The sequence below is a fragment of the Agrobacterium bohemicum genome, assembly GCF_001562555.1.
Lineage (GTDB): Bacteria > Pseudomonadota > Alphaproteobacteria > Rhizobiales > Rhizobiaceae > Agrobacterium > Agrobacterium bohemicum.
On sequence record NZ_KQ961031.1, the window covers coordinates 1 to 115,343 of the forward strand.

Genomic DNA, 115,343 nt, shown 5'->3' on the forward strand with positions numbered 1-115,343 from the left:
TCTCAACGCCGACGCCGCAAATGGTCGCCGGACCACTGGCCGCCTCGAAACGACCCTTTGGCATTTTTGATATGAAGCGGTTTATCGGTTCTTCTTTTTCCATGCCGAGCGACGAATCGTAATCGCCACACATACCTGCATCAGACATATAGGCAGTGCCGCCGTTCAGGATTTGCGCATCTGCCGTGGGTACATGCGTATGGGTGCCGACGACGAAGCTGGCACGTCCGTCGACAAAGTGACCGAAACACTGCTTTTCGCTGGTTGCCTCGGCGTGGAAATCAAAAACAATCGCATCGGCCTGTTCCCCCAGCGGGCAGGCGCCAAGAATGGTTTCCGCAGAGCTGAAGGGGTCATCCAGTTCGGGATGCATGAACACGCGACCCATGATGTTGGCCACCAGAATGCGCGCACCGTTACGGGCATAAAACAGGCCTGAGCCCTTGCCCGGCGTTCCCTTCGGGTAATTGGCAGGGCGCAGAAACTGGTCATGACGCTCGCAGAAACTGACCGCCTCTTTCTGGTCCCAGACGTGGTTGCCTGTTGTCACTACATCGGCACCCGCATTGATCGTTTCAAGATAAATGTCTTCGGTGATCCCGAAACCGCCAGCGGCGTTTTCGCCATTGACGACAACGAAATCCAGCTTCAGATCGGAGATAAGTCCCGGAAGACGCTCCCACACCGCCGTGCGGCCCGTCTTGCCAACCATATCCCCGAGAAAAAGCAATCTCATTGCGCCGTCCTGTTATCGAAATATCGTAGACCGCTCTCGGTCAGAACGGCATCCAGCGCCACATCATGCGCTTCTGCCGGCACTGATGGCACTTCCTGGCAGTCGAATGCAATGCCGATGAGCACTGGATTCAGTCCTTTTGCATGGAGTCTGGCAATCGCACGGTCGTAATGTCCCGCTCCGTAACCGATCCGGTGGCCACTTACGTCGAAAGCCGACAGCGGCACCAACAGAACATCGGGGTCCAGAACCGCCGCGTTTTCGCCGGGGCCTGTGGTGCCAAAACCTGATTTGAAGAGTTCGGCACCCTTGACGAATTCGCGAAAGACAATGGTTTCGCGGTCCACCATAACAGGTAAACAAATCCGCCCGCCTTTGGCGCGCAGCGCTTCCATCAAGGGCCGCGCATCGACTTCGGACCTGATAGGCATAAAGCCGGACACAACGCTTCCCGCTGCGAACCTCAAAGCGACCGCTCCATTTTCCGAAATGGCGAGGCTTTTTAATTGGCGCTGCTCAAAGGAAAGAGCGTCCCGCAAAGCGAGACGCTCCACACGTATCTGGGCTTTGGTGAGAAGGCCCGATGTCATCAGGCCGCCCGGCTGACCAGCACCTTGTCTATCCGGTGCCCATCGAGGTCAATCACTTCGAAGCGCCAGCCATCGCGGGTAATATGCTCACCCAGCTCCGGCAAACGCCTGAATTCATCGAGAACCAGACCGGCAACCGTCTCGAACTCGGCATCGTCGGCAATCTGGAAGCCCATGCGGTCGGCAAATTCGTCGGCTGGCATCCAGCCTGCAACGAGGAAGCTGCCATCTTCGCGCTCGACCATCGCGGGCTCTTCGCCGTCATCTTCCTGGAAAGCACCGGTGATGGCTTCCAGAACGTCACCGGAACTGACGATACCTTCGAAGTGGCCGTACTCGTCATAGACGAGAACCATATGCACGGTAGAACGGCGCAGCGACTGGATGACGTCGACCGCACTTGTCAGGTCCGATACGACAGGCACTTCGCGAAGCAGCTCTCGAACATTCAGTTCCTTACCGGAAGCGAGTGCATCGAACGCATCCTTGGCGAAGAGGACACCGAGAATTTCGTCGGAAGCACCATTGCGCACAGGCAGGCGCGAACGCTGCGTTTCGCGCAACTGCACCCGGATTTCTTCAGCCGTATCTTCGATATCGACCACTTCCACATCACGGCGTGGCGTCATCAGGCCGCGCGCATTGCGGTCTGCCAGACGCATGACGCTGGTGATCATGGCCGATTCTTCGCTCTCAATGACACCCGCGCTATGCGCTTCGGCCAAAACCGTACGAATTTCATCATCGGTGACAGAATTGTTGGACTCGCCGCTATGACCAAGAAGCGCAAGGATGAGCTTGCCGGACTTGTCCAGCAGCCACACCACGGGCGCACCGATCCTCGACAGCATCACCATGGCAGGAGATACCTTCACGGCAACCTTTTCAGGATCGCGCAGAGCAATCTGCTTCGGCACCAGCTCGCCGACGATCAGCGAAAGATAGGTAATGGCGACAACAACCACGCCCACGCCGATCGCATCGGCAGCGCGATCCGGCACGCCCTGCTCCAGAAGCCATCCGGTGAAACGCGCACCGAGTGTCGCACCAGAGAAAGCGCCTGAGAGCACGCCGACCAGCGTAATGCCGATCTGCACGGTGGAGAGAAAACGTCCGGGGTTTTCTCCAAGGGTGAGCGCCATGGTGGCACCTCTGCTGCCTTGCGCGGCAAGCACTTTTAGCCTCGCCGGTCTGGAGGAGACGACGGCAAGCTCGGACATGGCAAGCACACCGTTCAATACGGTAAGCAGAACCACGATCATAATTTCAGTAAACAAGTTTAGCTCTTTTTGGGCTGTTGAACGGCATGTCGCGGCTGCAACCACAATCGCTATAGTTGAGAGCGGGAGCGGACATACCAACACCAATAATAAGGAATAGTTCCGCCAATGCAATGACCGGCCGACCAAAAAGCCAAATCATACAGCCTACTGGCGATAATGGGTCGATCAAGCGCGGAATGCCGTTACTGGCAGAGACGCATGCGGTGCCGTTGCCGCATGAGATGATAATACAAATAGAGAAAGGTGCGATCCGCGGCGACCGATGGAGTTTTACGATCCTGGGTGCCTACAAACGTAGGTGGGCGCCATATGTCCAAGCCCACGGGCCTGGCCAGGGACAGCTCCCTTTGGATCGAGTATGGCCCCAGGGATTGAGTTTCCTGTCGAGAAGCGCAGAACGCACTTCATATATACGACGGTTCGGAGAAATGCGGAAGGGGGCGGAGACCACAATATAACAGATTGTTCGGTGAGACCTTGTTACGCAAAGCAAAGCTTACGACGCGATGCTTCAACCTGTTAGTTCACGACCGGCTTCGGGCGCGCCACCAGCTTTTCGGTAATGCCATTCAACCGCGTCGAAAGGTCGGAGATTGCGCTGACCAGCATCTCCTCGGTCTTTGCTCTGCTTTCGGCCATGCCGTCGCGATTGCTTTGCAACGTTGTGACCTGCCCCTCCAGCAAATCGATCTTGCGCCTCAGTTCAGACATTTCGTCGGTGATCATGATGCCCGCCATGACCGTCAGGCGCAGGTCGCCGATTTCGCCGAACTGGCTCTTCAAATGTCCGACATATTGGTCGAACTGGCTGGCAAGGTCTGTCAGGTGATCTTCCTGCCCCGCCTCGCAAGCCATGCGGTATGCCTTGCCGTCGATCATAACTGTCACTTGAGCCATGAATTTCAGTCCTTATCGATCCAGCACGGCGCGGATGGTTTCCATCGCGGTGACGAGGCGGCGTGAGACCTCGCGGTTGACTTCTTCAAGCCGGTTGGCCCGAAACTGCGACTGGTCCAGCTCCTGCGCAAGGCGGGCACGATCCACATGCACGCGCTTGACTTCGCTCTCGACCTCACCGCTCTCGCGCTGACGTTCGATACGCATATCAATTGCGTTTTCGAGACTGTTGATGGCGGAGCCTAGCTCCGACAACGCGACATGTATGGTTTTTTCCGCCGTCATCGTTTCTTCCAAGCCGCAAGCAACAAGCCGAATCGTTATTGCCTGGTCTAAATCAGGGCGCTTCTACGATATGACTTGATTAACCGTCTCGTCAATCAATCCAATACATTCAAGCACTTTGCGCTGTGGATGAATGCAGCACCGGAAGGTCAAGAAGATGGCAGCGGTCTAAATATTGCCAGAATACGAAACGATTTTTGTTGGCTATCGAACCACAAGCGGCCCTGGTTTTATTGACTCGCCCGCCCTACCTGCTATGGATCAACCCGCTTTTTGGATAGTTATAATGACTATCTCCTATCACCCGGAACAGACGGAAAAGCCATGATTTCTCGCGACAAACACGACCGGATGGCCAATGCAATCCGATTTCTTGCCATGGATGCTGTGGAGAAGGCCAACTCTGGCCACCCCGGCCTGCCAATGGGCGCAGCGGACGTCGCCACGGTTCTCTTCACGCGTTACCTGAAATTCGATCCGAAGGCATGGCAGTGGCCAGACCGCGACCGCTTCGTGCTGTCTGCCGGTCACGGCTCCATGCTGCTCTACTCTCTCCTGTATCTCACAGGGTACGAGGATATGACGATCGATGAGATCAAGCGCTTCCGCCAACTCGGTTCCAAAACCGCCGGTCACCCGGAATACCACCACGCCACCGGCATCGAAACCACGACAGGCCCACTGGGTCAGGGCATTGCCAATGCCGTCGGCATGGCGATTGCCGAGCGCAAGCTGGAAGAAGAATTCGGCTCCGATCTTCAGAGCCACTTTACCTACGCACTGTGCGGCGACGGCTGCCTGATGGAAGGCATAAGCCACGAGGCGATTGCGCTGGCTGGTCATCTGAAGCTCAACAAGCTCGTGCTGTTCTGGGATAACAACAACATCACCATCGACGGTGAAGTTGGCCTCTCCGACTCGACCGACCAGATCGAGCGCTTCAAGGCCGTTCACTGGAACACGATTGCTATCGACGGCCATGATCCGGAAGCGATTGCCAACGCCATCGAAGCCGCTCATGCATCTGACCGCCCAACCTTCATCGCCTGCAAGACCGTCATCGGTTTCGGCGCGCCGAACAAGCAGGGCACGCATAAGGTTCACGGCAACCCGCTGGGTGCCGAGGAAATCGCTGCTGCCCGCAAGAGCCTGAACTGGGAAGCCGAGCCTTTCGTCATTCCAGAAGACGTGTTGGACGCATGGCGTCTTTCCGGTCTGCGCTCCACCAAGACCCGTCAGGAATGGGAAGCCCGCCTGGAAGCGACCGATGGCGACAAGAAGGCAGAATTCAAGCGCCGCTTTGCCGGTGATCTGACCGGCAACTTCGATAGCTCCATCGACGCCTTCAAGAAGAAGGTCGCCGCGAATAACCCGACGGTTGCGACCCGCAAGGCATCCGAAGACACGCTCGAAGTCATCAATGGCATCCTGGCTGAAACGATTGGCGGCTCTGCCGACCTGACGCCGTCCAACAACACCAAGACCAGCCAGATGAAGTCGATCACACCGACAGATTTCTCTGGTCGTTACCTGCATTACGGCATTCGCGAACACGGAATGGCAGCGGCCATGAACGGCATCGCCCTGCATGGCGGTCTCATTCCATACGCTGGTGGCTTCCTGATCTTCTCGGATTATTGCCGTCCATCGATCCGCCTTGCCGCACTCATGGGCATTCGCGTCGTTCACGTGCTGACGCATGACTCGATCGGCGTTGGCGAAGACGGCCCGACGCACCAGCCGGTGGAGCAGATCGCAGCCCTGCGCGCCATTCCAAACCTTCTGGTCTTCCGCCCTGCGGATGAAACGGAAACAGCGGAAGCTTGGCAGTTTGCCCTGCATCAGAAAAACCGTCCGTCTGCACTGGCCCTCACACGCCAGAACCTTGCACCTGCCCGCAAGGATTACGAGGAGAAGAACCTCGTATCTTACGGCGCATACGAACTGGTTTCGGCAAGCGACGCAAAGGTTTCGATCTTCGCATCCGGTTCGGAAGTCGAGATTGCGCTAAAGGCTGCCGCTGACCTGAAGGTCAAGGGTATCTCCACCCGCGTCGTTTCCGTTCCTTGCTTCGAACTCTTCAAGGAACAGCCGGAAACCTATCGCAAGGCCATCATCGGCAATTCGCCGGTCAAGGTCGGCGTAGAAGCTGCCATTCGTCAGGGCTGGGATTATTTCATCGGCAATGACGGCGCGTTCATCGGCATGAATTCCTTCGGTGCATCCGCGCCTGCGAAGGACCTGTACAAGCATTTCGGCATCACCGCAGAAGCCGTGGTCGCTGCCGCAGAAGCGAAGCTGGGCTGACGGCTAGCGCCGTCACCGTTCCATACAAAAACGAAAATATTGATCGGGAGTATGTATATGACTGTAAAAGTTGCCATCAATGGTTTTGGCCGCATCGGCCGCAACGTCCTTCGCGCTATCGTGGAATCCGGCCGCACGGACATCGAAGTCGTTGCCATCAACGACCTCGGTCCCGTTGAAACCAGTGCGCACCTGCTGCGCTATGACAGCATCCACGGCCGGTTCCCGGCAGACGTAAAGGTCGAAGGCGACACCATCATCGTCGGTGGCGGCAAGCCGATCAAGGTTACGGCCGTTCGCGACCCTGCACAGTTGCCACATGGCGAACTCGGCGTCGATATCGCGCTGGAATGCACCGGCATCTTCGTCGCCCGTGACAAGGCCGCCGCTCACCTCACAGCAGGTGCCAAGCGCGTCATCATTTCGGCCCCTGCCGAAGGTGCGGATTTGACGGTCGTCTTTGGTGTCAACCACGACCAGCTGACGAAGGACCACCTCGTCATCTCCAACGCGTCTTGCACCACCAACTGCCTGGTTCCTGTCGTCAAGGTTCTTGATGATGCCGTCGGCATCGACCACGGCTTCATGACCACGATCCACTCCTACACCGGCGACCAGCCGACGTTGGACACCATGCACAAGGATCTGTACCGCGCCCGCGCCGCAGCCCTGTCCATGATCCCGACGTCGACCGGCGCTGCAAAGGCCGTCGGCCTGGTGCTGCCGCACCTCAAAGGCAAGCTGGACGGCACATCGATCCGCGTTCCAACGCCAAACGTCTCGGTCGTCGACTTCAAGTTCGTCGCCAAGAAGGCAACGACCGTCGAAGAAATCAACGAAGCCATCAAGTCTGCCTCCAACGGCAAGCTGAAAGGCATCCTCGGCTACACCGACGAGCCGCTGGTATCCCGTGACTTCAACCACGACAGCCACTCCTCCATCTTCGCAACGGACCAGACCAAGGTCATGGAAGGCAACTTCGTGCGTATCCTCACTTGGTACGACAACGAATGGGGCTTCTCCAACCGCATGTCCGACACGGCAGTGGCACTCTTCAAGACGTTCTGATTTTTGTCAGGTAGTGAATAAGCAAAACCCGGCTGGAGTGATCCCGCCGGGTTTTGTGTTTATGGGCGTCAGTCATTGTCAGGTCAGGTCAGGCCGTTTGCAGATCGACTGGCTTGCCGTTGAACGGTGCGACATGAATCTCCCCTTCCCGCTTGCGCGTCTGGGCAATGTCAAAGCTGTTCTGCATCCTCATCAGCGTGTCCATCGACACACCGAAGGCTTTTTCGATCCTCAAAGCCATTTCCGGCGAGAGATGCGAACGTTCATTCAACAGAGCCGATAATGCCGCTCGTGTAATGCCCAGAACGTGAGCTGCGCCCGTTACAGACAGCCCAAGAGGTTTAATAATCTCACTTTTAATGAAGCCGCCGGGATGAGCGGGGGTCTTCAGACGAATGCCTTGCATCGCTTTCATAGCCACCTCCTAGTGGTAGTCTTCATAATCGAGATCAATGATCTCGATTTCGGTTTGATCGATCCGGAGTGTGATCCGCCAGTTCTTGGTTACGAACAGGCTCCAGGTGCCTTTACGATCTCCGGTGAGCTGATGAGCCTTCCAGCTCGGAACCGTGCGCAACTCATCTTCCCGCTCCATATCCTGAAGGAAGGAAACGATGCGAAGGAGTTTCGGCACAACGGCAGCCTGCAAGACGGTCGCGTCATCATCCTCGATCAAACGGCGCAAACCTTTGTGGATCACGTTTCGAATTTTCATAGGGCATGGCTATCAATCAATTCGACAAGCGTCAAGCTACGCTTTACACACCTATTCCTTACCCCTTCCGTCGCTTCAAGTGTAACACAGTCAATTTTCCCCACATCCGCCTTGCTCTGGTCCATTTTCGCCCGGAAAAATCATCTTTAGGGATTCGGTCGCGTAGCTCTGCGTATCCTGCCCTGCCGTATCATTCGATACACCTCGCCTTGCCCTGCCCGCTGCGCGAAACAAAAAGCGCCGTGGCCGTCCAAAACGTGGCGCATTGACTGCTGACGTGCGGGAGCTTGCATGCCACGCGGCCTTTCAGGAAAAGGACGTGGCGTGGAATCATTTTACATCTTGCTGCTGGTCGGCACCGTTCTCGTCCTCGTTGCAGCCTTTTCGAGCCTGATCGCTTATCGCTTCGGCGCACCGCTGCTGCTGCTGTTTCTCGTCATTGGCCTGGCCGCAGGCACGGATGGGCTGGGCATTCATTTCAGCAACAACCCGCTCGCCTATATGCTGGGGTCGCTGGTGCTGGCTGTCATCCTGTTCGATTCGGGCTTCGGCACGTCCATCCAGTCCTTCAGACTGTCTGCAGGACCGTCCATATCGCTTGCTACCGTCGGCGTAGTCCTGACATCCGTCTTTTTTGCAGGTGCCGCAGCCCTTCTGCTCGGTTTTTCCTGGTTGGAAGGCTTGCTGCTCGGTTCTATCGTCGCCTCGACAGATGCGGCCGCCGTCTTCTTCCTGCTGCGCATTGGCGGCATTCATATTCGCGATCAGGTGCGATCCACGCTGGAAGTCGAATCCGGCACCAATGATCCAATGGCGATCTTCCTCACGATTGCATTGGTGGAGGTGGTGGCAAAGGGGCAAGGTTTTGCAGGCTTCGACACCAGCTTCATCCTGCTGTTCCTCCAGGAAATGGTGCTCGGCATTGTGTTCGGTGTCTTGGGCGGGTTGATGATCGTCAATGTCGTCAACCGCTTCCAGGTGGATCGAGGTCTTGTGCCGATCCTCGTACTCGCCCTTGCTTTGCTGGTCTTCTCCTTTACCGGCGCGTTGCACGGCAGCGGATTCCTCGCTGTTTATGTCGCGGGCATCGTTGCCGGCAATCGCAAAATTCTGGCCAAGGGCGCCATTCGACGTTTTCATGAAGGCATGACGTGGCTGGCGCAGATCATCATGTTTTTGATGCTTGGCCTGCTTGCCACACCGTCGCAATTCCCCGCCATCATCGTGCCAGCCGTGTTGCTGGCACTGTTCCTCATTTTCATCGCCAGACCGCTCGCGGTGTGGCTCAGCCTCATGCCGTTCAACTATACGCAACAGGAAACCACCTTCGTGGCCTGGGTGGGCCTGCGTGGCGCTGTATCGATCCTTCTTGCTATTCTGCCATCATTGGGTGGCCTGGAAGGAGCGGAAACCTATTTCAATGCCGCCTTCATCATCGTGCTGGTCTCGCTTTTGATACAGGGTTGGACGATCAAGCCCGTCGCAACCCGCCTCGGCCTCATCGTACCGCCACGCATGGGCGATGTTGACAAGCTGGAAGTAGACCTGCCCGGCACCGCCAACCATGAGCTGATTTCCTACCGGGTCGCCAAGGGCAGCGCCATTTTGCAGGGCGAACGCATTCCGCGCTGGGCGATGCCATCGCTGGTGGTGCGTGATGGCAAGTCCATTCGCTATCAATATGCGGGCCGGCTGCGAGAAAAGGATTTGGTCTACCTGTTCGTCATGCCCAGCTACACCCGCCTACTGGACCGGTTGTTTGCCAGCGCCAAACCCGTGACGAAGGATGACGAGGACATTTTCGGAACCTTTTCCATTTCTCCGCAACGTCCTGCGAAAGAGCTCGATGCATCCTATGGTCCCGGCCTGCTGAATGCGCAGGAACTAACCATGACGATTGCTGAGCTGATCGAAAGCCGCCTGGGCGGCAAACCCGAATATGCCGATCGCGTCAGGCTGGGATGGCTCATCCTCATCGTGCGTGATCTCGATGAAAATCATGCGGTTTCCAGCGTCGGCATTTCGCTGGAACCGGTGGCACCTGCTACGGCCTTGCCGGTTTTCATCAGTCTCAAGGAAATCGTTCAGCGGACCCGGACCTATTTTGCCGAAAAACGGGCGACACGCAAAGCGCAGGCCGCCGGTAACGATATACCTGCTGAACCGGATCGCGTGGACGTGGCCGAAAATGATCGGTAACCGTCTTGCACCATCAGTCAGGCATAGTATGTTCGCGCGCAAACCCGTTCCATTCAACGACATCAGGATCGACACATGCCCGCCTTCAAGACCCTCGATCACCTCACCGACATCGCCGGAAAGCGCGTTCTCGTTCGCGTCGATCTCAACGTGCCGGTTGCTGACGGCAAGGTAACGGACAAGACCCGCATCGAGCGTGTTGCGCCGACGATCCTCGAATTGTCGAAAAAGGGCGCGAAGGTCATCCTGCTGGCCCATTTCGGCCGCCCTAAAGGTGCACCAGTCGCGGATATGTCGCTGTCCCTCATCACCTCCTCGGTGGAAGAGGTTCTGGGCCACACTGTTCATTTTGCTTCCGAAGCTATCGGCACTCCGGCTGCAGATGCAGTTGCTGCCATGAAGAATGGCGATATCCTGCTTCTGGAGAATACCCGTTTTCATAAGGGCGAAGAGACGAACGACGCGGCCTTCGTCACGGAGTTAGCAAAGAACGGTGACATCTATGTCAATGATGCGTTTTCCGCAGCCCACCGCGCCCACGCCTCCACCGAAGGCCTAGCTCGCCACCTGCCCGCTTACGCTGGCCGCACCATGCAGGCAGAGCTTGAAGCCCTGGAAAAAGGCCTCGGCGCCCCTGCCCGTCCGGTCGTTGCCATCGTCGGCGGTGCAAAGGTATCGAGCAAGATCGATCTCTTGATGAACCTCGTCAAAAAGGTGGATGCACTGGTCATCGGTGGTGGAATGGCCAACACCTTCCTTGCCGCACGCGGCACCAATGTCGGCAAGTCGCTGTGCGAGCATGATCTGGCCGAAACCGCAAAGCAGATCATGATCGAAGCCGCGACCGCAGGCTGCGCCATCGTACTGCCGGAGGACGGCGTGATCGCCCGCGAGTTCAAGGCCAACGCCGAAAACGAAGTCGTTGACATAAACGCGATCCCTGAAGATGCCATGGTTCTTGACGTCGGCCCAAAATCCGTCGAAGCCATCAAGGGCTGGATTTCCCGCGCTGAAACGCTGGTCTGGAACGGCCCCCTCGGCGCCTTCGAAATCGCGCCTTTCGACAAGGCAACCGTTGCAGCGGCCCAGCACGCCGCCGAATGCACCAAATCCGGCAAGCTCGTTTCCGTCGCCGGTGGTGGCGATACGGTGGCCGCGTTGAACCACGCAGGCGTGGCAGATGACTTCACCTACATCTCGACCGCAGGCGGCGCGTTCCTGGAATGGATGGAAGGCAAGGTCCTTCCCGGCGTCGCTATTCTGCACGAGCACAAGTAAGGGTAAGAGATCAGGCAAGGACAGATAACGCCGCCCACCTCGCCAGCCTCCCCCACACAGGACGTTATCCTCGGGCTTGACCCGAGGATTGATGACGGCTGGTCTGTGGGTCGTTAGATCCTTGGGTCAAGCCCAAGGATGGCGGCCGATAGGAGGTATTTCCATCTCGCCCCAAAACTCACCATCGAACTTTTAAAATTTTTAAAGATTTCCTAAAGTTTCAAACGATTGAAATGATTTCAATCGTTTCAATGATTTAGCGTGCCATTTTCCTGCCTTGGAACTTCTGATAACCCAAATTCATTGTGCTAAGGGAGATTGAAAATGACTGAGCGTCTTGAAGATATTGCAGCAAAAATGGTCGCCAATGGCAAGGGTTTGCTGGCTGCGGATGAGTCCACCGGAACCATCAAAAAGCGTTTCGACACCATCAATCTGGAATCGACGGAAACGAGCCGACGCGATTATCGCGAAATGCTGTTCCGCACAGACGAAGCGATGACGAAGTGCATCTCTGGCGTGATTCTCTACGAAGAAACGCTGTTCCAGAAAGCTGCCGATGGCACGCCGTTTGTCGATATCATCAAGGCTGCAGGCAGCATTCCAGGCATCAAGGTCGATACTGGCGCCAAGCCTCAGGCGTTCTTTCCCGGCGAAACCGTGACCGAAGGTCTCGATGGCCTCGCTGAACGCCTGAAGAAATATTACGACACTGGTGCGCGTTTCGCCAAATGGCGCGGCGTCATCAACATCGGCGACGGCTTGCCCACATGGGGCTCGATCAAGGCGGATTCGCAGGCGCTTGCCCGTTACGCTGCACTCTGCCAGCAGGCGGGCATCGTGCCGATCGTAGAGCCGGAAGTGTTGATGGACGGCGAACCCGGCACCCATAGCATCGACCGTTGCGCCGAAGTCACCGAGTGGGTTCTGCGTACAGTCTTCACTGATCTCTATGACGCGCGCGTCAATCTCGAAGGCATGGTCCTGAAGCCGAACATGATCATCGATGGCAAGAACGCGCGCAAGGCATCGGTTGCCGAAGTGGCGGAAACGACCGTGAAGGTTCTCAAAGCCACCGTGCCACCGTCAGTTCCAGGTATCGCCTTCCTCTCCGGTGGCCAGTCGTCCGAAGAGGCAACTGCACACCTCTCCGCCATGAACAGCGGTTATGACCTGCCTTGGTCCCTGACCTACTCTTATGGCCGCGCTCTTCAGGACTCCGCTATAAAGGCATGGGGCGGCAAGCCGGAGAATGTCGCCGCAGGCCAACGCGCCTTCCGCCACCGCGCCGAGATGAACACGCTGGCAGCCCTCGGCAACTGGAAGCAGGAACTCGAAAAGGCCGCTTGAGCTCAGCTATTTCAAGCCATTGGAAAGCCGCTCGTGACCATGTCGCGGGCGGTTTTGTTTTTAACGCCGCTTTCCCCTTCAAAATCACCCCGAGCCGACGCAATATCCGTCGTGCATGCAAAAACCGTCCAGAAGCACCCGACACCGACACGACAGTCGGCCTGGTGTCGTGGTGGCGAGAACTGATCCCATGCAGATGTTCGGCATCGAAATTGGAGAGACGGCAATGTTGATACAGAAACTGAGACTTCAACGGGGCTGGTCGCAGGAGCAACTGGCGACCATCAGCGGCCTCAGCACACGCACCATTCAACGGATCGAGCGTGGGCAGGCACCAAGTCTTGAGACCCTGAAAACATTGGCCGCCATCTTCGAGATCGATGTATCGCAACTAACCGAACAGGATCAAAAAGAAATGCCGACAACACCAACCAACACTGCGGAAGCCGAAGAAGCTATCGCCTTTACCCGCGTGCGTAGTATCAAGGCGTTTTACTTGCATGTCGTCAGATATTTTATAATCATCGCTTTTCTGGCGGTCGTCAATCTTCTCACCAGCCCACACTATTTCTGGGCCGTATGGCCAGCACTTGGCCTGGGCATCGCCCTTGTGGGGCATGGGTTGAGAACCTTCGATATGGTGCCGTTCCTCAACGCGAATTGGGAAAGGCGGCAGGTCGAACAGTATCTGAAGAGAAAGCTATGATGTTCCCATGAGGTTGTGGAGTTTCGCTGCCTCCCCGGCAGGAAACTCCCTCCCACATCCATCACGGCCGCAGCAATAGCACCAGTGTCCAGATGACAAATGCCGCAGCCGCAATCTTCCAGCAATCGCCGCGCCGCCGCAGTCCCGGCAGGTCGAGCGGGCGGATGAGCTGGATACACATCGCCAGAAGCAAAAAAAGGCCGATCGCCTTCGTCATCATGAAACCTTTTGGCTTTATTGAAACAGCGTCACAGGCTGGACATTTTTAATGTTCACCAAGGACAGGCAATCTATTGGCGCGTCGCCGACCCAGATCTACACCATGAATCGCTAGCATGAGAGTGGCTTTATGAGCAGAAACCTTCTACCCGTATTCGCTCTTTTATCCAGCACCTTGTTTCTGTTTCTGGGCAATGGTCTGCAGGGCCTGCTGCTCCCCATGCGGGGATCAGCGGAAGGATATTCCAACGAAGTCCTCGGTTTCCTCGGTACGTCATGGGCGGCAGGTTTCGTTATCGGCTGCTTTGTAGCACCGGCCATCGTCCGGCGTGCAGGCCACATCCGCGCGTTCGGCAGCTTCGTGGCGCTCATCTGCCTGACGGTGCTTTTAACCGGCTTGTTCATTGACGATGTCGCATGGGTCGCCCTGCGCGCACTCACCGGCTTTTGTACCGCTGGCACTTCGATGATCATCGAAAGCTGGCTGAACGAACGCGCCACCAATGAAAGCCGCGGGGCGATATTCTCGCTCTACATCGCCATCACGCTGTTTGGTGTTGTGGCCGGTCAGATGGTCGTGCCATTCGGCACAGTCAGCACAACGTCCCTGTTCATGGTCTGCGCCATCATCTATTGCGTCGCCATCATGCCCGCCATGCTGTCAAAGGCGGAAAGTCCACAACCGCTGAAAAAGGTAAAACTCGATCTACCGGCGCTTTACCGAACCTCACCGGTCTCCTTCGTCGGCATTTTGCTCATCGGCATCGCCAACGGGGCCTATGGTACGCTGGGCGCAGTGTTCGGTGCCCGCGCCGGTCTTGATCCCAGCACGATTGCCATCATGGTCAGCGTGACCATCTTCATCGGCGCATTGGCGCAGTTTCCGGCAGGTAAGCTTTCCGACAGAATAGATCGTCGTTTTGTCCTGGCGGGACTATCAGGCGTGGCCGCAATTGCGGGCCTTGCCGTAACACTCATTCAGCCCAGCCAGATCTATGTATTGATCGGCATGATCGCGCTGTACGGCGCCTCTGCGAATGCGCTCTACCCCATCGCCGTTGCCCATGCCAACGACTATGCTTCTTCCGAGGACTTCGTGAAGGTTTCCGGCGGGCTGTTGCTGCTCTACGGCATTGGCACCATTATCGGACCGACACTGGGTGGCCCGATCATGACCTCCTACGGCCCCTACGCGCTGTTTGCCGTGACGGCAGTGGCGCATCTCCTTATCACCGCCTATGCTATGTTCCGGTCCAGGCAGCGGGCGACGTTGCCAACAGCGGAGAAGGAGAATTTCTCCACCGCAGCGGCAGCGCCAATGGCCACGCCTGAAAGTGTGTCGCTCGATCCGCGCGCGCCTCAATATCCGCCAGAAGAGGCCGAACTGGAAAAGGGAGCTGGAATATGAGTGGTATCGACGACGACCTTCCCAAGCAGCCAGCAACGACTCACGTTGTCGGTGGAGACATAAGCCTGCTGTCCGTTGATGAATTGACTGCGCGCATCGCAGTTCTGCATACGGAAATCGAAAGGCTGGAATCAGAACGTGAAAAGAAGTCCGAAGGTCGCAAGGCCGCGGAGAACCTTTTTCGCGGTTAAAACCACAAGGAACGTTTCGTTAACGTTACGACATGGGTCAGCTTTTCGTTTACCATTAACGAAAAATTAAGCTTTATAAGCGATAACTATACATGTTCAGTTCTTCTGGACTTCAGGCAGTTTCTCCCATCGGCGAATTGGTCTGATTTTTCTCCCTGTTTTACCTTGAGAGCCGCTTTTGCGGCTCTTTTTTTGTGCCGTGGAAATAGTGCCAAAACTGTGGGTATTAACCTTTCTTTAATAATCAGCTTGCGCATTTGCGTTATTGATATCATCCTGAAACTACAAAGAGGCCGGAACTATTAAGCCTCTATCCCGTTGCCAGTATGGTGCGTAAGCAGGATTTGGAAAAATGTCAGAACAGGTTTTGAATACCATTAGCTTTGCTGGCCGGGCCGCAGCATCCAACCAGTTCAAAACTCTCTATACAGAGGGTATGACTTTGGTGGAAGAGACGGCTACTTATCTGGATGGTTCGGGTCGTGCCGCATCAAAGGTTTTGCCGCGTATGGCATCTGTCCTTTACGCTGCCGAATCGATGCGCCTGACGACGCGCCTCATGCAAATGGCCTCTTGGCTGCTGCTTCAGCGCGCGGTCAACAACGGCGAGATGAGCCGCGATCAGGTGCTGAGCGAAAAGAACAAGGTCCGTCTCGATAACTTCAACGTCGATCGCAACGCACCCGGCTGGAACGACCTGCCTGAATCCTTCCGGGATTTGGTAGACCGCTCCTTGCGCCTTCAAAACCGCGTCGCTTTGCTGGACCGCGAGATCTACCGTCCTTCCGAAGCCACCAAGGTCCCAGACAACGAAAACAGCGTTCAGGCCCAGCTCAACTTGCTTCGTACGGCCTTTGCAGGAAACTGAGTTTCCATCACACAACAAATTATGAAAAGCAGGCTTCGGCCTGCTTTTTTGTGCGCCTAACACCGTCGCGCATCAGCCCAGCCTTAGCGTAAACAACAAAAAACCCCGGATCGCTCCGGGGTTTTTGCATGCAAGAAATCCAAGACGATTAGAGGCCGAGGCCGCCAAAACGCTTGTTGAACTTCGAAAGACGACCGCCACGGTCCATGAGCTGCTGGTTGCCGCCAGTCCATGCTGGGTGCGAAGTCGGGTCGATTTCGAGGTTCATAGTCTGACCCTCGGTACCCCATGTGGAGAATGTTTCGTATTCTGTGCCATCGGTCATGACCACTTTGATCATGTGATAGTCGGGATGAATTTCAGCCTTCATGACAATCTTCCTGCTTTGGTGACGTGCGGACCATTTGCCGCAATTGCGTCAACTGAGCCAATTCAATATTGAAGCTCCAGACCATTTGGCCATGGCTTCCCAATTCGATGCGGAGCCTATACATGAAGGTCACCGAGATAACAAGTGCCTGCCTACGCTTGGCCGCACTCTTGGCAAGACGCATTTGAGCAAAGCAGAACGTTGCCGCAAGCTGGGGAAAACCCAGCCGACGCTGGCACATGCAGGAGTATAAGGTGGCAGACATGCAGGAACGGAAGTCGGCAAGACGCAAGACGCCGAAACCACTGGCCAGCCTCTTTCCCTATTTGAAGCGGTATCGGGGACTGGTGGCGGCAGCCCTTTTTGCACTCGTTCTGTCTTCTGCCACCACGCTCGCCCTACCACTTGCCGTACGCCGCATCATCGATCATGGGTTCGAAGGTGCCGACGGAGCGATGATCAACAATTATTTCGCTGTCCTCTTGGCCATCGCCGTCGTTCTCGCCATCGCCAGCGCCATGCGTTATTATTACGTCATGACCATCGGTGAACGGGTCGTCACGGATTTGCGCCGCGACGTTTTCGCACATCTGACCTCGTTGTCGCAGGGCTTCTTCGACACCAATCATTCCGGCGAACTGACATCGAGACTGACCGCCGACACGGTGCAGATCCGTTCCGCTTTCGGTTCATCCGCTTCGGTGGCGTTGCGCAACATTCTGCTCTGTCTCGGTGGCGTGGTGATGATGGTCTATACCAGCCCGCGCCTTGCAGGCATGGCGTTGCTGGCCATTCCCTTGATCGTCTTCCCCCTGATCGCCTTTGGCCGCTCCGTTCGCTCACGCTCCAGAACGACGCAGGACACGCTTGCGGCGTCGGCAGCTTTTGCGGCTGAAACCATGTCTGCGAGCCGGACGATCCAGTCCTTCAGCGCCGAGACGCTGGCCAACGGCCGTTACAACGATGCGGTCGAAAAAGCCTATGAGGGCGCACGCGCCGCCATCAGTGCCCGCGCTGTATTGACGGCTGTCGCCATCAGCTTCGTCTTCGGTAGCGTCGTTGCCATCCTGTGGTACGGCGCGCACGGGGTTCTGGTCGGTACGATCTCGGCGGGAACACTCAGCCAGTTCGTCCTTTACGCCGTCATCGCCGCAAGCTCGCTCGGCCAGCTTTCCGAAGTCTGGGGTGAACTTTCGCAGGCAGGAGGTGCGGCAGAACGGCTGTCCGAACTGTTAAACGAGATATCGCCCGTCGAAGACCCCCTGGCTCCGCTTGCCCTGCCCGCACCGGCACGCGGCGAGGCAAGCTTCGAAAACGTTGCTTTTCATTATCCAAATGGCGCTGGCAGGCCCATTTTTACCGAACTGTCCTTCACGGTCACGGCGGGCGAAACCGTCGCCATCGTCGGCCCATCGGGTGCGGGCAAAAGCACCGTCTTTTCTCTGCTGATGCGTTTTTATGATCCGCAAGCCGGGCGCATCACCGTCGATGGCACGGATATCCGTTCGGTCACGCTGGAAGATTTACGCTCGCGTCTTGCGATCGTGCCGCAGGATGTGGCGATTTTCGCGTCATCGATCCACGACAACATCGCTTTCGGCAAACCCAACGCCACGCGCGAAGAAGTCCGCGCTGCCGCAATCGCGGCCCAGGCCGATGGTTTCATCACCAAGCTGCATGATGGCTACGACACCGTCGCAGGCGAACGCGGAGTGACGCTATCAGGCGGCCAGCGCCAACGCATCGCCATTGCCCGTGCCATCCTTCGCAACGCGCCCATTCTGCTGCTAGACGAAGCAACCTCGGCGCTGGATGCCGAAAGCGAGACGCTGGTGCAAAAAGCGCTGGATCAGTTGATCGCCAAACGCACCACCATCGTCGTTGCCCACCGTCTGGCCACCGTGCTGAAGGCAGATCGCATTCTGGTCATGGACGAAGGCCGGATCATCGAGGAAGGCAACCACCAGAGCCTGATCCGCCAAGGCGGCCTCTACGCAAAACTCGCGCGCCTACAGTTCGAAACCGGCGGTGACGATGACGTCGTGACACTGGCGAAGTCTATTTAAGGAATACGCCTTCCTTGAAGGGCGTCGCTCTCCACGCGGAGGTCGCGCATAGCACCCACGAAGCATTGAGCCGCACGCTCTACGCTTAACCTCGTGCTTCGACACGCTCATGATGAGGGCGGTGAAGTCGATGCCCTACCGCTCCGTCAGCTTCAACTCGATGCGTCGGTTCTGAGAACGCGCTTCCGGCGTATCGCCTTCCGCAAGCGGTTGGTATTCCCCGAAACCGGCAGCGACCAGCCGGTTGGCGGGGACGCCCTTGGAGACAAGGTATTTGACCACCGAAGTTGCGCGGGCCGAGGAGAGTTCCCAGTTGTCGCGAAAACGGCCATTGCCCGACAGCTGAACATTATCGGTATGCCCGTCCACGCGCAGCACCCAGTTGATTTCTGCCGGGATTTCCTTGGCGAGATCAATGATGGCGGTGGCAAGTTTGGCCATCTCCACTTGTCCCTCGGGGTTCAGGTCGTTGCCGCCGGACGGAAACAGGACTTCGGACTGGAAGACGAAACGGTCGCCGACAATGCGGATGTTCTCACGGTCGGACAGAATTTCGCGCAAACGCCCGAAGAAGTCTGAGCGGTAGCGGTTCAGCTCCTGCACACGCTGCGCCAGCGCCACATTCAGGCGACGGCCGAGATCGGCGATCTTGACCTGTGACGACGTGTCTTTTGCTTCGGACGCCTGCAGGGCGGATTCGACCGAAGCGATCTGCGCGCGAAGTGCTGCGATCTGCTGGTTCAGAAGATCGATCTGCGACGATGCCCGTGCGCCCGCCTGTCGTGCATCCTCAAGCTCTCCGGAAAGCTGGCCGACCCGTGCATTGGCAGCAGAACTATTGCCCGCGCCCGAATCCAGCAAAGACTGCAAACGGGAACGTTCGCTTTCCGAAACCGCGAGCGTGGATTGCAGATTGGCGAGCGTATCTTCGATGTCCTGCTTGCTGCCCTTCTCGAGCGCCAGCAACTCAGTGAGTTCGGAAATCTGGTTGTTCAACCGATTGAGAACTTCATCCTTGCCGGAAATTTCCCGCGAGAGTATGAACTGCGCCAGCACGAAAACGGTGAGCAGGAACATGATGGCCATGAGCAGCGTGGACAAGGCATCCACAAAACCCGGCCAGTAATCGACACTCCGGTCGCGACGGCGATTGCGCCCAAGCGCCATGATCACTCGCTCCCGTTATCGTGACGGGCAGGACGACCGGTGGTTTTCTGTTCGGCATCGATGCGTGCAGACAGCCTGTCCAGCGTCCGGCGCAACGCCCGCGACTCTTCCTGCTGCGCCTCAATCCAGTCACGCAGCATCTGCTGCTCGCCGCGCATGTTTTTTACCAAGCCCTGAATGCCTTCAGCAAGGCTTGTCATGGCAGCTAGCGACCGCTCCGTGCCGACAGCGCCATAGCCACTGACCTTCGCCTCACCCGCGACATCGGTTCCCGGATCGGTGACAGACGACAGCCAGTTTTCGAGCTCCGTGTAAAACCGGTTCTGCGCGCGGCCAGCCTGAAGGTCGAGAAAACCGAGAATGAGCGAGCCGGACAGACCGAGAAGCGAAGACGAAAACGCCGTACCCATTCCAGACAGCGGCGCGGTGAGACCGGATTTCAACGAAGACAAAATGTCGTTGGTATCGCCCGATGTGGGGTCCAGCCCCTGAATGACGTCGCTGATGGCGGCGATGGTGCCAATCAGGCCCCAGAACGTGCCGAGCAGGCCGAGGAACACGAGCAGGCCAATAAGATAACGCGACGTGTCGCGAGATTCGTCCAGCCGTGTTGCAATGGAATCGAGAATGGACCGCTGCGTGACGATCGAAAGCCGCACTTCGCCGCGCTTGCCGATGACCGAGTGCATGGGTGCAAGCAGCTTGGGCGTGCGACCAGCCTTGTCGACATTTCCAGCGGCCTGAAAACCGTTGAACCAGCGCACTTCCGGGCGAAGCGAGAGGATTTGCGTAAAAACCAGAATGATGCCGATGACGAGAACGCCGAGAATGAAGCCGTTCAGACCCGGATTGGTCATGAAGGCCGTCTGTGCCTGACGAAAGAGGATGGCAGCGAGGAAGGCGACGATGATGAGGAAGAGGATCATCGTCCACAAAAAGGGCGTGGGGCTCGACAGCTTGTGATGATATTGCTTCGTCACCGATCTCTCGACGCCGACGTCGAGCCGTTCCGTATCCGCCATAGTGCTCATTCCCTCTGGTATGGCCGCAACGCCCGCGCGAAATCCACGAGGATTCGGCAGGCATTCACGGTACGCCCGGAAGCTAGTGGAAAATTACGACGAATTGAAGTGAAAAGCCGGTTACGCCACAAGGCTTTTTGCGTGGCGTGGCAAGAGAGGCGTCTCAAGACGCCTCTTCGAAAGATAGGTCAGCGAAAAAAGGGGTTTAACGGCCCGGAATCGGACGGTTGATGACTTCGCTGAGCGCCTTGTGGATATATTCGTTTCCGGCAACGACGCTGCCTGTGCCGAAAATGTCCTGTCCGCCCTTCATGTCGCTGACGAAACCACCCGCTTCACGGATAAGAACGAGGCCAGCGGCCATGTCCCAAGGTGCGAGTTCGGCTTCCCAGAAACCGTCCAGACGGCCAGCTGCGACGTAGGCGAGATCGAGCGAGGCCGCGCCGAAGCGGCGGATGCCTGCCACTTCGCCCATAGTGTGACGAAGCTCGACCAGGAACTTGCCGTGATTGCCGCGGCCCAGATGCGGAACGCCGCAGCTGACGACGCAATCGGTGATCTGCTTACGGGCGGCCACACGAATGCGGCGATCGTTGAGGAACGCGCCGCTGCCACGCTCAGCGGTGTAAAGCTCGTCCGTCGCAGGATTGAAGATGACACCGGCGACGACTTCACCGTTGCGCTCCAGCGCGATGGAAACGGCGAACTGCGGAATGCCGTGCAGGAAGTTGGTGGTGCCATCCAGGGGATCGACGATCCAGCGATGCGCGCCATCGGACCCTTTTTCCTCGCCGCCTTCTTCACCCAGGAAATCGTAGGTTGGGCGGGCCTTCATCAGTTCGTCGTGAACGATCTTTTCGGCCTTGAGGTCTGCCTGCGACACGAAATCGCCGGGTCCCTTGACCGAAACCTGCAGGTTCTGCACTTCACCGAAGTCACGCGACAAAGATTTTCCGGCCTTGAGCGCGGCCTGAACCATGACATTGAGAAGGGCTGAACGGGCCATGAAGATGTTCCTGAAAGGTGGCTGAACCTGCTAGCCGAAATTTCCAGCAGGCACGCAAATGCGGTTTCTGATTGAAAGTGTGCGGTTCAAGACCACAAAACGCGCTGGAATTCAAGGTAAAAAGCCGAAAGCTGGCGCCAGGCTCACGCTGGGCGAAAGCGGTTGGCAGCCTCGATAGCCTTCTTTTGCTGATCTTCTTCGATGCCGAGATAGAAATCCTCCAGTCCGGGGTCTTTCAGTCCCGCACGGCGCGACAGCACATACCATTTGGCTGCCTCCACCGGGTCTGGCTTGGTGCCGAGCGCCTGAATGTAGAGATGCGCCACCTTGTTCTGGGCCACGACATTGCCCCGTTGTGCTGCGCCGTAGAGCCAGCGGAAGCCTTCTTCGAGATTGCGCGCGCCGCCCACGCCGTTGACCAGCCAGACACCAAGATCGACCTGCGCCGTATCGAAACCGGCCTTTGCAGCGCGCGTCAACCATTCTCGGGCTTTCGCCTTTTTATCGGCAGGAATGTCCTTGAGGTTCCAGTAGATTTGCGACACGGCATACTGCGCATCGGCAATGCCTTTTTCGGCGGATTTTTCGTAAAATGGCAAGGCGGCATGCAGGCCGTTGGGTCCGGGCGTCTGCGACACGAGGATTTGCGCCCAGTTGAACTCGGCTTCGCCATTGCCCGCCTGTGCGGCGCGGTGCATGTAATCGTCGGCCAGCTTCTTGTCGTGCTTGACGATTTTGCCTTCCATCAGAAGCAGGGCATATTTGAACATGGCGACGGGATCGCCACCCTTGGCAGCCTGCTCGTACCAGAAGGCCGCAGTCTTGTCGTCGCGGGCAATGCCGAAGCCACGCGACATCATTTCAGCGACCAGTGTCTGTGCGGCAGCGTCACCCGTCTGGGCGCGGGTCAGCGCCTTGGAGAGCGCTTGGACATATTCGCCGCGCTGATAGTGACCGAAGGCCTCATCGACCTTGCCGAGGAATTTCTTTTCCGGCGGAAGGGCTGGCAGATCCGCTCCCATGCGCTGGTAGACATTGACGCCTTCGGACGGCTGCAAATCCTTCTGATCGCTGGTACCCACACGGCCCTTGCGGATCGGTTCGGCATTCGCATCGGACGGGCGCGACAGGACCTCGGGGCCATCGGGCTTGGCGGGGCCGAAATCGGTATCCTCATCCGCAGGCGTAACATCCGGCTGCGGCGCGTTCGTTCCCACACCCGGCAAAAGGTCGGACTGTGGCTGTGCCGGGGTCGCATCTTGCGCAAAAACGACGTGCGGAAACAAGGCGCAAGCCAGGGCAAGAGCCGAAAGGGACAGACGGAAAGGAAGCAAACGAGCGATCATCGCCTGTATCAACCGCCAAACCGTGGCGCTTTTTCGTCAAGCAGCGCATTCGCTTCGGCAACCGCCTGCGCAGGACCGCCCGCATGGCTGAACACACCCAGACGCAAGGCCACGAATTCAACGCCCGTTTCAGCAACGGGGATGACGGAAGCGACATCCGACCCGCCCATGATGATAACAGGGATTTCGATCATGGACGCCCACCATTCGCCAAGCGCCATATTCTTGGGGTGCGCTTCCGGCTTGATATCACCTTCCAGCTTGCCGAAGAACATGTAGTCGGGGTTGCTCTCACCCTGCTCCAGCGCCTTGTGACGGTCATCGGCATTGCCGCCACCGACGATGAGCTTCGGCGAAAAACTCTCGACGGCTTCGGAAAGCGCATCTGCCCCGCCCATCACGTGCAGGCCATCTGCCTTGACGCGGCTGGCCGTGCGGCTGTCGCCTGCGACGAGTGCCGCGGCACCGGCTTCCTGAACGATCGGCACCAGCGTTTCCGCCAGTTTCTGGAAAGCCGCATCGTCAAGACCATATTGCGGAATGATGACAGACGCGACATCGCCGCCACGCAGCGCATCTTCCAATGTCTTGGCCTGATGGTCGGTATCGTCGTGAGCAGGAACGATCAGAACGAGTCGGCAGCGGTCTTTGGGTGCAGTCATCGGTTTTTCCATTTTCCGCAGACAGGACGCTTCCCGCGTAATCTGCACTCGTTTTCATGTCATACTTCCGATAAACCGGACAGGCGAAAGGATCAACCGTCCATCCATGCTAGCTGATTTCCATTTTTTCCTCGTTGCCATCCCCGCGGTCATCCTCGTTGGCCTTTCCAAAGGCGGGCTGGGCGGCGCATTGGCGCTGATGGGTGTGCCTTTGATGGCGCTCGCCGTGCCGCCGGTACAGGCGGCTGCGATCTTTCTGCCCATTCTCGTGGTGATGGATATCGTCGCGCTGATTGCCTGGCGCAAATACAATCACCGTCAGACCCTGTTGATCATGCTGCCGGGGGCGATTGTCGGCATAACGCTGGGTTGGGCGATGTCGAGCATGATTTCGCCCGATGCCATGCGTCTGGTGGTGGCGAGCGTCACCATTATCTTCGTGTTGCGCTATTTCTATGAGGCGTACAGAACCTCTCACGGTGGGTTGGAAACGCCGGCGAAAGGCCAGCGCCCGGTAAGGGCGACGATCTGGTCCAGCCTTTCGGGTTATGCCAGCTTCGTGGCACATGCGGGCGGGCCACCATTCCAGATTTACGTGCTGCCGCTGAAACTGGACCCTAAAGTCTATACCGGCATGAGCGTTCGCTTCTTTGCGATTATGAACGCGATAAAGCTCATACCCTATTTCGCGCTCGGCGCGCTGGATGCCACCAACCTCACCACGTCAGCCATGCTGTTGCCGGTTGCCATGGTTGCGACCTTTGCCGGGGCGAAAGTGGTGAAATACATGAAACCAGCGGTCTTTTATCCACTGATGTATGGCATGGCCTTTCTGGCCGCGCTGAAACTTCTCTGGGACGGACTGCCGCTCTAAACGCCGGGACATACGCGTAAAAAAGGCCCTGATCGCAAAAGCAATCAGAGCCGGGCTTTCAGGCTGCGACGTAAACTATACTGACGTCAGGCAACAAAGATATGGTTTGATCAATGCGTGGTGGAGGCTTGCAGCCTCTGCATTTCGTCCTTCAGGCGCAGTTTTTTGCGTTTAAGATCCACAATCTGCTTATCATCCGAAGAGGGGGAAGCGAGAACGGTTTCGAGCTCCTCCTCAAGAGCACCGTGTTTCTTTTCCAGCGATGCAATATGAGCCTGAATGGTCATGCGGCACGTCCTTCCTTGTTGAACCTACCTCCAGCGCTCCATCGCTGGAGTTTCAGGTTTACGACACCAATGTGACATGGAACGCCCGGCTTGTCGAAGGCAGAATCAAGGCAATATCTAGGCAAAATGCACATGAGGGAAACTTCCCGTTACCGTCATTTGGTGGTACAGGCACCAAGAGCGACAACAAAATGGCCGGATGGCGGTCCGGTTGTATCATATGGGGATAAACAGATGCCCGATCAGGACCACGCTGATGTCAGGCTTGCACTTGCAAGACTGCGGCAGGAGCACGAAGACTACGATGCCGCGATCAATGCGATGATCCAGACCAACTGCGAAGCATTGCGCATTCAGCGGATGAAGAAGAAAAAGCTGGTCATCAAGGACAAGATGACCCAGATCGAAGACCAGATTATTCCTGATATCATTGCCTGATACGGAGAGACCGTTGAGCACAGAGACACCGCCCGTCGCCATCATCATGGGAAGCCAGTCCGACTGGGAGACCATGAAAAACGCAGCCGACACGCTGGATGCGCTGGATGTGGAATATGAAGCGCGCATCATTTCCGCCCACCGCACACCGGAGAGGATGTTCAGTTTCGCCAGCGGCGCGCGTGACGAAGGTTTCAAGGTCATCATCGCCGGTGCTGGCGGTGCCGCCCATCTGCCGGGCATGACGGCTTCACTGACACCGCTTCCGGTATTTGGTGTCCCCGTGCAGTCCAAGACCATGTCGGGGCAGGATAGTCTCTATTCCATCGTCCAGATGCCGGCAGGCATTCCCGTTGGCACACTCGCCATCGGTCGTGCCGGTGCCATCAATGCCGCTCTGCTCGCCGCCGCCGTGCTTGCGCTATCCGACGAAGATCTGGCCGACCGGCTGGACGAGTACCGCGCCCGCCAGACGGCAGCCATTGCCGAATACCCCATGGACACCCCGCAATGACCTTGGAAGTGACCGGGAAATCAGGAACCATCGGCATTATCGGTGGCGGTCAGCTTGCCCGCATGCTGGCCATGGCTGCAGCGCGCCTCAACTTCCGCACCATCGTGCTGGAGCCACAGGCCGACTGTCCGGCAGCGCAGGTCTGCAATCGCCAGATCGTCGCCGCCTATGACGACGAAAAGGCGCTGGCCGAACTGGCAAATGTCTGTGATGTCGTAACCTACGAATTTGAAAACGTGCCGGTGGTTGCAGCCCAGACGCTAGCCGCTTCCGTTCCCGTCTTCCCGCCACCACAGGCGCTCAGCGCCTCGCAGGACCGCTTGACCGAAAAGCGCTTCCTCAACGATTGCGGCATCCCCACAGCCGATTTCCGCCAGGTCGATGATCAGGCGAACCTCGAAGCCGCACTGTCGGATTTCGGCGGCAAAGGTGTGCTGAAGACCCGCCGCATGGGTTATGATGGCAAGGGCCAGCGCGTGTTCAAGGGTGGCGAAGACCTGACCGGCGCATTCGATGCGTTGGGCAGCGTTCCCCTCATCCTCGAAAGCTTCATTGCCTTCGAGCGCGAAATCTCCATCATTGCCGCTCGTTTTCAGGACGGCTCTGTCACCTGCTACGACCCGGCAGAGAACGTGCATCTCGCCGGCATACTGCACACCTCCACCGTTCCAGCGAAGCTTTCAGACGCCGCCAGAACGGTTGCCGTGGAATCGGCAGAGAAGTTGCTCGCGGCGCTCGATTATGTCGGCGTCGTCGGCATCGAGTTCTTTGTTTTGCCCGATGGCTCGCTGGTGGCCAACGAAATGGCACCGCGTGTACACAATACCGGCCACTGGACGGAAGCGGCCTGCGTCATCTCACAATTCGAACAGCATATCCGCGCGGTAGTGGGGCTCTCCCCCGGCTCCACACAGCGCCATTCCGACTGCGTGATGACCAATCTCATCGGCGATGACATCCATGACGTGCCGCAATGGCTGGCCAAAACAGACTGCCTCGTGCATCTCTACGGCAAGACGGAAGCGCGCGCGGGCCGCAAGATGGGCCATGTAACGGCGCTCATGAACCCCGGAAAACCAAGTCTTTCCCGGCAAAATATGCCTTAGCGTGTTGACAGGCAAAGACTGACAAGGTATTTGCCTGCCAACCGAAAGAAGCGCGCCCTCGTAGCGCGTTTTTGATTGTTTATATATGCGTGGCAAGAAGCGTCACGCCAAACTGCGGACCAGAAAAATGAAAATCAAGAACTCGCTCAAAGCGCTTAAGGCCCGTCACCGCGATAACCGTCTGGTTCGCCGCAAGGGCCGCGTCTACATCATCAACAAGATGAACCCGCGTTTCAAAGCTCGTCAGGGCTGATTACCGGCTGCATGCGTGTCCGCCCGGTCGAGGGGGATCACATTGTTGATAGACTACAGAATTTGATTTCATAATTGGCGCAGGCGGATTATCGTATTCGTATGCGCCAATTTTGTTTTCATACGTTTCTCATTGCCTGCCTCGGAACCGCCGCCCTTAGCGCGCTTCCCGCTTTTTATGTTTCAGCTGCCCATGCTGCCGATTCGGCAAACCCAGCGCAAACAGCTACTCCGCCAGACAACCTCTCCAGCGATTCAGTCGGTGGCCTGTTCACCAGCCTGAAAAAAGAACGTGATGCCCAGAAGGCTCGCGTGATCGCCAACGAGATCGTCGGCGAGTGGACCGACTCCGGCAGCGCCACCATCAATCTTCTGATGAAATGGGCGGAAGAAGCCGCCGACGAAAAGCGCAAGGCCGCAGCCTACGACTTTCTGGACCAGACCATTCTGCTTGAGCCGGATTATGCGGAAGCATGGTATCGCCGTGCACTCGTGCATTTCGCTGATGGCGATACCCGCAAGGCTATGTCGGACCTGAACCAGACGCTGGAAAAGGAGCCGCGCTATTTCCCGGCGCTTGCCAGCCTCGCCAATATTCTCGAAAGCACAGATCGCAACGAGCTGGCACTGAAAGTGTGGGAACGCTATCTGGCGCTCTACCCCGCCGACAAGGAAGCACAGAAGGAAGTGGGCGATCTCTCCGAGAAGCTGGCGGGTACGCGCAGCTAATCAGGTCCGGCTTACGCCACGCCGATACGCAGCAGGTCGTGGAAGTGCACGAGGCCGATGGGGCGGTTGTCTTCATCCACCACGATCAGCGCACCGATATGATGTTTCTCCAGCGTTGCCAGCGCAGCCGTTGCCAGCACGCTCTTGGTCACGGTCTTCGGCTTCACCGTCATGATCTCATCGACAGAGAGTTCCGACAGATTGCGCGCCAGATTGCGCGCCATGTCGCCCTCGGTGACGATGCCGCAAAGGCGGCCATCCTCATCCAGCACCGCCACGCAACCGAAATGCTTGCGCGCCAGAACGCTGACGGCTTCCTGCATTGGCGTACCCTTTGACACCAGCGGCAGGCGCTCACCCGTATGCATGATATCGCCAACCAGCGCGAGGCTGGCGCCGAGTTTTCCACCGGGGTGAAACACGCGGAAGTCACCCGCGGTGAAACTGCGTGCTTCCAGAAGAGCGACGGCCAGTGCGTCGCCCAACGCCAATTGCATCATGGTAGAGGTCGTCGGAGCAAGCCCATGCGGGCAGGCTTCCTGCTCATTGGGTATCAGCAGAACGATGTCGGAGGATTTCGCAAGCGAGCCCTGCTCGGTGCATGTCATCGCGATCAGTGGAATGGAAAAGCGTCTGGTGTAATTGATGATGCTGCGAAGCTCGACGCTTTCTCCACCCTTGGAAATGGCAAGCACCACATCATTACCGCCGATCATGCCAAGATCGCCATGGTTGGCTTCTGCCGCATGCACGAAGAAGGCTGGTGTTCCCGTTGATGCAAAGGTAGCAGCGAGCTTGGAGCCGATATGACCACTTTTGCCGACACCGGTGATGATGAGACGACCATCCGATTTACCAATGGCGTCGATGGCCTTGCAGAAACCATCCCCAAGGTCGCCCAGCAGCGCCTGCTCCAATGCGGCAAGGCCGTTTTTTTCGATGGAAACAGTCCGCAACGCGGACTCGACGGCGTGGTTTTCAACCAGTGTGACAGCTCTCGTAATCATGCTGGGACTGATACTCTTTTCAATAAAACATGTCTATTGGCCACGCTTAGAGACTTTGCCAATAATTGAAAACGCGTTTCAGTGCGCCATTTTCTTCCTGCCGACAGGCAAATCAGCGGGACACTCGCCCGCGTAACGTCCATCCACCGTAAAGGTCTGCCCCTCTTCTTGTCCCGTCTTGCCAGTGAACACGGTCGTGGACTGAAACTTGTATTCACTCTGGAAATCGCCTGAAAACTCCAGGAGAAGCTTTACCTTGCCACTTAAAGCGGACTCGCAATAGGCAAAGACCGTCTCGCCGTCCGCGGTCTTTTCCGTATGGGCAACTTGGCACTCGTTGGCAAAATTATCCCAAACATCACTGTCGATGAAATTGTCCTTTTTGTCTCCAACGCAGGCCGACCAGTTCGCGAACGGGTTGTCCCTCGACGTCACCACCCATAGTCCGGCCTTGCGGGGTGGCGGTTCCGACGCAGCGGTCGCAACTGGCGGCAACATTACCCAACCCATGAAACAAGCGGCGTATCGCAAAAACCTGTTCAATTTTTCCATTCCTCAATGTCATACAGCGCGTCCTATAAACGAGCCTGCTCACCCATTGAAGAGCGCAGGCGTTTCCAACGTTTTTTACAGAACGTTAACCATAAAATAACCCGGCACGGGCAAACTGCCCTCTCAATACGGCACTGCCGACACGTAAAATCTCCGAAGAAAAACATGTGCTTATGCCTGATAACGGTTCGCATATGCTGACGATGGCAGACTTACTTTCGGCAATGATTTGGTCAGAACCGGATAGAAACGAGCATGGTTTTTCACAGCACCGCAAGACGTCTGCCGACGTGGCGGAAAGCAGCCGTAGCGCTGCTGGCTTGCACCATGCTGTGCCCGGCAGCGCAAGGGTTTGCCCAATCCACCACCCAAAGACCTGTCGCAACGACCGCCAGCAGAACGCTGACCAGCGCTGATCCTTTCATTGGACAGAACGACCTGTCCGTCATCGATCCGACTAGTTCCAGCCGCCAACCGACAGCGCCAGTCGCGCCGAACACCGTCACGACCGGCAGCATCCGCCCGGCGACCAACCCCGGCGAGGCAATTCCTGAAGAGGGCGATGAGGCTGTCGAACCCGTCGATACGCGCGAAAACACCTTCGAACCGACCGTCGACGGCGGGGAGAATGCGACGATAGATGACGGCACCGCTCCTGGCATTCGCATCGGGACGCTCACCCTGCGCCCTTCGATCAGCCAGACTCTGAACCACGAAAACAAGACATTTCCCGGCAGCTCGACCAGCCGCAATTATCTGACGACGGGCATTCGCGGCACACTGACCAGCGACTGGTCCCGCCACGCACTAACGGTAACGGGCGATGGTGCCTACCAGCGTAATATCGGCGGTAGCAGCGCGGGCGAAGAACCAAGCGCCAATATCGGCGCTGACCTTCGCCTCGACCTCGGCGACAGTACGCAAGCCAATCTGACCGCTGGTTACGCCTTCAGCCGCGAAGATACCAATGATCCCAACGCCGTATCCGGTGCGTCCGTTCAAGGTGGCGAACATGTGTTTACCGGTGGCGCATCAATCGAGCGAAATGTCGGGATATTGAAGGCTTTGGCCGCGCTCGACCTTTCGCGCACGATCTATACGGATGCCAAGGGCGTCAACGGCCAGGCCATCAGCCTCAGTGACCGTGACCGCTATGGTGCGGGACTTCGAGGGCGTCTGGGATACGAGCTTTCCCCTGCCCTCATCCCGTTTCTCGAGATTACGGCGGGTCTGACCAATTACGACCAGAGCCGCGACAACACCGGCTATGAACGCTCGTCGCAATCCTACGGCGCAAAGGTCGGCGCGCAGATCGATCTGGGTGAAAAACTGAAGGGTGAAGCCGCCGTCGGTTACCTGCGCAAGGGTTATGATGACAGCAGGCTCTCCGCCATCGATGCTCTGGCCATCGACGGTAACATCGTCTGGTCGCCGCAGCGCGGCACGGATGTCAGCTTCGGACTTCGCACGACAATCGAGGATTTTGCGGGCGGACCACGCGGTGGCTGGATTTCCCGGCAGTTCACCACCGGCCTGACCCAGCAATTGCGCAGCGATCTGGTGGCACGATTGACCGCAGGCATAGAACGTCGCTCCTATCTTACCTCCAGCCTCGACGACGAAACGGAATATGTCGCTGGCGCCGGACTGACTTGGAGCATCAACCGCTATCTCGATCTGACCACCGACATCAGCTACGAAACAACACCCGTTACCGACAACAGACAATGGCGGATCGGTGCCGGTCTGACACTGAAGCGGTAAAATAAAAATCCCGGCACGAGGCCGGGATTTCATCATTTCAAATCGGAAGACTCACTTCAGCCGGCTGACCAGCTTCCTCAACGGCTCTTCGATGGATGGGCGAATATCAGCACGCTCCAGCGCGAAGGCGAGGTTGGCGAGGATGAAGCCATCCTTGGCACCGCAATCGAAAGTTTCGCCGTCGAAGCGATAACCGGCAAACTCCTGTTGCTTGGCAAGCGCCAACATACCATCGGTTAGCTGTATCTCGTTGCCAGCACCACGTTCCTGATTTTCAAGAATCTTGAAAATCTCGGGCTGAAGGATGTAGCGACCGTTGATGTAGTAGTTCGACGGAGCAGTTCCCTTGGCTGGCTTTTCCACCATCTCGGTAATCTTGAAGCCTTCGCCCACGGTCTCGCCAACGCCGACGATGCCATATTTGTGCGTCTGGTCCGGCTCGCATTCCTGAACAGCGATGACGTTGCCACCGGTCTGGTCGTAGAGATCGACCATGCCCTTGAGGCAACTTTTCTTGGAGTGCATGATCATGTCGGGCAGCAGCACCGCGAAAGGCTCGTCGCCAACGATGTCGCGTGCGCACCAGACCGCATGGCCAAGACCGAGCGGAACCTGCTGGCGCGTGAAGCTTGCCGTACCTGCTTTTGGCAGAATGTTCGACAGAAGCGTCAGCTCGGCATTCTTGTTACGCTCGCGCAGCATCTGCTCGAGCTCGAACTGAATATCGAAATAATCTTCGATAACGCCTTTACCGCGTCCCGTAACGAACACGAAATGCTCGATACCGGCTTCAGCGGCCTCATCCACCACGTACTGGATGACAGGCTTGTCCACAACGGTCAGCATTTCCTTCGGAACCGCTTTGGTTGCAGGCAGGAAACGTGTTCCAAGACCCGCGACTGGGAAAACCGCTTTCCGAATTTTTTTATGTTCTACCACACATCCCTCCTCAGAGATTCACTGGAGCATTAATTGCACACGACTTTGTTATTTAAAAAGTGGCAAACTTTTGTAAAGAGTGACGATACCTTTGGTTAATGGTAAAGAATTTGTTGACTTTGAGTTGGTATTACATCGTTAAGCCCGATGCGTATCTCGCTATCGAAATGACATTCGAGAGAAACGAAAGACTGCCGATGAAAAAGCTGATCCTTTCCACCGTCCGTAAATATGGCTGCATGGCATTTGCGGGCATTACAATTGCCCTTGCGCCTGCAACAGCGAATGCCGACGCAGGCTTCAGACAATGGATCAACCAGTTCTATACCACTGCCGCCAAGGAAGGCATCACCAAATCGACCTATCAGAAGGCATTTGCGGGTGTAACCGAGCCTGACCCGGACGCCCTGCGCAAGGCGACGTTCCAGCCCGAATTCACCACCAAGATCTGGGATTACGTCGATAGCCGCGTAAACCCCTATACGGTCCGCATCGGCCGCGAAATGAAGATGAAGCATGCCACCACGCTCAACTGGATCGAGCGTAACTTCAAGGTGGACAAGCACATCATTCTCGCCATCTGGTCGATGGAATCCAATTACGGTGCAGTTCTGGAAAAGCCGGAACGCCTGCACAATATCACCCAGGCGCTGGCAACCCTCGCCTATTCCGACCCCAAGCGCGGCAAGTTTGCCCGCACCCAATTGATTGCGGCTCTGAAAATTCTTCAGAACGGTGACGTGACGCCGAAGCAACTGACCGGATCATGGGCCGGTGCCATGGGCCACACGCAGTTCATTCCCACCAGCTACCTGCTCTACGCAGTTGACGCCGACGGCAATGGCAAGCGCGATATCTGGCACTCCATTCCCGACGCGCTGGCCACAGCTGCCAATCTTCTGGCCAAGAACGGCTGGGAGCCTGGCAAGACCTGGGGTTATGAAACAGCCGTACCAACCGGTGGCGCACGCTATCAAGGCCAGACGAAGAGCATGGCCGAGTGGCAGAAGCTTGGATTTGCCCGCCCCAACGGCAAGGGTTTTCCACGTGGTTCTGACCGTGCGATGCTGAAGATGCAAGGCGGTGGCAACGGCCCCGGCTTCCTGATGACGAAGAACTTTTTCACCATCAAGAGATACAACGCATCCGACAGCTACGCACTGGCCGTGGGTCTTCTGGCTGATGAAATCGCCGGAACCGGTGGTATGCAGCAACGCTGGCCGCGCCCGGACAACACGCTGGACGTAAAGGAAAAGTTCGAATTGCAGACCCGCATGAAAGAACTCGGCTATTATGATGGCGAGGTCGATGGCAATTTCGGCTCCGGTTCCAAGGCTGCTATCAGCGCAATCCAGAAGCGTATGGGCATGGAAAACGATGGTGAACCATCGCGCCTGTTACTGCGCGCCCTGCGCAATTGACAGAACCTGCCGACGGCACCAGAATTAGAAAAATATAATAAAGAGCCGTCCGGGAGGTTCATGCCGTGGTGACGCAAAACACAGGCACTAAATGGAGCAAGACACGGCGCAGCGGTGCCGTGTTTTTTGCGCTGGTCATCTGCCTGCCGGTCGTCTCCGATTTCGCCCAGGCACAGGAAATGCGCGAGCGTCGCACGCTGTTTGAAATGATGTTCGGTAGCCCCATCAGGCGCGATGACCGCATGTATGCGCCGGAACGCAACCAGCAACAGAGAATGCGCAGGCCGCCACCGCGTGACAACCGTGCTGTCACCCGCCCGCCAGCACCACGCAAGACACCCTCGGTGGTGCAGATGCGAACGGAAAAACCTGGCCCCGTTGCCAAACTTGAAACCGCCCGCCGCGTTCTGGTCATCGGTGATTTTCTGGCGGGCGCCATGGGTGAAGCGCTGGTTTCGACCTTTGGAAGCTCCCCCGCCATCTCGGTAGACGTGCGCTCCAACGGTTCGTCCGGTCTGGTACGCTCGGATTATTACGATTGGTTTTCCAACCTGCCGCAATTCATCAAGGAAACCAGCCCTGCGACCATCGTCATCATGATGGGCTCCAACGACCGCCAGCAGATGGTGATCGGCGACGTAAAAGAAAAATACGGCACCGAGGCATGGCTCAAGGAATATGAGCGGCGCATCGACGCGCTGATCACGCTTGCCAAACGCCAGCAGGTTCCAGTGCTGTGGGTGGGCCTGCCTGCCTTCCAGTCACCATCCCTGACCGCGGATTTCGTCAGTTTCAACCGTCTTTACCGCAGCCATATCGAAAAGGCAGGCGGCGAGTTCGTGGATGTCTGGGATGGCTTCGTGGACGAGGGTGGCAAGTTCGTGACCACAGGCTATGACGTCAACGGCCAGCAGGCGCGCCTTCGTGAAGCCGATGGCATCGGCATGACGCAGGCCGGCAAGCGGAAACTCGCCTTTTACGTCGAAAAATTCGTGCGCCGCCATCTGGATGGCGCAACCCCGGACCTGACGACGCTCGACGGCAGCAACCTTCCAGCCCTTACCTCCCTGCCAGCCCTCGGGATCGACGCCCAACAGGTCCGCACCCAGCCCATAAGCCTGACCGACCCCGACCTCGATGGCGGCGACGTGCTTCTAGGCGACAAACCAGTCGCCAAATTCTCAGTCGTGCCTTCACCCAGAGAACGGCTGACGAAACAAGGCCTGATGGACGCGGCGCCTCTGGGTCGCGTGGATGATTACCGCATGCCCGCGCCAGCGGAGACGGCGGCCAAGTAACGGGCCATAGTTCGGTCGATGCCGAATCACCCATAGATGCCGAGCGGCTCTTCGTCTCCTTCGATGAGCGAAATCACATTTCGTACTTAAGGCTTCCTCAGCAGCTTGAAATAAACAAGCCTCCAACGGCCTAAGACCATCGGAGGCTTTTATTTCTGTAATAGCGGTTTCTCAACGCGGAAGAAGCGTCTCGCCCATCAGCGCTTCATCAATCGCACGTGCGGCCTGTCGACCTTCGCGGATGGCCCAGACGACGAGGGACTGGCCACGACGCACGTCACCCGCCACCCAGAGCTTATCGACCGAAGTCTTGTAGTCCTTGTCGTTGGCAACGACGTTGGTGGAGCCGCGGCGGTCGGTGTTCAGCGTCAGCTTGCCGTCCAGTTCCTTCAGAACGCTGTCGGTGAACGGGCCGGAGAAGCCGATGGCGATGAAGGCGAGATCGGCCTTGATGATGAATTCCGAGCCTGCAATCGGCTTGCGGGCATCATCCACCTGGCAGCACTTCACACCGGTCAGCACGCCATCTTCATCACCAACGAATTCAAGCGTTGCCACCTGGAACTCACGGGCTGCACCTTCGGCCTGGCTGGAGGATGTGCGCATCTTGGTTGCCCAATAGGGCCAGACGGCCAGCTTGTCTTCCTTTTCAGGAGGCATCGGGCGAATGTCGAGCTGGGTGACCTTCACCGCACCCTGGCGGAACGCCGTGCCGACGCAATCCGATGCCGTATCGCCACCGCCGACGACGACCACATGCTTGCCACCTGCAAGGATTGGATCGGAAGGCCAACCGATGCTGTCGATGTTTTCACGACCAACGCGCCGGTTCTGCTGCACGAGGTACGGCATCGCATCGTGAACGCCGTGATATTCGGTGCCACCGATACCGGCTGGACGTGGGGTTTCCGAGCCGCCGCAATACAGAACGGCATCGTGATCCGTCGTCAGCGTTTCGACGGTGACATCGACGCCAACATTGACGCCGTAATGGAACGTCACGCCCTCGCCCTTGATCTGCTCGACGCGGCGATCGATGAAGTTCTTCTCCATCTTGAAATCGGGAATACCATAACGGAGCAGACCGCCAGCCTTGGATTCACGCTCATAGACATGCACATCGTGACCGGCACGCCCCAGTTGCTGCGCTGCCGCCAGACCTGACGGGCCGGAACCGATGATGGCAACCTTCTTGCCGGTGTGAACCGTGGCAGGCTTCGGCACGATGAAACCAAGCTCGTAAGCCTTGTCGGCAATGGCCTGCTCGACCGTCTTGATCGCGACCGGCGCATCTTCAAGGTTCAGCGTGCAGGCTTCCTCGCAAGGTGCAGGACAGACACGGCCTGTGAATTCCGGGAAGTTGTTGGTGGAGTGGAGGTTGCGGATCGCCTCTTCCCAATTGTTGTTATAGACCAGATCGTTCCAGTCGGGGATCTGGTTATGAACCGGGCAGCCGGTCGGGCCGTGGCAATAGGGAATGCCACAGTCCATGCAGCGCGCCGCCTGCTTCTGCACCTCGGGGTCCGACATGGGAATAGTAAATTCCCGGAAATGGCGAATACGGTCCGACGCTGGCTGATACTTGCCAACCTGACGGTCTATTTCCAGAAAACCTGTAACCTTGCCCATGTTATATCCTCACATCAAAGCAGGGCACCCGTCGGGCCCCAGTACCAATAAGCGCCGCCCACGGCTGCTCCCAGTACGATGAACTCAAGTCTGATCTCGCCGCTCGTCCAGTAGATCGCCGTGGGAACGGCGACCGCGATCAACAGCGAGATCAGTCGGTGTAGCGACTTCACGCGTCGGATTACTCCGCCGCCACGCCCAGCTTCATCCGCTCCATATCCTCAAGCGCACGGCGGTATTCCACCGGCATGACCTTGCGGAATTTAGGACGGAACTCGCTCCAGCGGTCCAGAATGTCCTTGGCGCGGTTGGAGTTGGTGTAGTGGAAGTGGTTGGAGATCATCTGGTAGAGGCGCTCCTCGTCGTGGCGCGTCATGTCTTCGGAAACGTCCACACGTCCCTTGTGCATCAGGTCGCCACCGTGATGGTGCAGTTTTTCCAGCATGTCGTCTTCTTCCGGCACCGGCTCCAGCTCGACCATGGCCATGTTGCAGCGCTTGGCGAAATCGCCCTGCTCATCCAGAACATAGGCCACGCCGCCGGACATGCCGGCTGCGAAGTTGCGCCCGGTTTCACCCAGAACAACGACAATGCCGCCCGTCATATATTCGCAGCCATGGTCACCCACGCCTTCGACAACGGCGATGGCACCGGAGTTGCGAACGGCAAAGCGTTCACCCGCCACACCACGGAAGTAGCATTCGCCGGTGATCGCACCATAGAGAACCGTGTTGCCGACGATGATCGAGTTTTCCGCAACAATACGAGCATTTTCCGGCGGACGCACGATGATGCGGCCACCTGACAGGCCCTTGCCGACATAGTCGTTACCATCACCCACCAGATCGAACGTGATGCCGCGCGCAAGGAACGCGCCGAAGGATTGACCCGCCGTGCCGCGCAGCAACACGTGAATGGTGTCGTCCTTCAGGCCCTTATGGCCCCAACGCTTGGCAAGCGCGCCCGAGAGCATGGCACCGGTAGAGCGGTCAACGTTCTTGATCGGCACTTCGAAAACCACAGGCTCGCGGTTTTCAAGCGATGGCATGGACTTCTCGATCAGCTTGCGGTCGAGAATGTCGTCGATCGGGTGCTTCTGGCGTTCGGTCCAGTAGGTTGCTTCCTTCGGTGCATCGACCTTGTGGAAGATGCGGCTAAAATCAAGCCCCTTGGCCTTCCAGTGCGCCAGCATGTCATCCTTCTTGAGCAGTTCGGAAGCGCCGATGATCTCATCCAGCCTGGACACACCCAGCGAGGCAAGAATTTCGCGCACTTCTTCGGCGACGAAGAAGAAGTAGTTGATGACGTGTTCCGGTGCGCCCTTGAAACGCTTGCGCAGAACCGGGTCCTGTGTCGCAACGCCCACGGGGCAAGTGTTCAAGTGGCACTTACGCATCATGATGCAGCCAGCCGCGATCAGCGGAGCCGTCGCAAAGCCGAATTCGTCGGCTCCCAGCAACGCGCCGATGATGACATCACGACCGGTTTTCAATCCGCCATCCACCTGCAAGGCGATGCGCGAACGAAGGCCGTTCATAACAAGCGTCTGCTGTGTCTCGGCAAGACCGATTTCCCATGGGGAACCGGCATGCTTCAGCGACGTCAGCGGAGAAGCGCCTGTGCCGCCATCGAAACCGGAGACGGTGATATGGTCTGCACGTGCCTTGGCAACACCGGCGGCAACCGTGCCGACACCCACTTCGGAGACGAGCTTGACGGAAACATCGGCTTCCGGGTTGACGTTCTTCAGGTCGTAGATCAGCTGCGCCAGATCTTCGATCGAATAGATATCATGGTGCGGCGGTGGCGAGATGAGGCCGACGCCCGGTGTGGAATGACGGGTCTTGGCAACCGTTGCATCCACCTTGTGGCCGGGCAACTGGCCGCCTTCGCCAGGCTTGGCACCCTGTGCAACCTTGATCTGCAACATATCGGCATTGACGAGATATTCCGTCGTCACACCGAAGCGGCCAGAGGCGATCTGCTTGATGGCAGAGCGTTCCGGGTTTGGGTTGCCGTTGAGCAACGGCAGATAACGGTCGGATTCTTCACCGCCCTCACCTGTGTTGGACTTGCCACCAATGCGGTTCATGGCAATGGCGAGCGTTGTGTGCGCCTCACGGCTGATGGAGCCGAAGGACATGGCACCGGTGGAGAAACGTTTGACGATATCGACGGCAGGCTCGACCTCATCGATGGCGATAGGCTTGCGGCCCAAAGCTTCCGCGCCCTTGACCTTGAACAGACCGCGAATGGTGTTCATGCGCAGGTTGGTGTCGTTTACCATTTCGGCGAATTCGCGGTAACGCTCCTGGCTGTTGCCGCGCACGGCATGCTGCAAGGTGGCAACCGCATCCGGGCTCCAGGCATGGTTTTCGCCGCGCATGCGATAGGCATATTCGCCACCAATATCCAGCGTGCTGGCGAGGATAGGGTCCTTGCCGAATGCGTCTGTGTGACGCGACACGGTTTCCTCGGCAATTTCCTTCAGGCCAACGCCTTCAATTTGTGTGGCGGTGCCGAAGAAATATTGCTCGATAAACTCCGAGGATAGGCCGATGGCGTCGAAAATCTGCGCGCCGCAATAGGACTGGTAGGTGGAAATGCCCATCTTGGACATGACCTTGAGAATGCCCTTACCGACAGCCTTGATGTAGCGATAGACGACTTCATCATCAGACACTTCCTTCGGGAATGCATTGTGCTTGTGCATATCCAGAAGCGTATCGAAGGCGAGATAGGGGTTGATGGCTTCCGCACCGTAACCGGCCAGAAGGCAGAAATGGTGCACTTCGCGCGGCTCGCCGGTTTCGACAACGAGACCGACCGATGTGCGCAAACCCTTGCGGATGAGATGATGATGCACGGCAGCGGTTGCCAGCAACGCTGGAATAGCGATGCGGTCCGGCCCCAACTGACGGTCCGAGAGAACGATGATGTTGTAGCCGCCGCGAACAGCGGATTCCGCACGCTCACACAAACGGTCCAGCATCTCGGGCATGCCTTCGGCACCGCGCTCCACGGCGTAGGTGAAGTCCAGCGTCTTGGTATCGAAACGGTCCTCGGTGTGACCGATGGAGCGGATCTTCTCCAGATCGCCATTGGTCAGGATCGGCTGGCGAACTTCCAGACGTTTGGCACGAGCCGCGCCCTCATGGTCGAGAATGTTCGGACGCGGACCAATGAAGGAGACGAGGCTCATCACCAGCTCTTCGCGGATCGGGTCGATCGGTGGATTGGTGACCTGCGCAAAGTTCTGCTTGAAATATGTGTAAAGCGACTTCGACTTGGACGACATCGCCGAAATCGGCGTATCCGTCCCCATCGAGCCGATGGCTTCCTGACCGGTCGTGGCCATGGGCGACATCAGCAACTTGGTGTCTTCGCTGGTGTAACCAAAGGCCTGCTGACGGTCGAGGAGAGAAACGTCGCGACGCAAAGCACGGGGCTCGACGGGCTTCAGGTCTTCGAGGATCAACTGGGTGCGGTCCAGCCATGTGCGGTAAGGATGCTTGGTCGCCAGTTCGCGCTTCACATCCTCATCGGAAATGATGGCACCCTTTTCCATGTCGATCAGCAGCATCTTACCGGGCTGCAAGCGCCACTTCTTGATGATGCGCTCTTCCGGCACAGGTAATGTGCCAGCTTCGGACGCCATGATGATGCGGTCGTCATCGGTGACGAGATAACGGGCCGGACGCAGACCGTTGCGGTCGAGTGTCGCGCCGATCTGCTTGCCATCGGTAAAGGCCACGGCGGCCGGGCCATCCCATGGCTCCATAAGAGCGGCGTGATATTCGTAAAATGCCTTGCGTTCCGGCGACATGGACTGGTTGCCCGCCCACGCCTCGGGGATCAGCATCATCACGGCATGCGCCATTGAGTAACCGCCGCGCACGAGGAATTCCAGCGCGTTGTCGAAGCAGGCGGTGTCCGACTGTCCCTCGTAGGAAATCGGCCAGAGCTTGGAGATGTCTTCGCCAAACAGCGGCGATGCAACAGAAGCCTGACGCGCCGCCATCCAGTTGACGTTGCCGCGCAGCGTGTTGATTTCGCCGTTATGAGCGACCATGCGGTAAGGGTGCGCGAGCTTCCACGATGGGAAGGTGTTGGTGGAGAAACGCTGGTGAACAAGGGCCACAGCACTCTCGAAACGAGGATCAGCCAGATCCTTGTAATAGGCACCAACCTGATAGGCCAGGAACATACCCTTATAGACAATGGTCGAGGATGACAGCGAAACCGGATAGAAATCCTGCGCTTCCTTGCCACCGCCTGCATCATAGATGGTGTTGGAAATGACCTTGCGGATCAAGAACAGCTGACGCTCGAAATCGGCATTGGTCGCGGCATCCCGACCGGCACCGATGAAGACCTGCACATGGTGCGGTTCGGTGGCGGCAATATCAGGCGCTTCCGACAGAGAAGAGTTGTCGACGGGAACATCGCGGAAGCCGAGGAACTGCTGTCCCGCGTCGGCGACGACATCGATGATGACCTTCTTGTAGTGCTCGATCTGAGCCGCATCACGGGACATGAAGATGTGGCCGACTGCATATTCGCCAGCCTTCGGCAGCGTTACACCCTGAAGCGCCATTTCTTCGCGGAAGAACTTGTCGGGGATCTGTACCAGAATGCCCGCACCATCACCCATCAAGGGATCGGCACCGACAGCGCCGCGATGGGTCAGGTTCTCGAGAATGAACAGACCGTCCTTGACGATCTGGTGCGACTTCTGACCCTTCATATGTGCCACAAAGCCGACGCCGCAGGCATCGTGCTCGTTGCGCGGATCGTAAAGACCCTGCTTTGGAGGCAGGCCGCCAATCGTCGCGCGCACGCCAGCCTTCGGCTGGGCACTCGTCGGACAGTCGTTGGTCAAGATAGCAGTGGCGTTTTCGCCTTCCAGCTTGATCGTCATTTTTCGTCCCTCCTGCAACAGGTTGCATGGCTTCACGCAGAGAGGCGGACGCTCAACCACCTCACCCTTTCCGGATAGTGGGTTTGCATCCGCTTGTCAATTTAGGACAGCAATACTGTCTTAATTCTGGTTGGATTTTGACAGAAACGGTCGCACTCTGCAAGTCCACCCCGACATTTTATAAACGTACTAAATGACGCTAAATGTCTCTCACGCGAATCTTTGCGCAATTTTCTTCCGGAAAAATCCCGAAATCCTTGCTTTCATTGCCGGATTTGCGTTCCCGAAGATAAGGCCATAAAACGACAATCGTTTGGCAGATCCGCCACTCCCTTCCATCGTCAACTCATCGAAAGTGCAGACCCATGTTTTTTGCTTCCGACAATTGGGCAGGCGCCCACCCCGCCATCAATGAGCGGCTGATGAAGGAATCCACCCGTTTTGCCGCCGCCTACGGCACAAGCGAGCTGGACCGCGCCATCGAGAAGCGCTTCAACGAAATTTTCGAGCGCGAAGTCGCCGTCTTCTTCGTCGGGACCGGCACGGCTGCCAATTCACTGGCCATGGCCAGCGTTGCCCGCCCCGGCGGTATCGCCTTTTGTCACTCCGAGGCCCATGTCATCGAAGACGAATGCGGCGCGCCGGTCTACTTCTCGAACGCCTCGCGCCTGATGCCGGTTGCCGGACCGAACGGGAAGATGCTGCCGAAGAACCTCGAAGCCGCCATCGGCCGTTTCCCGCCGGGCTCCATCCATCAGGGCCAGCCAATGCTGGTGACTGTAACACAGGCAACGGAACAAGGCACGGTCTACGACCTCGATGAAATCGATGCCATTTCAAAAATCGCCAAAAATGCCGGTGTGCCACTGCACATGGACGGCGCGCGATTCGGCAACGCGCTGATCGCGCTGGACACGACGCCTGCGGAAATGACATGGAAACGGGGCGTTGACATTTTGTCCTTCGGCGCGACCAAGAACGGTTGCTGGTGTGCGGAAGCCATCGTCTATATGGACCCGAAAACGGCAGAAGACCTGCCCTTCATTCGCAAGCGCTCCGCCCAGCTTTTCTCCAAGACCCGCTTCATGGCCGCGCAATTCGATGCCTATTTCGCCAATGACCTCTGGCTGGAACTGGCCGCCCACGCCAATGCCATGGCAACCCGCCTGCGCGAAGGCCTCTCGGCCTCCAACAGCGCAAGATTGGCTTGGCAAACGCAGTCCAACGAATTGTTCGTAGTGCTGAACAAGGATAAGGCCAAGGCCGCGAAAGACGCCGGCGCCAGCTTCTACGATTGGCCAGTTCCGCACGACATGCCGGAACCAGTCGGCGACAACGAACAACTCATCCGCCTCGTTACCAGCTTTGCGACGTTGGAAAACGACGTGGATGATTTCTTGCGGATTTGTGGGACGTCCTAAAACCGCGTCTCCTCCGTCATCCCGGACTTGATCCGGGATCCAGCAGACGCGCGTCTGCGCGGCGAAAAAAGCCTTTTCAGCCCAAGGACTTGGGCTGACTGGATTCCAGCTCAGGGCCGGAATGACGGAGAGGAAAAGCTCACACAGAACTCCCCGGCACCATCCCCTTCGCCATCACCAGCTTCGACAGCGCCTCCACCAGTTCCGGATCCGCCCCCTTTCGCGGCTGAAGCACGAATTCCACGTCTTCCAGTGCAGGCAGCGCGCCCTTCGGTAGTTCGCGCAGGCCGGATGGGGCCATGCTGCGGGGCTGGACGAGAACGCCCATCCCTGCACGCGCGGCAGCCGTCAGTCCGCTGAGGCTGGCGCAGGTGCAGACGATACGCCATGCGACACCAGCGCGGTCGAGCGCTTCCTGCGCGGCCTTTCGGGTGATGCTCGGCGGCGGGAAGGCGATAAGCGGCAAGGCATTTTCCCGAGATAAAATGGCATTGGGGTCTTTTGCCAGCCAGACGAGAGGTTCCCGATAAAGAAAATGGCCAAGCTGATCGCCCAGCCGCCTCTTCGCCAGCACCACATCCAGTTCGCCGTTATCCTGCATCTCATAAAGCACGCCGCTCAGCGCCACCGTCAGCTCCAGATCGACCAGCGGATAAAGCCGGGTGAACTCCTCCAGAATAACCGTCAGGCGGCTTGCAACGAAATCCTCGGAAACGCCGAGGCGCAGACGTCCGCGCAGCTTGCTTTCTCCGAAAAGAGCAGCGACCTTGTTGTTGATATCCAGCATGTTACGGGCATAACCCAGCAGAGCCTCACCTTCTGGCGTCAGGCGGACCCGATGGGTATCGCGCGCGATCAGGCGCTGCCCGAGAAATGCTTCCAACCGTTGAATATGCTGGCTGAGCGTGGATTGACCAATACCCAGCCGCTCGGCGGCATGGGTGAAACTCATGGTTTGTTCCAGCGTTACAAAGCTGGCAAGGTGCTGAAGATTAAGCATCATTATCTCATATCATGATAACTGTTAGTTTTTGCATCTGCTTTCATGATGATCAATAATGCCCGTCAATTCAATGCGAAACCGGAAAAACGAAAGCACGCCATCATGAGCCGCTTCCTGCCTGACCGCTTCACCATGATGCTGGTCGCCACCGTCATCATCGCTTCCTTCCTGCCCGTCAGCGGGCAAGCCGCAGAATACTTTGGTATCGCCACGAAATGCGCGATCGCTTTGCTCTTCTTTCTTCACGGCGCGCGTTTGTCCCGCGATGTGGTGATCGCGGGCGTTCTGCACTGGCGTCTTCATCTGGTCATTCTGTTCGTCACCTTCGGCCTGTTTCCGCTGATCGGCGTCGGGCTGGGTTATATTCCCCAGAGCATTCTGCCTGCGCCGCTCTACATGGGTGTTCTGTTTCTCTGCGTCCTGCCATCCACAGTGCAATCCTCCATCGCCTTTACCTCGATGGCTGGCGGAAACGTTCCCGCCGCAATCTGCTCGGCTTCGGCATCGAATATTTTCGGCATGTTCCTGACGCCGCTGCTGGTTGGCCTTTTGTTTACCGTGGGCGGCCATGGCGGTGGATTTTCGCTTGAGGCCTTCGGACAGATTTTCCTGCAATTGCTGGCACCCTTCATCGTAGGTCAAGTCCTGCAGCCATGGATCGGTGACTGGATTCGCGCCCGCAAAAAGCTGCTGGCTCCCGTGGATCGCGGCTCTATTCTGATGGTCGTCTATCTCGCGTTCAGTGAAGCTGTCATCGAAGGCATCTGGCACCAGTTTACCCTGCGCGACATCGGCGTCGTCATTGGCATAGACATGGCTCTGCTCGCCGTCGTCCTCTGCATCACCATGTTCGGCAGCCGCCTACTTGGCTTCAACAAAGAAGACGAAATCACCATCACCTTCTGCGGATCGAAGAAGAGCCTGGCGAGTGGCGTACCGATGGCAGGGGCCATCTTTGCGGGCCAGAGCATCGGCGCGATCGTCCTGCCTCTCATGCTGTTTCACCAGATCCAGTTGATGGCCTGCGCCGTGATTGCGCAACGATATGCCAGCAAGGCGAAGAAGATCGAACTGCAAAAAAACGCAGAGATTGCGCTTTCGCCAGAACAAACAAAAACGGCCCTGCAATGAGGGCCGTTTCATCAGACTTTACGATACAGGCTTAGTTGACCTGAGAAGGCGTGACCTGCGCTTCGATTTGCTTTGGCTCATCCATCACGTCTGAAACAATCGCGATGCGGCGCGGTTTCATGGCTTCTGGAATGTTGCGCAGAAGGTCGATATGCAGCAGACCGTTCTTCAGCGAAGCGTTCTGCACTTCGACATGATCGGCAAGCTGGAAGCGGCGCTCGAAGGCGCGCTTGGCAATGCCGCGATAGAGGAACTCGCCTTCGCTCTCCTTGCTCTCTTCTGCCTTCTCAGCCTTGACGGTCAGAACATTCGAGCGGGATTCGATGCTCAGTTCGCTTTCGTCAAAACCGGCTACTGCCATGGTGATGCGATAGGAACTCTCACCGGTGCGCTCTATGTTATAGGGCGGATAGGCTTGCGCCTGTTCCGGCTGGCCAATGCCGTCGAGCATGGAAAAAAGGCGGTCGAAACCAACTGTGGAGCGGTAAAGGGGTGAAAAATCAACGTGACGCATGGTGTCCTCCTGTGAGCGACTGTTTGCGGTTAAAGTCTTCACCCCGAATGGGCGGTGAAGACCCGGATACGGCCCCGTTCTGGCGACCGTAACCAAGAGATGGGAAGGCTTTTGAACAAGTTCAAGAGATAAATCGACGCTGAATATGCCTGAACCCCATCTGAACAACCGGTTCCGAAATCGTTCACTTTCAAGGCGCTATTCATCGGGACATCGGAGACAACCTCCGGCGACAGAAGATATTGTCCCTTTCTTCTGTCACATTCGCCGGAACCGCGACTGCTAAGCCCGACGGTTCCGGCAATTTTTCCTTTGACGTGCAAAGACGCGCAACTTATCCCGTTGTGAAACACCTTTTCAGTGCCAAGTCGGAACCACCATCCATGACCGAAGCCATCCTGCATGCGACCAAGGGCAACCCTGTGCCTGAAAACCATTTCGCAGGCTATTTCAACGGTCATAAAAACAAGAAGCTGCGCTATGCGGTCTTTCGCTCCAGTCAGTCCGTGGCACGCGGCACGATCGTTCTGCTGCATGGCCGCAATGAATGTATCGAGAAATATTTCGAGACGATCAATGATCTCACCGCCAAGGGTTTCTGGATCGCAACCTTCGATACCCGCGGCCAGGGCGGATCGGAGCGGCTGCTGAAGAAAGCCCATGCCGGGTATGTGCGACGATTTTCCGATTACCAGAAGGATATTTCGCTGTTTCTGGAGCAGGTCGTTCTGCCGGATACGCGCCTGCCATTCTTCATGATTGCCCATTCCACCGGTGGGCTTGCGGCACTGTCCATGGCACCCACGCTCTCCAACCGCATAGAACGCATGGTGCTGACGGCGCCCTTCATCACGCTTGGCGGGCAATCCGTGCCGAAACCCTGGATCAGAGCCGTCGCCACGTGCCTCAGCATGGTCGGCCTCGGCGGTGTTCAACTCGGAAAAGACCAGCGCGAACGGCATTTCGAGGACAACCCATTGACCTCGGACCCGGTTCGCTTTGCCCGCAATGCCTCCATCGGGCTCGAACATCCTGAACTCTTCATTGGCGCACCCACGGCGCGCTGGCTTTTTGAAGTGCTGAAAACGATGCCCTGGGTCATCCGGCAGGATCACCTCACCAAAATCACCGTACCCACGCTGCTTCTGGCTCCGGTGCTGGATGCCATCACGCCCTATGCGGCGCAGGAAGAGCTGTCACGCAACTTCCGGGCAGCGCAACTTATTCCTGTCACGGGTGCGCGCCACGAACTGCTGCTGGAGCGAGACGTCTATCGCAATCAGGCGCTAGCCGCCATCGACGCATTTTTCGCGCCGGATGCCTGATCTGAAAGTCCGACGCCTGCAAGGCTTGGCAAGATAAAAACAATGCTGCAAGACTTGAACGCGCGCTCGCGCCGCGTGGCAGATATTGCGCGCCCAAAAGCCTGATATCCTGGGGAGGAGACAGATGACAGACAACACGCCTCTATGGACGCCATCAGACGCGTTTCAACGGTCGACGCCAATCTATGCCTTCATGCGGCATTGTAACGCCACCTTCGCGCAAAACATGGCCAGCTACTCGGATTTGCACGCATGGTCGGTCGATCACAGTGCCGATTTCTGGACGGCGGTTTGGAATTTCTGCGAAATCAAGGGACATCGTGGAGAGCGGGCACTGATCAACGGCGAGCAGATGCTGGACGCAGCATTTTTCCCCGATGCCACGTTGAATTTTGCCCAAAATCTGCTGTCCACCAAGGGCAGCACCGATGCCATCATATTCCGTGCGGAAGACAGGGCGTCGGACCGCTGGTCCTGGGACCAACTGCATGAACAGGTCTCAAAGCTACAGCAGGCATTCATGGCGCTTGGCATCGAACCGGGCGATCGTATCGCCGCGATGATGCCGAACCTGCCTGAAACGGTGGCCTGTATGCTGGCGGCAACATCCATCGGCGCCATCTGGTCATCGTGCTCCCCCGACTTTGGCGAACAGGGCGTGATGGATCGCTTCGGGCAGATCGAGCCCAAGCTGTTCATCGCCTGCAGCGGCTATTGGTACAATGGCAAGCTCCAGAACGTCGCTGATAAGGTAGGAGCCATTGCCCGACGTCTCGGCTGCCCAACCTTGATCGTACCCTATGCCGGTGGCGTGACGTCCGCACTTGAAACAACCGACGGTGCGCGTCTCTTGGAAGACTTCATCGAACCGTTCGCAGCAAAACCCGTAGAGTTCACGCAGCTACCCTTTTCCCACCCGCTCTTCATTTTGTTTTCTTCGGGAACGACGGGCATTCCCAAGTGCATCGTCCATTCCGCCGGCGGCTCGCTGCTGCAACTGATGAAGGAACACCGGCTGCATTGCGGTGTCGTTCCGGGCGAGCGCGTCTTCTATTTCACGACCTGTGGCTGGATGATGTGGAACTGGCTGGTGGCAGGACTGGCGGCCGGGGCAACCATCTGCCTCTATGATGGGTCCCCCTTTGCACCTGACGGCAACGTCCTGTTCGATTATGCGCGTGATGAACAATTTGCGGTCTTCGGCACCTCAGCCAAATATATCGATGCCGTCCGCAAGAGCGGCCTCACACCCATTACCACCCACGACCTGACGTCACTCCGTCTGATGACCTCCACCGGCTCACCCTTGTCGCCGGAGGGTTTTTCATTCGTCTATGAGGGCATCAAGGCCGACATTCAGCTTGCGTCGATCTCCGGTGGCACCGACATCGTGTCCTGCTTTGTGCTTGGCAACCCCTTGTCCCCGGTGTGGCGCGGCGAAATACAGGGGCCGGGGCTGGGCCTCGCCATTGACGTCTGGGACGAAGAGGGGCACCCGCTCCGTGAGGTCAAAGGCGAACTCGTCTGCACCAAAGCTTTCCCGTCTATGCCCGTGATGTTCTGGAGCGACCCGGATAAGGCGAAATACAAGGCGGCCTATTTCGAGCGTTTCGACAATGTCTGGTGTCACGGGGATTTCGCGGAATGGACGTCGCATGACGGGCTGATCATCCATGGCCGCTCTGATGCCACGCTCAATCCGGGCGGCGTCAGGATCGGCACGGCTGAAATCTACAATCAGGTCGAACAGCTTCCGGAGGTGGAAGAGGCAATTTGCATTGGCCAGGATTGGGAAGGCGATGTTCGGGTCGTTCTATTCGTGCGACTGGCAGCTGGTATCGCTCTCGATGAGCGTTTGTCTAAGACGATCCGCGATAAGATTCGCGCAGGCGCGTCTCCTCGCCACGTTCCGGCAAAGATCATCGCCGTCCCGGATATTCCGCGCACCAAGTCAGGAAAGATCGTCGAGCTTGCCGTTCGCGAGGTCGTCCACGGGCGGACGGTAAAAAACATGGAGGCTTTGGCAAATCCCGACGCGCTGTCGCATTTTGCAAATCGCATTGAGTTGCAGACGTAGTCCACCCTCGCCCCCGAAAGAAAATGGCGGCGCAAATAACGCCGCCATGATAAGATTTCGACTGAGCGCCTGCCCAGCCTTGTCCCGAATTATTCCATTCCGAGTGCAGCCATGTAGGTCTGCAAAATCGTTTCTTCTTCGATGCGCTCGTTGGCGTCCTTCTTGCGCAGGCGGATGATCGTGCGGATGGCCTTGGTGTCGTAACCACGGCCCTTGGCTTCGCCCATCACGTCCTTGATATCGCCCGAGATTGCAGCCTTTTCCTCTTCCAGGCGCTCGATACGCTCGATGAACTGACGCAGTTCGGCGGCGGCTACGGTCTCGGTTGTCGCTGTTTCGTCCATCATTCTATCCTTTATGGTGGCGGCTCACGGCCTTGTTCGTCACTTGGCGACATCTTCGCCCGCTGCCGTTGAGGCAGCAAAATTCCCGGCTGGTGAACTGCCCGCCTGCGAGCCTCACGTCAAGCCGTTTCGGGTGATGACACCCTATTCCTTCGGTCTGTTTTGCTCGAATGCGGCTTTCTGTGCCTCACTCGTCTCGCCCTGATGCAGGCTTTTCCACTGGTCATAAGGCATGCCGTAGACCATCTCGCGTGCCACATCCTTGCTCACGTCGTGGCCTGCATCCTTTGCCGCTTTCGCGTACCAGTTGGACAGACAGTTGCGGCAAAAACCGGCCAGATTCATGAGATCGATGTTCTGCACATCGCTGCGTTCGCGCAAATGCTGGAGAAGCCTGCGAAAAGCAGCCGCTTCCAGTTCTGTTTTCTGGATGTCGTCAAGTTCGCTCATCATGCTCTCCGCTCAATATGGTCCTGTCCGCGAGGCGAACTGCTGGTAGTCGTGCAAGGCGGGATCATCGTTCATTGCGGCGAAAATAGGGGCAAGACGCTCGCTCCAGGCCGTAATGCCCGCCTCATCGGCGATCAAATCCTGCCGCACTTCCAGAAGTGCATGTGGAATGCCTTTGACCATGCAATGGCGATACATGGTGTCACCCTTCAACGCGCCATCATAGGGCTCGTTGTCACCAACGAGAATATCGCCCGCTGCGCGCAAACCATCGATCAGTGGCAGGACGGCGCGATGGTCCGTATCCCACAGAACGGCGGCATGCCATGGACGAGCGGTTTCTTTCCAGAACGGTGTGTAGGAATGCAGCGAAAGCACCAGCGGTGCCTTGCCTGACTGCCCGGCAACTCTATCCAGAACCGATCCGACCGCCTGATGATAGGGACGATGATAGGTGTTCAGGCGCAGATCCCATTCTTCTTTCGTCATGGGATGATTGCCCGCAATGATCGCGCCATCGGAAATTTTCATGACCAGCGTCGGATCGTCCTCGCCGCGATTGGGATCGATCAGCAAACGCGAAAAACGGCTCATCACTGCAGGCACACCAAGCTTGGCAGCGAGCTGTCGCGTCAGGCCTTCGATGCCGATATCGAAGGCGATATGGCGTTGAAAAGCGGCTTGCGGAAGGCCGAGATTACCGTAAATTGGCGGAAGAAGGTTCATGGCATGATCTGCGAGCAGAACCATGCCTTTGTCATAATCGCCTTCTATAATTTCGTATGGCTGGAAGTCTGACATTGTTGATTTCTAGAGCCGATAAGGGAGAGACGCTTGATGCCATGGCTTGATGCCACGCGCAAGTTGGGTTGGCCCAGATGCCGCCACTACTACCGTTCACGATATTCCATACAGATACAATCGATTGAACTTGCGTTGACTTTCTTGGACGTCCGCGCCAAGAAGTGTTCTCATTTTATAACCATGGAATCCGGATGGAAGCCGTGACACAGACATTCTCCGCTAAGCTTCAAAAACACCGACGCGCTATCCGCCTGTTTTGCGCAGCCACCCTCTTCACCTCACCGCTTCTTCTTGCAGAACCGGCATTGGCGGATTTTCGTGTCTGCAACAGCACACAGAACCTTGTGGGCGTCGCCATCGGCTACCGTGCTCAGGGTGGTTGGATCAGCGAAGGCTGGTGGCAGGTTCCGGCCTCCACATGCGCCACCCTGATAGAGGGTGAGTTACAGTCACGCTATTATTATCTCTATGCCGAAGATGCAGCGCGCGGCGGCAGATGGACAGGCGACGTCAACATGTGCGTTGCCGAAAACGAGTTCAAGATCAACGGTGTCGACGATTGTTACGCCCGTAGTTTCCAGCGAATGGGCTTCAAGGAATACGATACGGGCAGACAGGGAAGCTGGATGGTCCAGCTTTCGGACACGCCAGGTACACAGGAAAGTCAGAACTGATGAAGCGTAACCGCAAAGTCAAAATCCTTGCAACTCTCGGTCCTGCGTCGTCCGATGAGGCAATGATCGAGAAGCTCCATCTGGCGGGCGCCGATCTCTTCCGCATCAATATGAGCCATGCCAGCCATGATGTGATGCGCAGCCTCATCCAGCGTATTCGCGCCGTCGAAAGCCGCGTTGGCCGCCCCATCGGCATTCTGGCCGACCTTCAGGGCCCGAAACTGCGTGTCGGCAAATTTGCGGACACCAAGGTCGATCTCGTGGCAGGCCAGACATTCACGCTCGACAACAACGAAGCCCCCGGCGACAACAACCGCGTATTCCTGCCGCATCCCGAAATCCTGGAAGCCGTAAAGCCCGGCGACCGCCTGCTGATCGACGATGGCAAGCTGCATCTGCGCGCTGAAAAATGCGACGGCAAGAGCATCGTCACCACAGTCGTTTCGGGCACCAAGATTTCCGACCGCAAGGGCATCAGCCTGCCCGACACGCTGCTCGGCGTCGGCGTTCTGACCGACAAGGACCGCGTCGATCTCGATGCCGTTCTGGCAACCAACGAAGTCGATTGGGTCGCGCTCTCCTTCGTGCAGCGCCCGGAAGATCTGGTCGAAGTGCGCAAGATCGCCGGTAACCGCGTCGGTTTGATGTCCAAAATCGAAAAGCCGCAGGCTGTCGAGCGCATCGAAGAAATCATTGCGCTGTCCGACGCGCTGATGGTTGCCCGCGGCGACCTCGGCGTAGAAATGCCGCTGGAAGCCGTTCCCGGCATTCAGAAGCAGCTGACACGCGCATGTCGCAAGGCTGGTAAGCCCGTTGTTGTGGCGACACAGATGCTGGAATCGATGATTTCCGCTGCCGTTCCGACGCGCGCCGAAGTATCTGACGTGGCGACCGCCGTGTTCGAAGGTGCCGATGCGATCATGCTGTCTGCCGAATCCGCCTCTGGCGACTATCCGGTCGAAGCCGTTTCCACCATGGCGTCGATTGCCAGCACCGTCGAGCAGGATCCTTACTACTCCAACATCATCTACGCGCAGCGCCCGCAGCCGGAAGCAACCGGTGCCGACGCGATTTCGCTCGCCGCGCGCCAGATTGCTGAAACGCTGGGCCTTACCGCCATCGTCACCTACACATCATCAGGCACGACGGGTCTTCGTGCTGCGCGCGAGCGTCCGCAGGTGCCGATCATCGCCCTGTCGCCGATCGTTCAGACCGCTCGACGCCTCTCCGTCGTATGGGGACTGCACTGCGTCGTCACCGGCGATGCCAGTGACCAGGATGACATGGTCAACCGCGCATGCCGCATCGTTGTGGACGAAGGCTTTGGCCAGCCCGGTAACCGCATCATCATCTCGGCTGGCGTTCCCCTGGGCACCCCCGGCGCAACCAACATGGTCCGCATCGCCTATATCGGCTCTGACGGCCAGAGTGGCGTATAATCAGGAATTTTGAAGCAACGAAAAAGGCGCGGCATAGGCCGCGCCTTTTTTCATTCGTGCGAGAAAGACATCAGTTTTCCTGATATGCAGCGATGATGATGTGGACCTGCGCCTGGCTCATGGCCTGAACCTGCTTGGTGGTGAAAGCGGTGAGGTTGTCGCTGCTGAGGCCTTCAAGCGCGGATGTCGACAATCCGGCAATCGCTGTTTTGTTGATCAGTGCTATTTCGGATGTGCTGAACGTGTTGAGTTCGTCAGCATCCAATGTCGCAACCTGCTTGGAGTTCAGCGCTGCAACCTGCGCCGTGCCCAATGCCTCGATGCCGTCTGCGCTCAATGCCGCAAACTGCTCAGCCGTCAGAGCACTGATCTGCTTTGTGGTCAAAGCGCTGACCTTGATACTATCCAGGCTGGCGATGGTCGCGGTGGAAAGACCGGCGATCTGCTTGGAACTGAGCGCCGAAAACTGCTGCGTTGTCAGCGCATCAAATTGCGTTGGCGTGATTGCCTTCATCTGGTCGGATGACAGGCCTGAAATCTGCGTTGTCGTCAAAGATGCGAACAGCTCATCCGAAAGACCGGCAATCGTTGATGTCGTCAAACCCGTCAGCGTCGCCTTTTTGAGTGACGCTATTTCTTCGGCACTGAAGCTGTTCAGTTCCGCAGCAGACAATGTTGCGGCCTGCTTGGCATTCAACCCGGCAACCTGGCCCTTGGTCAGGGCTTCGATGCTTGCGAGGCTGAGGGCATCGAACTGATTGGTGGACAATGCCATGATCTGTTTGGTTGTGAAGGCCGCCAGGTCGTCGGCATCCAGATTGGCCATCACGCTTGTTGAAAGGCCTACGATCTGTTTTGACGACATGGCTGAAAATTGCGTCGGCGTCAGCGCGTCGAGTTGCGTGGAACTGAGAGCCTGCATTTGCTGCGACGACAGGCTGGCAATCTGTACCGTCGTCAATGCGGCGAGCCGGTCTGTCGAAAGGCCTGCAAGCGCTGTCGTCGTCAGGCCTTTCAGCGCAGTTTTGCTCAACGACGCAATCTCTTCGAGCGTGAAGCTATTGAGTTCGTCCTCGGAAAGTGTCGAAACCTGCTGTGACTTCAGCCCTATGATTTGTTTCGTCGTCAGGCCTTCGATGCTGCTGGAAGTCAAAGCCTCGAACTGCACGCTCGTTAGCGCCGCCACCTGCTTTGTCGACATGGCCGCAACCTGAGACCCCTCGAGATTGGCAATCGCGGCGGTCGAAAGTCCGGCAATCTGCTTTGCCGTCATGGCAGCAAACTGGCTTGGTTCCAGAGCCGCGAGTTGGGCGGAGCTCAGAGCGCCCATCTGGCTGGAAGACAAAGCCGCGACCTGTGTCGCGGTCAAAGCAGCGATTTTATCGGTTGTGAGGCCTGCAATGGCTGCCGTTGTCAGTCCGACAACCGCCGCCTTCTTCAACGATGCGATCTCTTCTGCGGTAAAGCTGTTGAGTTCGTCGGCCGTCAATGTGGCGGCCTGCATGGATTTCAGCCCGGCAACCTGTGTCGTCGTCAAGCCTTCAAGGCTGGTAGAGGTCAAGGCATTGAATTGCTCGGCCGTGAGCGAAGCGATCTGTTTCGTCGTCATGGCGCCGAGCTTTGAGCCGCTAAGAGAAGCGATCACATCGGTGGAGAACCCGGCGATCTGCTTCGTCGTCAGGGCCGAAAACTGGCTTGGTGTCAGTGCCGAAAGCTGCGTCGAGCTCAGTGCCCTCATCTGGTCCGTCGACAACGCTGCTATTTGGACCGTGGTCAGTGACGCGATCTTGTCGGTTGCCAGCCCTGCCATTGCGGCGGTCGACAGCCCTGCGATGGAGGTTTTCTTGATCGATGCAATTTCTTCGTCGGTGAAACTGTTAAGTTCTGCTGCCGATAGCGTTGCGACCTGCTGACTGCTAAAGGCGGAAACCTGTGCGGTGTTCAGGGCCTCGATCAGCGCGCTGGAAAATCCTTCGAGCTGACTTGCGTAGAGATACTTCACCTGCCCCGTGGTCATGCCTGAAACCTGCGTCGTGCCAAGCGCCGTCAGCTGGTTCAACGTCAATCCCGTAATGGATTTCGGTGCGAGAGCACTGACGACCTTCGTGGTCAGCGACGACACGACCGACGTGGTCAACGCACCCACCTGGGCGGAGGTGAACGCCTTTATTTGCGCGGAGCTGAGCTCGCCCAGATCGCTCGCCGTCAGCGAAGCGACGGTAGCCGTCGAAAGCAGAGCGATCTGCCGAGTGGGGAGAGAAGCAATTTCAGAGGCCATGAGCGCGCGATACCATCAATTACTGGTCAAGAACGATCTTTACGCCACGAATCTTGCCCCGACATTGCGACAAAGCATTACCTTCCGGCAAATGCAGCATCGGTCGACACAACAGATGGCGATGGCCGAACCGGCAAGCACCAAAACACGTGACGCAAATAGCGAATTTTCAGGAACATGGTTCGCGAGAACCGGCGCAATGAAGATGCTTCATGCAAGCAGAGATTTAAGAACCTCCACCCCTGCGCCACGAGTAAACTATTGCCTCGTAAAGCTGTAGTATTGCAGGCGGAAATTTTAAGTCACCAACGAATATTACAGAATGAATCGCAGGTTAACAGCGCTGATACTTCACGTCAAGCTCGCCTTAAAGCATTATAGAACAGTTGGCGCAACCAGTGGACGTTTTAACGAAAACCGCCCCGCTATCGTCAAGATAGCGGGGCGGTTTTGAAGTCGTTACGACCAACAGGTGCCTAGCTTAAGGCATCTTGATTGGTGTGCTGAAGCGGCTGGACTCGATGGCCGCAGCACCTGGACGGAAACTTGCGGTCGCCGCAGATGCAGACATGTCGTGGCTGAGCATCCGGTTGTTGACGACGCGTGGCGCCTTGACCGCGCGACCCGTGACACCCTTGTCCTGGCTCAACGCCCAGTCGGAAATTGCTTCCTGCGTCAGTCGACCACCGCTGACCATGGCTTTTTCAGAAACAGCAGCATCCTGCTTGCTGGGGCGTGCACCCTTGGTCGGCAGGCCAGCAGTCAGACCGCTGTTGTTGCCACGCGGCTTCACATCGAATTCATCGCCATACACCTGCTCGTCACGAGCTGCAGTCACTGGATCGGCCTTTGCCATGTGAACAGGCTTGGCGGCAGGCTGAGCAGAAGCGGTGCGGCTGATGGCGGCAGGGAATTGAGCAGCACTCGGCATGGCCGTCGCGGTTATGGCCGAACGAGCGTCCTGACCGCTTTGCTCAAGCGCAGCGACGACAACCGGCGAGAGGCTAGCCTGCTGCGTGTCGGCTTCGTCTTCCTGACCGTCCACATTGGCATTGGCGGAAGCGAGAAGCGCTTCTGCGACAGCTGGGCGATTTGCGGGAACCGGCACATGCGCGGCGAGTAGGTCACCAGGCATATCTTCGGAGCCAAGTGCTGCCGTCATGACAGAGTCGTCGGCATCACCCTTCATGCGGCGCGGTCCAAGCAGCGTCGGCACAGGAATGGAGTATTGCGCCAAATCGGCAAACTGCTGCTCTGCGGGGGCGGCGGCTGGAGTTGGCATGGTTGCGGCTTGAAGCGCGTCCTGAGCAGGGTTGCGGTTTGGCGAATAAAGCGCGGTTGCAAGCCCCGTCTGACCAGCATCATTGCGGAATGCCGGACGCGCAGTTGGCAAAGGTGCATCGGCAACCGCTGGAGCCGGCGTTGCGGATGCAACGGCAACGGCTGCGGCAGGTGCTTCCTCGTCAGCTTCCTGAGCCACCGGTGCTGGAGCCGCAGAGCGGGATGCGGGCTGTGGCGTCACGATGCTTTCGGCATCCTCGTCCTCATCCCCGCCACCAAAGAGTGCGGCCAGCAGCGTCTTGCGCTTGCCACCGGATGACGAACCCGCAGGGCCAGAACCAGCGGTGCTGGCAACCTGAACGGAAGAAGAGCTCACGCGCCTCTTGTAATCGACCATCGCCTGCTCATAACCCGGCAAAGGCTTGCCATCGGCTGGAAGGTGGATGGTATTGCCCTTCGGGAAGATACGAACAAGTTCCTGACGGCTCATGCGCGGCCAGGCACGAACGCTGCCGACATCGAGGTGCACGAAAGGGGAACCGGACGTCGGATAGAAACCAACGCCACCGATCTGCATCTGCATGGCAATTTCACGCAAGCGAGCGAGTTTGACACCAGGGATGTAGAAGTCCATGGCCTTGCCGAGCGTGTGCTGACTGCTCTTGGCAACACCCTTGGTGCGCGAACGCAGCATGCCGTTTGTTTCAGGCGAACGGAACGCAGAAACGACATTGATATAGTCTGTGCCACCGGAGCGACGATAGACTTCCCACACGAGGTCGAAAAGACGCGGGTCCATCTTGGTCGGCTGGTTACGACGCCAGTCACGCAGAAAGCGGTTCAGCTCCTGCAGACCCTTCTGGTCGTACTTGCCGTTTCTCTTGAATGTGATGACGGCTTTTTCTTTGGTGTGGATATAATAGAGCTTGAGACTGCGTGTTTCGGCGGCGGCTTCCGTCGCCGAAATGCCTAAAGCGGGAAGCGCAGCCACCATCAGGCAGACGCATGTCACAACGCGTGCCGACAGCTTCGTGCCGATCTCTTTGATCAAGCCGCGCGCTATCTTGCCCGAGAGCGCGATATTCCGATGCAGATAAGGCAATTTGATCCCCGCCTGGCAGACAATTCGTCACATTGCCCCACATGAACCTCAAATACGGTCACACGATGGCAATTTTGCCACACATGGACATTCATCCTCTATATAGTGAACGCGATACTAACAAGAGGTTTATAGACCGTAAGTGAATATCATTGCCCAGGAGTTAACAAATATCGTATTTGCTAATTTAAGAAGGATACGCCGCGGTTAAGCGGCGTCACGAAGCGGATTATCCGGATCAATGCCATAATCCTTCAACTTGCGGTATAGTGTGGAGCGTCCGATGCCGAGTTTACGGGCAACCTGGCTCATCTGACCGCGATAGAATCGCAGCGCAAATCGGATCAGTTCCTCCTCGATGTCAGATATCTTGCGGACATCTCCAGTGTTATCGGTGCTGGCAATCAGGCTACCGCCCGGAAAGACCGAAGCCGATGAGCGCTCTTCTTCGGTTGTCATCGCTTCCATGACCGACATGATGTCGGCGGCGTTGCTTCTGATATCCGTCGGTGGCGGAGCGACGAGCAGCGAACGCTCCGTCGGGCGATGCGGAGCGTCGTAGTCACCGACGTCACCGGCAAATTCTGGTACCTGAAACGCGATCTGCGGAAAATCCGCTTCTGTCAGCTCGTCGCCTTGCGCAAGAACGACGGAGCGGAACACGGCATTTTCCAGCTGGCGGATATTGCCCGGCCAGTCATAGGCTGTTAGCAGCGCCAAGGCTCCGGCGCTGACGCTCAGCGCATGCGGCAATTTCTGCTCGACGGAAAAGCGTTCGGCGAACACACGCGCAAGATAAGGAATGTCCTCCTTGCGGCGGCGCAATGCCGGAATGGTAATGGGGAAGACGTTGAGGCGATAATAGAGGTCTTCGCGGAAGCGGCCTTCCTTAACCTCTTCGATGAGGTCCTTGTTGGTGGCCGAAATCAGCCGCACATTGACCTTCTGAACCCGGGCCGAACCAACGGTTTCGATTTCACCCTGCTGCACGGCGCGCAAAAGTTTTACCTGCACTTCGAGAGGCAGGTCGCCAATCTCGTCGAGGAACAGCGTGCCGCCATCGGCTTCCATGAATTTGCCGATGTGCTTTTCCGTAGCACCCGTAAAGGCACCCTTTTCATGGCCGAAAAGAATGCTTTCCACCAGATTGTGCGGAATCGCACCGCAATTAACGGTGATGAAAGGCTTGCCCGAACGGTCGCTGCCGGACTGGATGGCGCGCGCAATCATTTCCTTGCCAACGCCGGATTCACCTTCCAGCACGACAGGAATATTGGACTGGGCCGCACGTTGCGCAAGCTCGATGACGCGCAGCATAGCCGGGCTGGCCGAGACGATATCGTTGAAATTGACGGCGTGATTGCGCGAACGTTTGCCCGTGCGGGCTTTCGCCTCGCGCTGGTCCAGCTTCAGAGCATTGGCGATGGCGGAGCCGATGCGTTCCGGCGAAACCGGCTTGACCACGAAATCAAATGCACCCGCGCGCATGGCCTGCACCACGGTATCGATACCGCCCTGCCCCGTCTGCACGATGACAGGCACATCGGTTCCAAGCTCTCCGACAGCCTTGAGGAAGGACAGCCCGTCCATCTCCGGCATCATCAGGTCAAGAACGATAACGCTGATATCGCCACTGTGTTGCTTCAACAGCTCCAGCCCCACCCGGCCGTTTTCAGCAAGGATTGGCTGGTGTCCATAACGCTCCACCGCTTGTTTAAGCAGGCGGCGCTGAACTGGATCATCATCGATAACGAGTACTTGCGCTGTCATGTCAGGCTCCGGTTTCCGGTTTATGGACCCGCTTCATGCAGACCCTTTGAACCGAATGTGACATGGAAGGCTTGAACATCGAGTTTTGAGATTAGCTTGCATTTTATGCATTGCCACGGGAAACAGTGGCTCCCATATGCTTTGCTGCAGAGATAAAGAGGAAACCAAGAATGACCTTCAAGACTTCGATCCCCCTGCCCGCTTTTTCCCCCGCAGAAGCAGCAAGTGCAGCCCTGGGCGATCTCCCGACGTGGAAGCTTTCCGATCTCTATGCATCCGCCGATTCAGCGGAGTATAAGGGCGCACTGGAAAAGGCTGCGATCGATGCAAAGGCATTCGAAGCTAAGTGGAAGGGCAAGCTTGAAGCTGCGGCAAAGCTTTCCGGTAACGAAGGTCTTGGTGCTGCCTTGAAGGAATATGAGGCACTGGACGATCTTCTTGGCCGCATTGGCTCCTTTGCAGGCCTGACATATTTTTCCGACACGTCCAATCCCGCCAACGGCAAGCTTTATGGCGATGCGCAGTCGAAACTGACGGATATGTCGGCGCATCTGCTGTTCTTTGCGCTGGAACTCAACCGCATCGATGATGCGACCATCGACGCCGCCATGGCGAACGATCCGCAGGCCGGTCACTACAAACCGTGGCTCGTAGACCTGCGCAAGGACAAGCCGCACCAGTTGGACGACAAGCTGGAGCAACTGTTTCTCGAAAAATCGATGACCAGTGCCGCCGCTTTCAACCGCTTGTTTGATGAAACCATGACGGATCTGCGCTTCATCGTGGATGGTGAAAGCCTTGCTCTGGAACGCACCCTCAACCTGCTTCAGGAGCCAGACCCGGAAATCCGCAAAAAGGCGGCGGAAGCACTCAGCGCAACCTTCAAGGATAATCTGCGTGTCTTCACGCTGATCACCAACACGCTTGCCAAGGACAAGGAAATTGCCGACCGTTGGCGCAAGTTCGAGGACATTGCCGATAGCCGACATCTGGCCAACCGGGTCGAGCGCGAAGTGGTCGACGCTTTGGCACAGGCCGTGACCGAAGCCTATCCGCGCCTGTCGCATCGTTATTACAAGATGAAGGCCAAATGGCTTGGCATGGAGCAGATGAATTATTGGGACCGCAATGCGCCCCTGCCCGATAGCTCCAACGCCATCATTCCATGGGAAGACGCCAAGGAGACGGTATTATCAGCTTATGGCGATTTCGCGCCTGAGATGGCCGATATCGCCCGCCGCTTTTTCGACGAAGAATGGATCGATGCCCCTGCTCGTCCCGGCAAGGCACCAGGCGCTTTCGCCCACCCAACGGTGCCGTCTGCGCACCCCTACGTGCTGGTCAACTATCTCGGCAAACCACGAGACGTGATGACGCTGGCGCATGAGCTTGGCCACGGCGTGCACCAGGTGCTAGCAGGTGGACAGGGTGCCTTGATGTGCGCAACGCCGCTGACCTTGGCTGAAACAGCATCGGTCTTCGGCGAGATGCTGACCTTCCGCAAGCTGCTGGATGGTACCAATAACAAAGGTGAGCGCAAGGACATGCTGGCCCGCAAGGTGGAGGACATGATCAACACGGTCGTCCGCCAGATTGCATTTTACGAGTTCGAACGCAAAGTGCATACCGCCCGCAAGGAAGGCGAATTGACCGCCGAGCAGATCGGTGCACTGTGGCTTTCCGTTCAACAGGAAAGCCTTGGACCGGCCATCAAGATTTCCGAAGGTTATGAGAACTGGTGGACCTACGTTCCCCACTTCATCCATTCCCCTTTCTACGTCTACGCCTATGCCTTTGGCGATTGCCTCGTCAACTCGCTCTATGCCGTCTATCAGAATGCGGACACAGGCTTTCAGGACAAATATTTCGAGCTCCTGAAGGCTGGCGGTACCAAACACCATTCCGAATTACTGAAGCCCTTCGGTCTCGATGCCACCGACCCGTCCTTCTGGAACAAGGGCCTGTCGATGATCGAAGGCTTGATAGACGAGCTGGAAGGGCTGGACAAAGAGTAGCAAGAAACCGACGAAGCTCCCATTTCGGGCAAGCTTGGTCGGTTTTTATGCCTTACCTAACGTAAACCGCATGACGGACGCAGATCATGAAACGCAAACCGGCCGACCTGACCTTGAGGGAAACCCTGCGATGGGAACCGGATACCGGTTTCCGGCGGCTGGAACAGCATCTGCGCCGTCTGCTGCGCTCTGCCGATGCGCTGGGTTTTCGTGCACCTGCAGACACGGTCAAAGCGCTTAACGCAGCCGTCAGCGGCACCGCACCGCTGACGGTGCGCGTCGTCATGAACTACAAGGGCGAACTCGACATTGCTGCCGAACCCTTTGTTCCCCTGAAAGCCGACGCCATCTGGCGCGTCCGGATCGCGCAAAAGACACGGCTCGATTCTGCCGACACCTTCTACCGCCACAAGTCCTCTCGCCGCGAGCCTTACGATGCAGCACGCGCCGAATTTTCCAGCAAAGAGGCGGATGAGGTTCTGCTTTTGAACGAGCGCGGCGAAATCTGCGAAGGCTCTACCACCAGCATTTTCGTGGAGGGCGCGGAAGGGCAATTGCTGACACCGCCACTCGATAGCGGCATTCTGCCAGGCGTTTTGCGCGCCGATCTCATTCGGGAACGCAAGGCGCGTGGACAGGCACTAAGGCCGGAAGATCTGAAGGGCCGTAAACTGTTTGTGGGCAACTCGCTCCATGGGTTGGTGGCAGCGGAACTGGTTTGAGGTCGATCAAACTGACCATGGCGGGCGTGGCTTACCCCCCTCTGCCCTGCCGGGCATCTCCCCCACAGGTGGGGAGATTGGCAAGACGCACACGTCCAAAACTATCCGCGGCCTTCAATATGGTCGAGAGCTAACCACGAGTCGATCTCCCCCCTTGAGGGGGAGATGTCCGGCAGGACAGAGGGGGGTAAGCCCCACCCACTGAGTCCACCATCTCTCACTCCAACAACCACTCCACCCGCGCGCGGCCCTTTTGCTTGGCCGCGTAAAGCGCGCGATCGGCGCGGTGATAGAGATCACTGCCGCTCTCCCCTGGCTTATACAGCGCAAGACCCGCAGAACAGCTATAGGAAAAATCGTCCACCCCCGGGAAGGGAGCGGAGGCGCTGACCGTCTTTAAAAGGCGCTCCACGATACCCACGCATTCCGCCAGATTGGTGCGCGGCATGATGAGCATGAACTCTTCGCCGCCGACGCGCCCGAAGCAATCGGAACGACGGATCGTGGAATGGGCGATCTTGACGAAATCACGCAAGACCACATCGCCACCCTGATGCCCGAAACGGTCGTTGATGCCCTTGAAGAAATCGATGTCCATCACGCACAGCCCGAACGGGCTTTCGATGCCTTTCTGGACGTTTTCGATCTGGACAGCCAGCTTGGCGAAAACGAAGCGTCGATTGGCCGTTCCCGTCAATTCGTCGGTCTGGGCGGCGCGCAGGGCAATGTCGCGGTCCTGACGCAGGCTGCGCTGGTTTTGCTTGAGCTCGGTGATGTCGCTACCGACGCACAGCATCCAGCCATCTTCCTGCACCGTCTCGGTCATCCATATCCAGCGGCCATCGTGCAAATCCAGTTCCAGCCCACGAAACGGCAGTTTGCCCCGGCGCGATTGTGCCGACAAAAGCCAGGGGTCAAAATCATCGGTCGTGATGATCAGGCCTTTTTTATCGTGATAATTCGCCCGCAACAGTTCGCCCCAGGTCGGAAAGACGTCGCTCTTTACGTTGAAGGCTTCACGAAAGGCACGGTTCGCGTGGCGTAGTCTGTCGTCCGTATCATAAAGAGCAATAAAAACAGGCGTCATATCCTGGAGCGCGATGACGCGCTCGATCAGACTATCCAAATTGGCAGTCTCCTGACGCACAATGATTGCCCCCTCTGGGAAACTGAAAATACCTATGCCCATCCCCATTATAGTGGCTGGGCGGGAAATGCGTAGTACCAAGCTATATCGATGATTTCATAAAAACCGGGGTTGATCGGTTTACCTTTCTCACAGTCTTCATACGCCCGTCATCCGGCTACCCTTTATTGTTACAGACTAATCATCTAGCTTAGACGTTGCATTTAAAGAGGAAATTCAGAATGACGGATGTTGAGCACCCGATTTACGGCGAAATTACCGGTCCCATCATCATGATCGGTTTCGGCTCGATCGGGCGCGGCACGCTTCCGTTGATCGAGCGACATTTCAAATTCGATATGTCCCGACTTGTTGTCATCGACCCACGAGAAGATATCGCGGACTATCTGCAAAGCCGCAACATCCAGCATATACGCGCACATCTAACCAAGGAAAATTACAAGGATGTGATGAAGCCTCTGGTTAAAGGCGTCGAAGGCCAAGGCTTCTGCGTCAACCTTTCGGTCGACGCCTCCTCCGTCGAACTGATGAAGCTCTGCCGTAAATACGGCATGCTCTACATCGACACGGTGGTGGAGCCCTGGCCCGGTTTTTACTTCGATACCGACGCCGACAACTCCGCACGAACGAACTATACGCTGCGCGAAACGATGCTGAAGGAAAAGGCCAAGCGCCCCGGCGGCACGACGGCGGTTTCCACCTGCGGCGCCAATCCCGGCATGGTTTCATGGTTCGTCAAACAGGCGCTGGTCAATCTGGCACACGACACAGGCCTTGAATTTGAAGAACCCGCAGCCGATGACCGCGAGGGCTGGGCGCGGCTGATGCAGACACTCGGCGTCAAGGGCGTCCACATTGCCGAGCGCGATACGCAACGCGCCAAGGAGCCGAAGCCCTTCAACACCTTCTGGAACACATGGTCCGTCGAAGGCTTCATCGCCGAAGGCATGCAGCCAGCCGAACTCGGCTGGGGCAGCCACGAGAAGTGGATGCCGAAAAACGCAAAGAAACAGAAAAAAGGCCGCAAGGCCGCCATTTTTCTCGACCAGCCCGGTGCCACCACCCGCGTGCGCACGTGGTGCCCCACGCTTGGAGCCCAATACGGCCTGCTGGTGACGCATAATGAAGCGATTTCGATTTCCGACTATTTCACCGTGCGCGACAAGCGCGGCAATATCGATTTCCGCCCGACCTGCCACTATGCCTATCACCCGTGCAACGACGCCGTGCTGTCGCTATATGAAATGTTCGGAAATGGCGGCAACGCCCAACCCGTGCAGCACGTGCTGACGGAAGACGAGTTGATCGACGGTTCGGATGAACTCGGTGTTCTCCTCTACGGCCATGAAAAGAATGCCTATTGGTATGGTTCGCGCCTGACCTTGGAAGAAGCGCGCAAGCTTGCCCCCAACCAGAATGCAACTGGCCTCCAGGTCTCTTCGGCTGTGCTTTCAGGCATGGTCTGGGCGCTGGAAAACCCGCAGGCCGGCATTGTCGAGGCTGATGAGGTGGATTATCGCCGCTGCCTCAACATCCAGCGACGCTACCTCGGCGCAGTGGAAGGTCACTACACGGACTGGACACCGCTGGATGGCCGGCCGGGCCTTTTCCCCGATGATATCGACAAGGACGATGCATGGCAGTTTCGCAACATTCTCGTGCGCGGCTGAATGGACCGAGAGGTTGGAAGTGACGCAGCGCGGCATTTGAAGGATTGCGACGCTGCCTAGTGCAGTTTTGCAACGCTGCCGATTTTGTCGAGACTGCCGGGAACCGGTGCATAGCGGGCTTCGTTCGCTTGCAATAAAGTCAACTTCCATCCATGATCTTTTCAACGGGATCGACAAGCATCGCAGGAGACGAAAGAGATGAATTTCAAGACAGGCGCAGCCTTGGTTCTGGCCGCAATTGCCGCCTCTTCATGCGCTCCTAACGCGCCATCCCCGCGCCCCATGGCATCCGCCATGCCACAGGGACCAGCCGTTGACGGTCGCTGGGTTGATAAGAACGGCATCGTCTCTACGTTCCAGGCTGGTGCCTTCTCCACCCGTTCTACCGACAGCAATACCCTGCTCGCATCCGGCACCTACGTCACGCTCTCACCAACACTTTATGAGATCAACATGACCTCGCTGGTGCGCAACACCCAGTCGCGTGTCAATTGCGCGCTCATTTCACGTGCGCAGCTGAACTGCACGACCGACACGAACGGTCAGTTCACACTGACGCGTCAGGGCTGATCGCTCTCAGTCCTCTCCATGTTTAATTTCAACGCGCGCGTGTAGCGCGCGTTTTTATTTGTGCGACCCTGTCATATTTCTACTTGCAGCAGATGACTTGAGGTGAAAACATCACCTTTGAACGGCTGACACATATTCAGACTAGCTATGATGGCAGGGACGAGCCCTTCAGCTTTTTGCTTAACAGGAGAGACAGAACGATGAACAGGATTTTGAGATTTGGCCTGATGACCGCATCGGTCGTTGCACTTTCCGCCGGCGCGGCCTTTGCCGATTACCAACTCAATATTCTCCACATCAACGATCTGCATTCGCGCATCGAGGCGATCAACAAATCCGACTCCACCTGCTCCGCAGCAGAAGCCGACAAAAAGGAATGCTTTGGGGGTATCGCGCGTGTGAAAAGCGCCATCGACGCTCGCCGCACCGAGCTTGGCGCCAATGCCAACATTCTCGTGCTGGATGCCGGTGACCAGTTCCAGGGTTCCCTGTTTTACACACAGTACAAGAGCGGCCCCGTTGCCGAATTCATGAACGGCATCGGCTTTGATGCCATGGCCATTGGCAACCACGAGTTCGATGATGGTCCGGCAGAACTGCTGAAACTCATCAATGCCGTGAAATTCCCCATTATCTCCGGCAACACCAAGATTGCCGATGGTTCAGAGCTGAAGGACAAGTTCAAGGGCTACATCGTCAAGGACATGGGCGGCCAGAAGGTTGCTGTCGTTTCCGTGCTGGCCACAGACACAAACGAAACCTCCTCCCCCGGCGACAAGGTGACGTTTGAAAACGAGATCGAGTACCTCAAGGGTGCCGTCAAGGAAATCCAGGATCAGGGCGTCAACAAGATCGTGCTTCTTTCGCATGTTGGCTACGTCAAGGATCAGGACATCGCACGCTCGGTGGATGGTATCGACGTCATCGTCGGCGGCCACAGCCACACGCTGCTCTCCAGCACCGATCCCAAAGCAGCAGGTCCCTACCCTACGCTTGTCAAAGACCCCTCCGGCGTCGAAGTGCCGATCGTGACGGCCTATGCCTACTCCAAATATCTCGGCGACCTGACGGTCACCTTTGACGATAACGGCGTCGTCAAATCCACCAGCGGCGCACCAAAGCTGCTGGACGCATCTGTCACGCCTGACGAAGCCTTCACCAAGCGCGTGACCGAACTGGCCGCTCCGCTCGAAGAGATGAAGCAGAAAGAAATCGGCACCAGCGAAGCCGCCATCGACGGCTCTCGTGAAGTTTGCCGCGCTAAGGAATGCACTATGGGCAACCTGGTGTCCGACGCGCTGCTCGACCGCGTGAAGGATCAGGGCATCACCATCGCCATCCAGAATGGCGGCGGCTTGCGCGCTTCCATCGATGCCGGTCCTGTGACCATGGGCGAAGTGCTGACTGTTCTGCCATTCCAGAACTCCGTTGCCACCTTCCAGATCAAGGGCGTAGATCTGCTTGCCGCTCTTGAAAATGGCGCGGGCCAGATCGAGGAAGGCGCGGGCCGCTTCGTGCAGACCGCAGGTCTGAAATACAGTTTCGACCGTTCCAAGCCAGCCGGCAGCCGCATCGTCTCCGTCGAGGTCAAGGAAGGCGATGCCTTCGTCAAGCTCGACCCTGAAAAGACCTATGGCGTGGTGACGAACAACTACACCCGCACCGGCGGTGATGGCTTCAAGACCTTCGCCACCAAGGCCATCAACCCATATGACTTCGGACCAAGCCTTGAAGACGCGGTTGCCGCCTATATCGGTGCTCACAGCCCTTACAAGCCCTACACCGATGGCCGCGTAATGGACGTAACACCAGCCGACTACGTAGCGCCGCCGAAGGAAGCCGCAAAGCCCACCACCCCTGCTCCAGCAACAACCGCACAGGCACCCGCTGCAACCACTCCGGCCCCGGCAGCGCCTGCTCCAATGGCCACTGCTCCGGCAGCACCGGCACCTGCCGCCAGCACCACAACGGCTTCATCAGCTGTGAAATACGTCGTTGCACGTGGTGACTCGCTGTGGAAAATCGCCGCTGAAAAATACGGTAATGGCGCAGAGTGGAAGAAGATCGCCGAAGCCAACGCGCTGAAGCGTCCAAACCATATCGAGATCGGTGAAGAGCTGAACGTACCTGCAAACTGATCGTAGGGCGCCTGATAAAACGAGCCGGCTCGCACATGCGGGCCGGCTTTTTCTTTGCGGATTTGGGCCATGCGTCCTTTGGACACGGCAAAAGGGCCCCAAGCCGTTGAAATGTCAGGCCGTGACCAACAGAAATCAATTCAGATTGCGGGCTGGATGCTTTACAAGATGATCCAAGGCCAAGACCAAGCCGTATGGCTTGTTACGCAATGCAGGTTCAGGACGTTTTTATGCTCGCAGATACCTCTACACTTCCCGCAAATCACCTCCCGGCAGACCACCCGAAGGTTGCCTTCGGCAAGGTCGGCGTCCTCCTGGTCAATCTCGGCACGCCAGATGGAACCGACTATAAATCCATGCGCCGCTACCTCGCCGAGTTTTTGAGCGACAAGCGCGTCATCGAGTGGTCACGCCTGTTCTGGTATCCGATCCTCTACGGCATCGTGCTGAACAAGCGTCCGCAGAAAGTCGGCAAAGCCTACCAGTCGATCTGGAACAACGAGCTCAACGAAAGCTACTTGCGCACCTACACGCGCAATCAGGGTGATCTTCTCGGACAAGCCTTGAAGGATTTGCCCAATGTCGTGGTCGATTGGGGCATGCGCTATGGCACACCCAGCATCGCCCAGCGTATCGATGCACTGAAAGATCAGGGCTGCGAGAAAATCCTCTTGTTTCCGCTCTACCCGCAATATGCGGCAGCCACGACTGCTACCGTCAACGACAAGGCGTTCGAGCACCTGATGAAACAGCGGTGGCAGCCAGCGCTGCGTACCGTGCCGCCTTACCACGATGACGAAACCTATATCGATGCACTCGCCAACTCCGTCACATCGCATCTGGCGACGCTGGACTGGGAGCCTGAAAAGATCATCGCTTCCTTCCACGGCATCCCACAATCCTATTTCAAAAAGGGCGATCCCTATCATTGCCAATGCATGAAGACGGGACGCCTGCTGCGCGAAAGACTGGGCCTCGGCAAGGACCGCTTCCTCATCACCTTCCAGTCCCGCTTTGGCCCGGAAGAATGGTTGCAGCCCTACACCGACAAGACCGTCGAGCGGCTGGCAACCGAAGGCGTCAAGCGCATTGCGGTGATGAATCCCGGCTTTGTGTCCGACTGTCTGGAAACGCTGGAAGAAATCGCCGAAGAAGCGGCCGAAAGCTTTCACCACAACGGCGGCGAGAAATTTTCACATATTCCTTGCCTGAACGACAGCGCCGAGGGTATGAGAGTTCTCGAAAAAGTTGTACGTCGGGAGTTGCAGGGCTGGGTATGAACCAGCCTTTAAACCCGCGTTTTAGTATTGGGAGAATGCCGTGATGGATCTGAGTGGTTTCGATATCGTCGTGATTGTGGCGGTCGGCCTGGTTATTCTGACGCTCTTTGCGGGCATCAAGACAGTACCACAGGGCTATCGCTACACGGTGGAGCGCTTCGGTCGCTATACCCGCACGATGGAACCCGGTCTTAACATCCTCACGCCCTATATCGAGCGCGTCGGCGCGCGCCTGAACGTGATGGAACAGGTGCTGGATATCCCGACGCAGGAAGTCATCACCAAGGATAATGCCAGCGTCTCGGCAGATGCCGTTGCCTTCTATCAGGTGCTGAACGCCGCGCAGGCAGCTTACCAGATCACCAATCTGCAATTTGCCATCCAGAACCTGACCATGACCAACATCCGCTCGGTCATGGGCTCTATGGATCTGGACGAGCTTCTGTCCAACCGTGATGCCATCAACGACCGCCTGTTGCGCGTGGTCGATGAAGCCGTCGGCCCATGGGGCATCAAGGTAACCCGCATCGAGATCAAGGACATCGCACCGCCGAAAGACCTTGTGGATTCCATGGCCCGCCAGATGAAGGCAGAGCGCGAAAAGCGCGCACAGGTCCTGGAGGCAGAAGGTTCGCGAAACGCACAGATCCTGCGTGCCGAAGGTGCCAAGCAGTCCGCCATTCTCGAGGCAGAAGGCCAGCGCGAAGCAGCTTTCCGTGATGCCGAAGCGCGCGAACGTCTGGCCGAGGCCGAAGCCAACGCCACGCGCATGGTTTCTGAAGCCATTGCAGCCGGTGACATTCACGCCATCAACTACTTCATCGCGCAGAAATACACCGAAGCCATGGCCGCAATCGGCACCGCTAAGAACTCCAAGATCGTGCTGATGCCGATGGAAGCCTCGGCGCTGATCGGTTCGCTCGGCGGCATCGGTGCCATTGCCAAGGAAGTGTTCGGCAAGAACAGCGATGGTGCGGCAGCACCTGATACACCTGCGCCAGCAAGACAGCGCAGCTCCATTCCACCCTCTTCCAGTCGTCCAACAGGCCAGACCATCAACGTGACCATCCCCAACAATCCGTTCGGCCCGTCCTCGGAGAGATGAGATGATCGCGAGCCTCGTCACCGATCTAGGCCCATGGAGTTGGTGGATACTCGCCGCCGTTCTGCTCGCTGCGGAGCTTCTGGCCCCCGGTGTGTTCCTGATCTGGATCGGTGCCGCAGCCCTCGTGGTGGGTGCCATATCGCTGGCTCTGTGGGGCACCGCCGTGTGGAGCTGGCACGTCCAGCTTCTGCTGTTTGCGGTGCTATCCGTCGCATTCGCCCTGCTGGGCCGCCGTTACTACCACAATAATCGCAACTCCACCGACGAGCCTTTCCTCAACCAGCGCGAAGCCAGCCTCATCGGCAGGACAGCGACCCTTGAGGAGCCGATCACCGAAGGCCGCGGCCGGATCAGACTGGATGACACATGGTGGTCGGTCCAGGGCGAAGACATGCCCGCTGGTACACGCGTGCGCATAGCGTCGGCACACGGTCGTACCCTGACTGTCGAGAATATAGGCAGCTAACGTCTGTCATAGGTATCGAACGCGCGAAACCCCACCGTTTTCTCATTCCTGCTGGTGGCAACATGCGGCTGACGCATCACTTGTCTTCCTGAAAATCAATGCTGGTTTCCCTGTCAATGCTGTACGCATCCTTGCGTATCGTCAGGTAATTCAGAGAAAAGGTTTTCAAAAATGGAATTGCAACCACCCGCAGATATGGAACTCACACTCCGCACTCTCGCTATGCCAGCCGACGCGAACCCCGCAGGTGATATTTTCGGCGGATGGGTCATGTCACAGATGGACTTGGCCGCTTTCGTACGCGCCAATGACGTCGCCGGCGGCCGCACCGTGACAGTCGCCGTCCACGAAATCGTCTTCAAGAAACCCGTAAAAATCGGTGACACGCTCTGCGTCTACACACGCATCGAAAAAGTCGGCCGCACGTCCATCACTCTCAAAATCGAAGCGTGGACGCGTAGATACTCCGAACAGTCCCGCGACAAGGTCACGGAAGCGGTGTTCATCATGGTGGCGGTGGATGCGGAGGGTAATCCTAGGGCGGTGGCCCGTGATGCGCCGATGAATGTTTAGAGTGTCCGCCATAGGCCGGTCAGCGCAAATTCTGACTGTCAGAGACGACCCAATTCATCTGACAAAAAATCCATGATGTTTTTCCGAACTCGCCAGACTCACATTTTGCGAAAGATGTTACCCAATGTCAGGAATCTCACCGTGCTGGTAGATGATGGTCGGAGGACCGTATTCTCCGATGTCTGGGTCTGCATCACGCGCCCAGGCTAAGACGCCATCGTACTGGCTGGATAATGCTTTCCCCTCGCGTATCGCTCGGTCCTCTGTCGGCATCTGCCTTGGCTCAAATGCCTCAACCATATTCCCCTCGTCGTCAGCTTTATAAGCGGCAATAACAATCAGTCGGATTTTGGCCATCGCTCAATTCCTTGTGTGGTTGTCCAGCGTATATCACAGGTGCGAGGCAATGGTGATGATTGTGGCGGGCTGGCGCTGATTCGGATGATACCGCCCCGACGTATAAACAGTCCGCCGATCCAAACAGCTAGATTTCATGAACATGTCACCCACAACGCAAAAAGGCCTCGCAATTTCTTGCAAGACCTTCAAACGAAACTGGATGGTGGGCGTAACAGGGATTGAACCTGTGACCCCTACGATGTCAACGTAGTGCTCTCCCGCTGAGCTATACGCCCATCCGTTGCGGCGCATAAATCACGAAACTGGATGAAGCGTCAACTGCTTTTTTTCAGTTTTGTGAAAGGTTTATGCGAGGCCTTATGCCACAAGGAGTTTGTTCACTTCGTCGACGAGATCACGGAGGTGGAAAGGCTTGGAAAGCACCTTCGCATCCTTCGGCGCCTTCGAATCAGCATTGAGAGCAACCGCCGCAAAACCGGTGATGAACATGACCTTGAGGTCGGGGTCGAGTTCGGTGGCGCGGCGGGCGAGCTCGATGCCGTCCATCTCAGGCATCACGATGTCGGTTAGCAAAAGCGAGAAAGGCTCCTCACGAAGCCGGTCATAGGCGCTTGCCCCGTTGTCGAAAGAGGAAACCTTGTAACCGGCTTTCTCCAGCGCCTTCACGAGAAAGCGGCGCATATCATTGTCATCTTCCGCGAGAAGAATTTTCTGTACCATTTAAGTGACCGTAACTTCTGATTTGCTGGGAATACCTTATCGCGATCATACCGTGTTTTCAGTAAATATCATGTGAACGGTAGAATCATGACTCGGACGACTGTTGCACAGTATGGACTTGCTCTGCCTTAACTGGCAACATGAAGCTTCTGGCAGAATTATGACATGGTAAACGGGGCGGGATGGACTGGGTCACTGGCGAGTATGAACTCTTCGAAGTGCACGAGCCGACCGTTCACAGCATTCCGTTTGTGTATAACTCCCCCCATAGCGGCCGCTGCTACCCGGTTTCCTTCCTCGAATCATCCCGTCTGAACGCTTACGAAATCCGCCGGTCCGAAGATCACTTCGTCGACGAGCTGTTTTCCAGCGCAACCGAGATCGGCGCGCCCCTCCTCAAAGCCAACTTTCCGCGCGCCTATCTCGACGTCAACCGCGAGCCCTACGAGCTCGACCAGCGCATGTTCGACGGCGCTTTGCCGTCCTATGCAAATATCGGCTCAATGCGCGTGGCGGGCGGCCTTGGCACCGTGCCGCGCATCGTGGCCGAGAATATGGATATCTACGCCCACAGACTTCCCGTGGACGAGGGCATTCACCGCATCGAGAGCATCTACAAACCCTATCACGCTTGCCTGCGAAAACTCGTGTCGCGCACCCACGCCAGTTTCGGCATGGCGGTGCTAATCGACTGCCACTCCATGCCCGGCAATATTCGCCTCACAGGTTCCAATATCCGCCCCGACATCATCATCGGAGACCGCTACGGAACCAGCGCCTCTGCAGAAATTTCCCGCGCCGCCCTGTATCTGCTCGAGGAGCTTGGCTTTACCGCCGTCTGTAACAAGCCCTATGCGGGCGGCTTCATCACAGAACATTACGGTCGCCCGGTACGCTCTCTCCACGCGTTGCAGATCGAGGTCAACCGGGCGCTTTACGTGGACGAGAAGACACTTGTGAAGACGGCAGAATTTTACGCGGTGCAGTCTGCGCTGGATACGTTCATGCGCCAGCTTGCGATGTTCGTGTCCGAATACGCAAACGACATGGCATTCGCAGCCGAATAGCAATTCCAATTCCACTGAATGAAAGCTGAGCGCGGACACTGTCCGGGCAAAAAAAACCGCGCCTTGGCGCGGTCAAGTCTAGGGAGGAAACACCCAAGGAGGGTATTTACAGTCAAAGACTGTGATTAAAATCTACGAATGATTTGCTTATTTGTCAATCATATTTATTTTTGCCTATAATTTATGCGTTATTTTATTGTCTGCTTTTTATTTGGTCTTCGTTCGGCAAAAATTGCTTGCGAAGCGTGCAGCGAGTTCGAGTGGACGAAGGCCCCTGAAGCAGGCTATGTCCTCATTGAGTTCTCAGATGACGGAGTTTTCCATGCTGCCAGATCGCGATTTTTTCTTTCGTCTAGCCGATGCTGCCAAGGCCGAGACCTTACCTCGGTTTCGCACTGGCATCGCCGTCGCCAACAAGCAGGATGGTGGCTACGACCCGGTGACGGAGGGCGATCGGGCTGCGGAAACGGCTATTCGGGCCTTGATTACAGAATACTTTCCCGACCACGGCATTCTGGGCGAAGAGCACGGTAGCGTTGGTATCGATCGCGAGCATGTCTGGGTCATCGACCCCATCGATGGCACACGGGCCTTCATTTCCGGCCTGCCCGTATGGGGAACGCTCATTGGCTTTCAGTCGTCAGGCCGCGCCGTCATGGGCGTCATGGATCAACCCTTTACAGGCGAGCGCTATTTCGCCGATGGCGAAAATGCCTGGTATTTCGGCCCCGGTGGCGACAGGCAGATCAGCACCCGCAAATGCGAAACACTGTCGGACGCGATCCTCTTCACCACATCGCCCCACATCTTCACCAATGAGGAAGCCGAACGTTACGGCGCCGTCGAGGAGAAGGTGCGCCTGTTCCGCTATGGTGTGGATTGCTACGCCTATGCACTGCTGGCCGGTGGCCATGTCGATCTCGTCATCGAATCCGGCCTCAAACCCTACGATGTCGGCGCGCTCATTCCCATCATCGAGCAGGCGGGTGGCGTTATCACCAATTGGGATGGCGGCAGACCGGAAGCTGCGGGCCGTATCGTCGCCGCTGGAAGCAAGACGCTTCATGAACAGGCGCTGACCCTGCTCTCGGGCCTGTAACACACGGCAAACACCATATCGGTGCCAGTCCCCAGGGCGCGCCGCATGGCGGCCCAAGATATATGCGCGCCTTGGTTGTTCTTTGTTGCGACAAAGACAGCGCCTCCGGATTTGAAGTCGCACATCCCCCTACACTGCAAGGAATGACATCACGTAGTAACGGTTGGTTAACCATACTACGGCACTCTGGCGTTGAATTCTTTCATATTCATATACTGATATACGTGAGGACCGCTATGGCATATGACTGGAGTGGGAATACCGTTAAGGAAAAACACGACGACTGGACCATCGTCGTCATGGTTGCAGTCGTCGCTCTGGTCCTGCTGGTTACCGTAGCACCGCTTCGACTGATAAAGGCACCAGCGCCGCAACATGTGGTCGAAACGACAGGCGCCGAGATCAGGCCCGCATAGGCGTTACGCCTTTACCAGGTCCAGATGCAGCAGCCTTGGTGACAGGACCTGAAGGATGGTTTCGGAGCGGCCGATGTAAATGATCGCCGTATCTTTCATTCCCGCCAGAACTGCCGCCAGCCTGTCGATTGTCTCTGTCTCCAAACCTTCGAGAAGATCATCGATGAACAGCCAGCGCGGCTTCAACAGCACGGCGTTGGCGACACGCACACAGGCCTGCTCATCGGAATCGAGTTTCTTGTCCCAGCGAATATTCTCGTCCATGCGCGAAATGATGTGGCCAAGTCCACATTTCTCCATCGCCTCGAGGAAGTCGTTCTCCTGGAATTTTTGCGGGCTGCGCGGATAACAGAGAATTTCGCGCAAGGGTGCTGCGGGTAGATATCCGTGTTGGGCAATGAACAGAGTTTCCTCGCGAGGCGGCATCGTCATGGTGCCGCGTCCCCATGGCCAAAGCCCGGCAATCGCTGCAAAAAACAGGCGTCGGTTGACGCCCTGATCGCCATTGACCATCCACCGGTCGCCAACCTCGATCTCGACCGGTGCTTCGCGCAAGCGGAAAATGCGGGACATATCCTTCCCGCCCGCCTCCGGGCAGATTTCAACCGATGACCAACGGATCGGTCCAGACGTGGACCTTTCGATCTCGATGGCGTTGCCGTGCTGCTCGACGCTGTCCATCTGGATCAGGGCGTTGCGAAACACCGAAACGCGCTGCAAGTTCGCCTTCCAGGCGGCGATCGGGCCGAAATTGTCGATATACCACCGCAAGGCAACGTTCACCTGGTTGAACGCACCAACCGCCATCATCAGTCCACCGAAACTCAAATGCCCGGAAAAATACACCGGCGCGGCAATAAGAATGGGGGCCACGATGGCCAGCCAGCCATAACCGGATGAAACCCATGTCAAATGGGTCAGCGCCATGGCGAGCCCTCTGATGACGACCAGCACCGCGTTGATGTCTTCGCCAATGCGGTGACGTTCGTTCTTTTCACCCCGCGCCAGCGTGATCGCGGTGACATTTTCACTGGCCCGCATGAGAGAAAAGCGAAGCCCCGCCTCTTTCGAATAGCGCTCGGCGTTGAGTGGCACCAGCCGGTAGCCGACAAGGTTGGAAAGCAGCGAAGCAGAGCCCGCGTAAATCAGGGCAGCCCAGACCATATAGCCTGGTATTTCAACCATCTTGCCGCCGATCTCGATGGCGAAACCCGCTGACAGCCCCCAGAGAACACCGATAAAGCTGACGAGCAAAATGGTAGCGTTGACGAGACCGATGGCGAGTGCCGTGCTGCTTTCAGCCAGATTGCGGACGTCATCATGCAGACGTTGATCGGGGTTGACGGCAATGGCGCCGAAACCGGCAAGCCTTGCGGCGCGACCGGGTTTGAACCATTGGTCAACCATGTCCTTCGCCAGACCTTCGCGCATGCTCAGCGCCGTCATCTGGTTCAGCCAAGTCTGGAAAACGTTGAGAAGCAGCAGCGTCCCGGCAATGATCGCGAAGACTTCCAGCTGGTGCAGAAAGGAATTGAGATCGCGCCGCTCCAGCGCGTTGTAAAACGGTGCGTTCCACTCGTTGAGTTTGACCTGCCCATAGGCTGTAACGAGGATGATGGTCAGCAACGCGCACATCAGGAGGATGAGCCTGCCGCGCACCTTCGATGTCCAGAAGGCGCTGCCCATCATCGCCAGCTGCGCCTTGAAATTCAAATCGAAGGACGGATGGCCGACCGTCTCGGGGGACAGATTACCTTGCGCCATCAGTAGCTTGCCATTTCCATGATATTTTGAATTCCGGGACTCTTACACGTATCGACCTTATATGCGTGTCGTGACAGCAATAGCACGACACGAAGGCTTGTCCACTTCCCGCAAAAACGCTGAAAAAGGACAACGGGCAGCAATGCGCGAAGCGCTTGAAATGTTCCCTTGCTTTCTTCGCGTGCATTGCACAAAGTCGAAGCAATCAAAGAGGGGCGGCACAATCCGCGCAAACCGGAAAAACCGGGCAAGGGCAAGTATGTCAATCAAAGCAAGCATCTATCATCTGACCCATTATAAATATGACAATCCGATTCGCCTTGGACCTCAGATCATACGATTGAAGCCTGCGCCGCATTCCCGTACCCATGTCATCAGCCATTCGCTGAAAGTCACGCCCGCCAACCACTTCGTGAATTTGCAGCAGGACCCCTACGGCAATTTTCTAGCCCGTTACGTTTTCCCTGATCCGGTGACGGAGTTCCGCATCGAGGTCGATCTCGTCGCGGATATGACGGTCTATAATCCCTTCGACTTTTTCGTGGAGGAAAGCGCCACCTATTGGCCTTTCGAATATCCTGAGACATTGAAGGCCGACCTTTCGATCTACCAGACGCCGGAGCCATCAGGCCCGCTTCTTGCGGACTACCTGAAAACGCTCGATTGGACACCGGGACAGCCAACGGTCGATATGGTCGTCGGTCTCAATGCCCGCCTGCAAAGCGAAATCGGCTATGTCATCCGCATGGAAACCGGTGTGCAGACACCGGAGGAAACGCTGGGTACCGCCAGGGGCTCATGCCGCGATACCAGTTGGCTGCTGGTGCAGATTCTGCGCCATCTCGGGTTTGCCGCCCGCTTCGTGTCCGGCTATCTCATTCAGCTGACACCAGACCTGAAGGCGCTCGACGGTCCCTCGGGAACGGAGGTGGACTTTACCGACCTGCACGCCTGGGCGGAAGTCTATCTGCCGGGTGCGGGCTGGGTCGGGCTTGATCCGACATCGGGTCTCCTGACCGGTGAAAGCCATGTGCCGCTGGCCGCAACGCCGCATTTCAGCAATGCCGCCCCCATCTCCGGCGGTTATTACGGTGAAGCCAACACCGAATTTGCCTTCGACATGCAGGTCACCCGTGTGGCCGAGCATCCGCGCATCACCAAGCCGTTTTCGGATGAAAGCTGGGATCGCCTCAACGCTCTCGGCGAACAGGTGGACAAGGTTCTGGCTGAACAGGACGTGCGCCTGACCATGGGCGGCGAGCCGACTTTCGTGTCCATCGATGATTTTGAAGCGGGCGAGTGGAACACTGATGCGGTCGGCCCGACCAAGCGCGAAAAGGCCGATGTGCTGATCCGCAAGCTGCGCGAGCGCTTTGCCCCGCACGGCTTCCTGCACTATGGTCAGGGCAAGTGGTATCCGGGTGAAAGCCTGCCGCGCTGGACGTTTTCGCTGTATTGGCGCAAGGACGGCAACCCCGTCTGGCACAATCCAGATCTGGTCGCACGAGAAGGTGCCGATACCGGCGTAACGTCGGAAGATGCCGAAAAACTGCTGACCCACATCGCGACCAATATCGGCATTGCGCCGGAACTGGTGCTGCCCGCTTATGAAGACCCGGCGGAATGGCTGATCAAGGAAGGTAATCTCCCCGATAATGTCGATCCGTCAAACTCCAAGCTGGAAGACCCGGAAGAGCGCAACCGCATCGCCCGCGTGTTCGAGCGCGGCCTGACCACACCGACCGGTTATATTCTGCCGGTACAGGCGTGGAACGCCAAAGCTACATCTGACAAACGCTGGATGAGCGAGAAATGGCAGACCCGACGCGGCCGTATCTTCCTTGTTCCCGGCGATAGCCCGGTCGGATACCGCATTCCGCTCGGCACCCTGCCCCACGTTCCGCCGTCGAACTACCCCTATATCCACCCTGCCGACCCTTCCGTTCCGCGTGGTCCGCTGCCGGATGCCGTCGCACCCTCTGCCCGCGCCCTGCCGGAAGCTTCGTTTCAGGCTTCGGAAGGCGCAACGCAGGAGCGCATCGAGCAATCCATCAGCGATATCAATGGCGAAGTTCGCACCGCCATGTCCGTGGAAGCGCGTGACGGACGCCTCTGCGTCTTCATGCCACCGGTGGAACGTATCGAGGACTACCTCGATCTCGTCGCCGCCGCTGAAGCTGCCGCGACCGATCTTGGCCTTCCCGTCCACATCGAGGGTTACACGCCGCCGCATGATGAACGCATGAACGTCATCCGCGTAGCACCAGACCCCGGTGTTATCGAGGTCAACATCCATCCGGCCGAAAGCTGGAAGGATTGCGTCGATATTACCACGGCGGTCTATGAGGACGCACGCCAGACCCGACTGGGTGCAGACAAATTCATGATCGACGGTCGCCACACCGGCACCGGCGGCGGCAACCATGTGGTGGTCGGCGGTGCCAATCCTGAAAACAGCCCGTTCCTGCGCCGTCCAGATCTGCTGAAAAGCCTTGTGCTGCATTGGCAGCGGCATCCTTCGCTGTCCTACCTGTTTTCCGGCCTCTTTATTGGCCCGACAAGCCAGGCCCCGCGCATCGATGAAGCCCGTCATGACAGCATGTACGAGCTGGAAATCGCCATGGCGCAGGTGCCGATGCCGGGCGAAGGTGCGCCGCCTTTGCCGTGGCTGGTCGACCGCCTGTTCCGCAACCTGCTAACGGATGTCACCGGCAACACGCACCGCTCCGAGATTTGCATCGACAAGCTGTTTTCGCCGGATGGTCCGACCGGTCGTCTGGGTCTGGTGGAATTCCGTGGCTTCGAAATGCCACCGAATGCCCGCATGTCGCTGGCCCAACAATTGCTGGTGCGTGCCATCATCGCCCGCTTCTGGAAGAACCCGTCGGGTGGCCGTTTCGTGCGTTGGGGAACGGCGCTGGCCGACCGGTTCATGCTGCCCCATTACATCTGGGCGGATTTCCTCGATGTTCTCGCCGACCTAAAGGACAACGGCTTCGATGTGAAACCCGAATGGTTCACGGCACAGTTGGAGTTCCGCTTTCCCTTCTTCGGCGAGGTCGAATATGAAGGCTCCAAGCTGGAGCTTCGTCAGGCGCTGGAGCCATGGCATGTCATGGGCGAACAGGGTGCCATCGGTGGCACAGTGCGTTATGTCGATTCGTCGGTTGAACGCTTGCAGGTGCGGCTGGAAACCTCCAATCCGTCCCGCTACACCGTGGCTTGCAATGGCCGCGCCGTGCCGCTCAAACAGGCGGAAAATTCCGGCGTTTCCGTCGCCGGTGTGCGCTTCAAGGCGTGGCAGCCATCACAGGGTCTGCACCCCGCCTTGCCAGTCAACACACCGCTAACCTTCGATATATATGATACATGGTCGAACCGATCGATCGGCGGCTGCATCTATCATGTTGCTCATCCGGGCGGCCGCACCTATGAGACGTTCCCTGTCAATGGAAACGAAGCGGAAGCCCGCAGGCTCGCCCGCTTCGAACCGTGGGGGCATACCGCCGGTCAATATACTCTGTGGCCGGAAGCTGCGTCGCCGGAATTCCCGCTGACGCTCGATCTAAGACGTCCGCAGGGAGTGTGAGTTGGCAAAGACACCGGCAAGAAAACGGATAGAGGCAAAGCCCGGCATGGCATCCATGCTGGGCTACCGCGCTTTATCCGGCATTGCCGATGAAATGCTGGATATTAACGGCCGCATTCGCCCTGTCTGGCAGCCATTCGTCAACGCGCTGGAGCGCATGGACGAACGCGAACTGCACGAGCGTTTCGCTCGCACCGACCGTTACTTGCGCGATGCCGGCGTCTTCTATCGTGATTATAGCGCGCAGGGGAATACCGAACGCAACTGGCCGATCTCGCATATCCCCGTTCTCATCGATGAGAAGGAATGGGAAGCCGTCTCCCATGGCCTGGTGCAGCGCGCCAATCTGCTGGAAAGCATCGTTGCGGATTTCTACGGCGAAAATCGTCTGGTGCAACAGGGCTATGTTCCGCCTTCGCTGGTCGCGTCCAACCCCGAATATCTACGCGCCATGGCGGGTGTCAAACCGGCTAACGGCCATTATCTGCATTTCTGTTCGTTCGAAATCGGCCGCGGACCAGACGGCAACTGGTGGGTGCTGGCGGACCGCACGCAAGCCCCATCCGGCGCGGGTTTCGCACTGGAAAACCGCGTGGCCACTACCCGTGCCTTTTCCGATATCTACGGCGAATCCCATGTTCACCGCCTCGCTTCCTTCTTCGGCGCATTTCGCGATACGCTGCAGTCGCACCGCCAGCACCCGGATGACCGTATCGCGGTTCTGACGCCCGGCCCCGCCAGCGAAACCTATTTCGAACACGCCTATATCGCCCGCTATCTCGGCTTCATGCTGCTGGAAGGCGAGGACCTGACCGTCGTCGACAACCGCGTCATGGTGCGCACCGTCGCCGGCCTGAAACCCATCGGCGTGTTGTGGCGGCGGTTGGATGCCTCCTATACAGACCCGCTGGAACTGGACCAGAATTCCCATATCGGCACCCCCGGAATGGTGCAGGCACTGCGCTCCGGCTCGCTCAGCATGGTCAATGCGTTGGGGTCAGGCATTCTGGAAACGCGGGCGCTGCTTGCCTTCATGCCCGCCATCTGTCGTCATTTGCTGAACGAAGACCTCGCCATGCCATCCATCGCCACATGGTGGTGCGGCCAGCCGTCCGAACGCGAGCATGTGGCGCGCAACATCGAGCGCATGGTCATCGGTCCCGCCTATTCGCGCCTGCCCTTCTTCGATGACAACGGCCAGTCGGTTCTCGGCTCTTCGCTGCGCGAAACGGCCAAGGATTCCATCGGCGACTGGCTGGCGAGCGACGGCCACAAGCTGGTCGGTCAGGAAGTCGTGACGCTGTCCACCACGCCTGCCTATATCGATGGCAAGCTGGTGCCGCGCCCGATGAGCCTTCGCGTCTTTGCGGCACGCACGGAAAGTGGCTGGCAGGTGATGCCCGGCGGCTTTGCCCGCATCGGCCGTAGCAACGATACGGCGGCCATTGCCATGCAGGCAGGCGGCAGCGCCGCCGATGTCTGGATCGTCTCCGCAAAGCCGGTGGAGCGCACCACGCTTTTACCCGCCGAAGAAAACTTCATCCGCAACATGCCCGGCAGCCTGCCGAGCCGTGCGGCTGACAATCTCTTCTGGCTTGGACGTTACATCGAGCGCGCCGAAGGGGCGCTGCGCATTCTGCGCGCATGGCATGCCCGCTTTGCCGAATCCGCAGATCCGAAGCAGCCGCTTCTGGCCCATGTCACCGCATATCTTGAAACCGTCGATATCGACGTCGAAGAATCCGTTCCGGCGAGCCTCATCGCCAACCTCAACAGCGCGATATATTCCGCCAGCAATATCAGAGACCGTTTCTCGCCCGATGGCTGGCTGGCGCTCAACGATCTTGCCAAGACCGCGCGCCGCTTCAAAAGCAAGGTCGCCGCCGGCGATGACGCAACTCACGCCATGACGGTGCTGCTGCGCAAACTGGCGGGTTTTGCCGGTCTGGTGCATGAAAACATGTACCGTTTCACCGGCTGGCGGTTCCTCTCCATTGGTCGTTATCTGGAGCGGGGGCTGCACCTGACTCGCCTTCTCGGCCATATGAGCGGGCCGGAAGCGCCTGATGGTTCCCACGACATGCTGCTCGAAATCGGCGACAGCGTCATGACCCATCGCCGTCGCTACAATGTGAATACGGCGGCATTGACGGTCATGGACCTGCTCGGCCTCGATCCGCTCAATCCACGCTCCATCCTGTTCCAGCTCAATGAAATCCGCACCGAAGTGGAGCAACTGCCCAATGCCTTCGTCAACGGCCAGATGTCACCTTTCTACCGCGAAGTGATGCGGGTCCATTCAGGCCTTGCCGTCCTGACCCCGGAGAACTTGACCCCTGCCCTCTTCCGGCAGTTGGAGCAGGATCTGGAACACCTGTCGGACCTTCTTGCCCAGACATATCTCGGATAACCCATGCTCTACGATCTGACGCTGCACATGGGCTATATCTACGATACGCTGGCGTCCGGCGCGCGCCACATCATCCGTGTCATGCCGCTGTCGATCCCCGGCAGGCAAAGGCTGATTGCAGGTTCGCTCAGCGTCTCTCCCTCACCGGAAGAGCGCACGGTTTTCAACGATTTCTTCCAGCAGAGCGCCACATCGGTCTTTCTGCGCGCTTCGCATGACAAGCTGGATATCCGCATGCAGGCACGCGTGTCGGTGGAAAGCGCGTCGCTGACGGCAGATTTTTCGCCCGAACTTTCAAAACTGCCGCGGGATCTCGCCACCGTCTGGTCGCTCGACCCCCAATCCCCCCACCACCTGGCAGGTCTTAGCCCGCGCATTGGTGAAAACGCAGCGATTGCAGCCTACGCCCGCGAGACCATCAAACCCGGCATGACGATCCGTGAAATTGCGCTGGCGCTGTGCAAACGCATCTATAAGGACTTCAAATATGATGGCGAGGCGACCACGGTGGACACGACACCAGCCGAAGCCTTCAAGCTGAAACGCGGCGTCTGCCAGGATTTCTCGCATATCATGATATCGGCGCTGCGCAGCCTCGGCATTCCCGCAGGCTATGTCAGCGGCTTCCTGCGCACCATTCCGCCTGCGGGCAAGGAACGGCTGGAAGGTGCGGACGCCATGCACGCCTGGGTGCGCGTCTGGTGCGGTGAAGCGACAGGTTATATCGAGCTGGACCCCACCAACGACATCGTCGCGGGCAACGACCATATCGTCGTTGGTTACGGGCGCGACTACTCCGACATCGCCCCCGTCATCGGTGTCTTGAAAAGCTACGGCAACCAGCAGACGACACAGGCCGTGGACGTCATTCCCGTCAAAAGCTGATCGTGCCATAACGGGACAATTTCTGCTCCGCAATGTAACATCCGCCGGTTTCGTGCGGTGGAAGATGCTCCATTTTCAGCACTCGCTAAATTTGCTCACGTTACGTTAGGAAAATCTCCACTGCCCCGCAGTAGATGTGATTCCATATCACAATCGAACAGGTGGACATGATGTTCAACGGGGCCGGAATGGTAAAAAGCATGCGCGCACTGCTGGCTGACAGACAGGGCAATTTTGCGATGATGACAGCGATATCATTGCCGCTGTTGATGGGCGTTGCAGGTGCCGGGCTTGAGTTCACCAAGGCGATACAGGTCAAATCCGACCTTCAGAGTACAGCCGATGCGGCAACACTCGCCGCCGCAACCATGTTCCGCGAATCCGAAGGCGAAAAGAGCGATGAGGAACTCAAGGCACAGGTCGCAACATTCATCGGCGGACAGAGCTTTGCGCAGAATCTTACGGAACTGGAGAAAAAAGCCCTCGACTCCAATGTGAACAGCGTCGCGAAACGCACCGATACCGACAAGGGAACGAGCTTCAAGATTTCCACGACGGTCAGCTACCAGATGCCGCTCAACCCCCTGCTGGGCATGATCTGGGCAAAAACGCTGACGCTGAGCGCCACCAGCACATCGGAAAGCAGCTTCAACAAGGGCGCTCCCATGTCCATGTATCTGGTGCTGGACCGTTCAGGGTCAATGTCCTTCAGGACCGATACGGTCGACAAAAGCAAATACGCCTGCCCCAATTACACCGCCAGCAACTGGGGCCAGAGCCAGTCAAAGGTCACGTCAAACCCCTGCTATGTCAACAAAAGCACGTCTCTTAAAACTGCGGTGAGCTATCTCGTTGATACCCTCAACAGGGCAGACCCGACGTATAAGCTGGGCGCCTCGCCAGAATCCAAATTGGTCCGCACCGCAGCCGTTGCTTATAATGATGCAAAATTTGCAGAACAGGGGTTCGATTGGGGCACGAAGAAAACAGCCGCCTATGTGCAGGCCATTCCGCAATATCCCGAAGGCGGAACCAATGCCGATGCCGCATTGAATATCGCCTATAATGCACTCAAGAGCAACAATACGAACATCACGACGACAAGGGAGGGCATCGAGCATGCCAACCAGAAGAACAAGTTCTACAATCGCTACATCGTCTTGATGACAGACGGAGAAATGACTGGCGCAAGCGCAAGCTGGAATTCTGGCATCGACGCGCAGGTTCGCGCGACATGCACGAAAGCCAAGGCCGACGACATCAAGATTTTTACCATAGCCTTCATGGCCCCCGTCAAAGGCAAATTGCTGCTTCAGGCCTGCGCCACCAGCGCGGACAACTATTACGCGCCGGAGAATATGGAAGAAATCGTTGAAGCCTTTGGCGACATTGCCAGAAAAGCGTCCGGAAATCTCAGCCGCCTGACGAACTGAAATCCTTAACTGCCATTTGATAGACCACGCAAACCACACCGGTTTGCGTGGTTTTTTGTTATTTTCACACAATGTCCATAAGCATGTCGTAACTCTCTAAGTCATTCACGTTTCCGGCAAAACGTCTGTTGCCACGGCTCGATATCGGTGCATAAATTGCGGATATGACAGGCATGCCGGCTCGACAGAATCAGACACTATCCTCCCAACAAGGTGCTGACCGACCAATGATCAATAAACTCGTCACCAACGATCTTCCTCGTCCCGCCCCGCGTAGCTCGGAACCAGAAGTTCTTGCCTCCGAAATCATCGAGCGACTGACCTATCGCATCGGCAAGGACGTCAAGGTTGCAAAGCCGCACGACTGGCTGACAGCCACCATTCTGGTCATCAGAGACCGCGTCATCGACAAATGGATGGAATCCACCCGCAAAGCCTATCAGCACGACAGCAAGCGCGTTTATTATCTGTCGCTTGAATTCCTGATTGGCCGCCTGATGCGCGACGCCATCTCCAACCTTGGACTGATGGGTGAAATCAAGGATGCGTTGACATCTCTGGGTGTCGAGTTCGACGTGATCGCCGGTCTGGAGCCGGATGCAGCGCTGGGTAATGGTGGTCTTGGCCGCCTTGCCGCCTGCTTCATGGAATCGATGGCAACCGTCGATATCCCGGCTTACGGCTACGGCATTCGTTACGTCCACGGCCTTTTCCGCCAGCAGATGGCCGAAGGCTGGCAGGTGGAACTGCCCGAAACGTGGCTTGCGCACGGCAACCCATGGGAATTCGAGCGTCGTGAAAGCTCTTACGAAATCGGCTTCGGCGGTTCGGTCGAAACCGTCGGCGGATATGAAGACCCGGAGCGTTTTGTCTGGAAACCGGCCGAACGCATGATCGCCACCGCCTTCGACACGCCCGTGGTCGGCTGGCGCGGTACCCGCGTCAACACGTTGCGCCTGTGGTCGGCACAGCCGATCGACCCGATCCTGCTCGACGCCTTCAACGCCGGTGACCACATCGGCGCGCTACGTGAAAGCAACAAGGCCGAAGCGCTGACCCGTGTTCTCTACCCCGCCGACGCCAACCCGGCTGGCCAGGAACTGCGTCTTCGCCAGGAATATTTCTTCTCGTCCGCCTCGCTTCAGGACATTCTGCGCCGCCACTTGCAGCAATATCCAGACTTCACCAACCTTGCGGACAAGGTGTCGATCCAGCTCAACGACACGCACCCGGCCATCTCCATTGCCGAAATGATGCGTCTGCTGGGCGATGTGCACGGCCTGACTTTCGAAGAATCCTGGACGATCACGCGCAACACCTTCTCCTACACCAACCACACACTTCTGCCCGAAGCGCTGGAAAGCTGGCCGGTTCCGCTGTTGGAGCGCCTGCTGCCGCGCCACATGCAGATCATCTACGCGATCAATGCCCAGACACTTCTTTATGCCCGCAAGGAAAAGAAGATGCTCGACCAGCAGGTGCGATCCATCTCGGTGATCGAAGAGGGTGGCGAACGCCGCGTACGCATGGGCAATCTCGCCTTCATCGGTTCGCATTCCATCAACGGCGTGTCGGCACTTCACACCGAACTCATGAAGGAAACGGTGTTTTCCGACCTTCACACGCTCTATCCTGATCGTATCAACAACAAGACCAACGGCATCACTCCGCGCCGCTGGCTGATGCAGTGCAATCCCGGCCTGACAGACCTCATCCGCGAATCCATCGGCGATGAATTTCTCGACGATGCCGAAAAGCTGGTCGCGCTCGATCGCTTCGCCGAGGACGCGGGTTTTCGCGAAAAATTTGCCGAAATCAAGCGCCAGAACAAGGTGCGTCTTGCCAATCTGGTCGCCCAGCGCATGGGCATCCGCGTCGATCCATCTGCCATGTTCGACATCCAGATCAAGCGCATCCACGAGTACAAACGCCAGCTCTTGAACCTTGTCGAAGCCGTTGCTCTTTATGACCAAATCCGCTCGCGCCCGGAACTGGATTGGGTGCCGCGCGTTAAGTTCTTTGCTGGCAAAGCAGCGCCGAGTTATCACAATGCAAAGCTCATCATAAAGCTCGCCAATGATATCGCGCGCGTCATCAATAACGATCCGGCAGTTCGCGGGCTTCTAAAAGTGGTTTTCATTCCCAATTACAATGTGTCGCTTGCAGAAATCATGGTTCCGGCAGCTGATTTGTCGGAGCAGATTTCAACGGCGGGGATGGAAGCATCCGGCACCGGCAACATGAAGTTTGGCCTGAACGGCGCGCTGACGATCGGCACGCTGGATGGCGCAAACGTCGAGATGCTGGAACATGTCGGCGCAGACAACATCGTGATCTTCGGCAAGACCGCCGCCGAAGTGGCACAGGCGCGTTCCGAAGGACACAACCCGCGTGCCATCATCGAGAACTCTGCCGAGTTGTCCCAAGCCGTTTCGTCCATCGCATCAGGCGTGTTTTCGCCCGATGACCGCTCGCGTTTCGCCGAGTTGATGGACGGCATCTATAACACCGACTGGTTCATGGTCGCCGCAGACTTCGACGCTTATGCGCAGGCACAGCGTGACGTCGATGCCATCTGGAGCGAACCGGCAAGTTGGTACGAAAAAACTGTCCGCAATACTGCGCGCATGGGCTGGTTCTCGTCCGACAGAACGATCCGGCAATACGCGTCCGAAATCTGGAGAGCCTGATGAAGAAACCGCTCAATTCTGCCGAAGAGAAAAAGACTGGCACCATCGCTAAGGCTGAGATCGAGGCAATCAAGAGCGGTTTGCATTCCAACCCCTTTGCCGTTCTGGGCGTCCACCAGACCCCGGACGGCTTTGTGGCCCGGTGCTTCATTCCCGGTGCGGAAAACGTCACCGTCATGACACTGGACGGCACCGTTGCGGGTGAACTGGCCCGCACCGATGCCGACGGCTTCTTCGAAGGACCGATCCAGCTTTCCAAACGTCAGCCGATCCGCTACCGCGCACTTCGCGACGATGCGGAATGGGCGGTCACCGACCCCTACAGTTTCGGTCCCGTTCTCGGCCCTATGGATGATTATCTGGTCCGCGAAGGCTCGCATTTGCGACTTTTCGACAAGATGGGCGCGCACCCGCTGAAGCTCGAAGGCGTCGAAGGTTTTCATTTTGCCGTCTGGGCACCCAACGCCCGGCGTGTGTCGGTAGTCGGCGATTTCAACAACTGGGATGGCCGCCGTCATGTCATGCGCTTTCGCAAGGACACCGGCATCTGGGAAATCTTTGCGCCGGATGTCTATTCCGGTTGCAGCTACAAGTTCGAGGTCATCGGCCCGCATGGCGAGTTGTTGCCACTGAAGGCCGATCCTTATGCACGCCGCGCCGAGCTGCGCCCCAAGAACGCCTCCGTCACGACGCCGGAACTGGTTCAGGAATGGAGCGATGACGCGCATCGCAAACATTGGGCCAGCATCGACCAGCGCCGCCAGCCGATCAGCATCTACGAAGTCCACGCCTCCTCGTGGCAGCACAATGAGAATGGTGAGTTTCTGACGTGGGATGAACTGGCCGCACGGCTCATTCCCTACTGCGCCGACATGGGCTTTACCCATATCGAATTCATGCCCATTTCCGAACATCCCTATGATCCGTCCTGGGGATATCAGACCACTGGTCTCTACGCGCCAACCGCCCGTTTCGGCGAGCCGGAAGGCTTTGCCCGCTTCGTCAACGGCGCGCATAAGGTCGGCATCGGGGTTTTGCTGGATTGGGTGCCAGCCCACTTCCCGACCGACGAACACGGGCTGAAATGGTTCGACGGAACCGCTCTTTACGAACATGCCGATCCGCGTCAGGGCTTTCATCCGGACTGGAACACCGCGATCTACAATTTCGGTCGCGTCGAGGTCATGTCCTACCTCATCAACAACGCGCTTTATTGGGCCGAAAAATTCCATCTTGATGGTCTTCGCGTCGATGCAGTCGCGTCCATGCTCTACCTCGATTATTCCCGCAAGGAAGGTGAGTGGGTTCCAAATGAATATGGCGGGCGCGAAAACCTGGAATCCGTGCGTTTCCTCCAGCAGATGAACACGCTGATTTACGGAAACCACCCCGGCGTCATGACCATTGCCGAGGAATCCACCTCGTGGCCGAAGGTCTCGCAGCCGGTGCATGAAGGCGGTCTTGGCTTCGGCTTCAAATGGAACATGGGCTTCATGCATGACACGCTGAGCTATTTCCAGCGCGAGCCGGTGCATCGCAAATTCCACCATCAGGAACTCAGCTTCGGCCTGCTCTATGCCTTCAGCGAGAACTTCGTTCTGCCGATTTCCCATGATGAAGTGGTGCACGGCAAGGGCTCGATGATTGCCAAGATGCCGGGCGACGACTGGCAGAAATTCGCCAATCTGCGCGCCTATTACGCCTTCATGTGGGGTTATCCCGGCAAGAAGCTGCTGTTCATGGGCCAGGAATTCGCTCAATGGAGCGAGTGGAGCGAGAAGTCCTCGCTGGACTGGAACCTGCTGCAATATCATATGCATGAGGGCATGCGCCGCCTCGTGCGCGACCTCAACTTCATGTACCGCTCGAAAGCCGCGCTGCATGCGCGCGATTGTGAACCGGAAGGCTTCCAGTGGCTTTCCGCCGATGACCATGAAAACTCCGTTTTTGCATGGCTTCGCTTGGCACCGGGTGAAAAGCCGGTGGCTGTCATCAGCAATCTGACGCCTGTCTACCGGGAGAATTTCTATGTGCCGTTGCCGACTGCCGGTCGCTGGCGCGAAGTTCTCAACACCGATGCCGAGATTTACGGCGGCACCGGCAAGGGCAATGGCGGGCGCGTTCAGGCTGTGGATGCAGGGGGCCAGATTGGCGCAACACTAACCTTGCCGCCACTGGCGGTCATCATGCTCGAGCTGGAGAGCTAAGAGCATCGACGTCTAAAAAACATACGGGAATTTTATGGGAGGATTGCTATGAGTGAGAAAAGAATTCAGCCGCTGGCACGCGATGCGATGGCCTATGTTCTGGCCGGTGGACGTGGCAGCCGCCTGAAGGAACTGACAGACAGACGCGCAAAACCTGCCGTCTATTTCGGCGGCAAGGCGCGCATCATCGATTTCGCCCTGTCCAACGCGCTGAACTCAGGCATTCGCCGCATCGGTGTCGCCACGCAGTACAAGGCTCACTCGCTCATCCGTCACCTGCAGCGCGGTTGGGACTTCTTCCGCCCGGAACGTAACGAAAGCTTCGATATTCTGCCCGCCTCCCAGCGTGTATCCGAAACGCAATGGTATGAAGGCACCGCCGACGCGGTCTATCAGAACATCGACATTATCGAGTCCCACGGCCCGGAATATATGGTCATTCTGGCGGGTGACCACATCTACAAGATGGACTATGAATACATGCTGCAACAGCATGTGGATTCCGGCGCGGATGTGACCATCGGCTGCCTTGAAGTGCCGCGCATGGAAGCCGTCGGTTTCGGCGTCATGCACGTCAACGAGAAGGATGAAATCATCGATTTCATCGAAAAGCCTGCCGACCCACCAGGCATTCCCGGCAATCCTGATTTCGCCCTGGCGTCCATGGGTATCTACGTGTTCCACACGAAGTTCCTGATGGAATGCCTGCGCCGCGATGCTGCCGACCCGAATTCCAGCCGTGACTTCGGCAAGGATATCATTCCCCATATCGTGCAGCATGGTAAGGCCGTAGCACACCGTTTCGCCTCGTCCTGCGTGCGCTCCGATTTCGAAAACGGTCCATACTGGCGCGATGTCGGCACCATCGATGCCTATTGGCAGGCCAATATCGACCTCACCGACATCGTTCCCGACCTCGACATCTACGACAAGTCCTGGCCGATCTGGACCTATGCGGAAATTCTGCCGCCTGCCAAATTCGTGCATGACGATGAGAACCGCCGTGGCTCGGCCACTTCATCCGTTGTAGCGGGTGACTGCATCATCTCCGGCTCGTCGCTCAATCGCAGCCTGCTGTTTACCGGCGTCAGAGCCAATTCATACTCACGCCTTGAGAATGCCGTAGTGCTGCCGAGTGTGAAAATCGGACGCCACGCCCAACTCAGCAATGTCGTGATCGACCATGGCGTCGTCATTCCGGAAGGGCTTGTTGTTGGAGAAGACCATGACCTGGATGCAAAACGTTTCCGCCGTACAGACAGCGGTATTTGCCTGATAACCCAATCGATGATTGACAAGCTGGATCTATAGACCTCATGAATGTTCTTTCGGTTGCGTCCGAAGTCTATCCACTCATCAAAACCGGAGGGCTCGCCGACGTCGCCGGCGCGCTTCCCATCGCTCTCAAGGCTCACGGGGTCACCACCCGCACGCTGATTCCCGGTTACCCGGCTGTCAAAGCGGCGGTCGAGGGTGCGGTGAAGATTGCCGAATTGCCGGGTCTTCTGGGCGAACATGCCGATATTCTCGAGGCGCATCACGAGGGGCTGGACCTGCTCATTCTGGATGCCCCCGCCTATTACGACCGTCCGGCTGGCCCTTACCTCGATTCCACCGGCAAAGATTTCGCCGACAACTGGAAGCGCTTCGCCGCCTTGTCCCTTGCCGCTGCAGAAATCGCAGCAGGTAAGTTGCAAGGCTGGCAGCCGGACCTGATGCATGCCCATGACTGGCAGGCCGCCATGGCCCCGGTCTATATGCGCTATGCCGAAACGCCAGAAATCCCCAGCATTCTGACCATCCACAACATCGCGTTCCAAGGTCAGTTCGGTGCCAATATTTTCAGCCAGCTTGGCCTGCCTGCCCATGCTTTCAACACCGAAAGCATCGAATATTACAATGATATCAGCTTCCTGAAGGGCGGTATCCAGACATCGACCGTCATCAGCACGGTCAGCCCGTCCTACGCCCAGGAAATACTGACGCCGGAATTCGGCATGGGTCTCGACGGCGTTATTCGCAGCCGCGCCCATGTCATGCACGGCATCGTCAACGGCATCGACGCCGATGTCTGGAACCCCGCCACCGATCATCTGATCCACGACAATTATTCGGCGGCAAATCTCAAACTGCGCACCCTCAACAAGGCGCGGGTGGCCAGCCATTACCGTATCGATCAGGATAGTGGCCCGCTGTTTTGCGTCATTTCCCGTCTGACATGGCAAAAGGGCATCGACCTCGTCGCCGAGGTCGTGGACGATATCGTGGCGGCAGGCGGCAGGCTGGTCGTGCTGGGTGCCGGCGAAATCGGGCTGGAAGGCGCGCTTCTGGCCGCCGCCTCGCGCCATCCGGGCCGGGTGGGTGTCGCCATCGGTTATAACGAGCCGCTGTCGCACCTCATGCAGGCTGGCTGTGATGCCATCATCGTTCCGTCCCGTTTCGAGCCTTGCGGCCTGACACAGCTTTACGCCTTGCGGTACGGCTGCATCCCGGTGGTCGCGCGCAACGGCGGCCTCAATGATACCGTTATCGATGCCAACCATGCGGCCATCGCCGCCAAGGTGGCGACGGGCGTGCAGTTTTCCTCCATCACGGCGGAAGGTTTGCGCCAGGCCATTCGCCGCACCGTGCGCTATTATCACGACCAGAAACTGTGGACGCAGATGCAGAAGCAGGGCATGAAATCGGACGTTTCCTGGGAGAAAAGTGCAGGTCTTTACGCCGCTCTTTACGCCCGACTTATTTCGAAAGGCCAATAAATGACGATCAACACGATCAAAACCAAGCCATTTCAGGACCAGAAGCCCGGCACATCCGGCCTGCGCAAGAAAGTGCCTGTCTTTGCGCAGGAAAACTACGCGGAAAACTTCATTCAGTCGATTTTTGACAGCCTGGAAGGTTTTGCCGGACAGACGCTGGTGATCGGCGGCGACGGTCGTTATTACAACCGCGACGTCATTCAAAAGACCATCAAAATGGCCGCGGCATCCGGTTTCGGTAAGGTTCTGGTCGGCCAGGGCGGCATTCTGTCCACACCTGCCGCATCCCACATCATTCGCAAATACAAGGCCTTCGGTGGCATCGTTCTGTCCGCCAGCCACAATCCCGGCGGCCCCAACGAAGACTTCGGCATCAAATACAACATCGGCAATGGCGGCCCCGCGCCTGAAAAGATCACCGATGCGATTTTCGACCGCACAAAGTCGATCGAGACCTACCGCATTTCCGACGCAGCCGATGTCGACCTCGACATGATTGGAAAAGCTGATGTTGACGGCATGGTGGTCGAAGTGATCGATCCTGTCGCCGACTACGCCGCAATGATGGAAGAGCTGTTCGATTTCGCCGCCATCCGCGATCTGATTGCAGGCGGCTTCAAGGTGGTAGTCGATAGCATGAGCGCCGTCACCGGCCCTTACGCCGTCGAAATCATCGAAAAGCGCCTCGGCGCGCCCGCTGGTTCCGTGTGGAATTCCGTTCCGCTGCCAGATTTCGGCGGCCACCACCCGGACCCGAACCTCGTCCATGCCAAGGACATGTATGACGCGGTGATGAGCGCTGACGGTCCGGATTTCGGCGCCGCGTCAGATGGCGATGGTGACCGCAACATGGTGGTCGGCAAGGGCATGTTCGTCACCCCGTCCGACAGCCTTGCCATCATCGCCGCCAATGCGAAGCTTGCACCCGGCTACGCGTCCGGCATTTCCGGGATCGCCCGCTCCATGCCCACAAGTGCAGCGGCAGACCGTGTGGCCGAAAAGCTCGGCATCGGCATGTACGAAACACCGACAGGCTGGAAGTTCTTCGGCAACCTGCTGGACGCTGGCAAAGTCACCGTTTGCGGCGAAGAGAGCTTCGGCACCGGCTCCAACCATGTTCGCGAAAAGGATGGCCTCTGGGCCGTGCTCTTCTGGCTGAACATCGTCGCCGCCCGCAAGGAAAGCGTCAAGGACATCGTCACCCAGCATTGGGCCGAATACGGCCGCAATTATTATTCGCGCCATGACTATGAAGAAGTCGACAGTGACGCCGCCAACACGCTGGTCTCCATTCTGCGTGAAAAGCTGGCCACCCTGCCCGGCACGACTTACGGCGCACTGAAGGTCAAGGCTGCCGACGACTTCGCCTATAACGACCCGGTCGACCAGTCCGTCAGCAAGAACCAGGGCATCCGCATCCTCTTCGAAGGTGGCTCGCGCATCGTCATCCGCCTATCGGGTACCGGTACGTCGGGCGCGACGCTTCGGCTTTACGTGGAGCGCTACGAGGCGGATGCATCCCGCCATAATATTGAAACGCAAGAGGCTCTGGCTGATCTGATTTCGGCGGCTGATGCGATTGCGGGCATCAAGAAGCAAACGGGGCGTGATGCTCCGACGGTTATTACCTAACCAGTTTCGGCTAGGGCAGTGAGTGGGGTTTTACCCCCCCCTCTGCCCTGCCGGGCATCTTCCCCTCAGGTGGAGATCGACTCGTGGCAACCTTTCGGCCATATTTACTGTCGAGATTTAAGTGTTGTCAGCGCGCCCAGCTAATCTCCCCCTTGTGGGGAAGATGTCCGGCAGGACAGAGGGACAGGCCCCACCCGCAACCCCAACGAACGGAAACCCCATGCCAAGCCCCACCGTTCCTCCACTCGGCGCCATCCTCGCGGCAAACGGCACGGCATTCTCCGTCTACTCCCGCCACGCCTCACACATCGACCTCTGCCTCTTCGACCCCACCGGCACCACCCAAACCGCCCGCCTGCCCATGCAGCGCGGAGCTGACGACATACACCGCCTCACCACCAACGCGCCCATCAGCACCCGCTATGGCTTCCGAGCGGATGGCGTCTACGCACCAGACCACGGCCTGTGGTTCGACCCGTCAAAACTCCTGCTCGACCCCTACGCCACACAGATCGACCGACCCTTCACGCATGACGCCGCACTCTTCACCTTCGGAACCGACACGGCATACATCATGCCGAAGTCCATCGTCTCGCAGCATCAGCCGGTTAAACGCCAGCCACCCCATTTTGCACCGGGCGGCCTTATCTACGAAGTCGCCGTCAAGCCCTTCACCATGCTCCACCCTGATGTGCCTGAAGCCATCAAGGGAACGGTCGCCGCACTCGCCCACCCCGCCGTCATCGCCCACCTCAAACACATCGGCGTCGATGCCATCGAGCTGATGCCCATCACCGCATGGATCGATGAGCGGCATCTTCCACCGCTCGGCCTCACCAATGGTTGGGGCTACAACCCCGTTGGTTTCATGGCCCTGGACCCGCGCCTCTGCCCCGGTGGCGTGGACGAGTTACGAAACACGGTCGCAGCGCTGCATGAAGCGGGCATCGGCGTCATCCTCGATCTCGTCTTCAACCACACCGGCGAAAGTGACCGCTTCGGTTCGACGCTGTCTCTGCGCGGGCTGGATAACCTCACCTATTACCGCCATATGCCAAATGATCCCGGCACGCTGGTCAACGACACCGGCACCGGGAATACCGTCGCCTGCGACCACCCTTACGTCCGCCAGCTTGTTCTCGACACCCTCCGGCACTTCGTGGCGCATGCGGGCATAGACGGCTTCCGCTTCGATCTCGCCCCCATTCTTGGCCGCACGGCAGATGGTTTTGATAGCGCCAGCGAAACACTGACCGCCATGCAAACCGACCCTTTGTTGCATGATCGGGTGTTGATCGCAGAGCCCTGGGATATAGGCCCCGGCGGCTATCAGCTCGGCAATTTCCCCCACAATTTCCTCGAATGGAACGACCGCGCCCGCGATGATCTGCGCCGTTACTGGCGTGGCGATGACGCTACGACCGGCGCGCTGGCCGATGCGCTCGCCGGCTCCTCGCCCATCTTCTCCCGCCACGACAGAACCGAAACCCGCAGCGTTAATTTCCTCGCCGCACATGATGGTTTCACCCTGTTCGATCTCGTGTCCCACGCCCACAAACACAACGAGGCCAATGGCGAAGACAACCGCGATGGCCACAATGAAAACCATTCCTGGAACAACGGCGTCGAGGGGCTGACCAACGATCCAGCCATCCATGCCGCCCGCATCAACGACGTCAAGTCGATGCTCTCCACGCTATTTGCCACGCGCGGAACCATCATGCTGACGGCAGGCGATGAGGGTGGTCGCAGCCAGCAAGGCAACAACAATGCCTATTGTCAGGATAACGAGATCACATGGGTCGATTGGTCAGCGCTTTCGCCGGAACTGATCGAACATACGGCTTTCCTGTCCAATCTGCGCAGGCGCTTCAGCGCTTTCAGCGACATGAATTTCTTTTCGCCCCATACCGATGACGTCTCCTGGCTGTCACCATCGGGAGAGCCGATGAACGCGACGGACTGGGAAAAGCCGGAAGGCACGCCGCTCTCCGTTCTCGTCAAAACCCATGACAGCCTGACCGATGACCCTGTCCGGCTTGCCATTCTGTTCAACCGGACCCACGCGGTCGTGCCGTTTTCACTGCCCGGCGAAGGTTGGCAGGCTATCGGCACGAATTTCGGAAATCCCGCCCACCTGCCTGCCCGCTCAGTCGTCTTCTATCTGCGGCCTTGAATGCTGCATTGCAAAAAGGCCATTGTTCTTTAGGCCCGCCCCTGTAGAGTTCGGCACGTCAAAGCGTTCAAATGCCATGTCTTCGCGAGGAACCATGCCCAAAGAAATCTCTCTGGCTGACGTTAAAGACCTAGTCGGCTCCGAAGTCGGAGTATCGGACTGGATCACCGTCGATCAAGCGATGATCGACGCCTTCGCCAAGGCCACGCTCGACGACCAGTTCATCCACACAGATCCCGAACGCGCCAGGAACGAAAGCCCCTTCGGCGGCACCATCGCCCACGGCTTCCTCACGCTGTCCCTGCTCTCGGCCATGAACTACAGCGCCCTGCCGAAAATCCGCGAACAAACGATGGGCATCAATTACGGCTTCGACAAACTCCACTTCGTCGCCCCCGTCAAAAGCGGCGCGCGCATCCGCGGCCACTTCACACTCGCCGAAGCCCGCTTCCGCGGCGGTGCCATGCTGATGAACACCTATGATGTGACGGTGGAAATCGAAGACGAAAAGAAACCAGCTTTGACAGCGCGGTGGACAACCATCAGTCAGTTTAACCCCGAGGATCGGCCGGAAGACGTGTGACGCGCGCAGCATCGTGTTGCGTTCGCCCTCACGGTCCCGCTAGCGAACATCCATTGCGCACAACGTTTTCTTCCTGACTGGCCGGAACCTGTCCCCGCTATACGCGTTGAAGGCTACACGCCTTGAGGGGGGACAATTCAATGGCACAAAATATCACGCAACCGGACGATTCCGCAGAGCCGAAAACTGAGCTCAAACGCGTCATCGGGCCGGGGCTGCTGCTTCTGTTTATCGTGGGAGATATTCTCGGCACCGGCATTTACGCGTTGACCGGACAGGTCGCGGCGGAGGTCGGCGGTGTCGTCTGGCTACCATTCCTCATCGCCTTCGGTGTCGCGCTTCTGACCGCCTGTTCCTATCTGGAACTGGTCACCAAATATCCGAAAGCCGCAGGGGCAGCGCTTTACACGCACAAGGCCTTCGGCGTGCATTTCATCACTTTCCTCGTCGCCTTCACGGTCATGTCGTCGGGCGTTACATCCGCCTCCACGGCGTCACGGGCCTTTGCCGCCAACTTCACCACCGTCACCGGGTTTGACTTCGGTGCCTTCGGCGTCACCGGTGTCGCCATCGCCTTCATTGTCGCAATTGCGCTCATCAATTTTCGCGGCGTAGGCGAAAGCGTGAAGATGAATGTGGTGCTGACCATCGTTGAACTGACCGGCCTCTTGATCATCATCGGCATAGGCTTTTGGGCCATCGGCAATGGACAGGGCGACGTTTCCCGCGTCTGGACATTCGAGCCTGCGGGCGAACATGGCGTCATCTGGTCCGTGGTCGCCGCAACGACGCTCGCTTTCTTCGCCATGGTCGGCTTCGAGGATTCGGTCAATATGGCCGAGGAATGCAAGCAGCCAGCCCGCATCTTCCCCAAGGTGCTACTCGGCGGCCTCGCGATCACCGGCGTCATCTATGTTCTCGTCGCCATTTCCGCTATAACGCTGGTTCCGGCAGCAGATCTTGGCGAAGGCGAAACGCCCTTGCTGAAAGTGGTGGCCGCTGGCGCACCCAACTTTCCCATCGGCATTTTCGGCATCATCACCATGTTCGCGGTGGCCAATTCCGCCCTCATCAACATGATGATGGCCAGCCGCCTGATCTATGGCATGAGCCGCGAAGGCGTCCTGCCCCCCGCACTCGGCAAGGTCCACAAGGCCCGCCAGACACCCTATATCGCCATCGTCTTCACCTCGATCATCGCCATCGGCCTCATCGCCTTTGCAGGCGGCGTCCCGGCCCTCGGCGGCACCACAGCGCTGCTCCTGCTTGGCGTCTTCACCATCGTCAACGTTGCCGTACTGGTGCTGCGAAAGGACAAGGTCGAGCACAAACACTTCCGTACCCCCACCATCCTGCCCATCATCGGCGCCGTCAGTTGCTTCTTCCTCGTCGGACCATGGACAGGGCGAGATATGGTGCAATATTCCATCGCTGGTGTGCTGCTGTTCATCGGCGTGTTGTTGTGGCTGGCGACGATCAGCTTCATGAAGATGCAGGAGAAGGCGGCGTAACAGGCGTAACAGGCGTCACACGCCCCCACTCCGTCACCCCGGCCCTGAGCAAGGGTCCAGCGACCTGATGTCCGTCAGGTCAAAAGACTCTTTCAGCTCAAGGACTTGGCCTGACTGGATCCCGGCTCAAGGCCGAGATGACGGAAGAGGGAAATGTCACCTACATTCCGCCATACGCAAAAGATCGCAGTGTCGCCAAGCATAGTTGCAATCCGCCGCAACAGTGATACATCGAAATTCCGGCTCCCATTTCAAAAGGAAATCATATGCCGGACTTTTCCACTCTCATGCTTTTTTCCGCCGCAGCACTCGTTCTGACAGCGACGCCCGGTCCCGATATGTTGTTGATTGCCTCTCGCAGTGTCAGCCAAGGCCGGTCCGCCGGTTTTCTGACATATGCGGGAATAGCCGTCGGCACGTATTGCCACGCGCATGCAGCGGCACTCGGTCTGTCTCAGCTTTTTCTGACTGTTCCCGTCGCTTATGAGATCGTGCGATGGGCGGGCTGCGCCTACCTGCTATATCTCGCATACAAGACCCTTCGTGCAAAAAGCTCAGCCTTCGCGCCATCGGCAGGTCTCAAAAAACTTTCGACCAAACGAATCTTCACGGAAGGGTTAGCGACCAATCTGCTGAACCCGAAAATGGCACTGTTCGTGCTGGCGCTTTTCCCGCAATTCATCGATCCGAATGGCAGCTCCCTGCTGGTTCAGATGCTCCTGCTCGCCAGTATTTTGAACGGCATCGGTTTTCTGGTAAATGGCGCCGTAATTATTCTGGGTACGAGCATCCGCAATCGTCTGTCCGCAGTCAGCCGTTTTCCCAAGCTGCCGCAATATCTGCTGGCGACAGTTTTTACAGGCCTCGCATGCCGCTTGGCACTTGGATCAAGAAACTAACGGACACACAAGAGTGGCTGTGGCATGCGCGACAGCCTCAGTCTTGCGAAGCCCCCGCATCCCGCGCGCCCTCTTCCAGCAACCCGAACACATAGTCCGCAAACGAGCGCCAGCATTCCACCCGAAACGTGTCTTCCGCCACGCGCAAGATCACCACTTCCGCCTTGCCTAATACCGTGCGCGAGCAGGCTCCGACCGGGAACACACCAAGTGACAAGTCCTGCGGGCAGCCAGCGTTCAGCGTGGCCTCCGCGCCTTCGCCGGACACGGTGATGGCCGTGTTGCGGTGGGAGACGTCGGTGGCGGAGTGGGGGGCGGAGACGGTGGCGCAGGCGTCGAGCAGGTTGCTTTCGCCCTGGTCGATCACCAGCCATTCGTCCGGGCCCAGCCAAAGTGCGGCACGCAAAGCTGAGGTTGTGGACGTCTTGGGGGCCTGCGGCATGCTGATGTCCAGTGCCTGCGAAAGCTCGCTGACAGCATCCGCCTTGGCGCGCAGCGCCAGTCGGTAAGCGGGTGCCGCCATCTTGATGGAGACGGTTGCGGAACCGGCGCGCGCGCCCTCCAGAACCAAAGTGCGGTTTGCCATTGCGATATCAGCCATTGATGCGGCCTCCTTCCTTGTCGAAGAACACCATGTCCGTCACCTCAACTGCAATCGTCTTGTCGGCCAGTGGAATGTAGAGCGTTTCACCCATCCGCGCCCGGCCACCGGCCACCAGCCCGAAGGCGATGGAACGGCCGAGATTTTCGGACCAGTAGGATGATGTCACATGGCCCAGCATCGTCATCGGCTTCGGCTGGTTCGGATCGACAACGATCTGCCCGCCCTCTTCCGGCACATCATGCGGATTTTTCGGCAGCAGACCAACCAGTTGCTTGCGGCCCTCGCGCTTGAGGTCCGGGCGTTGCAAACCGCGAATACCGACGAAATCGGTCTTCTTCTTGGACACCGCCCAACCAAGTCCCGCATCGTCAGGCGTTACCGTGCCGTCCGTATCTTGCCCGACGATGATATAGCCCTTTTCGGCGCGTAGAATATGCATGGTCTCGGTGCCATAGAGGCAACCGCCAACGGCCTCGGCGCGCTCCGCAATCGTCTTCCAAACCGCCGGACCGAAATCGGCTGGCACGTTGATTTCGAAGCCGAGTTCGCCGGTAAAGGACACGCGGAACAGTCGCGTCGGCACACCACAGATCGTACCTTCGGAAATCGCCATATGCGGGAAGGCGTCGGGCGAAAGATCGATACCATCCACCAGTGGCGCGATCACCTCACGCGCCTTCGGCCCCTGCACCGCAATCACCGCCCATTGTTCGGTAGCGGATGTCAGCCAGACATTCAGGTCCGGGAATTCGGTCTGGAGATAGTCTTCCATGTGCTGCAACACACGCGGCGCACCGCCTGTTGTCGTCGTCACATGGAAACGGTCCTCGGCCAGACGCCCAACCACACCGTCATCGTAAACGAAGCCGTCTTCGCGGGTCATGATGCCGTAGCGGCAGCGGCCGGGCTTCAGCGTGTCCCAGGCATTCGTGTAGAGCAGGTTGAGGAACTTGGCCGCATCCGGGCCGACCACCTCGATCTTGCCGAGCGTGGAGGCGTCGAACACGCCCACCGTCTCGCGCACCGTTTTGCATTCGCGGTTCACCGCCTGGTGCATGTCTTCCCCGCCACGCGGATAGAACCACGCACGCTTCCAGTTGCCCACGTCTTCAAAGGCGGCACCGGCGGCCTCTTCCAGCGCATGCATCGGCGTCTTGCGGGCGGGGTCGAACAGCTTCCCACGCGAATGGCCCACCAGCGTGCCGAAAGTCACCGGCGTGTAGGGCGCACGAAATGTCGTCAGCCCCACCTTGGGCAAATCGCGCCCCAGCGCTTCGGATGCGATGGCCAGACCATGCATGTTGGACATCTTGCCCTGATCGGACGCCATGCCGTTGGTCGTGAAGCGCTTGATATGCTCGATGGAATGCATGCCCTCGCGCACCGCAAGGCGGATATCCTTGGCGCAGACATCGTGCTGGAAATCGATGAAGGCTTTGACGTTGTCGCCTTCGCCCGCCCCTTCCGCCGCACCAATCATGCCGCCGGTCCACACATGCGCGTTGCTGGCGGAAAACTCTGCCTTACCACCACCCGCAGATGCGGCCTCGGCAATCAGGGCGTTCAGATCATCCGTGCCGTTGCAGGCACCGATGGAGATGCAATTCTGCACATGTACATCCGGCAGAAAACGCTGGTTTTCCGCATCATATTTCAGCTTGCCGCGCGATTGCGAGAAGAGATGCACGGATGGCGTCCAGCCTGCGGAAACGATAAGCGCATCGACCTTGATCTTGCGCTTCGAAGACCCGCCATTGCGACCGACGGTGATGGAGGAGACCCGCAGACGACCAGCCGTATCATACACACTGTGGCCCGCCAGCACCTCGATGCCCAGCGCCCGCGCTTCGTCCAGAAGCTTCGCATTCGGGTTTTCACGGCAATCGATTATGGCGGCAATCGCCACCCCTGCCCGTTTCAGATCGAATGCGGTCTCATAAGCAGAATCATGAGCGGTGTAGACACCCACATTGTGGCCCACGGCCACGCCGTACTGGTTGAGATAGGTGCGAGCCGCAGAGGCCAGCATGATGCCGGGGCGGTCGTTGTTTGCAAACACCATGTGCCGCTCGATAGCACCCGTCGCCATCACCACCTTCTTCGCCCGCACCTGCCATAGCCGCTCACGCGGCTCATGTCCCGGCGTCGCAAGGTGGTCGGTCACGCGCTCGGCCAGCGCTATGAAATTGTGGTTGTAATAACCGAAGACGGTCGTGCGCGTCAGCACCTGCACATTGGGCATGGCTTTCAGTTCGGCCAAAGTCCTCTGCGCCCAGTCGTAGCCGTTGATACCGTCGATGGTTGTGCCGGTATCGAAGCGAAGCGCACCGCCAACCTCCGGGTTCTCATCGGCCAGAATAACCTTCGCGCCCGTCTTGGCCGCAGCAAGTGCTGCCGTCAGACCGGCCACACCGCCGCCTGCCACCAGCAGGTCGCAATGGGCGTAACGGCTGGCATAATGGTCGCTGTCGCCTTCCTTCGGCGCATTACCCAGACCAGCTGCACGGCGAATGATCGGCTCATACAGCTTGTCCCACGCGGCCTTCGGCCACATGAAGGTCTTGTAGTAGAAGCCCGCCACGAACATCGGCGAAAAGAAGTCGTTGACCGCGCCAACATCGAAGGACAGTGACGGGAATCGGTTCTGCGAAGACACGATCGCCCCATCGAACACTTCCTGCACCGTGGCGCGCACGTTCGGCTGCTTGCGGCTGCTGTCTCTGGACACATCGATCAGCGCATTCGGTTCTTCCGGCCCGGCGGAGAGAAACCCGCGCGGACGGTGATATTTGAACGAACGGCCAATCAGATGCACGCCATCGGCCAGCAGCGCAGAGGCAACCGTGTCTCCCTGCAAAGCCGTGTGGATCTTGCCGTCGAAGGTAAAGCGCGCAGTGCGCGCAGGCGTCAGGCGACCAGCGCCTTTGATGCGATACGCGCCGCTCATCGGGCTGCTCCTTCATGTCCGGCCAGAACCGTGGCCTCGTCCGGCTTCGGCTCGCCCGCCTTGTACGTCAGGTGGATCTTGTCGGTCACGGAATGGCGCGCCGCATTGAAGAACCGTCCACAGCCGTGGATATGCCGCCAGCGCTCGAACACGATGCCCTTGTCATTGTCGCGCATGAAGAAATATTCAGCGAATTCCTCGTCCGAAATGGCAGAGATGTTTTCGGGCCGCGCAATATGCGCCTCTCCCGCCCAGCGGAATTCCAGTTCGGAGCGCTCTTCTTCACAATATGGGCAGCGGATCAATAACATCGTCGTTTCACCTAAAGAGAGCTTTCCGGAATCACCGTTCCGGCGGGTTGGTCACACAGGCGCTTTCCCATCGTCACATAGGGAGACAACCTTTTTATCAGGTCTTCATAATTGGCGTAGGCTCTGAACGCATCGCCCCGGCCGACATTGATGATCGCCATCGCCATGAAATTGGTGTCGATGTTGATCGGATATTCGTTCTCACCCTCGGCATTTTGCGGCACGAAATAAACCAGCTTCTGGCCCATGCTCGGCGCACACATCAGGTAACCTTCGTCAGCCGTAAACGGCCAGTCGGCCTCCCCTTGCGCCTTGCGGATCGTCTGCACGCGAAAATCCCCCGCCTCCGGCACAATGCTGTTGACCGTCAAAGGTGACGATCCCAACGCTGCGCTCAGAAGAACGGTTGCCATCATCAATGCGCCACCGCCGCCGCCGCCGCCTCATCGATCAGCCGTCCAGAACGGAACCGCTCCAGATTGAGGCCTTCCGCCAGCTTGTGCGGCTCACCGCGCGCGATCAGATGCGCAAACAGATGCGCAGACCCCGGCGTTGCCTTGAAACCGCCCGTGCCCCAGCCACAATTGACGAAAAGGTTCGGCACCGGCGTCACGCTCTGGATGGCGGACCTGTCAGGCGTGTTATCGGTAATGCCGCCCCATTGGCGCATCATCTTCACCCGGCGGAACATTGGGAACAGCTCGCAGATCGCATCCAGCGTGTGGGTGATGATCTGCAAACCACCGGTCTGGGAATAGGAATTGTATTGGTCCGTGCCAGCACCAATCACCAGCTCACCCTTGTCGGATTGCGAAATATAGGCATGCACCGTATTGGACATGACAACGCAAGGGAAAATCGGCTTCAACGGCTCCGATACCAGCGCCTGCAACGGGTTGGAGGCAAGCGGCACCCGCACATCCGCCATCTTCATGACGACAGACGAATGCCCCGCAGCCGAAACGCCGATCTTCTTGGCGCCGATAAAGCCGCGATTGGTCTCCACGCCCGTCACCGCACCGTCAGGTCCGCGCCTGATGGCGGTCACTTCACAGTTCTGGATCACGTGAACGCCGCGATCGGATGCCGCGCGCGCATAACCCCAGTTCACCGCATCATGCCGCGCCGTGCCGCCCCGGCGCTGAAGCGCTGCACCATTGATGGCGTAACGCGCATTGGCGGAAATATCGAGCGGCGGACAGTAGGCCTTGGCCTGTTCGGGCGTCAGCCATTCATTGTCAATGCCGTAGAGCCTGTTGGCATTGATATGGCGCTTGAAGCTCTGCTGGTCATGCACGTTGTGCGACAGCATCATCACGCCACGCGCCGAATACATCACATTGTAGTTGAGATCCTGGCTCAGGCCTTCCCACAGCTTCAGGGAATGCTCGTAAATGTCCATGCTCTCTTCATAGAGATAGTTGGAGCGGATGATGGTGGTGTTGCGCCCGCTGTTCCCGCCGCCGATCCAGCCCTTTTCCAGCACCGCAATGTTGGTAATGCCGTGTTCCTTGGCAAGATAATAGGCCGCACCCAGCCCATGCCCGCCACCACCGATAATGATGACGTCATAGTCCTTGCGCGGTTCGGGAGAAGCCCACTGCGCATCCCAGCCCTTGTGCCCACGCAAAGCCTCGCGAGCGACGGCGAAAACCGAATATTTGCGCATTGGCGAACCACTCCTGAGAAAACCGGCTCGATTATTCCGGCACCATCATACACATGACAAATCAATACCGACTGCAATGTCCATTTTGCGACGCGCCCACATAAAGTATCGACATTGCCAAAACCAAAGTGAACGGCGCGGCCCGAAACGCCTTTCCCGAAACGCGCTGACGCATATTGTCGAGCCCGAAAACTTTCACTAATGGTATATCGATATTGAAAGTTCTTGCCAGAGTTGAGAATTGCCATGCGCCTGCTTCGAAAGCCCGTCGATGACCTCGCTCTATCAGTGGTCTGCGTATGTACCGCCATCTATCTCCTGTCGGCAGCCTTCAGCATGGTCGCGGCACCGCCCACGGAGCCATGGATCAAATTTCTGTTTGAACCGTCGCTGGAAACGCTCATTGACATGGGCATTGGCGGCAGCCTGCCCCTGCGCCAGCTCGATATCTGGTCGCTGATAACCTCGACCTATCTCCATGCGGATATCGTGCACATCGGCCTCAACGCCATGTGCCTGTTCGCATTTTTCCCTGTCGTCACACGGCAATATGGCAAGGCCAAGGGTTTCGTCATCTACACTGCCGCTGGCATCGCAGGCAGCCTGCTGTCAGCGGCAACAGGCGAGGTCTATTCTCTGGGTGCATCAGGCGGCGTTGTCGGCCTATATGGCGCCATGGTCGCCTACGGTATCAGCAGTGACGATCCCGCGCGCTGGGCACCGGTCAAGGCGGAAGCGCTCTGGGTCGCGGCCAATTTCGCATTTGGCCTTACGCTTTCCGACAGCATCAGCAACGCCGGACATTTTGGCGGTTTGCTGGGAGGTCTCGCGGCAGGCCTGCTCATCGGCCCCGCCAAAGGCGAGACGACAGCTTTTTTCCGCTCGAAGGCATCCTTGACCTGCATGGCGCTCGTCGGTGCATTTCTTGCCGTCAGCCTCTCCCAGGGAGCATGGGCCACCTATCTGGCCGTGAAGGATCGCCCCGCCTACGACGCTCGCCTTGCGGCCCGGCGGGCAGTGGAACTGGATGAGATGATCCGAAAATCGCCGAACGATGCTGCGTCTCTTCTCGCCCGCGCCAACCAGAGTTATTCCCGCAAGGACTGGAACGCAGCCTTGACGGATTTGGACGCCGCCGTCTCCATCGACCCCACTTTTGAAGCGCTTTATTTCAAAGCATCCAGCCTTTATATGCTGGCGCGCTACGACGAGGCACTGAGGGTGTACGACACGCTGGTGCAAAGGTTCGAGCCCAGGATCCCTGTCCATTATTTTAGGGCAGCGACCCAGGAGCAACTCGGCAATCCTGAAGATGCAAAATCTGATTACAACGAAATCATCACGCTTGAGCCAACCGATGCAGACGAATTCCAGATGCGAGCAACAGTCTTCGGCCTCTTGGGAAAAATGGATGAAGCGTTGGAAGACTATAATCGCTCCATCGAACTCGATGGCAGCATTGCTGGCGTCCATCTTGATCGAGGATCGCTCCTAGCGACCCGCGCGCAATACGAAAATGCCATTGCCGATTATGATCAGGCGCTGCTGCTGGAACCTCAATCGACCCGAGCTCGTCTCTTGAGAGCGGAAGCTTTCACGAACATGAGCCAATATCAGAAATCAATTGAAGACTACACAGACGCTATAGATAACGGCGTCAACGACTCTACGGCATGGAATGGTCGTGCTTGGGCTTATTATAAACTCGGGCAACAGGCACAAGCACTTGCTGACGTGGAAAAATCCCTGGCTCTCGCTCCGGAATATTCCGCCGCATTGGATACTCGTGGCCACATTCTTGAGGCAACAGGCCAGCGCGACAAAGCAATCGCAGACTACCGGGCAGCACTTTCTAAAGATGCCAAAAACACCAGCAGCCTAGAAGGACTGGCTCGCCTTAACGCGCAATAAAGGCCCGAAAACGTGCATTTTCCCTTGCGCATTTGCGTTAACGGCTGGACTTCACAAAAATGATCTGATATTGCACCACACCAATCGCGCGGCCACACGGCCAACCGAACGATTTTTTGTTTGCTTGCGAATGCCACTATTCACACGGCAAAATAACCAACCAAAGGAACGGGATTCACGTGCAGGTACTAGTCCGCGACAACAACGTTGATCAGGCGCTTCGCGCTCTCAAGAAGAAGATGCAGCGCGAAGGCATCTTCCGCGAAATGAAGATGCGTGATTTCTACGAGAAGCCTTCCCAGAAGCGCGCTCGTGAAAAAGCTGAAGCCGTTCGCCGCGTTCGTAAGCTGGCCCGCAAGCGTATGCAGCGTGAAGGTCTGATTGCAGGCCCACGTCCAGCACCTGGCCGCACGTAAGGCCGTTTTTTCGACGTTTTTGAATGCTTATGGGGCGGGGGCGATTTTTTCGCCGCCGCTCTTTGAGTTTAAAAGCTTGGAACGGGCTTGGTAGAGGGAACCCAAATCGCATGAACGCTGTTGATACCCGTCAGTCCAGAAATCCGTTTGCGATCTCAAGCGGCGTATCTCAGAGAAAAAAAATGCGAATTAGTTCTTCCCTGTTTGTGTGTGGGGTCCTCGTGGCCCTGTCCGGTTGCGCCACCTCGTCGCCAACCAACGATGTTTTCCAACTGGACCGCGCGCAAGGTTCAACGGAAAATATTACGTCTCTGACCTCGGTCATCAACGCCAACCCGCAAGACCCTGAAGGCTACAATGTTCGTGGCTCGGCCTACGGCCGTGCTGGCGATTCGAAACGGGCCATCGCGGATTTCGAGCGCGCCTTGCAGCTCAATCCACGTTTCTACCAGGCATATGCCAACCGTGCGCTCGTTTATCGCAACAGCGGCCAGCAGCAGTTGGCCTTGCAGGATTACAATTCCGCGCTTCAGATCAATCCAAGCTACGACGTCGCCCTGATCGGTCGCGGTAATCTCTATCGCCAGACGGGTCGCGTCAACGAAGCCTTCAACGACTTCTCGGCTGCCATCAACCTCGACACGACCGATGGTCGCGCATGGCACAATCGCGGCCTGATCTATCAGCTGCGCAACCAGCATGCACAGGCCATCGAAGATTTCTCCAAGGCCATTTCGCTCTCGCCGAACTCGCCTGAGCCTTACAATGGCCGTGGCATTTCCTACGTCGCGACGAACGACGATGAAAACGCCTTCGCAGATTTCAACCATGCGATCGCGCTCGATGGCGACCTTGCCGAATCCTGGGCCAACCAGGCACTTGTCTACGAGCGCCGTGGCGAAAAAGACAAAGCCGCCAAATCATACGGTCACGCCGCCCGCCTAGACCCAAAATACAAACCCGCCGTCGATGGCCTTGCCCGCACCCGCGGCGCAACACCGGCGTAAACGACAGCAGTCACATACACAAAGAAAAGCCGGAAGCATTGCTCCCGGCTTTTTTGTTGTAAAGCCCTCCCCAACCATCACATCCTTAAGCGGCGAGTTCTTGCGCTAATGCCCGCCCAGCCAAGCGTGCGATATGCAGCAGGCGGTCGAGGTCGAGCCCCCTGCGGGCCTTGGCGGAAAGACCTGTCATGGTGGTGCCGATGAAATCCGTCAGGCGTTCCGCATCCTCCGGGTGGCGTGCGGCAATGTACGTGCAGATGACAGCCTCTGCAGCCGCGTGGAAGACACAAGCAGCCGCGCGCGCTTCCTCGTCATTGCAACGGGTGCCTTCCAGCACAAGACAGCCAGCGGCTGTCGGATCAGCAGCATAGAGCCGAGCGGCTTCTTCCAGCAGCAACGCGACGCATTCGGCCACCGGTCGGTCGGGTCGCAGGATATCGGCAAGAGGAATGGCACCTGTTGCCGCGTAGCGAACTAAAACGCGGTCATAGAGGCCGGCTTTATTGCCGAAGGCAGCGTAAAAGCTGGGCGGATTGATACCGAGCGCTTCTGTGACATCCGCCACGCTGACAGCGTCATAGCCTCGCGCGTGGAACAGGTGTTGGGCAACGGCCACGCCCTGATCGGGATCAAAACGGCGTGGACGGCCACGCGGCCGTACAGTATTTGTAGTGTTCATTACAAAAATCTCTTGACGAATACTTCCAAGCATTTATGTAGCATTCATTAAATTAATTCTCAAGGAGCCCAGATGTTAACTTTTCAAGGAAAATCCGTTCTGGTACTCGGCGGCAGCCGGGGTATCGGAGCAGCCATTGTGCGCCGGTTTGCGGCAGAAGGCGCTGTCGTGACCTTCACCTATGCGGGCTCACGGGATGCGGCAGATCAACTGGCTTCTGAGACGGGAAGCAAGGCAGTTTTGACAGATAGCGCCAACCGAGATGACGTTATCACGCGAGTACGCGAAAGCGGCCCTCTGGACATATTGGTGGTCAATGCCGGGATAGCCATTTTCGGCGACGCTCTGGAACAGGATCCTGACGCGATAGACCGACTGTTTCAGATCAATATCCAGGCACCCTACCACGCCTCGGTGGAGGCAGCGCGCCAGATGCCAGACGGTGGACGGATCATTGTCATCGGCTCGGTCAATGGTGACCGGATGCCCGTCCCTGGCATGGCGTCCTATGCGGTCAGCAAGTCTGCCCTACAGGGCTTGGCGCGAGGGCTGGCGCGCGACTTTGGCCCTCGCGGTATCACGATCAACGTCGTCCAGCCGGGACCGGTCGATACCGACGCAAACCCGGAGAATGGCCCGATGAAAGACCTCATGCACAGCTTCATGGCCATCAAGCGCCATGGGCGGCCTGAAGAAGTTGCGGGAATGGTCGCCTGGCTTGCAGGCCCCGAAGCTGGTTTCGTGACCGGGGCGATGCATACGATTGACGGTGCGTTTGGCGCTTGATGATGAAACGCGAGGGAAGCCGAAGTCCGCGACCCTCGCCAGCAATACGGCCTAAACTCCCTCATCCCTATCGGCAATGTACCCACCCGTCTGCCGCTGCCAAAGCTTGGCGTAGAGCCCGCCTTTCGCCAGAAGGTCGGCTGGTGTTCCCTCCTCCACGATCCGCCCCTTATCCAGCACGATGATCCGGTCCATCTGCGCGATGGTCGACAGGCGGTGGGCGATGGCGATTACCGTCTTGTCCGCCATCAGCACATCCAGTTTTTCCTGAATGGCCGCCTCCGATTCACTGTCGAGCGCGGATGTCGCTTCATCGAGAATGAGGATGGGGGCGTCTTTTAAAAGCACGCGCGCAATGGCCACGCGCTGGCGCTGGCCGCCTGACAGCTTGACGCCGCGGTCTCCCACGAAAGCATCGTAACCTCTCCGCCCCTCGGCATCAGTCAGATCGGCGATAAAGCCATCGGCCTGCGCTGCCCTCGCCGAAGCATCGATGGCCTCAACAGAGGCATCCGGCTTGCCGTAGCGAATATTGTCGCCCACGGAACGGTGCAGCAGCGAAACATCCTGGGAAATGACGCCAATGTTTTCTCGAAGACTGGCCTGTGTGACGGAGCGGATGCTTTGCCCGTCGATGAGAATGTCACCCTTATCAAGCTCGTAAAACCGCAAAAGCAGGTTCACAAGCGTCGTCTTGCCTGCACCGGACAAGCCCACCAGTCCAACCTTTTCACCGGCTGCGACCTTGAGCGTCAGATTTTCGATCACCGTTTTTTCTGAACGGTAGGCAAAATGAACATGGTCGAAACTGATCTCGCCGCGCGTCACCGCAAGTGGGGCGGCCTGCGGCGCGTCTACGATTGTCGGCGGCGTCGTCATGACAGGCATGGCGTCACGAATGGTGCCGATGGCCTGAAAGATTTGCTGGCCCATATCCAGAAAGGCCCGCGCATTCGCCGAAAGGCGCTGTGTCAGATAGATGGACCCCGCGAACTGACCCGTGCTGACGAAACCGTCGACCATGCCCCAAAAGCCTATGCACAGCATGGCGATCCACAAGGCGACATTAAGAAGGAGAATAGCTGTGCTCGTCGTCAAATAGACGCGCCGTTCTTTCTGCTGCGTTTCGATGACCTCGGAGAAAACCTTGCGCAAGGCGCCGGCCTCGCTGTCTTCGGCGGCAAATTGCTTGACCATCTGGATGTTGCTGTAAAGATCGGTCATCGACCCGACCAGCAAGCTTCGTTTTTTGGCAGAGCGTTGGGCGAACTTGGAAAATTTCGGCACTGCCAGCACCGCGATCAGCACACTGAAAACGATCCAGACGAGAACGGGCAAGGCCAATGGCCATGCCACTGTGCTCAACAGCACAAGCGAGCCGACGAACTGGACCACAAAATACGGTATCGAGTAAAAGGCAACGGTTACCTGCTGCTGAACCGCTGATGCAACCTGAGCAAGCCTTGAAGCAACCTGTCCGGCAAACAGATCATGGAAGAAACGCAGGTCCTGACGCTCCACCGCCTTGTGCCCCTGCCACTGAATGGCAGCGGGCATACAGACGGCAACAGTCTGCGACGAAAGCGTATTGACCATGAACGAGATGAGCGGCTGTACCGGAAAGAGCAGAACGACCATGACGGCAAGCAAAGGCCAGTCTTCGTGCAGAAATGCCGCTGCACCCTTCGTCGTCACGCCATCGACGATGGCCGAAAAGCTCCAGATCAGGAAAAGGTTGGTCGCCTCCATCAACATCGCAAACATCGAGATCGCGATGAGAACACCGCGAAACATCCGCACAAAATGCATCAGCAGATGAAACGGCCCCTGCGAGGGCAGCGGCTTGTAGGGAATTTCAAGGGGTCGGATCAGCCGCTCGAACGGGCGATAGACGAAGTCTGAAAAAGCCATGGTACCAAACAGTAAAACTGACAGGGAAAGGCGACTGCATCGAGAATCGCCAATATCTAACCATGAATTGCCGCAGGAGACAAAAACTTATCGTAGATTGCAAAAAGAATATCGGGCGCGGGAGTTTTCCCTCCCGCTGCCGTCTTATACTGTGAAGTTCAACGAAGCAGCACGAAACCGGCAATCGTCAGAATGAAAAACACGAGAGCGCCACCGAAAAAGCCGCCGGTGGTGAAAAATCCGACAGCCATGGCAATCATGAGCACCGTCACCATAATGGTGACGTACTTCGTTGCGGCCAGGAAGCCATTATAGGTCTTCTCGTGCTCGGGATAATTCATCGGTGCGCCGACTTCGGCTGGACCTGTGTGGTGTTCGCTCATTCCATTTCCCCTCTCGTAAATCCAACGATCTTGCCCGTTACATCACGCGCGTGGCGTGTTCTTCACACGACAAAATCTTGCAGAAAGCTCCGACACGAGACGTAACATAGACTGGCTGAAAAACGCAATGGATAGAGCAAGCGCGAGCACCCGAGATACGGCACTTCAGACAGGATGCGAAAAACTGTGCAGCCCGGCAACATATACGTCGCTAACTCTTCACAAATGCCCAGTTTACATGGCGTAACGCGCTATCCCAGTTGCATTTCGCAAAACCACCTCCTACACGAAATAAGTGGAGGACGTCCGTAGCTTTGATCGGGCACGGTGTCGGCATTGTCATATGCAGACAGCCAAGGGATATTCCTGCGCATAAAACCCGCAAAGGGATCGAGGAGGGGAAAGAATGAAGGCTCTTTTGAAAGTCAGCGCCCTTATTGACTGGTTCAGTGAGGCGATGGGCAAGTTTGCAGGCTATCTTGTGTTGATTTGCTGCCTCGTCAGCGCAGGCAACGCCATTGTGCGTTACCTTTTCAATTATAGTTCGAACGGCTGGCTGGAAATCCAGTGGTACATGTTCGCCTTCATCGTTCTCGTGGGCGCGTCCTATACATTGCGGATGAACGAACATGTGCGCGTGGACATTATCTATGGCGCGATTTCAGCGCGCACCCGCCTGTGGGTCGATATCATCGGCATCGTCTTCTTTCTGCTTCCCGCATGCTTTTATCTGGCATGGCTCAGCTGGCCAATGTTCCTGCTGTCCTTGCAACAGAACGAGGTGTCATCGAATGCGGGCGGGCTTATCCGCTGGCCGGTGAAATTCATCATCTTCGCGGGCTTTGCCCTTCTGGTCCTTCAGGGAATATCCGAACTGGTGAAGCGCATCGGCGCGCTGGGCGGGCACTATATGCTCGACACCAAATACGAAAAACCGCTCCAGTAACACAGGCGCAGATCGCTAAGGATATTTCCATGTTCGAATACGGTATTCTGCCGCCACTGATGTTCCTGGGCATGATCATCTTCATGCTCTACGGTTTTCCCGTGGCGTTTTCGCTGGCCTCGGTCGGGCTTCTGTTCGGCATCATCGGTATTTTTACCGAGCATTTTTCGCCTGCCTTCCTGCAAGCCCTGCCGCTTCGCATTTTCGGCATCATTTCCAATGATCTGTTGCTGGCAATCCCCTTCTTCACCTTCATGGGTGCCATTCTCGAACGATGCGGGCTGGCAGAAGACTTGCTGGAGGGAACCGGCAAGCTGTTCGGCGCGATACCCGGTGGCCTTGCCTACGCCGTCATCCTCGTCGGCGCGATCCTTGGTGCCATCACTGGAACGGTTGCCGCGTCCGTCATCACCATGGGCGTCATCTCGCTGCCCATCATGCTGAAATATGGCTACAATCCCCGCCTCGCCACCGGCGTTATTGCGGCGTCCGGTACTATCACACAGGTCATTCCGCCCTCGCTGGTGCTGATCGTTCTGGCAGACCAGCTCGGCAAGTCGGTGGGCGATATGTATCTCGGTGCCATCGGGCCATCGATCCTGCAAATCACCATTTTCCTCCTTTTCATCTTCGTTATGTCGAAGCTGCGCCCGAAGGATTTGCCCGCCTTGCCGCCGGAAGCGCGCGGCGAGCTTAACCGCGCCCTGGTCTTCAAGGTGCTGGCGGGCATGGTGCCATCCATCGTGCTGATTTTCCTCGTGCTCGGCACCATCTTCATGGGTCTTGCGACACCAACGGAAGCAGGCGCGCTCGGCGTCGTCGGTGCCATGGCGCTGGCCGCCGCGCACCGCCGCCTGACATGGGATCTCATCAAGCAGGGCATGCACTCCACCATGCACATTACGTCGATGGTGGTGTTTATTCTGGTCGGCGCCACCTGCTTCAGCCTCGTCTTTCAGGGCATGGATGGTTCGCTATGGATCGAGCACATGTTGTCGGGCATCCCGGGCGGCCCGATCGGCTTCCTGATCTTCGTCAACATCTTCATCTTCTTTCTGGCCTTCTTCCTCGATTTCTTCGAGATCGCCTTCATCGTCATCCCGATGCTGGCCCCGATTGCGCAAGCTCTCGGCATCGACCTCATCTGGTTCGGCGTGCTGATCTGCATCAACATGCAGACAAGCTTCATGCATCCGCCCTTTGGTTTTGCGCTCTTCTACCTGCGCTCGATTGCGCCGCGTAGCGTCAAAACCTCGGATATCTACATAGGCGCGATCCCTTGGCTGGGCATGCAGCTCATCCTCGTCGCCATCGTCATCTTCTGGCCCGAATCCGTCACCTACTGGCTGGACAAGGCACCGGATGTCGATCTCAACACGATCAAGATCGAAGTACCCGCATTCGGCAATCAGGGCGGCAACACCATGCCCAACTTCGGCCTGCCACCCATGGATGGTGCACCCGCACAACCGGGCGGAAATGGCTTGCCGGGCATGCCGAACCTGAACGAACCGCCGAAGATCGGGCCGTGAGGCGAAACACTTGTTACGTGTGTGAAAACATATTATATTGGTGAAGTGGAAGGCAGAGCGCTAACTCTACCTTCCGGTTTACCTATAGTTTGAAATTGAGCCGGACAGTCATTGACCAGCCTGTCCGGCTTTTTCTCACGATAAACGTAATGCTCAGCGGCTTTCGCATCGCATCACCTCCACAGTTGAACAGCAAGGCCGTTGCCAAGGTCGGCGGGGCCTGTCTCCGCCGATACTCCGGCTGGTCCCGGAGTGTGCTGCTTTAGCGTTCAACCATCGCGATCATAGAATTGAATTCGTGTTTGTCGAGATGCCACAATCATTGAGAGCAAAATAAAACCCGGACCTTTCGATCCGGGTTTGTCTGATCTGCCCTTGATATCTTCAGAGCTTGCCGTTGCGCTGCTGGATCATCATGAAGGTATCGAACGTATATTCTGCAAGCTGCATCCACAGATACCCCTCGCGCTTGAACGCCACTTGGTCTTCGTAAACCTTCTTGAAGTCCGGATTAACAGCTGAAATCTCGGCATAGACTTCCAACGCCGCCTTGTAGCAGGCATCGAGAATGTCCTGACTAAAGGGCCGCAGTGTCGCTCCCTCAGACACGATCTGCTTGATCGCCATCGGGTTCTTGGCATCGTACTTCGCCATCATATTGGTGTTGGCAAACGCGCAGGCATCCTTCAACACCGCCTGATATTGTTTCGGCAGGTTGTTCCACTTGTCCAGATTAACGAAGGAATGGATGACCGGACCACCCTCCCAGAAAGCCGGGTAATAGTAATATTTCGCCACCTTCTGAAAGCCCAGCTTGTGGTCGTCATAGGGACCAACCCACTCGGCCGCATCGATGGTGCCTTTTTCAAGCGCCGGGTAGATGTCGCCACCGGCGATCTGCTGCGGCACGACGCCAAGCTTTTCCACCACCTTGCCAGCAAGCCCGGCGATGCGCATCTTGACGCCCTTGAAGTCCTCGACCGTGTTGATCTCCTTGCGGAACCAGCCACCCATCTGCACGCCGGTATTGCCTGATATCATGCCGTAGAGATTGTGCTTGGCATAGAACTCGTTGAGCAACGTGTTGCCATTGCCCTCATAGAACCATGAGTTCGTAAGCCGCGCATTGAGACCGAACGGAATGGCCGTGCCGATGGCAAAGGTCGGATCCTTGCCGACGTAATAATAGGAGCAGGTGTGGCACATCTCGACTGTGCCGGACGATACCGCATCGGCCGCCTGAAGGCCGGGTACGATTTCACCGGCAGCAAA

At 57.6% G+C, this 115,343-nt stretch carries 97 protein-coding genes, 1 tRNA gene, 1 other RNA gene and 2 pseudogenes (1 of these 101 running past the window's edge); 56 read left to right on the top strand and 45 right to left on the bottom strand.

Annotation, left to right across the window (positions count from 1 at the left end; genetic code table 11):
- The 6 genes from ATO67_RS14790 to ATO67_RS14815 form a co-directional block, all read right to left on the bottom strand.
- Positions 1-736: TIGR00282 family metallophosphoesterase (locus ATO67_RS14790; RefSeq protein ID WP_067650756.1), on the bottom strand; the 736-nt coding region annotated here is incomplete at its 3' end.
- A complete protein-coding gene (locus ATO67_RS14795; protein WP_067650758.1) occupies positions 733-1,326 on the bottom strand; it encodes a 5-formyltetrahydrofolate cyclo-ligase in 594 nt (197 codons plus the stop codon). The genes ATO67_RS14795 and ATO67_RS14790, both read right to left, overlap by 4 nt.
- The gene (locus ATO67_RS14800; protein WP_067650760.1) at positions 1,326-2,588 is read right to left on the bottom strand and encodes a hemolysin family protein; all 1,263 of its coding nucleotides are present in this window, start codon (positions 2,586-2,588) and stop codon (positions 1,326-1,328) included. The genes ATO67_RS14795 and ATO67_RS14800 overlap by 1 nt, the downstream gene beginning before the upstream one ends.
- 264 nt (positions 2,589-2,852) lie before the next feature.
- Positions 2,853-3,011: non-coding RNA, 6S RNA (ssrS, locus tag ATO67_RS14805), on the bottom strand.
- Between the two features lie 117 nt (positions 3,012-3,128).
- The gene (locus ATO67_RS14810; protein ID WP_067650763.1) at positions 3,129-3,506 is read right to left on the bottom strand and encodes a cell division protein ZapA; all 378 of its coding nucleotides are present in this window, start codon (positions 3,504-3,506) and stop codon (positions 3,129-3,131) included.
- A gap of 12 nt (positions 3,507-3,518) precedes the next feature.
- Positions 3,519-3,791, bottom strand: a complete 273-nt coding sequence (locus ATO67_RS14815; protein WP_067650766.1) for a DUF4164 domain-containing protein — start codon at positions 3,789-3,791, stop codon at positions 3,519-3,521.
- Positions 3,792-4,115: 324 nt separating this feature from the next.
- Here ATO67_RS14815 and tkt point away from each other — a divergent pair, with 324 nt between their 5' ends.
- Together tkt and gap are read left to right on the top strand one after the other, a co-directional pair.
- The gene (tkt, locus tag ATO67_RS14820; RefSeq protein WP_067650769.1) at positions 4,116-6,098 is read left to right on the top strand and encodes a transketolase; all 1,983 of its coding nucleotides are present in this window, start codon (positions 4,116-4,118) and stop codon (positions 6,096-6,098) included.
- A 57-nt stretch (positions 6,099-6,155) separates the two neighbouring features.
- Complete coding sequence (gene gap, locus ATO67_RS14825) at positions 6,156-7,166, top strand: type I glyceraldehyde-3-phosphate dehydrogenase (protein WP_067651351.1); 1,011 nt, start codon at positions 6,156-6,158, stop codon at positions 7,164-7,166.
- A gap of 88 nt (positions 7,167-7,254) precedes the next feature.
- Here the strand turns inward: gap and ATO67_RS14830 are convergent, their stop codons facing one another.
- Positions 7,255-7,581 (bottom strand): HigA family addiction module antitoxin, encoded by a 327-nt coding sequence (locus ATO67_RS14830; RefSeq protein ID WP_067650775.1) that lies wholly within the window; start codon positions 7,579-7,581, stop codon positions 7,255-7,257.
- 9 nt (positions 7,582-7,590) lie between these two features.
- Positions 7,591-7,881 (bottom strand): type II toxin-antitoxin system RelE/ParE family toxin, encoded by a 291-nt coding sequence (locus ATO67_RS14835; RefSeq protein WP_067650779.1) that lies wholly within the window; start codon positions 7,879-7,881, stop codon positions 7,591-7,593.
- A gap of 324 nt (positions 7,882-8,205) precedes the next feature.
- Here ATO67_RS14835 and ATO67_RS14840 point away from each other — a divergent pair, with 324 nt between their 5' ends.
- The 4 genes from ATO67_RS14840 to ATO67_RS14855 all read left to right on the top strand — a co-directional run bounded on the left by ATO67_RS14840 (position 8,206) and on the right by ATO67_RS14855 (position 13,414).
- Positions 8,206-10,080, top strand: a complete 1,875-nt coding sequence (locus ATO67_RS14840) for a potassium/proton antiporter (RefSeq protein ID WP_067650781.1) — start codon at positions 8,206-8,208, stop codon at positions 10,078-10,080.
- 75 nt (positions 10,081-10,155) lie between these two features.
- Positions 10,156-11,358 carry a phosphoglycerate kinase gene (locus tag ATO67_RS14845; RefSeq protein WP_067650784.1) on the top strand — a complete coding sequence of 401 codons (1,203 nt, stop codon included), beginning with the start codon at positions 10,156-10,158 and terminating at the stop codon, positions 11,356-11,358.
- A 324-nt stretch (positions 11,359-11,682) separates the two neighbouring features.
- Positions 11,683-12,708, top strand: a complete 1,026-nt coding sequence (locus ATO67_RS14850; RefSeq protein WP_067650787.1) for a class I fructose-bisphosphate aldolase — start codon at positions 11,683-11,685, stop codon at positions 12,706-12,708.
- A gap of 226 nt (positions 12,709-12,934) precedes the next feature.
- A complete protein-coding gene (locus ATO67_RS14855; protein ID WP_067651354.1) occupies positions 12,935-13,414 on the top strand; it encodes a helix-turn-helix domain-containing protein in 480 nt (159 codons plus the stop codon).
- 61 nt (positions 13,415-13,475) lie between these two features.
- Here the strand turns inward: ATO67_RS14855 and ATO67_RS23140 are convergent, their stop codons facing one another.
- Positions 13,476-13,634: a hypothetical protein gene (locus ATO67_RS23140; protein ID WP_157940996.1), complete on the bottom strand. Its 159-nt coding sequence runs from the start codon at positions 13,632-13,634 to the stop codon at positions 13,476-13,478.
- Positions 13,635-13,763: 129 nt separating this feature from the next.
- Between ATO67_RS23140 and ATO67_RS14860 the strand changes: the two genes are divergently transcribed.
- From ATO67_RS14860 to rcdA, 3 genes are all read left to right on the top strand, one after another.
- Entirely contained in the window at positions 13,764-15,041 is a 1,278-nt protein-coding gene (locus ATO67_RS14860) for an MFS transporter (RefSeq protein ID WP_067650789.1), read from the top strand.
- Positions 15,038-15,232: a DUF1192 domain-containing protein gene (locus ATO67_RS14865; RefSeq protein ID WP_067650793.1), complete on the top strand. Its 195-nt coding sequence runs from the start codon at positions 15,038-15,040 to the stop codon at positions 15,230-15,232. Before ATO67_RS14860 ends, ATO67_RS14865 begins: the two co-directional genes overlap by 4 nt.
- A gap of 352 nt (positions 15,233-15,584) precedes the next feature.
- The gene (rcdA, locus tag ATO67_RS14870; RefSeq protein WP_067650795.1) at positions 15,585-16,100 is read left to right on the top strand and encodes a protease adaptor protein RcdA; all 516 of its coding nucleotides are present in this window, start codon (positions 15,585-15,587) and stop codon (positions 16,098-16,100) included.
- Between the two features lie 148 nt (positions 16,101-16,248).
- Here rcdA and rpmE read toward each other — a convergent pair whose 3' ends face one another.
- A complete protein-coding gene (gene rpmE, locus ATO67_RS14875; RefSeq protein WP_067650798.1) occupies positions 16,249-16,470 on the bottom strand; it encodes a 50S ribosomal protein L31 in 222 nt (73 codons plus the stop codon).
- A 254-nt stretch (positions 16,471-16,724) separates the two neighbouring features.
- Here rpmE and ATO67_RS14885 point away from each other — a divergent pair, with 254 nt between their 5' ends.
- Positions 16,725-18,536: an ABC transporter transmembrane domain-containing protein gene (locus ATO67_RS14885; protein WP_067651357.1), complete on the top strand. Its 1,812-nt coding sequence runs from the start codon at positions 16,725-16,727 to the stop codon at positions 18,534-18,536.
- Positions 18,537-18,671: 135 nt separating this feature from the next.
- Here the strand turns inward: ATO67_RS14885 and ATO67_RS14890 are convergent, their stop codons facing one another.
- From ATO67_RS14890 to ATO67_RS14910, 5 genes are all read right to left on the bottom strand, one after another.
- Positions 18,672-19,703 carry a peptidoglycan -binding protein gene (locus ATO67_RS14890; protein ID WP_067650803.1) on the bottom strand — a complete coding sequence of 344 codons (1,032 nt, stop codon included), beginning with the start codon at positions 19,701-19,703 and terminating at the stop codon, positions 18,672-18,674.
- Between the two features lie 2 nt (positions 19,704-19,705).
- Complete coding sequence (locus ATO67_RS14895) at positions 19,706-20,725, bottom strand: flagellar motor protein MotA (RefSeq protein WP_067650805.1); 1,020 nt, start codon at positions 20,723-20,725, stop codon at positions 19,706-19,708.
- 205 nt (positions 20,726-20,930) lie between these two features.
- The gene (locus ATO67_RS14900) at positions 20,931-21,731 is read right to left on the bottom strand and encodes an inositol monophosphatase family protein (RefSeq protein ID WP_067650808.1); all 801 of its coding nucleotides are present in this window, start codon (positions 21,729-21,731) and stop codon (positions 20,931-20,933) included.
- Between the two features lie 143 nt (positions 21,732-21,874).
- Entirely contained in the window at positions 21,875-23,077 is a 1,203-nt protein-coding gene (locus ATO67_RS14905) for a tetratricopeptide repeat protein (protein ID WP_245303999.1), read from the bottom strand.
- Between the two features lie 8 nt (positions 23,078-23,085).
- A complete protein-coding gene (locus ATO67_RS14910; protein WP_067650813.1) occupies positions 23,086-23,739 on the bottom strand; it encodes a thiamine phosphate synthase in 654 nt (217 codons plus the stop codon).
- Positions 23,740-23,845: 106 nt separating this feature from the next.
- Between ATO67_RS14910 and ATO67_RS14915 the strand changes: the two genes are divergently transcribed.
- Entirely contained in the window at positions 23,846-24,613 is a 768-nt protein-coding gene (locus tag ATO67_RS14915; protein WP_067650816.1) for a sulfite exporter TauE/SafE family protein, read from the top strand.
- Between the two features lie 110 nt (positions 24,614-24,723).
- Here the strand turns inward: ATO67_RS14915 and ATO67_RS22470 are convergent, their stop codons facing one another.
- Positions 24,724-24,900 carry a YdcH family protein gene (locus tag ATO67_RS22470; protein WP_077105980.1) on the bottom strand — a complete coding sequence of 59 codons (177 nt, stop codon included), beginning with the start codon at positions 24,898-24,900 and terminating at the stop codon, positions 24,724-24,726.
- A gap of 234 nt (positions 24,901-25,134) precedes the next feature.
- Here ATO67_RS22470 and ATO67_RS14920 point away from each other — a divergent pair, with 234 nt between their 5' ends.
- The 5 genes from ATO67_RS14920 (at position 25,135) to ATO67_RS14940 (ending at position 27,939) form a co-directional block, all read left to right on the top strand.
- The gene (locus ATO67_RS14920) at positions 25,135-25,338 is read left to right on the top strand and encodes a YdcH family protein (protein WP_067650819.1); all 204 of its coding nucleotides are present in this window, start codon (positions 25,135-25,137) and stop codon (positions 25,336-25,338) included.
- Between the two features lie 13 nt (positions 25,339-25,351).
- Entirely contained in the window at positions 25,352-25,852 is a 501-nt protein-coding gene (gene purE / locus ATO67_RS14925; protein WP_067650822.1) for a 5-(carboxyamino)imidazole ribonucleotide mutase, read from the top strand.
- Positions 25,849-26,958, top strand: coding sequence for a 5-(carboxyamino)imidazole ribonucleotide synthase (locus tag ATO67_RS14930; protein ID WP_067650824.1), 1,110 nt, complete (start codon positions 25,849-25,851; stop codon positions 26,956-26,958). The genes purE and ATO67_RS14930 overlap by 4 nt, the downstream gene beginning before the upstream one ends.
- Positions 26,959-27,085: 127 nt before the next feature.
- Positions 27,086-27,211 carry a type B 50S ribosomal protein L36 gene (ykgO, locus tag ATO67_RS14935; protein WP_007607121.1) on the top strand — a complete coding sequence of 42 codons (126 nt, stop codon included), beginning with the start codon at positions 27,086-27,088 and terminating at the stop codon, positions 27,209-27,211.
- A 101-nt stretch (positions 27,212-27,312) separates the two neighbouring features.
- Positions 27,313-27,939 (top strand): tetratricopeptide repeat protein, encoded by a 627-nt coding sequence (locus ATO67_RS14940; protein ID WP_106404967.1) that lies wholly within the window; start codon positions 27,313-27,315, stop codon positions 27,937-27,939.
- 11 nt (positions 27,940-27,950) lie between these two features.
- Here the strand turns inward: ATO67_RS14940 and ATO67_RS14945 are convergent, their stop codons facing one another.
- Together ATO67_RS14945 and ATO67_RS14950 are read right to left on the bottom strand one after the other, a co-directional pair.
- The gene (locus ATO67_RS14945; protein WP_067650825.1) at positions 27,951-28,946 is read right to left on the bottom strand and encodes a KpsF/GutQ family sugar-phosphate isomerase; all 996 of its coding nucleotides are present in this window, start codon (positions 28,944-28,946) and stop codon (positions 27,951-27,953) included.
- Between the two features lie 78 nt (positions 28,947-29,024).
- A complete protein-coding gene (locus ATO67_RS14950; protein ID WP_158667366.1) occupies positions 29,025-29,498 on the bottom strand; it encodes a DUF3617 domain-containing protein in 474 nt (157 codons plus the stop codon).
- A 255-nt stretch (positions 29,499-29,753) separates the two neighbouring features.
- On the opposite strand from ATO67_RS14950, the gene ATO67_RS14955 reads away from it, so the two are divergent.
- On the top strand, positions 29,754-31,262 hold the full coding sequence (locus ATO67_RS14955) for an outer membrane beta-barrel protein (protein ID WP_067650832.1): 1,509 nt from the start codon (positions 29,754-29,756) through the stop codon (positions 31,260-31,262).
- Positions 31,263-31,313: 51 nt separating this feature from the next.
- Here ATO67_RS14955 and galU read toward each other — a convergent pair whose 3' ends face one another.
- Positions 31,314-32,201: a UTP--glucose-1-phosphate uridylyltransferase GalU gene (gene galU / locus ATO67_RS14960; protein ID WP_067650834.1), complete on the bottom strand. Its 888-nt coding sequence runs from the start codon at positions 32,199-32,201 to the stop codon at positions 31,314-31,316.
- A 239-nt stretch (positions 32,202-32,440) separates the two neighbouring features.
- On the opposite strand from galU, the gene ATO67_RS14965 reads away from it, so the two are divergent.
- A complete protein-coding gene (locus ATO67_RS14965; protein WP_245304004.1) occupies positions 32,441-33,622 on the top strand; it encodes a lytic murein transglycosylase in 1,182 nt (393 codons plus the stop codon).
- A gap of 65 nt (positions 33,623-33,687) precedes the next feature.
- Positions 33,688-34,920 (top strand): SGNH/GDSL hydrolase family protein, encoded by a 1,233-nt coding sequence (locus tag ATO67_RS14970; protein ID WP_245304000.1) that lies wholly within the window; start codon positions 33,688-33,690, stop codon positions 34,918-34,920.
- Between the two features lie 171 nt (positions 34,921-35,091).
- Here the strand turns inward: ATO67_RS14970 and ATO67_RS14975 are convergent, their stop codons facing one another.
- Genes ATO67_RS14975 through gltB form a run of 3 tightly spaced genes read right to left on the bottom strand, consistent with a single transcriptional unit; the run spans position 35,092 to position 41,470 of the window.
- Positions 35,092-36,549 (bottom strand): glutamate synthase subunit beta, encoded by a 1,458-nt coding sequence (locus ATO67_RS14975; RefSeq protein WP_067650837.1) that lies wholly within the window; start codon positions 36,547-36,549, stop codon positions 35,092-35,094.
- Between the two features lie 14 nt (positions 36,550-36,563).
- On the bottom strand, positions 36,564-36,722 hold the full coding sequence (locus ATO67_RS23145; protein WP_157940998.1) for a hypothetical protein: 159 nt from the start codon (positions 36,720-36,722) through the stop codon (positions 36,564-36,566).
- A gap of 8 nt (positions 36,723-36,730) precedes the next feature.
- Complete coding sequence (gene gltB, locus ATO67_RS14980; protein WP_067650840.1) at positions 36,731-41,470, bottom strand: glutamate synthase large subunit; 4,740 nt, start codon at positions 41,468-41,470, stop codon at positions 36,731-36,733.
- A gap of 365 nt (positions 41,471-41,835) precedes the next feature.
- Here gltB and ATO67_RS14985 point away from each other — a divergent pair, with 365 nt between their 5' ends.
- Positions 41,836-42,891 carry a threonine aldolase family protein gene (locus ATO67_RS14985; RefSeq protein ID WP_067650843.1) on the top strand — a complete coding sequence of 352 codons (1,056 nt, stop codon included), beginning with the start codon at positions 41,836-41,838 and terminating at the stop codon, positions 42,889-42,891.
- A 139-nt stretch (positions 42,892-43,030) separates the two neighbouring features.
- Here the strand turns inward: ATO67_RS14985 and ATO67_RS14990 are convergent, their stop codons facing one another.
- Complete coding sequence (locus ATO67_RS14990; protein WP_067650845.1) at positions 43,031-43,891, bottom strand: LysR substrate-binding domain-containing protein; 861 nt, start codon at positions 43,889-43,891, stop codon at positions 43,031-43,033.
- Between the two features lie 105 nt (positions 43,892-43,996).
- Here ATO67_RS14990 and ATO67_RS14995 point away from each other — a divergent pair, with 105 nt between their 5' ends.
- Positions 43,997-45,025: a bile acid:sodium symporter family protein gene (locus ATO67_RS14995; RefSeq protein ID WP_067651370.1), complete on the top strand. Its 1,029-nt coding sequence runs from the start codon at positions 43,997-43,999 to the stop codon at positions 45,023-45,025.
- A 31-nt stretch (positions 45,026-45,056) separates the two neighbouring features.
- Here the strand turns inward: ATO67_RS14995 and ATO67_RS15000 are convergent, their stop codons facing one another.
- Positions 45,057-45,539 carry an Hsp20 family protein gene (locus tag ATO67_RS15000; RefSeq protein WP_067650847.1) on the bottom strand — a complete coding sequence of 161 codons (483 nt, stop codon included), beginning with the start codon at positions 45,537-45,539 and terminating at the stop codon, positions 45,057-45,059.
- A gap of 383 nt (positions 45,540-45,922) precedes the next feature.
- Between ATO67_RS15000 and ATO67_RS15005 the strand changes: the two genes are divergently transcribed.
- Positions 45,923-46,864 carry an alpha/beta fold hydrolase gene (locus ATO67_RS15005; RefSeq protein ID WP_067651373.1) on the top strand — a complete coding sequence of 314 codons (942 nt, stop codon included), beginning with the start codon at positions 45,923-45,925 and terminating at the stop codon, positions 46,862-46,864.
- Between the two features lie 124 nt (positions 46,865-46,988).
- Positions 46,989-48,941: an acetoacetate--CoA ligase gene (locus ATO67_RS15010; RefSeq protein ID WP_067650850.1), complete on the top strand. Its 1,953-nt coding sequence runs from the start codon at positions 46,989-46,991 to the stop codon at positions 48,939-48,941.
- Positions 48,942-49,030: 89 nt separating this feature from the next.
- Here the strand turns inward: ATO67_RS15010 and ATO67_RS15015 are convergent, their stop codons facing one another.
- The 3 genes from ATO67_RS15015 to ATO67_RS15025 all read right to left on the bottom strand — a co-directional run bounded on the left by ATO67_RS15015 (position 49,031) and on the right by ATO67_RS15025 (position 50,536).
- A complete protein-coding gene (locus ATO67_RS15015; protein ID WP_103089095.1) occupies positions 49,031-49,288 on the bottom strand; it encodes a DUF2312 domain-containing protein in 258 nt (85 codons plus the stop codon).
- A gap of 141 nt (positions 49,289-49,429) precedes the next feature.
- Entirely contained in the window at positions 49,430-49,735 is a 306-nt protein-coding gene (locus tag ATO67_RS15020) for a DUF1244 domain-containing protein (protein WP_067650854.1), read from the bottom strand.
- 12 nt (positions 49,736-49,747) lie between these two features.
- Complete coding sequence (locus tag ATO67_RS15025; RefSeq protein WP_067650858.1) at positions 49,748-50,536, bottom strand: N-formylglutamate amidohydrolase; 789 nt, start codon at positions 50,534-50,536, stop codon at positions 49,748-49,750.
- A gap of 194 nt (positions 50,537-50,730) precedes the next feature.
- On the opposite strand from ATO67_RS15025, the gene ATO67_RS15030 reads away from it, so the two are divergent.
- Positions 50,731-51,213 carry a DUF1036 domain-containing protein gene (locus ATO67_RS15030; RefSeq protein WP_067650861.1) on the top strand — a complete coding sequence of 161 codons (483 nt, stop codon included), beginning with the start codon at positions 50,731-50,733 and terminating at the stop codon, positions 51,211-51,213.
- Positions 51,213-52,652, top strand: coding sequence for a pyruvate kinase (gene pyk, locus ATO67_RS15035; protein ID WP_067650864.1), 1,440 nt, complete (start codon positions 51,213-51,215; stop codon positions 52,650-52,652). Before ATO67_RS15030 ends, pyk begins: the two co-directional genes overlap by 1 nt.
- A 70-nt stretch (positions 52,653-52,722) precedes the next feature.
- On the opposite strand, the gene ATO67_RS15040 is transcribed toward pyk, so the two are convergent.
- The 4 genes and pseudogenes from ATO67_RS15040 to ATO67_RS15050 form a co-directional block, all read right to left on the bottom strand.
- Complete coding sequence (locus ATO67_RS15040) at positions 52,723-54,930, bottom strand: hypothetical protein (protein ID WP_067650867.1); 2,208 nt, start codon at positions 54,928-54,930, stop codon at positions 52,723-52,725.
- A gap of 481 nt (positions 54,931-55,411) precedes the next feature.
- On the bottom strand, positions 55,412-57,313 hold the full coding sequence (locus ATO67_RS15045; protein ID WP_067650870.1) for a peptidoglycan L,D-endopeptidase MepK: 1,902 nt from the start codon (positions 57,311-57,313) through the stop codon (positions 55,412-55,414).
- Between the two features lie 207 nt (positions 57,314-57,520).
- Positions 57,521-57,721, bottom strand: a pseudogene (locus ATO67_RS23885) (helix-turn-helix domain-containing protein); the annotation flags it as partial.
- 173 nt (positions 57,722-57,894) lie between these two features.
- Positions 57,895-59,083, bottom strand: a pseudogene (locus ATO67_RS15050) (sigma-54-dependent transcriptional regulator); the annotation flags it as partial.
- Positions 59,084-59,253: 170 nt separating this feature from the next.
- Between ATO67_RS15050 and ATO67_RS15055 the strand changes: the two are divergent.
- Both ATO67_RS15055 and ATO67_RS15060 read left to right on the top strand, forming a co-directional pair.
- A complete protein-coding gene (locus tag ATO67_RS15055) occupies positions 59,254-61,098 on the top strand; it encodes a M3 family oligoendopeptidase (RefSeq protein WP_067650876.1) in 1,845 nt (614 codons plus the stop codon).
- Positions 61,099-61,184: 86 nt separating this feature from the next.
- Entirely contained in the window at positions 61,185-61,820 is a 636-nt protein-coding gene (locus ATO67_RS15060; RefSeq protein WP_067650879.1) for an aminotransferase class IV family protein, read from the top strand.
- A 217-nt stretch (positions 61,821-62,037) separates the two neighbouring features.
- Here ATO67_RS15060 and ATO67_RS15065 read toward each other — a convergent pair whose 3' ends face one another.
- Positions 62,038-62,946, bottom strand: coding sequence for a sensor domain-containing diguanylate cyclase (locus ATO67_RS15065; RefSeq protein WP_067650883.1), 909 nt, complete (start codon positions 62,944-62,946; stop codon positions 62,038-62,040).
- Positions 62,947-63,188: 242 nt separating this feature from the next.
- On the opposite strand from ATO67_RS15065, the gene ATO67_RS15070 reads away from it, so the two are divergent.
- From ATO67_RS15070 to ATO67_RS15100, 7 genes are all read left to right on the top strand, one after another.
- Positions 63,189-64,637 carry a homospermidine synthase gene (locus ATO67_RS15070; RefSeq protein ID WP_067650886.1) on the top strand — a complete coding sequence of 483 codons (1,449 nt, stop codon included), beginning with the start codon at positions 63,189-63,191 and terminating at the stop codon, positions 64,635-64,637.
- A gap of 198 nt (positions 64,638-64,835) precedes the next feature.
- Complete coding sequence (omp10, locus tag ATO67_RS15075) at positions 64,836-65,207, top strand: outer membrane lipoprotein Omp10 (RefSeq protein ID WP_067650889.1); 372 nt, start codon at positions 64,836-64,838, stop codon at positions 65,205-65,207.
- A gap of 200 nt (positions 65,208-65,407) precedes the next feature.
- On the top strand, positions 65,408-67,345 hold the full coding sequence (locus ATO67_RS15080) for a 5'-nucleotidase C-terminal domain-containing protein (protein ID WP_067650893.1): 1,938 nt from the start codon (positions 65,408-65,410) through the stop codon (positions 67,343-67,345).
- A 230-nt stretch (positions 67,346-67,575) separates the two neighbouring features.
- Positions 67,576-68,625 (top strand): ferrochelatase, encoded by a 1,050-nt coding sequence (hemH, locus tag ATO67_RS15085; RefSeq protein WP_067651376.1) that lies wholly within the window; start codon positions 67,576-67,578, stop codon positions 68,623-68,625.
- Between the two features lie 43 nt (positions 68,626-68,668).
- Positions 68,669-69,730, top strand: coding sequence for an SPFH domain-containing protein (locus tag ATO67_RS15090; RefSeq protein WP_067650896.1), 1,062 nt, complete (start codon positions 68,669-68,671; stop codon positions 69,728-69,730).
- A gap of 1 nt (position 69,731) precedes the next feature.
- Positions 69,732-70,196 carry an NfeD family protein gene (locus ATO67_RS15095; RefSeq protein WP_067650899.1) on the top strand — a complete coding sequence of 155 codons (465 nt, stop codon included), beginning with the start codon at positions 69,732-69,734 and terminating at the stop codon, positions 70,194-70,196.
- Positions 70,197-70,367: 171 nt separating this feature from the next.
- The gene (locus ATO67_RS15100; RefSeq protein WP_067650902.1) at positions 70,368-70,769 is read left to right on the top strand and encodes an acyl-CoA thioesterase; all 402 of its coding nucleotides are present in this window, start codon (positions 70,368-70,370) and stop codon (positions 70,767-70,769) included.
- A gap of 117 nt (positions 70,770-70,886) precedes the next feature.
- Here ATO67_RS15100 and ATO67_RS15105 read toward each other — a convergent pair whose 3' ends face one another.
- From ATO67_RS15105 to cpdR, 3 genes are all read right to left on the bottom strand, one after another.
- Positions 70,887-71,126 (bottom strand): hypothetical protein, encoded by a 240-nt coding sequence (locus tag ATO67_RS15105; RefSeq protein ID WP_067650905.1) that lies wholly within the window; start codon positions 71,124-71,126, stop codon positions 70,887-70,889.
- 203 nt (positions 71,127-71,329) lie between these two features.
- Positions 71,330-71,404, bottom strand: a tRNA-Val gene (locus ATO67_RS15110).
- Positions 71,405-71,486: 82 nt separating this feature from the next.
- Positions 71,487-71,849, bottom strand: a complete 363-nt coding sequence (gene cpdR, locus ATO67_RS15115) for a cell cycle two-component system response regulator CpdR (protein WP_027675545.1) — start codon at positions 71,847-71,849, stop codon at positions 71,487-71,489.
- Positions 71,850-72,031: 182 nt separating this feature from the next.
- Between cpdR and ATO67_RS15120 the strand changes: the two genes are divergently transcribed.
- The 3 genes from ATO67_RS15120 to ATO67_RS15130 all read left to right on the top strand — a co-directional run bounded on the left by ATO67_RS15120 (position 72,032) and on the right by ATO67_RS15130 (position 74,431).
- Entirely contained in the window at positions 72,032-72,916 is an 885-nt protein-coding gene (locus ATO67_RS15120) for an N-formylglutamate amidohydrolase (protein ID WP_067650908.1), read from the top strand.
- 322 nt (positions 72,917-73,238) lie between these two features.
- On the top strand, positions 73,239-74,015 hold the full coding sequence (gene hisN / locus ATO67_RS15125; RefSeq protein ID WP_067651379.1) for a histidinol-phosphatase: 777 nt from the start codon (positions 73,239-73,241) through the stop codon (positions 74,013-74,015).
- A gap of 236 nt (positions 74,016-74,251) precedes the next feature.
- Entirely contained in the window at positions 74,252-74,431 is a 180-nt protein-coding gene (locus ATO67_RS15130; protein ID WP_067650911.1) for a hypothetical protein, read from the top strand.
- A 3-nt stretch (positions 74,432-74,434) separates the two neighbouring features.
- Here ATO67_RS15130 and ATO67_RS15135 read toward each other — a convergent pair whose 3' ends face one another.
- Positions 74,435-76,195, bottom strand: coding sequence for an ABC transporter ATP-binding protein/permease (locus tag ATO67_RS15135; RefSeq protein WP_067650914.1), 1,761 nt, complete (start codon positions 76,193-76,195; stop codon positions 74,435-74,437).
- 259 nt (positions 76,196-76,454) lie between these two features.
- Between ATO67_RS15135 and ATO67_RS15140 the strand changes: the two genes are divergently transcribed.
- From ATO67_RS15140 to ATO67_RS15200, 13 genes are all read left to right on the top strand, one after another.
- Complete coding sequence (locus ATO67_RS15140) at positions 76,455-79,784, top strand: transglutaminase family protein (RefSeq protein WP_067650917.1); 3,330 nt, start codon at positions 76,455-76,457, stop codon at positions 79,782-79,784.
- 1 nt (position 79,785) lies between these two features.
- Entirely contained in the window at positions 79,786-82,194 is a 2,409-nt protein-coding gene (locus ATO67_RS15145; RefSeq protein ID WP_425352218.1) for a circularly permuted type 2 ATP-grasp protein, read from the top strand.
- A 3-nt stretch (positions 82,195-82,197) separates the two neighbouring features.
- Positions 82,198-83,079, top strand: coding sequence for a transglutaminase family protein (locus tag ATO67_RS15150; RefSeq protein ID WP_067650923.1), 882 nt, complete (start codon positions 82,198-82,200; stop codon positions 83,077-83,079).
- A gap of 188 nt (positions 83,080-83,267) precedes the next feature.
- Positions 83,268-84,512: a TadE/TadG family type IV pilus assembly protein gene (locus tag ATO67_RS15155; protein ID WP_106404971.1), complete on the top strand. Its 1,245-nt coding sequence runs from the start codon at positions 83,268-83,270 to the stop codon at positions 84,510-84,512.
- Between the two features lie 227 nt (positions 84,513-84,739).
- Complete coding sequence (locus ATO67_RS15160; RefSeq protein ID WP_067650926.1) at positions 84,740-87,202, top strand: glycogen/starch/alpha-glucan phosphorylase; 2,463 nt, start codon at positions 84,740-84,742, stop codon at positions 87,200-87,202.
- Positions 87,202-89,409, top strand: a complete 2,208-nt coding sequence (gene glgB / locus ATO67_RS15165) for a 1,4-alpha-glucan branching protein GlgB (RefSeq protein ID WP_067650929.1) — start codon at positions 87,202-87,204, stop codon at positions 89,407-89,409. Before ATO67_RS15160 ends, glgB begins: the two co-directional genes overlap by 1 nt.
- A 48-nt stretch (positions 89,410-89,457) precedes the next feature.
- The gene (gene glgC / locus ATO67_RS15170; protein ID WP_067650931.1) at positions 89,458-90,720 is read left to right on the top strand and encodes a glucose-1-phosphate adenylyltransferase; all 1,263 of its coding nucleotides are present in this window, start codon (positions 89,458-89,460) and stop codon (positions 90,718-90,720) included.
- A gap of 5 nt (positions 90,721-90,725) precedes the next feature.
- Positions 90,726-92,168: a glycogen synthase GlgA gene (glgA, locus tag ATO67_RS15175; protein ID WP_067650933.1), complete on the top strand. Its 1,443-nt coding sequence runs from the start codon at positions 90,726-90,728 to the stop codon at positions 92,166-92,168.
- A complete protein-coding gene (locus tag ATO67_RS15180; protein WP_067650936.1) occupies positions 92,169-93,800 on the top strand; it encodes an alpha-D-glucose phosphate-specific phosphoglucomutase in 1,632 nt (543 codons plus the stop codon).
- Between the two features lie 220 nt (positions 93,801-94,020).
- Entirely contained in the window at positions 94,021-95,976 is a 1,956-nt protein-coding gene (gene glgX, locus ATO67_RS15185; RefSeq protein WP_067650939.1) for a glycogen debranching protein GlgX, read from the top strand.
- A gap of 94 nt (positions 95,977-96,070) precedes the next feature.
- Positions 96,071-96,559 (top strand): MaoC family dehydratase, encoded by a 489-nt coding sequence (locus ATO67_RS15190; protein ID WP_067650942.1) that lies wholly within the window; start codon positions 96,071-96,073, stop codon positions 96,557-96,559.
- Positions 96,560-96,699: 140 nt separating this feature from the next.
- A complete protein-coding gene (locus ATO67_RS15195) occupies positions 96,700-98,070 on the top strand; it encodes an APC family permease (protein ID WP_067650945.1) in 1,371 nt (456 codons plus the stop codon).
- A 266-nt stretch (positions 98,071-98,336) separates the two neighbouring features.
- A complete protein-coding gene (locus ATO67_RS15200; RefSeq protein WP_067650949.1) occupies positions 98,337-98,969 on the top strand; it encodes a LysE family translocator in 633 nt (210 codons plus the stop codon).
- Between the two features lie 37 nt (positions 98,970-99,006).
- Here the strand turns inward: ATO67_RS15200 and ATO67_RS15205 are convergent, their stop codons facing one another.
- Genes ATO67_RS15205 through ATO67_RS15225 form a run of 5 tightly spaced genes read right to left on the bottom strand, consistent with a single transcriptional unit; the run spans position 99,007 to position 104,500 of the window.
- A complete protein-coding gene (locus tag ATO67_RS15205) occupies positions 99,007-99,570 on the bottom strand; it encodes a sarcosine oxidase subunit gamma (protein ID WP_067650952.1) in 564 nt (187 codons plus the stop codon).
- On the bottom strand, positions 99,563-102,520 hold the full coding sequence (locus tag ATO67_RS15210) for a sarcosine oxidase subunit alpha (RefSeq protein ID WP_067650955.1): 2,958 nt from the start codon (positions 102,518-102,520) through the stop codon (positions 99,563-99,565). Before ATO67_RS15210 ends, ATO67_RS15205 begins: the two co-directional genes overlap by 8 nt.
- The gene (locus ATO67_RS15215) at positions 102,517-102,831 is read right to left on the bottom strand and encodes a sarcosine oxidase subunit delta (RefSeq protein ID WP_067650958.1); all 315 of its coding nucleotides are present in this window, start codon (positions 102,829-102,831) and stop codon (positions 102,517-102,519) included. Before ATO67_RS15215 ends, ATO67_RS15210 begins: the two co-directional genes overlap by 4 nt.
- Before the next feature lie 11 nt (positions 102,832-102,842).
- Positions 102,843-103,202 carry a hypothetical protein gene (locus tag ATO67_RS15220; RefSeq protein WP_245304001.1) on the bottom strand — a complete coding sequence of 120 codons (360 nt, stop codon included), beginning with the start codon at positions 103,200-103,202 and terminating at the stop codon, positions 102,843-102,845.
- A 44-nt stretch (positions 103,203-103,246) separates the two neighbouring features.
- On the bottom strand, positions 103,247-104,500 hold the full coding sequence (locus tag ATO67_RS15225) for a sarcosine oxidase subunit beta family protein (protein ID WP_067650964.1): 1,254 nt from the start codon (positions 104,498-104,500) through the stop codon (positions 103,247-103,249).
- Positions 104,501-104,746: 246 nt separating this feature from the next.
- Here ATO67_RS15225 and ATO67_RS15230 point away from each other — a divergent pair, with 246 nt between their 5' ends.
- The 3 genes from ATO67_RS15230 to ATO67_RS15240 all read left to right on the top strand — a co-directional run bounded on the left by ATO67_RS15230 (position 104,747) and on the right by ATO67_RS15240 (position 107,834).
- Positions 104,747-106,411: a rhomboid family intramembrane serine protease gene (locus tag ATO67_RS15230; RefSeq protein ID WP_067650967.1), complete on the top strand. Its 1,665-nt coding sequence runs from the start codon at positions 104,747-104,749 to the stop codon at positions 106,409-106,411.
- A gap of 179 nt (positions 106,412-106,590) precedes the next feature.
- Positions 106,591-106,827: a 30S ribosomal protein S21 gene (gene rpsU / locus ATO67_RS15235; protein WP_067650970.1), complete on the top strand. Its 237-nt coding sequence runs from the start codon at positions 106,591-106,593 to the stop codon at positions 106,825-106,827.
- A 182-nt stretch (positions 106,828-107,009) separates the two neighbouring features.
- Positions 107,010-107,834: a tetratricopeptide repeat protein gene (locus tag ATO67_RS15240; protein ID WP_245304002.1), complete on the top strand. Its 825-nt coding sequence runs from the start codon at positions 107,010-107,012 to the stop codon at positions 107,832-107,834.
- 85 nt (positions 107,835-107,919) lie between these two features.
- Here ATO67_RS15240 and ATO67_RS15245 read toward each other — a convergent pair whose 3' ends face one another.
- Positions 107,920-108,513 carry a TetR/AcrR family transcriptional regulator gene (locus tag ATO67_RS15245; protein ID WP_067650976.1) on the bottom strand — a complete coding sequence of 198 codons (594 nt, stop codon included), beginning with the start codon at positions 108,511-108,513 and terminating at the stop codon, positions 107,920-107,922.
- Positions 108,514-108,585: 72 nt separating this feature from the next.
- On the opposite strand from ATO67_RS15245, the gene bdcA reads away from it, so the two are divergent.
- Complete coding sequence (bdcA, locus tag ATO67_RS15250) at positions 108,586-109,299, top strand: SDR family oxidoreductase (protein WP_067650979.1); 714 nt, start codon at positions 108,586-108,588, stop codon at positions 109,297-109,299.
- A gap of 51 nt (positions 109,300-109,350) precedes the next feature.
- Here the strand turns inward: bdcA and ATO67_RS15255 are convergent, their stop codons facing one another.
- Both ATO67_RS15255 and ATO67_RS15260 read right to left on the bottom strand, forming a co-directional pair.
- On the bottom strand, positions 109,351-111,210 hold the full coding sequence (locus tag ATO67_RS15255; RefSeq protein ID WP_067650981.1) for an ABC transporter ATP-binding protein: 1,860 nt from the start codon (positions 111,208-111,210) through the stop codon (positions 109,351-109,353).
- 158 nt (positions 111,211-111,368) lie between these two features.
- Complete coding sequence (locus ATO67_RS15260) at positions 111,369-111,593, bottom strand: aa3-type cytochrome c oxidase subunit IV (RefSeq protein WP_067650984.1); 225 nt, start codon at positions 111,591-111,593, stop codon at positions 111,369-111,371.
- 406 nt (positions 111,594-111,999) lie between these two features.
- Between ATO67_RS15260 and ATO67_RS15265 the strand changes: the two genes are divergently transcribed.
- Together ATO67_RS15265 and ATO67_RS15270 are read left to right on the top strand one after the other, a co-directional pair.
- A complete protein-coding gene (locus ATO67_RS15265; protein ID WP_067650987.1) occupies positions 112,000-112,539 on the top strand; it encodes a TRAP transporter small permease subunit in 540 nt (179 codons plus the stop codon).
- Positions 112,540-112,568: 29 nt separating this feature from the next.
- Positions 112,569-114,071 carry a TRAP transporter large permease gene (locus ATO67_RS15270; RefSeq protein WP_067650990.1) on the top strand — a complete coding sequence of 501 codons (1,503 nt, stop codon included), beginning with the start codon at positions 112,569-112,571 and terminating at the stop codon, positions 114,069-114,071.
- A gap of 384 nt (positions 114,072-114,455) precedes the next feature.
- On the opposite strand, the gene ATO67_RS15275 is transcribed toward ATO67_RS15270, so the two are convergent.
- Positions 114,456-115,343, bottom strand: the 3' portion of a protein-coding gene (locus ATO67_RS15275; protein WP_067650993.1) for a TRAP transporter substrate-binding protein. The gene runs 219 nt beyond the window's last position; only the last 888 of its 1,107 coding nucleotides appear in the window; its start codon lies off the right edge, out of view; the stop codon is at positions 114,456-114,458.

Excerpts from the sequence above, each read along its gene's own strand:
- ATO67_RS14795 (WP_067650758.1), bottom strand. The coding sequence starts at position 1,326 with ATGACATCGGGCCTTCTCACCAAAGCCCAGATACGTGTGGAGCGTCTC.
- ATO67_RS14800 (WP_067650760.1), bottom strand. The coding sequence starts at position 2,588 with ATGATCGTGGTTCTGCTTACCGTATTGAACGGTGTGCTTGCCATGTCC.
- ATO67_RS14810 (WP_067650763.1), bottom strand. The coding sequence starts at position 3,506 with ATGGCTCAAGTGACAGTTATGATCGACGGCAAGGCATACCGCATGGCT.
- ATO67_RS14815 (WP_067650766.1), bottom strand. The coding sequence starts at position 3,791 with ATGACGGCGGAAAAAACCATACATGTCGCGTTGTCGGAGCTAGGCTCC.
- tkt (WP_067650769.1), top strand. The coding sequence starts at position 4,116 with ATGATTTCTCGCGACAAACACGACCGGATGGCCAATGCAATCCGATTT.
- gap (WP_067651351.1), top strand. The coding sequence starts at position 6,156 with ATGACTGTAAAAGTTGCCATCAATGGTTTTGGCCGCATCGGCCGCAAC.
- ATO67_RS14830 (WP_067650775.1), bottom strand. The coding sequence starts at position 7,581 with ATGAAAGCGATGCAAGGCATTCGTCTGAAGACCCCCGCTCATCCCGGC.
- ATO67_RS14835 (WP_067650779.1), bottom strand. The coding sequence starts at position 7,881 with ATGAAAATTCGAAACGTGATCCACAAAGGTTTGCGCCGTTTGATCGAG.
- ATO67_RS14845 (WP_067650784.1), top strand. The coding sequence starts at position 10,156 with ATGCCCGCCTTCAAGACCCTCGATCACCTCACCGACATCGCCGGAAAG.
- ATO67_RS14850 (WP_067650787.1), top strand. The coding sequence starts at position 11,683 with ATGACTGAGCGTCTTGAAGATATTGCAGCAAAAATGGTCGCCAATGGC.
- ATO67_RS14855 (WP_067651354.1), top strand. The coding sequence starts at position 12,935 with ATGTTGATACAGAAACTGAGACTTCAACGGGGCTGGTCGCAGGAGCAA.
- ATO67_RS23140 (WP_157940996.1), bottom strand. The coding sequence starts at position 13,634 with ATGATGACGAAGGCGATCGGCCTTTTTTTGCTTCTGGCGATGTGTATC.
- ATO67_RS14860 (WP_067650789.1), top strand. The coding sequence starts at position 13,764 with ATGAGCAGAAACCTTCTACCCGTATTCGCTCTTTTATCCAGCACCTTG.
- ATO67_RS14865 (WP_067650793.1), top strand. The coding sequence starts at position 15,038 with ATGAGTGGTATCGACGACGACCTTCCCAAGCAGCCAGCAACGACTCAC.
- rcdA (WP_067650795.1), top strand. The coding sequence starts at position 15,585 with ATGTCAGAACAGGTTTTGAATACCATTAGCTTTGCTGGCCGGGCCGCA.
- rpmE (WP_067650798.1), bottom strand. The coding sequence starts at position 16,470 with ATGAAGGCTGAAATTCATCCCGACTATCACATGATCAAAGTGGTCATG.
- ATO67_RS14890 (WP_067650803.1), bottom strand. The coding sequence starts at position 19,703 with ATGGCGCTTGGGCGCAATCGCCGTCGCGACCGGAGTGTCGATTACTGG.
- ATO67_RS14895 (WP_067650805.1), bottom strand. The coding sequence starts at position 20,725 with ATGGCGGATACGGAACGGCTCGACGTCGGCGTCGAGAGATCGGTGACG.
- ATO67_RS14900 (WP_067650808.1), bottom strand. The coding sequence starts at position 21,731 with ATGGCCCGTTCAGCCCTTCTCAATGTCATGGTTCAGGCCGCGCTCAAG.
- ATO67_RS14905 (WP_245303999.1), bottom strand. The coding sequence starts at position 23,077 with ATGATCGCTCGTTTGCTTCCTTTCCGTCTGTCCCTTTCGGCTCTTGCC.
- ATO67_RS14910 (WP_067650813.1), bottom strand. The coding sequence starts at position 23,739 with ATGACTGCACCCAAAGACCGCTGCCGACTCGTTCTGATCGTTCCTGCT.
- ATO67_RS14915 (WP_067650816.1), top strand. The coding sequence starts at position 23,846 with ATGCTAGCTGATTTCCATTTTTTCCTCGTTGCCATCCCCGCGGTCATC.
- ATO67_RS22470 (WP_077105980.1), bottom strand. The coding sequence starts at position 24,900 with ATGACCATTCAGGCTCATATTGCATCGCTGGAAAAGAAACACGGTGCT.
- ATO67_RS14920 (WP_067650819.1), top strand. The coding sequence starts at position 25,135 with ATGCCCGATCAGGACCACGCTGATGTCAGGCTTGCACTTGCAAGACTG.
- ATO67_RS14930 (WP_067650824.1), top strand. The coding sequence starts at position 25,849 with ATGACCTTGGAAGTGACCGGGAAATCAGGAACCATCGGCATTATCGGT.
- ykgO (WP_007607121.1), top strand. The coding sequence starts at position 27,086 with ATGAAAATCAAGAACTCGCTCAAAGCGCTTAAGGCCCGTCACCGCGAT.
- ATO67_RS14940 (WP_106404967.1), top strand. The coding sequence starts at position 27,313 with ATGCGCCAATTTTGTTTTCATACGTTTCTCATTGCCTGCCTCGGAACC.
- ATO67_RS14945 (WP_067650825.1), bottom strand. The coding sequence starts at position 28,946 with ATGATTACGAGAGCTGTCACACTGGTTGAAAACCACGCCGTCGAGTCC.
- ATO67_RS14950 (WP_158667366.1), bottom strand. The coding sequence starts at position 29,498 with ATGGAAAAATTGAACAGGTTTTTGCGATACGCCGCTTGTTTCATGGGT.
- ATO67_RS14955 (WP_067650832.1), top strand. The coding sequence starts at position 29,754 with ATGGTTTTTCACAGCACCGCAAGACGTCTGCCGACGTGGCGGAAAGCA.
- ATO67_RS14965 (WP_245304004.1), top strand. The coding sequence starts at position 32,441 with ATGGCATTTGCGGGCATTACAATTGCCCTTGCGCCTGCAACAGCGAAT.
- ATO67_RS14975 (WP_067650837.1), bottom strand. The coding sequence starts at position 36,549 with ATGGGCAAGGTTACAGGTTTTCTGGAAATAGACCGTCAGGTTGGCAAG.
- gltB (WP_067650840.1), bottom strand. The coding sequence starts at position 41,470 with ATGACGATCAAGCTGGAAGGCGAAAACGCCACTGCTATCTTGACCAAC.
- ATO67_RS14985 (WP_067650843.1), top strand. The coding sequence starts at position 41,836 with ATGTTTTTTGCTTCCGACAATTGGGCAGGCGCCCACCCCGCCATCAAT.
- ATO67_RS14990 (WP_067650845.1), bottom strand. The coding sequence starts at position 43,891 with ATGCTTAATCTTCAGCACCTTGCCAGCTTTGTAACGCTGGAACAAACC.
- ATO67_RS14995 (WP_067651370.1), top strand. The coding sequence starts at position 43,997 with ATGAGCCGCTTCCTGCCTGACCGCTTCACCATGATGCTGGTCGCCACC.
- ATO67_RS15000 (WP_067650847.1), bottom strand. The coding sequence starts at position 45,539 with ATGCGTCACGTTGATTTTTCACCCCTTTACCGCTCCACAGTTGGTTTC.
- ATO67_RS15005 (WP_067651373.1), top strand. The coding sequence starts at position 45,923 with ATGACCGAAGCCATCCTGCATGCGACCAAGGGCAACCCTGTGCCTGAA.
- ATO67_RS15010 (WP_067650850.1), top strand. The coding sequence starts at position 46,989 with ATGACAGACAACACGCCTCTATGGACGCCATCAGACGCGTTTCAACGG.
- ATO67_RS15015 (WP_103089095.1), bottom strand. The coding sequence starts at position 49,288 with ATGATGGACGAAACAGCGACAACCGAGACCGTAGCCGCCGCCGAACTG.
- ATO67_RS15020 (WP_067650854.1), bottom strand. The coding sequence starts at position 49,735 with ATGAGCGAACTTGACGACATCCAGAAAACAGAACTGGAAGCGGCTGCT.
- ATO67_RS15025 (WP_067650858.1), bottom strand. The coding sequence starts at position 50,536 with ATGTCAGACTTCCAGCCATACGAAATTATAGAAGGCGATTATGACAAA.
- ATO67_RS15030 (WP_067650861.1), top strand. The coding sequence starts at position 50,731 with ATGGAAGCCGTGACACAGACATTCTCCGCTAAGCTTCAAAAACACCGA.
- pyk (WP_067650864.1), top strand. The coding sequence starts at position 51,213 with ATGAAGCGTAACCGCAAAGTCAAAATCCTTGCAACTCTCGGTCCTGCG.
- ATO67_RS15040 (WP_067650867.1), bottom strand. The coding sequence starts at position 54,930 with ATGGCCTCTGAAATTGCTTCTCTCCCCACTCGGCAGATCGCTCTGCTT.
- ATO67_RS15055 (WP_067650876.1), top strand. The coding sequence starts at position 59,254 with ATGACCTTCAAGACTTCGATCCCCCTGCCCGCTTTTTCCCCCGCAGAA.
- ATO67_RS15060 (WP_067650879.1), top strand. The coding sequence starts at position 61,185 with ATGAAACGCAAACCGGCCGACCTGACCTTGAGGGAAACCCTGCGATGG.
- ATO67_RS15070 (WP_067650886.1), top strand. The coding sequence starts at position 63,189 with ATGACGGATGTTGAGCACCCGATTTACGGCGAAATTACCGGTCCCATC.
- omp10 (WP_067650889.1), top strand. The coding sequence starts at position 64,836 with ATGAATTTCAAGACAGGCGCAGCCTTGGTTCTGGCCGCAATTGCCGCC.
- ATO67_RS15080 (WP_067650893.1), top strand. The coding sequence starts at position 65,408 with ATGAACAGGATTTTGAGATTTGGCCTGATGACCGCATCGGTCGTTGCA.
- hemH (WP_067651376.1), top strand. The coding sequence starts at position 67,576 with ATGCTCGCAGATACCTCTACACTTCCCGCAAATCACCTCCCGGCAGAC.
- ATO67_RS15090 (WP_067650896.1), top strand. The coding sequence starts at position 68,669 with ATGGATCTGAGTGGTTTCGATATCGTCGTGATTGTGGCGGTCGGCCTG.
- ATO67_RS15095 (WP_067650899.1), top strand. The coding sequence starts at position 69,732 with ATGATCGCGAGCCTCGTCACCGATCTAGGCCCATGGAGTTGGTGGATA.
- ATO67_RS15100 (WP_067650902.1), top strand. The coding sequence starts at position 70,368 with ATGGAATTGCAACCACCCGCAGATATGGAACTCACACTCCGCACTCTC.
- ATO67_RS15105 (WP_067650905.1), bottom strand. The coding sequence starts at position 71,126 with ATGGCCAAAATCCGACTGATTGTTATTGCCGCTTATAAAGCTGACGAC.
- cpdR (WP_027675545.1), bottom strand. The coding sequence starts at position 71,849 with ATGGTACAGAAAATTCTTCTCGCGGAAGATGACAATGATATGCGCCGC.
- ATO67_RS15120 (WP_067650908.1), top strand. The coding sequence starts at position 72,032 with ATGGACTGGGTCACTGGCGAGTATGAACTCTTCGAAGTGCACGAGCCG.
- hisN (WP_067651379.1), top strand. The coding sequence starts at position 73,239 with ATGCTGCCAGATCGCGATTTTTTCTTTCGTCTAGCCGATGCTGCCAAG.
- ATO67_RS15130 (WP_067650911.1), top strand. The coding sequence starts at position 74,252 with ATGGCATATGACTGGAGTGGGAATACCGTTAAGGAAAAACACGACGAC.
- ATO67_RS15135 (WP_067650914.1), bottom strand. The coding sequence starts at position 76,195 with ATGGCGCAAGGTAATCTGTCCCCCGAGACGGTCGGCCATCCGTCCTTC.
- ATO67_RS15140 (WP_067650917.1), top strand. The coding sequence starts at position 76,455 with ATGTCAATCAAAGCAAGCATCTATCATCTGACCCATTATAAATATGAC.
- ATO67_RS15150 (WP_067650923.1), top strand. The coding sequence starts at position 82,198 with ATGCTCTACGATCTGACGCTGCACATGGGCTATATCTACGATACGCTG.
- ATO67_RS15155 (WP_106404971.1), top strand. The coding sequence starts at position 83,268 with ATGGTAAAAAGCATGCGCGCACTGCTGGCTGACAGACAGGGCAATTTT.
- ATO67_RS15160 (WP_067650926.1), top strand. The coding sequence starts at position 84,740 with ATGATCAATAAACTCGTCACCAACGATCTTCCTCGTCCCGCCCCGCGT.
- glgB (WP_067650929.1), top strand. The coding sequence starts at position 87,202 with ATGAAGAAACCGCTCAATTCTGCCGAAGAGAAAAAGACTGGCACCATC.
- glgC (WP_067650931.1), top strand. The coding sequence starts at position 89,458 with ATGAGTGAGAAAAGAATTCAGCCGCTGGCACGCGATGCGATGGCCTAT.
- glgA (WP_067650933.1), top strand. The coding sequence starts at position 90,726 with ATGAATGTTCTTTCGGTTGCGTCCGAAGTCTATCCACTCATCAAAACC.
- ATO67_RS15180 (WP_067650936.1), top strand. The coding sequence starts at position 92,169 with ATGACGATCAACACGATCAAAACCAAGCCATTTCAGGACCAGAAGCCC.
- glgX (WP_067650939.1), top strand. The coding sequence starts at position 94,021 with ATGCCAAGCCCCACCGTTCCTCCACTCGGCGCCATCCTCGCGGCAAAC.
- ATO67_RS15190 (WP_067650942.1), top strand. The coding sequence starts at position 96,071 with ATGCCCAAAGAAATCTCTCTGGCTGACGTTAAAGACCTAGTCGGCTCC.
- ATO67_RS15195 (WP_067650945.1), top strand. The coding sequence starts at position 96,700 with ATGGCACAAAATATCACGCAACCGGACGATTCCGCAGAGCCGAAAACT.
- ATO67_RS15200 (WP_067650949.1), top strand. The coding sequence starts at position 98,337 with ATGCCGGACTTTTCCACTCTCATGCTTTTTTCCGCCGCAGCACTCGTT.
- ATO67_RS15205 (WP_067650952.1), bottom strand. The coding sequence starts at position 99,570 with ATGGCTGATATCGCAATGGCAAACCGCACTTTGGTTCTGGAGGGCGCG.
- ATO67_RS15210 (WP_067650955.1), bottom strand. The coding sequence starts at position 102,520 with ATGAGCGGCGCGTATCGCATCAAAGGCGCTGGTCGCCTGACGCCTGCG.
- ATO67_RS15215 (WP_067650958.1), bottom strand. The coding sequence starts at position 102,831 with ATGTTATTGATCCGCTGCCCATATTGTGAAGAAGAGCGCTCCGAACTG.
- ATO67_RS15225 (WP_067650964.1), bottom strand. The coding sequence starts at position 104,500 with ATGCGCAAATATTCGGTTTTCGCCGTCGCTCGCGAGGCTTTGCGTGGG.
- ATO67_RS15230 (WP_067650967.1), top strand. The coding sequence starts at position 104,747 with ATGCGCCTGCTTCGAAAGCCCGTCGATGACCTCGCTCTATCAGTGGTC.
- ATO67_RS15240 (WP_245304002.1), top strand. The coding sequence starts at position 107,010 with ATGCGAATTAGTTCTTCCCTGTTTGTGTGTGGGGTCCTCGTGGCCCTG.
- ATO67_RS15245 (WP_067650976.1), bottom strand. The coding sequence starts at position 108,513 with ATGAACACTACAAATACTGTACGGCCGCGTGGCCGTCCACGCCGTTTT.
- bdcA (WP_067650979.1), top strand. The coding sequence starts at position 108,586 with ATGTTAACTTTTCAAGGAAAATCCGTTCTGGTACTCGGCGGCAGCCGG.
- ATO67_RS15255 (WP_067650981.1), bottom strand. The coding sequence starts at position 111,210 with ATGGCTTTTTCAGACTTCGTCTATCGCCCGTTCGAGCGGCTGATCCGA.
- ATO67_RS15260 (WP_067650984.1), bottom strand. The coding sequence starts at position 111,593 with ATGAGCGAACACCACACAGGTCCAGCCGAAGTCGGCGCACCGATGAAT.
- ATO67_RS15265 (WP_067650987.1), top strand. The coding sequence starts at position 112,000 with ATGAAGGCTCTTTTGAAAGTCAGCGCCCTTATTGACTGGTTCAGTGAG.
- ATO67_RS15270 (WP_067650990.1), top strand. The coding sequence starts at position 112,569 with ATGTTCGAATACGGTATTCTGCCGCCACTGATGTTCCTGGGCATGATC.